The following is a 112,095-nucleotide window of genomic DNA, read 5'->3' as shown; positions in this document are numbered from 1 at the left end:
ATCGCCGTTGCGCAGGGCGGACAGTTCGATATTCAGCTCCGGCGCAAACCCGGTGTGTGTTACTTTCCTCACCACAAAATGCGCGATGGCGAGCCTGTCCGGGTCCGTGAGCTTTTCCCATCCCTGACCTTCACACGAGGTTGCCCCACGAAGCGTTTCCAGCGCGCCCGATTCAAGACGAAAACCGGTGCTGTCGTTTTCTGATGCACTGCGATCCCAGCGACCGTTACTGTTGGCATCCCACCGAACAATGACGCAGCTGCCCTGCCTTGCGATCGCCAGCCCTTGCCCCTGGCAGTTCCCCGCACAGTAACCCGCACGCTGAAGCTGTTTGCCGAGAGCAAACAGGCGCTGCCAGACCTCTTCTTCCAGCTCTCTCTGGCCGGATTGCAGTAATACCGCCTGATGCAATCCGGGTAGAAAGCGCGATGCGCCAATCAACAACAGGCTACTGATGGCCGTAGCAATCAGAACTTCTGTCAGCGAGAAACCGCGTTGTCTCATCGACATGAACCTCCTTGTGAGACCTTACACATTCTGATGCGCCCTCCGTCTGAGACCAGGATAAGCCATTCTCCGGCACGGCTTTGCAGGCGTATCCGCCCTGCCCATGCCGTATCCCTTAACCCATAGAACCCTAATGACGGTGTGACCTCGCTCACCGCGACCTCTGGCCAGAGTGGAATCAGAACAAAGGGGCTGCCCTTCTCACAGCCTTGTACGGCAGCGCTCACCAGACACTGCTGTCCCCCAACCCGCAGCTGGGTTATGTGATGGTCGCGGTTGTACCTGTTGGCATCATTTCGCAGAAACACCAGATAGTCGCGCACCTGGCCAGCGGTTTGCCACAGCCGCTGCTGCCGCTGCCAGCTGTCCCAGCCGTACAGACCTGAGGCGCTGAGTATGACAACCAGCGAGACTGCCACCAGCGTTTCGATAAGCGTAAAGCCGTTCTCTTTTTTCATGCGGGAAGTGTGGCGATTCGCCGTGGGTGTGGCGAGCGGTGAATAATGGTTTTACGAGGCGTTATCCGAAGTATCAGGAGAGTTGCAGCGCGTTGCACGTTTTCTGGATAACGCCTCGGAAAATGGAATAAAGATGAAAAAAAACCGGCGCTAAACAGCACCGGTTATGTCACGCTTTACCGCATCAGATAGCGACGGGCGCTTTGATGCCAGGATACGGGTCGTAGCCCTCAATCTCAAAATCATCAAAGCGGTAATCGAAGATCGATTCCGGTTTGCGTTTGATAATCAGCTTCGGCAGCGCGCGCGGTTCACGAGTGAGCTGAAGATGCGTCTGTTCCATATGATTGCTGTAAAGATGGGTGTCCCCACCTGTCCAGACGAAATCACCCACTTCCAGGTCGCACTGCTGCGCCATCATGTGGACTAACAGCGCATAGCTGGCAATGTTAAACGGCAGGCCGAGGAACACGTCACAGGAGCGCTGGTAGAGCTGGCAGGAGAGCTTGCCGTCTGCGACATAGAACTGGAAGAACGCGTGGCACGGGGCCAGCGCCATTTTATCCAGCTCGCCCACGTTCCAGGCGGAAACGATAATTCGGCGCGAGTCCGGATCGTTTTTCAGCTGGTTCATCACGGTGGTGATCTGGTCAATATGGCGGCCATCAGGCGTTGGCCATGCGCGCCACTGCTTGCCGTAAACCGGGCCCAGGTTGCCGTTTTCATCTGCCCATTCGTCCCAGATAGAGACGTTATTTTCGTGCAGATACGCAACGTTGGTGTCGCCTTGCAGGAACCAGAGCAGTTCATGAATGATCGAGCGCAGGTGGCAGCGCTTCGTCGTCACCAGAGGGAAGCCTTCTTGCAGATTGAAGCGCATCTGGTGGCCAAAAATGGAGAGCGTACCGGTACCGGTACGGTCGTTTTTCGGCGTGCCCTCATCGAGCACTTTTTTCATCAATTCAAGGTACTGTTTCATGGTTCCTCAGGAAAGTTGTTGCTGTGGACGACGACGATACGCCCAAATCATCATAATGGCACCCGCGACAATCATCGGAATGGAGAGGATCTGCCCCATGCTGATGTACTGTACCCATTCGCCGGTAAACTGCGCATCCGGCTGGCGGAAGAATTCAACGATGATGCGGAACGCGCCATAGCCAATCAGGAACAGTCCGGAAACAGCTCCCATCGGGCGCGGCTTGCGAATAAACAGGTTGAGGATGATAAACAGCACCACGCCTTCCAGCGCCAGTTCATACAGCTGGGACATATGACGCGGCAGCACGCCGTAGGTATCGAAAATGGACTGCCACTCCGGGTGCGACGGCAGCAGCGCGATATCCTCCGCGCGGGAGCCCGGGAAGAGCATCGTGTACGGTACGCTTGGGTCAACGCGGCCCCACAGTTCACCGTTAATAAAGTTGCCCAGACGACCCGCCCCCAGACCAAACGGGATCAGCGGTGCGATAAAATCTGACACCTGGAAGAAGTTGCGTTTGGTGCGTTTGGCAAAAATCACCATCACCAGGATCACCCCAATCAGGCCGCCATGGAAGGACATGCCGCCGTCCCAGACGCGGAACAGGTAGAGGGGATCGTTCAGGAACACCGGGAAGTTATAGAACAGTACATACCCAATACGGCCACCGAGGAACACGCCGAGGAAGCCCGCGTACAGCAGGTTTTCAACTTCGTTTTTGGTCCAGCCGCTGCCAGGACGGCTGGCGCGACGGCCCGCGAGCCACATGGCAAAAATAAAGCCCACCAGGTACATCAGACCGTACCAGTGAAGCGAAACAGGTCCTACTGAGAAAATGACCGGATCAAATTCCGGAAAATGCAGATAACCACTGTTCATCTGTCACCACAAGATGTTGTTATTCCGCTGAAAGTGGACAGCGGTAGACATGCGATTCTGCCTTAAGCAGAGGCTCCAAAGTTGCGAATCATAGCATAAGGCGGGCGCGGAGGATGCGCCAGAGATGTAAAAGATGTGTATAGGTTTTTGTGCGCACTGGCGCCCTCTCCACAAGGAGAGGACGAAAGACGATTAGCGACCACCGCGGATCAGGCCGCCCATACCGCGCCGTTCCATAAATGCCGCCACCTGGTAACGAACCTCTGCGGCCAGCTGAGCCTCAAGGCTACGCTCAGCCAGCTCGCGGGCATCATTGATGTCGATATGCCGCAACAAATACTTCACGCGCGCTACTGCACGGCCGTTCATTGACAGATGGCGATACCCCAGACCAATCAGGATCGCGACGCACATCGAGTCTCCGGCCATTTCACCGCACAGGCGGAGATCAATACCGTACTGTTCAGCCTCACGGGCAATCATCGCCAGCGCGCGAATGATCGCCGGGTGCAGGCTATCATAGATACTGGCGACGCGGGTGTTGTTCCGGTCGACGGCCAGAATATATTGCGTCAGGTCGTTGGTACCGACAGAGATAAAATCAACGCGATTTGCCAGCTGCGGCAGCATAAAGACCATAGATGGCACTTCGAGCATGACGCCGATCCGTGGTTTCGGAATCGCATAGCCAATCATCTCTTCCACTTCACGACCAGCACGTTCGATCAAGCGCCGCGCTTCGTCGATTTCATCTATGCTGGTGACCATCGGCAGCAGGATACTGAGATTGCCCGTCGCGGCGTTGGCGCGCAGCATCGCGCGCACCTGGATCAGGAAGATCTCCGGCTGATCGAGCGTAATACGGATCCCGCGCCAGCCCAGACACGGGTTCTCTTCGCTGATGGGCATATACGGCAGCTGTTTATCCGCCCCGACATCCAGGGTTCGCAGGGTGACAGGCTTGTCGTTGAACATCTGCAACATCCCCTGATACTGCGCCACCTGCTCCTCTTCGGAGGGGAAACCGCTCTGCAGCATGAAGGGGATTTCAGTGCGGTATAAACCGATCCCGTCGATGCGGCTGCCAAGCTTCTCTTCGTGCTCGGGGCTTAAGCCGGCGTTGAGCATGACTTTGATCCGCTCTCCGCTTTTCAGCTGCGCGGGCAGGTTAACGTCATCTTCCGCCAGCTTGCTTAATTCATTCTCTTCGCTGATGAGACGCTGATATTCCTGGAGCAGAACCGGCTCAGGATCGACCAGCAGTTCACCGCGGTAACCATCAACCACCAGCGTGCGGCGGTGCAGCACCGAGGGCTGAATATCCGCCCCCATAACGGTGGGGATACCGAGCGCGCGCACCATAATGGCGGCATGGGAGTTCGCTGCACCATCACGTACGACAACCCCGGCGAGTCTGTCCTGCGGCAGCTCGGCCAGCGTTGTTGCCGAAAGTTCATCGGCCACCAGCACAAACCGTTTTGGCCAGGCATTCGGCCCCTGAATGGTGTCATCGAGGTGGAACAGCAGGCGCTGTCCCAGCGCGCGGAGATCTCCCGCCCGCTCTTTCAGGTAACCGTCGGTCAGGGCAGCGAACTGCTCGGCAAATTTTTCGATGACCTTTTTAACCGCCCACTCCGCGACTGCGCCTTTATCAACCTCAGCAAAAAGCTCACGGCGCAGACGCGCGTCGGAAAGCAGGTGCGAGTAGAGGTCGAAGATGGCCGCCGTCTCTTTTTGCGCACCAGCGGCAAAGCGCTTGCTGTAGCGACGGAACTCATTGGCCGCCTCTTCCAGCGCGGCGGTAAGACGCTCGCGCTCCAGCGCTTCATCAAGCGTAGAGGCTTCGTAGACCTGCTCCATCAACGGCAGCGTGGCGTCCATCCAGCCTTCCGCAATCGCCACCCCTGGCGATGCCGGAAGGGCGCGAATGCGCGTATGGCGGTACTGACCAAAGAGCGCAGCAAGCTGAGACTGAGAGAGGATCGCCGCCATCTGTGTCGCCAGCGTGACGAGGAAAGACTCTTCGCTTTCATCATACTGACGCAGCTCGCGCTGCTGGACGACCAGCACACCGAGTAGCTGACGACGCTGAATAATCGGCACACCCAGAAACGCGCGGAAGCGTTCTTCTTTTACGGAAGGGATGTATTTAAAGCTGGGGTGTTTTTGCGCGTCGGCAAGGTTGATAGGTTCAGCCAGCCGCCCAACCAGACCGACGATACCTTCATCAAATGCGAGCGTTACGGTGCGCCCCCGCGGCTTTTTCAAACCGCGGGTCGCCATCAGGTAATAGCAGCGCCGATCGTGGTCGGCCAGATACACCGAACAGACCTCGGTCTCCATCGCAAGACAGATGTCAGTGACCAAAATATTCAGCGCCTCGTTGAGGCGCGGAGCGCTGGCCACCTTCTCGACTATTTCTCGCAAGCGGGTGAGCATGATTTGCGTAGCTTAACCTCTTTTACGTCGCCAGGCAGGTGCGCTCTGCGGCTTAGGCGGGATCTCCTGAAGCTGCATCACCACACTTGCAAACTCTTTCATCACCCTACGGTAAACATCGCGCTTAAATGACACGACCTGACGAACAGGATACCAATAGCTCACCCAGCGCCAGCCATCGAACTCCGGCGTACTGCTGGTTTGCATATTGATGTCCGAATCGTTGCCCACCAACTGCAGAAGAAACCACTTCTGTTTCTGGCCGATACAAACCGGCTTTGTGTCCCAACGCACCAAACGTTTCGGTAACTTGTAACGCAACCAGTTGCGGGTCGAGGCAAGGATGCGAACATCTTTTCGGCTTAAACCGACCTCTTCAAAAAGCTCCCGGTACATCGCTTGTTCTGGGGACTCTCCCGGATTGATCCCGCCTTGCGGGAACTGCCAGGAGTGCTGACCATATCGACGGGCCCACATGACCTGGCCCTGACGATTACAAATTACTATTCCTACGTTCGGGCGGTAGCCATCGTCATCAATCACCGGACTACCCCAAACTAAACCTTATATATGAATGATTGTTTCACACTACAGTGAGGCGGTAAACCACTCTCTTACAGGCCTGCAACCTAATAACATTTGAATAACTCACAAATAAGCGCAGAGTTATAAACAGATGTGCGGTCTCAAGGGCAATTTTATTCACCTTTTCTGTGGATATAGTTGTGAAGAAGTGTCTGATTACCGATGAACAACCTGAAATGGCCTCTGCCCTCCCGTTTCTCACCTTCAACATAAAGCTATATTTTTCATGATTTTATATTCATATCGACAAACAAAATGCAGAATAGCGTGACGATCGTCACAGCAGGGATCGTCGTGCTGATGAAAGATCGAACAGCGTCGGTTTTATCCACAGATTGTGCCAATAAGTTAGGCACAATTTGTCTGAAATTTGGATTTTCGTCGCACGTCAAGGCTGTAAATTGAAACAGTAGTCAGGGTTATGCCCAGTTATCCCATTTTTCTGTGGATAACATGGTGTAAGATCCTGTTTATTGTCAGTGACCAGATTTGAACAACCCGTTTTGCGTCCCTGATGAAACCGTGAAAAATTCATAAAAAAACTTATAAATCATGCACATGGAATATTGGTACAGAAAAAGTTAAACTCTATCCACAGGGGACTGTTTCTTCGTTTATTTTTTAATCAAAAGGTTATCGTCATGCATCCGCTTTCACCCTTGCTCTCACCGCCTTCGAGCGAAAGCCAGTTGCTACATCAGGCTCAACGCCTTGCAGGCTTCTCGCTGGGCGAACTGGCGGCGATGGCAGGGCTACAGATCCCGAAGGATCTGAAACGAGATAAGGGCTGGATCGGCATGCTTCTGGAGCTGTGGCTGGGGGCAAGCGCCGGGAGCAAGCCAGAGCAAGATTTCGCGGCCCTTGGCGTAGAGTTAAAAACCATTCCTATCGACCGCCAGGGTCGGCCCCTGGAGACTACCTTTGTCTGCGTTGCGCCCTTAACCGGCAATACCGGCGTAACGTGGGAAACCAGCCACGTGCGCCATAAGCTGAATCGCGTGCTTTGGGTTCCGGTTGAAGGCGAACGGCAGATCCCGTTAGCTGAACGCCGCGTTGGCGCGCCGCTGCTCTGGAGCCCGGATGAAGAAGAGGAGCATCAGTTGCGCCTGGACTGGGAGGAACTGATGGACATGATTGTGCTCGGTCAGGTCGAGCGAATTACCGCCCGGCACGGAGAAGTGTTACAGCTGCGCCCGAAAGCGGCAAACAGCAAAGCGCTTACCGAGGCGATCGGCGCGATGGGCGAACCCATACTGACGCTACCACGCGGTTTTTATCTTAAAAAAAATTTCACCGGCGCGCTGCTTGCTCGTCATTTCTTACTTAAAACATAGTTTTTTACTTATTTTGCGAGCTCACAAACATAATCGCCTGGTTTTTAAGATTTTACCGCTTCACCCTGTAGCTATAACGGGTTAATACTACACTATGATTTGATACGAGCCAGATGAGGACGATAACGATGAAAAAATGGGCGGTGTTAATTTCAGCAGTCGGGTTGGCGTTTGCCGTTTCGGGCTGCAGCAGTGATTACGTCATGGCGACGAAAGACGGCCGGATGATCCTGACTGACGGTAAACCTGAAGTCGACGATGATACCGGTCTGGTCAGCTACCATGACCAGGCAGGCAATAAAATGCAGATCAATCGCGACGAAGTCTCGCAAATTATTGAGCGATAACAGTCGGAGGTCAGTAGCCTACTGGCCTTTTTGATTTTTTTCTTCCCCTTTTGCTTCCCCTCTGCCATGTTTATATTCCTTTGTCGGGAGGTTCCTGACGCGGTCTACATGTCTATTGAAGGAAGCCGGCTATGCATTATCACCGTATCCCCCACAGCGCTCTGGAGATAAGTCAACTGGGGTTGGGCACGATGACATTTGGTGAACAAAACAGCGAAGCCGATGCCCATGCACAACTCGATTATGCCGTCAGCCAGGGGATTAACCTGATTGATGTCGCAGAGATGTACCCTGTGCCTCCACGCCCTGAAACGCAGGGACTTACCGAAACCTATGTCGGTAACTGGCTGGCAAAACGCGGTAACCGTGAAAAGCTGGTTATCGCCTCGAAAGTGAGTGGCCCCGCGCGAAACAACGATGCCGGGATCCGCCCAAACCAGATCCTCGATCGCAAAAATATCCGCGCCGCGCTGGACGCGAGCCTGAAGCGCCTGCAAACCGACTATCTCGACCTTTACCAGGTCCACTGGCCGCAGCGTCCAACCAACTGTTTTGGCAAGCTCGGCTACAGCTGGAATGAGAGCGCCCCCGCCGTTACGCTGCTGGAAACGCTGGAGGCGCTGACCGAATGCCAGCGCGCGGGAAAAATCCGCTACATTGGCGTGTCCAACGAAACGGCCTTTGGCGTAATGCGCTATCTGCACCTGGCGGATAAACACGATCTGCCGCGCATCGTCACCATCCAGAACCCGTACAGCCTGCTTAACCGCAGCTACGAGGTGGGGCTGGCTGAAGTGACGCAATATGAGGAAGTGGAACTGCTCGCCTATTCATGCCTCGGTTTCGGCACCCTGACGGGGAAATACCTGAACGGTGCGAAACCGGCCGGGGCGCGTAATACCCTCTTTAGCCGCTTTACCCGCTACAGCGGCGAGCAGACGCAGAAAGCCGTTGCAGCCTATGTGGATATCGCGAAGCGCCACGGCCTGGATCCGGCGCAGATGGCGCTGGCCTTCGTGCGCCGACAGCCGTTTGTTGCCAGTACCCTGCTTGGCGCGACGACTATGGAACAGCTGAAAACTAACATTGAGAGTTTCCATCTGAACCTGAGTGAAGAGGTGTTAGCGGAGATTGAAGCGGTGCATCAGGTTTATACCTATCCTGCGCCGTAGCTGATGCTTTTGCCGGGTAAGGCGAAGCCGCCACCCGGCTACTTATTAACGGCGACGCTGCCAGATCCACAATCCCGCAATCGCCGCCGCGAACAGCCCACCAAATCCAACGCCAATCGCCACCACCGGGACACCCACTTTTACCGCCAGCGAGTAGAGCCCCAGCATTAACAGCATGGCCAGGTTTTCACCGAGATTTTGAACCGCAATGGCATTCCCCGCCCCGACGGTCTGCTTGCCACGCTCCTGGAGTAACGCATTCAGCGGTACCACAAAAAAGCCCCCCAGAATACCAATCAGGATCAACAGAGCATAAGCGGGCAATAACGCATGTTGCAGCGAGAAAATAAGCACCACGAGGCCAATCAGGATCCCCGCTGGCATGCAGCGTGCAACCGTTTCAAGCGTCACCAGCTTCGCCGCCGCGCCCGCCCCAGCCACAATCCCGATCGCCACCATCGCATTAAGATAGGTCGGCGTCGCATTGTCCGTAATCCCCAGCGCCACCGGTACCCACAGAACCAGCAGGAAGCGCAGCGTGACGCCCGCCCCCCAGAACATACTGGTTCCCATCAGGGAGAAACGCGTTTCCCCGTTACGCCACAGCACGCGGCACGCGTTAAAGAAACTGCCGGTCATCGGTTTAAAGCGCCAGGACTGGCCCGGGCGAGCCACCGGCAGCTTCGGAATAAACAGGTTAGCCACAACCGCCCCACCATACACCACTGCACACACGCCCAGGGCAGCCAGAACATGCCAGTCGGCCAGCACGCCGCCCGCGACGGAGCCGAGGAGGATAGCAGCGATAGTCGACGACTCCATCAGACCGTTGGCCTTCACCAGCTTATCGCCCGTAGTCAGTTCTCCGAGAATGCCATACTTCGCTGGGGAGTAGGCGGCAGCGCCGATGCCCACCAGCGTATAGCCAACAAACGGATTGAAGCCGAAGCAGATACTGGCAGCGCCCAGCAGCTTGAGACCGTTGGCAAACATCATCACCCGGCCTTTGGGGAAACTGTCCGCCACTTGCCCCACAAACGGTGCAAAGATAATGTAAGCGCCCACAAACACCATCTGCAGGATCGGCTGACTCCAGTCAGGGTAAAACTCGGCTTTCAGCAGCGCCAGCGTGGCAAACAGCAGCGCGTTATCACCGAACGCAGAGAGAAACTGCGCGGCGATGACGGCCATCATGCCTTTCGACCTGAGGGAGGTGTTAGTGTGTACTGACTCACGCATTATGCTGCTCCGCCTCTTCAACCATACCTTTCAGGGTCACGAAATCGGGCTTGCCGCTACCCAGCACCGGAAGCTGCTTCAGGTGGCGAATATCGCGCGGCACGGCCAGTTCAGGAATACCGTGTTCACGCGCATAGCTCAGTAACCTGTCGCGCTTAAGCTCAGCATCAGTGGTAAACAGCACCAGCGCCTCGCCTTTGCTGGCATCGCTCTTCACGACCGTGGCGTGCATCTTCTCGGCGGACACGGCCGTCGCCAGCTGTTCAACCATTTCCAGAGAGACCATCTCACCGGCGATTTTGGCGAAGCGTTTTGCGCGCCCCTGAATCTGTACAAAGCCTTGCTCATCGAAACGAACGATGTCACCGGTGTCGTACCAGCCGGTTTCAATCTCGCCATTGACGTTTTCCGCCGTTGGCGCTTCCAGCACGCCTGGGTTTTCCACGCGCAGGTAACCGTTCATCACGTTTGGCCCTTTCAACTGCAGGCGGCCACCGTCCTCAATGCCCGGCACCGCCAGCAAGCGCGCATCCATCCCCGGCAGAATTCGGCCCACCGTTCCCGGTTTCGCCGCCATCGGTACGTTGATCGAGACCACGGGCGCGCACTCGGTAACGCCATAACCTTCAAGAATGCGCAGGCCAAACTTGTCCTGCCAGATCTGACGCGTACTCTCCTGCAGCTTTTCCGCACCGGCCACCACGTACCGAACGCGGAAGAAATCATACGGATTGGCGAAACGGGCATAGTTACCCAGGAAGGTTGAGGTGCCGAACAGAACGGTGCAGTTACGGTCATACACCAGCTCCGGCACAATGCGGTAGTGCAGCGGGCTGGGATAGAGGAACACCTCGGCACCGGTCAGCAGCGGCGTGAACAGCCCCACCGTCAGGCCAAAGGAGTGGAACAGCGGCAGCGCCGACATAAAACGGTCATTCGCGGTAAAGTCGGCAATGCTTTTGATCTGCTCAACGTTCGCCAGAATACTCTTGTGGCTGTGGACGACGCCTTTCGGGTTACCCTCCGAACCCGACGTGAAAAGGATAATCGCGTCATCTTCCGGCTGCTGCTTGACCTGGGCCAGACGCGGCATCAGCAGATGCGCAAAAATCCACAGCTTGTCGCCGGTGGTCACGTCCGCTTTTAGATCTTCCAGGAAGACCCAGCGTACCTGGGTCAGCTGTTCCGGCAGATGCCACAGCTTGCCTTTGTCCAGAAACTGTCGGGAGGTAAAGACGGTATTAATTTGGGCGGCGGTAATGGCGCTGGTCAGCCCTTTCACGCCCGCCGTGTAGTTCATCATCGCCGGTATACGGCCACGGGAAACCGCACCAAAAATCACCGCCGCGCTGATGCCCGCGTTTGGCAGCATCAGGCCGATCTTTTCGCCCTTTTTGCTGTACTTCTCAAGAATGCGGCCCACGAACAGCGTCTTGGTCAGCAGTTTACGATAGGTATCCGGGGTAAAGTTGATGTCTTCAATGCAGTTTTTCTTCGCGCCGTAGCGGTACTGCGCCGAAAGCAGGGATTCATACAGCGTTTCGCGCGGACGAACGGCCATGCGCGCTTCCATCATAATCTGGTGCAGCATTTCCCCGGCGATTTTACGGCGATCGCGGGCACGCGGCGCTTCCGGCATCGGTAACGACGTTGGCGGCAGGATATGCAGCGTGATTTTGGGGAACAGACGCTGCTTCACCAGCCCCTTAAGGCGGCTGAAATGGGTCAACTCTGCGCCTTCAATGCGCAGCGGCACCACGGTCGCGTTTGATTTCGCCGCGACAAACCCCGCGCCGTCGTAGATTTTCATCAGCGAACCGGTCACTGAAATGCGCCCTTCCGGGAAAATGACCACCGGACGCCCCTGCTCTACCAGACGTACCAGGTGTTTAATCATCATCGGCTTTGTCGGGTCAAGCGGTACGAAATCGATCAGTGGGGTGAGCCAGCGCATATACCACTGCTGGCTGATGGAGGTATAGACCGCAAACACCGGACGCACGGGCAGAAACAGCGCAAGCAGGATGCCGTCTATAAAGGAAACATGATTGGGTGTGATGAGAACGCGCTCGCCACGAAGCGCCTGGGCATCGCCAGTGACGCGGATGCGAAAAAGAATACGGAACAGTGTACGGAAAAACCCAAATAGCATCTCAACTCCCTTTGCCAGACAGTGTGGTGGGTTGACAGTAAATGGTGGCAGATTACACGAGAAGTGATACGGGAGCGACAGCAAAAATGGAGGCGAAAAAAAACCTGCGCATCCGCGCAGGTTGGTGCAAGAGATGAGTACGAAACCGTACTAAGAATTCTCACCAATCAATACCTCTGGGATCTTGATTGTGGCTGTTGACCCTGCGCTTCGCCAGCAGGAAAACGCAAGGGAATGAGCCGAAATGCAACCAGGTGTGAATATTCTCTTTTGCTGTTACAGGTTGAACGATCAGGCAAAAAAAACCTGCGTAAGAACGCAGGCTGGTGTAAGTCGTGTTAATCAACCGGAGTTGATTCCACCTATCAATACCTCTGGGATCTCGACTCTACCAACCTCTTTAACGTCATCGCCACCGGACAATCGCAACAGCCTGAGGCAAAGTGTAACTAAAGGTTCAGAATGACATTCTTCTGACATGACCAGGCGTGTAACGATTACACTACCAGGGTTGGTCTGCGTCACGTTTGTGGCGCGCGGAAACCGGCTTCCCTTGAATGGACGTCACTTTTCCGCAACACTATTCAGTGTGTAAACGCTTACCCCAAATAAGAAGGTTATAAATGGCGACAATAAAGGATGTGGCTCGTCTGGCAGGTGTGTCGGTAGCTACCGTCTCCCGCGTGATTAATGATTCACCCAAAGCCAGTGACGCATCACGCCAGGCGGTACAAAGCGCCATGGAAACCCTGAACTACCATCCGAATGCCAACGCCCGCGCGCTCGCCCAGCAGTCAACAGAGACTATTGGGCTGGTGGTGGGAGACGTTTCCGACCCCTTTTTCGGTGCCATGGTAAAAGCGGTTGAACAGGTCTCTTATCAGACGGGTAATTTTTTGCTGATCGGCAATGGCTATCATAATGAACAAAAAGAACGCCAGGCCATCGAGCAGCTGATCCGCCACCGCTGCGCTGCACTGGTGGTACACGCCAAAATGATCCCGGATGCCGAGCTAATTCACCTGATGAAGCAAATGCCCGGCATGGTGATTATCAACCGTATTATCCCCGGCTTTGAAAAACGCTGTGTAGCCCTCGACGACCGCTACGGCGCCTGGCTTGCGACCCGTCATCTGATTCAACAGGGTCATACCCGGATTGGCTATCTCTGCTCCAATCACCCCATTTCTGATGCGGAAGACCGCCTGCAGGGCTACTACGACGCCCTGCGCAAAAACGGTCTGCCGTGCAATGACCGTCTGGTGGCCTTCGGTGAACCGGATGAGAGCGGCGGCGAACAGGCCATGACGGAGCTGCTGGGTCGCGGACGGAATTTCACCGCGGTCGCCAGCTATAACGATTCGATGGCCGCCGGGGCAATGGGCGTCATGAATGACAACGGGATTGAGGTGCCAGCGGAAATCTCGCTAATTGGCTTCGACGATGTTTTGGTCTCCCGGTACGTGCGCCCGCGCCTGACCACCGTACGCTACCCCATCATCACGATGGCCACCCAGGCCGCAGAGCTGGCGCTGGCGCTGGCCGAACAACGCCAGCCGCCGGAGATTACCCATCTCTTCAGCCCAACGTTAGTGCGCCGTCACTCCGTTGCTGCGCCCGCTGACGCGCAGAGCGAATAGCGATACAGGTGTACCGTTTTATCCGGATACTCCAGCCCATCGCCAATATACTGCCAGCCGTAACGTTCATAGAAGTCGCGGCAGGCAGACCAGAGATGAAGTTCCTCGTACCCGGCCCGTGCGGCGAAGCGAATAACATGCTGCTGTAACTTTCCTGCCAGCCCCTTGCCGCGCGCCGCGTCATCCACGTAGAGCGCCGCCAGCCACGGACAGAGATCCTGACGGGTAATCAAATCACAGCGCCAGAGTCCCACCGTCCCGAGAAGCCGTTCATCCTCTACGGCGATAAAGGTCAGCGGCAGGGCACCCGGCGTCTGGCTGTGCTCGACGATGCTATGGAAAAAATCCCGCGCAAGCCCCTCGCCAAAGGCCTGCCAGAGCCAGTCGGTGACCTGCTCCGCATAGCGCGGTGCCTCGTAAAGCGGGAGAATGACGGTCTTTTTCACGTTTCACCTGCGTTTTTAATGAATATGCTGGCCTGACGCCTCCAGCCGGGTTTGGCGATTATTTTACCAGAGTCAGACTATTTAGTTTTACTTCCGGCAGGCCAGGCGAATCGAGACCAAAAAGCGTGATCGTGGCAGAAGTTTTGCGCTTCCCGCATCGCTTATACGCTGTCAGGTCTGTGTTAAACTGCAAACCATTACGTGGAAGCAGGAATGTAGAATGGCAACAATGCTGGATGTCTCACTGCGCGCGGGCGTGTCGAAGGCTACCGTCTCGCGCGTGCTGAACGGCACAGGTCAGGTTAAAGAGAGCACGCGTCAGCAGGTCTTTGCTGCGATGGAAGAGCTGGGCTACCGCCCAAACTTTCTCGCGCGTTCGCTGGCTAACCAGACCAGCAACAGCATTGGTCTGGTCGTCTCTACCTTCGACGGCTTTTACTTTGGTCGTCTTTTGCAGCAGGCGTCGCGGCAGACCGAAACCCACGGGAAACAGCTGATCGTCACCGACGGTCACGACGCGCCAGAGCAGGAAGAGCAGGCGGTGCAAATGCTGGCCGACCGCCAGTGCGATGCCATCGTGCTTTACACGCGCTATATGAGCGAAAAAGCGATCATCAAGCTGATTAATACCGTGCAAACGCCGCTGGTGGTCATCAACCGTGAAGTCAGCCAGGCACCGGAGCGCTGCGTGTTCTTCGAACAACAGGATGCCGCGTTTAAGGCGGTGGATTACCTGATCAATCAGGGCCACCGGGAGATCGCCTGCATTACCGTTCCGATCCACACCCCCACGGGTAAAGCGCGGCTGATGGGCTACCGTAAGGCGCTGGAAAAGCACGGCATTCGTCTGGACGAGCGTCGAATAAAGTACGGTGATGCGGGAATGACGCGGGGCTATGAGCTGTGTAAGGAGCTGATTGCTGAAGGGGTGTCGTTCAGCGCGCTGTTTGCCTGTAACGATGATATGGCGCTGGGCGCGTCCAAAGCGCTGCATCAGGCAGGGCTTAAGATCCCGCAGGATATCTCCCTGTTCGGCTTTGACGATGCCCCAAGCGCAAAGTGGCTGGAGCCTGCGCTGTCGTCGGTTTATCTGCCGATAGATAACATGATCGTCACGGCTATCGATCAGGCGATCCGGCTGGCGAAGAACCAGCCGGTCGATGCGATCCCGCCGTTTACCGGCACGCTGGTATTACGCGATTCGGTCACAACGGGGCCGTACTTTAATCAAACGAGTTCCAGCGCCAGCAGTTCCTGAATGGTCTGGCGACGACGGATCAGCCGCGCCTTGCCGTTATCAAACAGCACTTCCGGCAGCAGCGGACGGCTGTTGTAGTTCGAGGACATAGACGCCCCGTACGCCCCGGTGTCGTGCAGCACCAGGTAATCGCCCGGCTTCACCTCGGGCAGCGCGCGGGTTTCAACTTTGCCACCTTCCTGCTGGGTAAACACATCACCGGATTCACACAGCGGGCCTGCGACCACCGTCTCGCGGCGCGGCGCGTGCGTTAAATCGCGGCCATCGGCAGCCAGGGCGGTAATGTGATGGTAGCTGCCGTACATGGACGGACGCATCAGGTCGTTAAAGCCCGCATCAATCAGCACGAAGTGGCGGGAGCCCATCTCTTTGACGCTGCGTACCTGAGCCACCAGCACGCCGGCTTCGGCTATCAGGAAACGACCCGGCTCAATTTCCAGCTTCACGGCATGGCCCAGATGCGCGGCAATTTGATCGCGCGCGGCGCTCCACAGGCCGTAATAGTGATCGGTGTCGATCGCCTCTTCCCCTTCACGATAAGGAATGGAAAGACCGCCACCGGCGGAGATCGCCTCCAGATCCTGACCGAAGTCAACAACCTGGCGCACCATCGCCCCGCACACCTGCTCCAGGTGCCCGTAATCGACGCCGGAGCCAATGTGCATATGAATGCCTACCAGCTTCAGGCTGTAGCGCTGCAGTACCTCAAGCGCGGCAGGCATATCGGCATACCAGATGCCGTGCTTGCTGTTTTCGCCCCCGGTGTTGGTTTTTTGGCTATGGCCATGTCCAAAGCCCGGGTTGACGCGCAACCAGACGCGATGGCCGGGTGAAACCTGCCCAAGCTGCTCCAGCATATCCACAGAACCAGCGTTCACCGGCACCTGCAGTTCATGCACGCGCGCAAGCGTGGCGTCGTCGATCACATCCGCGGTAAAGACGATCGCGTCAGGATCGGTTTTCGGATCAAAGCCTGCCGCCAGCGCACGCTCGATTTCACCCAGCGATACGGAGTCAACCTTCACGCCCTGCTCGCGCATCAGGCGCAGAATATGAATATTGGAGCAGGCCTTCTGGGCAAAACGCACCACGTCAAACTGATGCAGGGCGGCGATCTTCTCGCGAACGATCTGCGCGTCGTAGACCCATACCGGGCAGCCAAACTCGGCGGGCAGGCGCAGCAGGTTTTCAGCGTTCAAATCGGTATCCGTCTGGTTGAGCGGGCGTGGCATGGTCTTCTCCGGTTCAATTCATTTTTTATGATTACGCCACAGCGGAAGCAGAATAAAAAATATCGTTTTATCGCGAGTCTATGCAAAAATGATATGGACAGTTCCTTGCTTTCAGGTGCCCTATGCCCGCCGTCAATTTACGCCACATCGAGATTTTTCACGCCGTGATGACCGCCGGCAACCTCACGGAAGCCGCGCAGATGCTGCATACCTCGCAGCCGACGGTCAGCCGCGAGCTGGCGCGCTTCGAGAAAGTGCTGGGGCTGAAGCTGTTCGAACGCGCCCGGGGCAGGCTTCACCCGACGGTGCAGGGGTTGCGCCTGTTTGAGGAAGTGCAGCGCTCATGGTACGGGCTGGACAGAATCGTCAGCGCGGCGGAAAGCCTGCGCGAGTTTCGTCAGGGCGAGCTGTCGATTGTCTGCCTGCCCGTCTTCTCTCAGTCCTTCTTACCGACGCTGCTCCAGCCTTTTCTGGCCCGCTATCCTGAGGTCAATCTCACCATCGTGCCGCAGGAGTCGCCCTTGCTTGAAGAGTGGCTGTCGGCACAGCGGCACGATCTCGGGTTAACCGAAACCCTCTCGACACCCGCAGGAACGGCGCGCACGGAACTGCTCGCGCTGGATGAAGTGTGCGTTCTGCCCGCCGGGCATCGGCTTGCCCACAAAGCAGTGCTGACGCCCACAGATTTTCATGGTGAAAACTACATTAGCCTGTCGCAAACGGACAGCTACCGGCAGCTGCTGGATACGCTTTTTTCTGAGCATCAGGTGAAGCGGCGGATGGTCGTTGAAACCCACAGCGCGGCGTCAATATGCGCGATGGTGCGCGCGGGCGTTGGCGTTGCGGTCGTCAATCCGCTTACGGCGCTGGACTATGCAGGAAGCGGGATCGTCATCCGCCGTTTTAGCGTTTCCGTCCCGTTCACCGTAAGCCTTATCCGCCCGCTGCACCGTCCGGCTTCCGCGCTGGTGGACGCATTCACCGAACACTTAGTTGAGCATGCGCGTCAGGTGGCGCTTCGCTTACCTGACCTGCAAAACCCGTTATGACAGCATAAATTCCACGGCATCTGCCGCGTGAATGGCCGCGGTATCAAACACCGGGATGGGGCTTCGTTCGGCCGGCACCAGCAAACCGATCTCCGTGCAGCCGAAAATCACCCCTTCAGCCCCCTGCTGCGCCAGTTTATCTATTACGCTGACGTAATATGCGCGGGAGGTTTCGCTCAAGGTTCCGAGGCAAAGCTCGTCGAAGATAATCTGGTTGATGCGCGCCCGGTCCCCCTCATCCGGGATCAGGCTTTCAATCCCAAACTCGCTGTGCAAGCGCCCGCGATAGAAATCCTGCTCCATGGTGTAACGTGTGCCCAGCAAGGCCACGCGCGACATTCCCGAAGCGCGAATGGCGCGTCCGGTGGCGTCCGCGATGTGCAGGAACGGCAGCGAACAGCGCGCTTCAATGTGCGAGGCCACTTTGTGCATCGTGTTGGTACACAGCAGAATGCCCTGCGCCCCCGCACGCTCCAGCCCCAGCGCGGCATCAGCCAGGATTTCTCCGGCTTTATCCCATTCGCCGCTCGACTGGCAGGCTTCGATTTCATGAAAATCAACGCTGTGCAGCAGCAGGCTCGCGGAGTGCAGGCCGCCCAGACGCTGCTTTACGCCTTCGTTAATCAGGCGGTAATAAGGGATTGTCGATTCCCAGCTCATCCCACCTATCAGGCCAATCGTTTTCATCATCGCTCCTTATCTGTTTAAGCCAGTGAAGCAAACTTGTGATCCTGTTTCCAGTTCTTTATTACGTCGTTTTCTTTTTAAGCTGGTCAATGTAAATTAAATAAAACACTGTTTTATTATGAAGGGCAAAGCCATGTTTATGTTCCACAAAGAGACCGCGTCTGAAGATCTGGGGAACGGCGTTACGCGTCGCGTGCTGGCCCACGGCGGCAGGATGATGGCGGTTGAAGTACAGTTTGAGCAGGGCGCGATTGGCCCACTGCATAACCACCCGCACGAACAGTTAACCTATGTTCTCTCTGGTGAATTTGAGTTTACCATTGGTGAAGAGAAGCATGTCGTAACGGCGGGAGATACCCTCTACAAACAACCACATGTGATGCACGGCTGCGTCTGCCTCAGGGCCGGCACGCTGCTGGACACCTTTACGCCTGTTCGCGAGGATTTCCTGAAATAAAAAAGGCGCTGTTGCAGCGCCTTCATGTTTGCAGAATTTATTCCGTTACCGGCTCTGGCAATGGGTTTCGGCTGAGCATGGCCTCACGGAGTAATACGCTGCCGCAGGCAAACAGAGCGCCAAGGATCGCCGCCAGAATGACAATCATGCCTTTGCCCGGGCCGTCTTTTTTCACCGGCATCGATGGCGAAAGCTGATACCTGAATGGCTCAAGCTTAACGTCTGCGAAGGAGAGTTTTTTCAGCTGCGCCAGGTAATATTCCCGGTTCTGGAAGTCCGCGTTCAGCTCCGTCACATCCTTAAGATTTTTTTCAATCCTTAGCTTTTCCGCGATACCGTCAGCCCCGAGCGCAACGGAGTAATCCGGATCGTCTTTTATCCCCTGTCCATTGCTATAAACGGGCTTCTTAATGCCCGCCGCATTCGCCACTTCCAGCGAATAGTTCAGCCGCTGCAGGTTGGTGTTATGCACATTGGTCAGACGAACGCGGTCGAGCGTCAGCTGCTGCTCTACCTCGTTCGTTTTGAGGGCGATCTGGTTGCGGATATTCTGCACCGTTTCTTTCTCAACAATTGCCGAGATATAGTTGATATACCCCTCCAGAACGGATTGGGCATCGGCTGCGGTCGGCGCGGTGAAGCTCAATGTCCAGGAGACGAAAGGCGCTTTATCCGCATCTTTTCCCTGAACATCATTCACCGCTTTCATTTTGTCTGCAATATTGACAACCGCACGGTGCAGTTCAAGCGGGTCCACTTGCGCATTCTTGAGCTGCGCCATCACGTAAGGGGAAGAGGTCATATACTCTTCAAGCAATGACTGCGACTGGAATTTTTTAATAAACAGGTCAAAGACTTCCTGACGGGTAACCGGCACCTTCACATCAAGAACCTGCAGCGCAACCATCATCTGGCTCAGCGGGTTCCACTGTGTCTGTTCCGCCGGAGTGATCACCGCTTTACTGGTCCATTTTTGCGGCAGTAGAAGCGCAATTGCCAGACCTGCCAGCGCGAAAACAAAGATAATGGTGGCAATGCGTTTTTTCGCGGTAATCAGAATATCTAACAGGCCCAGAAGATCGATCTCTTTTGAACTGACTGCTGGAGGAGCATATGAGGAAAAATCGAGGTCCGTATTTTTTTTGAAATCCATTGCTGACATAGCCGTTCTTCTGTTTCGGGTGCAGTAAATTCCTGCCGGGTGAGTTCAGTTGCCCGATAATACAAGAAACTAAGAATAATCTGAACGCGAGAATGGACTATCTGAGGAATTGCTATCAAAGTTGGTAGTTATTCAGCATCACGCTAACAAAACGCCGGGTGGCGCTGCGCTTACCCGGCGTTAACCCTTACACGCCGATATTTCGCAGTTTCTCCCCGCTCATCAGCTTGCGTTCAATATGTTCCAGCGTCACGCCTTTGGTTTCTGGAATTAGCCAGAATGTCACGCCAATAAACGCCACGTTCAGCACCGTATAGAGCCAGAAGGTTCCCGCCGCGCCAATCGCATCCAGCAGCGTCAGGAAGGTCGCGCCGATGATCATGTTCGACACCCAGTTGGTGGTGGTGGAACAGGTGATACCAAAATCGCGACATTTCAGCGGCTGAATTTCAGAGCACAGGATCCACACCACCGGCGCGGCGCTCATCGCGTAGCCAGCAATACACATCATGGTCATGCCCACGGAGAGCCAGGAGAGGCCGCTGGACGCCGTGCCGTTATCAAACTGCATCAGGCAGTAGCCGAGGATCAGGGTGCCGAGCGCCATCACGCTAAAGCCAATTTTCAGCGCAGGCTTACGACCGGCTTTATCGACGGTGAACACCGCGATAAAGGTGGCGAACATAAAGGTCAGCCCCACCACCAGCGTGGCGATCATCTGCTGTTCGGTGGTGGTAAAACCGGCCATTTTGAAGATGCGCGGGGCGTAATACATGATGATGTTCATCCCCGTGAACTGCTGCATCGCCTGCAGCAACATCCCGAGGAACACCGCGCGGCGCACGTTGCGGTTAGCCTTAAACAGCGACCAGCCGCCCTGCTTCAGCTTCAGGCTTTCGCGGATCTCGTTCAGCTCTTCACGCGCTTTCTCAGACGTGTCGCGCAGCATGCGCAGCACCTCTTCCGCTTCCACGTGACGCCCTTTTTGCGCCAGCCAGCGCGGACTGTTGGGCAGGAAGATCACTAAAACAATCAGCACTACCGCAGGCAGCGCCAGCACGCCGAGCATCGCCCGCCAGTTACCGCTGTAGCTAAAGTACGTATCGGACAGGAACGCCAGCACGATGCCCAGCGTCACCATCAGCTGGTACATGCTAATCATCTTGCCGCGCACGTTCTCGCTCGCCATTTCGGAGAGATACAGCGGCGCGGTGTAGGAGGCAATCCCCACCGCCACGCCCAGCAGTACGCGGGAGAGCAGCAGCACTTCAACGTTAGTGGCAAACGCCGAACCAATGGACCCGGCAACAAACAGGACAGCCCCGACCATCAGGCTGTATTTACGCCCAAGGCGAAACGAAAGCCAGCCGTTAAACAGCGCGCCGATGGCCGCGCCGAGCATCATGCTGCTCACCACCCACTCCTGCAGGCGGTTACTCAGCGTAAAGTGATCGGTAATAAACGGCAGCGCCCCGGCGATCACGCCGATATCCAGGCCGAACAACAAACCGGCCACGGCTGCCGCAATGGAGACAAACTGGTTCATGCGGCGGGTATCGCGCAGCGCGGCGGGCATCAGGGTAGAGTCATTTATAGATGTCATATTTTTCCTGCCTCAACAGCAAAATTCGTTAAATGAAATTACGAGATAGCGGGGAAAAGTGTCAGGCCGGAATTCGTGAAGATATGGATTATTTCGCTATGGCATAGCGATCTGTGATGGACATTACAATTTCAACTAATGCTGGATAATCACCTAATTTTACTAACGCCTTAATTTTTCAATAATAAAAGTGTGATGGCAGTCATCTATGATTTTTAAGTATGGATTTTTCGTGTTTATCAATATGGACTTTGACTAATTTTAAGCAAAAAAAACCTCCGCCGAAGAGCGGAGGTATTTGTCATAAGTAGGGTTATCGCGCCAGCCAGCCGCCATCAACCGCGACGGTATAACCATTGATATAGTCCGATGCCGGGGAAGCCAGGAACACTACCGGCCCCATCAGATCGCTCGGCAGCCCCCAGCGGCCCGCCGGAATACGCTCCAGGATCGCCGCACTGCGTTCTTCGTCCGCGCGAAGCTGCTGGGTGTTGTTGGTGGCCATGTAGCCCGGCGCAATCGCGTTGACGTTGATGTTGTGCTGCGCCCATTCGTTCGCCAGCAGGCGGGTCACGCCCATCACCGCGCTTTTCGACGCGGTGTAAGACGGCACGCGGATGCCGCCCTGGAAGGAGAGCATCGAGGCGATGTTAATGATCTTGCCGCCCTTGCCCTGCGCGATGAAGTGCTTCGCCGCCGCCTGGGACATAAAGAACACGCTCTTGATGTTCAGGTTCATGACATCGTCCCAGTCGGTCTCGCTGAAGTTAATCGCGTCTTCACGGCGGATCAGCCCCGCGTTGTTGACCAGAATGTCGATATGGCCAAATTCCGCCACCGCGCGATCCAGCAGCTCCGGAATAGCGTCGATTTTACGCAGGTCGGCGGTCAGGCTGAGAAAACGGCGGCCCAGCGCGGTTACGCGTTCGATGGTTTCCGTGGGCTCAACGATGTTAATCCCGACGATATCACAGCCCGCTTCCGCCAGGCCTAACGCCATCCCCTGGCCCAGTCCTGTGTCACACCCGGAAACCACGGCCACTTTACCCTGCAGAGAAAATGCATCCAGAATCATGTTTGTTCCTTACTCTTTCAGCGCCTGTCATCAACAGGCAGATGTATGCTTAACTGCCCGCGACTAGCGCAGATCCTTAACCGCGACGTGGTCCATATCATCGAAGACCTGGTTTTCTCCAACCATCCCCCAGATGAAGGTATAGGCTTTCGTCCCCACGCCGGAGTGAATAGACCAGCTGGGTGAAATCACCGCCTGCTCGTTATGCATGACGATATGACGGGTTTCCTGAGGCTGTCCCATCATGTGGAACACGCAGGCGTCTTCATCCATGTTGAAGTAGAAGTAGACTTCCATGCGGCGTTCGTGGGTATGGCACGGCATGGTGTTCCACAGGTTACCCGGGGCCAGTTCGGTCAGACCCATGCTGAGCTGGCAGGTTTCCAGCACATCCGGCACGAAGTATTTATTGATGGTGCGGCGGTTGCTGGTGAGGTTGTCGCCCAGCGTCACGGGCGCAACGTCCGCGGGCGTTACTTTTTTGGTTGGATAAGCGGTGTGCGCCGGGGCGCAGTTGTAGTAAAACTTCGCGGGTTTACTGCCGTCGATGCTGGCAAAGACCACCTCTTTCGCCCCTTTGCCGACGTACAGCCCGTCGCGATGGCCAATCTCGTAGCACTGGCCGTCCACGGTAATCGTGCCCGGCCCGCCAATATTAATCACGCCCAGTTCACGACGCTCCAGGAAGTAGCTTACGCCCAGCTGCTTGCCTACTTCACCGCCCACGGAGACGGTTTTCGCCACCGGCTTAATGCCGCCCACGATAATGCGGTCGATGTGGCTATAGACCATGGTGTACTTATCGGCTTCGAACACCTGCTCAATTAAAAACTCGCTGCGCAGTCCCTGAGTATCCAGCGTTTTGGCGTGCGCGCTGTGGATGCTTTGTCTGACGTCCACGGTAACCTCCAGATGTGGTCATGCCCGAAGGCAGAAATTAAACGAAACGACGTTTCGTTTTATGATGAGCACATACTAGCGGCATAAAATAGGGTTTTCAATTGCAATTAAAACAACGTTTCATTTTTTATTTTTGTTTATAACAGAAATGACGCGCGGATCACGATTACTTCCCATGAAGAGAAGAACACGATAAAAAAAACCTCCCGAAGGAGGTTTTTTAAGTGAGGAGAAATTAGCGTTCGATGGCGAGCGCCACACCCTGTCCGCCGCCTATACAGAGGGTAGCGATCCCTTTGCGCGCGTTTCGCTTTTTCATTTCGTGGACCAGCGAAACCAGGATTCGGCAGCCGGACGCGCCGATGGGATGCCCTAACGCAATTGCACCGCCGTTCACGTTGACCCGCAGCGGATCCCACTCCAGCATTTTGCCGACCGAGATCGCCTGCGCGGCAAAGGCTTCGTTCACTTCGATCAGATCGACATCCGAAAGTTGCCACCCTGCGCGCTCCAGGCAGCGACGGGTAGCGTAGACCGGCGCAATCCCCATCAACGCTGGATCCACGCCCACGCTGGCAAACGCCTTAATGCGGGCCAGCACGGGGAGATCGAGCTCAAGGGCTTTACTTTCGCTCATCATCATCACGGCGGCGGCACCGTCGTTAATGGACGAGGCATTGCCAGCGGTGACCGAGCCCTGCGTTTCAAACGCGGGATTCAGTCTCGCCAGGCCTTCCGCGCTGGCATCCGTGCGCGGCTGTTCATCGGTATCGACGACGATCGCCTCGCCGTTCTGACGCTGCGTGCTGACCGGGACAATCTCGTCGCGAAAGCGACCGGAATCAATCGCGGCACGCGCTTTTTGCTGCGAACTGAGCGCATAAGCGTCCTGCAATTCGCGGCTAATGCCGTACTCGCGCGCCAGGTTTTCTGCCGTCACGCCCATATGATAGTCGTTGAACGCATCCCACAGCCCGTCATGCACGAGGCTGTCGAGCAGCTGGCTGTTGCCCAGCTGCGCGCCGGTTCGGCTATCGGTGAGAACGTGCGGCGCGCGGCTCATGTTCTCTTGTCCGCCAGCGATAACCACATCCGCTTCACCGCACTGAATGGCCTGGGTGGCGAGATGCAGCGCTTTTAACCCTGAACCACAGACGTCGTTGATGGTAATGGCGGAGACGGTATTGGGCAGCCCGCCCTTCAGCGCCGCCTGACGCGCAGGGTTTTGCCCGGCACCGGCCGTGAGAACCTGCCCCAGGATCACCTCATCAACTTCATGGGCTGCGATCCCGCTACGTTCCACCAGCGCTTTAACGACCACGCTGCCCAGGTCAACCGCCGAGTGACGCGCAAGCGCTCCCTGAAAACAGCCGATAGCCGTACGCAACGCACCCACTATTACGACATCTTTCATCACGACCTCTGTGTTAAATGACATGACGATAGTAGAGGATTGTTACTGGCAATTATCTTAATTGTTTAAAAATAGTGAGTTTAATCACAAGGATTAGCGTGCATCCTGCAGATACTGCCGTAGCCAGCTTCCGGCCACGCCGGGAGGGGATCGTTTATTCCACAGTAGATCGATGCCGATCGCCCGTGGCCAGCCGGGAACATTGAGCTGTACCAGCGACTTCGCGGCGGCGAATTCATCCACCAGCGCGCACGGCAGCACGCACCAGCCGAACCCCTGGACGGCCATACTCAGCAGTAACAGGTAGTTCGGCGCTGACCAGACGGGCCCGCGCGCGATCTCAGCCTCGCGCTCAAGGTAGGTGCTGAGCCTCAGCTCCCGCCAGCCGTGCAGCTCGTCGCTCTGCACCTCGTATTGTCCGGCGAGCGGATGCGTGGTCGCGGCATATATCGCCATTCGGGTCTGCACCGGCAGCCGGGTAGCGCCAATATCCGTAGGATAACCGTCTCGCGCTTCCGTCAGCCCCACCTGCGCGCGCTCCTTTTGTAGCAGATCGATCACGTCCTCTTCCTCGCCAATCAGGCATTCGAATTCCGTGTGGGGAAAGCGAGCGTCAAACTGCTTCATCAGATCTTCAAGCACGTCGGGGTTGAGGGTATCGGAGAGGACAAACGTCAGACGCGCCTCCGTTTGTGCCGTTAACGACACCGCCAGTTCATCCAGCCGCGTGCTGGCGGCGAGGATGGCCTGCACATAGCCCAGCACCTGTTCTCCCTGGACCGTTAACACCGGCTGGCGCGCCGAGCGGTCAAACAGTTCGAAACCCAGATCGGCTTCAAGGTTGGCAATGGAGGTGCTGATCGTCGACTGGCTTTTACGCAGCCTGCGCGCGGCAGCAGAGAAAGAGCCTGCCGCAACGGTCTCAACAAACGCGGTAAGAGCTTCAGGTGAATAGCGCATAAACTATCTACTTTATCGATGGATACTATCTTTAATATATCAGCTTTAGCGATAAAAATAGGCTGCATCAACGCCCATACCGGTGAATAAATGAGGTCTACACTATGCAACATCAGGATGCACTCCAACGTAAGCTGCCGGAGCGGATCTTTCATGCTGTCTGTTTCGAAGGGATTGCCACGGCAATTCTCGCCCCCACGGCGGCATGGCTGATGCAGCGCTCGGTGGTGGAGATGGGTGGGTTAACCATTATCCTGGCTACCACCGCCATGCTCTGGAACATTATCTATAACTTCGGTTTCGACCGTTTCTGGCCTGTCCAGCGCGTAAAACGTACGGCAAAAGTGCGCGCGCTGCACGCCCTGGGGTTCGAATGCGGGTTTATTGTAATCGGCGTGTCGATTGTCGCCGCCGTGCTGGGCGTGACCCTGCTTGAGGCATTCACGTTAGAAATTGGTTTCTTCCTGTTCTTCCTGCCATACACCATGTTCTATAACTGGGCATACGATAACCTGCGTGAGAAATTCCTTAAGCGTCGCCAGCAACGACGCGCTCTGGCAGGCTAAACCCTCGCTGGCCGGACGCCTGTTCCGGCCAAACTCCGTCGAAGCAACTGCGCTCTTCAGGCATAACTATGGTAAATTGCACGCCATTCTGATGGTTTGTTAGTTGAAACGTTGCTCTAATGTCGAAAATTTGGTCAAAAGATGAGACTCTCTGGAGTTTCGCTCTCTATGGCACGGCCGTGGGTGCAGGAACGCTGTTCTTGCCCATTCAGCTGGGCTCCGCAGGCGCTATTGTCCTGTTTATCACCGCCCTCGTGGCCTATCCGTTAACCTACTGGCCGCACCGGGCGCTGGCGCAATTTATTCTCTCGTCAAACACAAAAGGTAATGAAGGGATCACCGGCGCCGTCTCCCACTACTATGGTAAGAAGATTGGCAATCTGATCACCACGCTCTATTTCATCGCCTTTTTTGTGGTGGTGCAGATTTATGCGGTGGCCATTACCAACTCGTTAACCGAGCAGCTGGCAAAACACCTGACGGTGGACACCACCGTTCGCGTGCTGGTCAGCCTGGGGGTGGTGCTGGTATTGAATCTGATTTTCCTGATGGGACGGCATATCACGATAAAAGTGATGGGCTTCCTGGTGTTTCCGCTGATTGCCTATTTCCTGTTTGTCTCGATCTATCTCACCGGAAGCTGGCAGCCCTCGTTGCTCACCAGCCAGATGGCTTTCGATCGCCAAACGCTGCATCAGGTATGGATTTCAATTCCGGTGATGGTGTTTGCCTTTAGCCATACCCCGATTATCTCAACGTTTGCCGTTGACCGTCGCGAGAAATTTGCCGACGGTGCCATGGATAAATGCAAGAAGATCATGAAGGTGGCGTACCTGATTATCTGCCTGAGCGTGCTGTTCTTTGTCTTCAGCTGCCTGCTCTCTATTCCACCGTCCTATATTATGGCCGCCAAAGAGCAGGGGGTGACGATTCTGTCAGCGCTGTCGATGATGCCGTCTTCCCCAGCCTGGCTCGGCATTTCCGGGATTATCGTGGCGATCGTAGCGATGTCGAAATCGTTCCTCGGCACCTATTTTGGGGTGATTGAAGGGGCGACGGAGATCGTGAAGTCGTCGCTAAATCAGGTGGGTATTAAAAAGAGCCGCGCCTTTAACCGCGCCATTTCCATTATGGGGGTGTCGTTAATCACCTTTGCGGTCTGCTGCATTAACCCGAACGCCATCTCAATGATTTACGCCATCAGCGGCCCGCTTATCGCCATGATCCTGTTTATCATGCCGACGCTGTCGACGTATCTGATCCCTTCCCTGAAACCGTACCGCTCAATTGGCAGCCTGCTGACGCTGGTCGTCGGCGTGCTGTGCGTGTCGGTGATGTTTGTTGGCTAGACGTACTCGTGCCCGGCGTGCTGCCGGGCGCGTTATTTACGCCCGAATATCGTCATATTCCCGCGTCTTATCAAACTCATGCTTCGCAAACGGGCACAGCGGAATAATTTTGCGGTTCTCACCGCGCATCTTCTCCACCACTTTCGCCACCAGCTGTTTACCGACGCCCTGCCCTTTCAGGCTCTCATCCACATCGGTGTGCTCGATAATGCTCAGGTGCTCGCCGGTCGGCACGAAGACAATCTCTGCGACCTGATTGCCGTTCTCATCATTCACGTAAAACTTGTTATGGCCTTCCAGAATTTCCATGGTTCCTCGCTTATTTTTGGCGATACTTCAGCGCACCGCTCGGGCAGGTATCAATCACGCGTACAACCGTTTCAACGTCCACTTCATCGGGAATGATCCACGGCTTACGTTTCAGATTAAACAGCTTTGCGCTCCCACGCACGCAGTTACCTGAGTGTTTGCAGATCCCGGTATTAAAGTAAACGTCAATTTTCTCGCCGGTATAGGCCCGGTAACCCTCATCCAGTAGTTCTTTATCCATGACATTGCCTCTGTAATTATTATCTTGCTGAATGAAGCATAGCCTTACGGGATCCTGATGGCTATAACGCCGAAAACGAAAAGCCAGGTCACAACTCTTTTCTCGCCAGATTGCGTCCGCTATTGGCACATGTCAGGCTCCGCAAATCTCTCACTTTCATAGGGCTAGCACAGGTTGAATGAAACGCAGACTCTCTTTTCAGGTAAAGCTGTTTTTAGCGCTGGTGTGCTTCTCCTGCCTGCTGTTAGTTCTGCTGGGAACGATCCTGTTTCATTTTATTGACCGACAGCTACACCACGATTTGGGCCAGCGCGCCCGGGTTCAGGCCAGTGAAATCGCCCTGATACCGGGTCTGCCGGAAATGGTGGCAGCCAGAGATATCCCCGGTATCGCCCGCTTAATACAGCCGCTGCGTGCCGAAAGCGATGCCAGCTATATTGTGATTGGCGATACCCGGGAACAGCACCTTTATCATTCGGAATCACCGGAGCGCATTAATTTACCGATGATTGGAGGGGATAATGCGGAGGTGTTAAAAGGCAAAACCATTATTTCCGTGCGTCAGGGCGGGATTGGGGTGTCGCTGCGCAGCAAAGCGCCAATCTTTAATGCGCAGCATCAGGTCATTGGCATCGTCTCGGTCGGCTATCTGACCTCGTATATCGCCAATATTAACGCCCGCATTCTCTGGCAGGCTGGACTGTACGGTATTGCCCTTCTGCTGTTGCTGTTTATTTTCTCCTGGCTGTTTACCCGCAATCTTAAAAAGCAGATGTTCCGCCTTGAGCCGAAAGATATCGCCCAGTTGGTTTTGCAGCAACGCGCGCTATTAGAAGCCATGTACGAGGGGGTATTTGCCATCAATGAAGAGAAGCGGCTGATTTTAATTAACCGGGCAGCCAGGGAGATGCTCGATATTCATCAAAGTGAGAAAGAACTTATCGGCAAACCGCTGGAAGACGTTCTGCAGACGTTGCCGGGCTTTTTATCCCAGCGCTACGCCTCGGTAAGCGCTGGTCGCCACGACCAAATCGCAGTGCTTAACCAGCGAGAGGTGATCGTTAACCGCGTGGCGATTGAAGTCGAACCCGGCGTTGAAAGCGGCTGGGTGTACAGCTTTCGCGACAAAAACGACATTAACACCCTCAGCAGCCAACTGAGCCAGATCAAGCGCTATGCGGACAACCTGCGCATTATGCGCCACGAGCAGCTGAACTGGACCGCCACGCTGGTGGGGCTGCTGCAGATGAAACACTATGACGAGGCGATCCGTTACATCCAGGTGCAGTCAGAAGGCGCGCAGCGCGTGCTGGATTTTGTCTCCGCCCATTTTGTCTCTCCGGCCCTGTGCGGGCTGCTGTTAGGAAAATACGTCAGCGCGCGCGAAAAAGGCGTTGAACTGCAATTTGACCCGGCCTGCCAGCTCACCCGCATGCCCGGCACGCTCAACGAAACGGAGCTGATGTCCATTATTGGTAACCTGCTGGATAACGCGGTGGACGCGACCCTTAAGGCACCGGTCCCCGCGCCGGTGGAACTCTACATTTCTGACCGCAACCAGGAGTTGTTGATAGAGGTGGCAGACAGAGGCTGCGGTGTGGATGAGGCGGTGAAGCCACACATTTTCCGCCAGGGATTCAGCAGCAAACCGGAAAGTGAAAACGATATTGTGGGTACCGAGCACGGTATTGGCCTGTTTCTGGTGGCAGGCTATATCAGGAAAGCGGGCGGCAGCATAGAGATCGCCGACAACACGCCGCAGGGTACCATTTTTTCTGTGTTTATTCCCAATGGACAACCGCATGACCCAACCACTTGACGTTGTGATCGTTGAAGATGAACCGCACCTGGCGGAGCTGCATCGCGAGTATATCGAGCAGAATTTTCACTTGCGCGTGGTGGGCATCGCCGCGTCGATTGAGCAGGCATGCAGCCTGATTCGTCAGCATCAGCCGCGGCTTATCCTGCTGGACAACTATCTCCCGGACGGTAAAGGCGTGGAGCTCATCGATAACCCGCTGCTGAAAAGCTATGAATGCTCGGTGATCTTCATCACCGCCGCCAGCGATATGCAGACCTGCAGCCATGCCATGCGCAGCGGCGCGTTTGACTACCTGATCAAGCCCGTCTTTTTCCAGCGCCTGCACGCCTCGCTGGAGCGGTTTATGCGCTTCGTCCACACCGTGCAGCAGGTGAAGGTGGTCGACCAGCACGCGCTGGATCGTCTGTTTAATCTGCCTGCCGCGGAAGCCTCCATTACGCCGTCGACGAAGGGCATTGAACCCCAAACGCTGGAAAGGATTAAACGCCTGTTCGCCGAACATCCCGACAGCGCGATGTCGGTTGAAGAGGTGGTGGAAAACGTGGGGATCAGCAAAACCACGGGGCGTCGCTACCTGGAATACTGTGTGGAGAGCGGGTTAATCATCGTCGAAATGCTGTATGGCAATATTGGTCATCCACGGCGGCTATACCGCAAAGCCGATGATAAACCGTAATCCGTAACCGTTCGCAGGCAAACGTTCGCGGATTTTATGGTGTTAATTGCTGAAACGATGGTGACAGTCACACTTCGGAATCATTGCCCGCGCCTCCCTATTGTCGGAGGCGCGCTTTACGCTATGTTGACAATTAGTTCCTCAAATGTAACTAAAAGGTTAACTATAATGTCGAACACGTTCCGAATTTCTCTGCTTACCGCTACTGTCCTGTTCTCTGCTTCTGCACTCTCTGCCCTGCCGCAGGGCTATCCTGCTGAGTATCAAAAAGTTGTCGATGCCGCCACCAAAGAGGGCAAGGTGGTGATTTACTCCACCACCGACACCAAAGCCGCCGGGCCGCTGATTGCGGGCTTCGAAAAAACCTACCCGGGCATCAAAGTTGAATACAACGACATGAACAGCACCGAGCTGTACAACCGTTTTATCAGCGAACAGGCCTCTGGTGGCGGTAGCGGCGACGTGGTCTGGAGCTCCTCAATGGACACCGGGCTGAAACTCGCCACCGACTACGCCATGGAGTACAAATCGCCGGAGCAAAGTCAGCTGCCGAAATGGGCAGTCTGGAAAGATAAGGCATACGGCACCACCTATGAGCCAGTGGTCTTTATCTACAACAAGCGCCTGATCCCGGCTGGCGACGTGCCGGATTCTCACGCCGCGCTGGCGAAGCAGATTGCCAGCCAGACGGACAAATTCAAGAGCAAAGTCACCACCTACGACATCGAAAAATCGGGTCTTGGCTTTATGCTTTCCGTGCAGGATCACAAGGCCGATCCAAACTACTTTAAAACCCTGGCCGACGTCGCCAAAGGCGGCTTAGCGGTGCAGTCATCAACGGGCACCATGATGGAGAGGGTTTCCTCCGGTGAAAACCTGATCGGCTTTAACATTCTCGGATCCTATGCTGAAGCTCGCGCGAAGAACGATCCTTCTCTCGGCATTTCGTACCCGAAAGATTACACGCTGGTGCTCTCGCGCGTGTCGTTCATCAGCCAGCAGGCGCAAAACAGCAATGCGGCAAAACTGTGGCTGGACTATGTGCTGTCTGAAAAAGGGCAAAGCATTCTGGCCAGTCAGGCGGATATTCCCTCCATCCGTAACGATATCGAAGGCAAAAATGATATTGACGGCCTGACCAAAATCCTCGGTAACGCGCTGAAGCCGATCCCGGTTGACGAAACGCTGCTGGAGTACCTGCAGCCGAAAAAACGCCTCGAGTACATCAAAGAGTGGCGTGCAGCCGCCGCCAAATAAGCGTTCGGGCGCGGCGCACGCCGTCGCGCTTCCTGTCGACTGAGTTCGTTTTATTGGGCTGCAACACCAGGGATACCCCATGAATACATTACGCAGAAAGTGGCAAAGCCTGCCGCGCGGCATCGTCGTGCTGATAACCGCTCTGGTTATCTACACGCCGCTGTCATTTATCGTGATACAGAGCTTCCTGTCCGCTCCGTTCTTTTCTCCGGCAAAAGAGTGGAGCCTTGAATCATTTGGCTTTATCTTCACCGACCCTGATTTCTATAAGGCCCTGAGAAGCGGCTTTATTCTCGCCTTCGGGCTGGTCATCATCGCCATTCCGCTGGGTGGCGTGCTGGCGTTTCTGATGGTTCGCACCGACCTGCCCGGCCGCCGCCTGATTGAACCGCTGATCCTGGTCCCCATTTTCGTATCGCCGATGGTGCTCGGCTTTGGCTATGTGGTGGCTGCCGGTCCCGTGGGCTTTCTGTCCCTGTGGGCGCAGGCGCTGATCGGCTTTGTGCCGTGGAACATCTACGATATGTCGAGCATCGTGGTCATTGCTGGCCTGACGCACGTGCCGCATGCCTATCTCTATATTTCATCCGCGCTGCGCAGCGTCGGCTCTGATGTGGAAGAAGCCGCGCGCATTGCGGGTGCCTCTCCGCTGCAGGTGATGACCTCCGTCAGCCTGCCGATGGTGCGCCCGTCGATCCTGTACGCCATCGTGCTGCTGTTCTTCCTCGGGCTGGAAGTATTTGGCCTGATGCTGGTGCTCGGCGATCCGGAAGGCAATATGGTGCTGGCAACCTACCTGTACCAGCTGACGAACAAGCTCGGCACGCCTTCCTATCACCTGATGGCGGCGGTTGCCGTGGTGCTGATTTGCATCACCATCCCGCTGGTGATGCTCCAGCGCCGTCTGATGCGCACCGCCAACCGCTTCGTCACGATGAAAGGGAAAGCCTCACAGGCTCGCGCGTTACCGCTGGGCAAATGGCGCTGGGTTGCCGGGGCGGTGGTTGCCTTCTGGCTCACCGTCACCATCGGCGTGCCGCTGCTCGGCGTGGTGCTGCGCGCGTTTATCTCCAACTGGGGTGTGGGCGTTTCGCTGTGGGATGAGCTTTCGCTGAGCACTTTCCGCACCATCTGGGCACAGCCCAACCTGCTGCGCGCCATCGTCAACTCCATGGCAATTGGGGTGATTGGCGGCGCGCTGGCCGTGGCGTGCTACCTGTTCGTCGGGATTGCGATGCACCGTAAACCGGATAACACCACGCGCTTCCTGGACTACAGCGTGCTGGTGCCGCGCGCCGTGCCTGGCCTGCTTGCCGGTCTGGCGTTCCTGTGGGTGTTCCTGTTCCTGCCGATGTGGCTGGACAACTCGCTGAAATCCGGCTGGCTTTCCGGGTTCGCCTGGACCGACTGGATGCGCGAGAACGTCATCGTCTGGCTGCGTTCCCTGCGCAGCACCATTTTCAGCGTCTGGCTGGCCTATACCGTGGTGTGGATGGCTTACGGGCTGAGGCTTATCTCTTCCACGCTGCTGCAGGTGGGGCCAGAGCTTGAAGAAGCCGCGCGCAGCACCGGGGCGACGCGCGGGCAGATCACCCGTCATGTGACCATCCCACTCTCCCGCTACGGTCTTATTGGTTCGTGGCTGCTGATGTTTCTGATCTTTGAGCGCGAATACTCAACGGGTGTGTATCTGCTTTCCCCCGGCACGGAGACCATCGGTTCAATGCTGGTTTCCCTCTGGGCCGCGGGTGCCATTGATATCGTGGCGGCGCTCTCTTTCATTAACATCCTGCTGGTCGTGGTAGGTCTGGGCATTGCCCTTCGTTTCGGAGTGAAAATACATGATTGAATTAGCGGTTGACGATCTGCACTTAACCTACGGCGACAATCCTGTTTTAAAAGGTGTCTCCATGAACCTGAAGCGCGGCGAAGTGGTCTCCCTGTTAGGCCCCTCCGGCAGCGGTAAAACCACCCTGCTGCGTGCCGTCGCGGGTCTGGAAAAACCGACGCAGGGGTCAATTGTCATTGGCAACAATAAAGTTTACGACGGCACGCCGCGCAGTGAGATCCCGGCAGAAGAGCGTAACCTGGGGCTGGTGTTCCAGTCCTATGCCCTGTGGCCGCACAAAACCGTGTTTGAGAACGTGGCCTATCCGCTCAAGCTGCGTAAAGTTCCGGCCAAAGAGATCCAGCAGCGCGTACAGGACGTGCTGGACCAGCTGGGTCTGGGCCATCTTGGCAAACGTCACCCGCACCAGCTCTCCGGCGGGCAACAGCAGCGCGTGGCGATTGGCCGGGCGCTGGTGTACAACCCACCGGTGATTTTGCTGGACGAGCCGCTTTCCAACCTCGACGCCAAGCTGCGCGAAGAGGCCCGCGTGTTCCTGCGCGAGCTGATTATCAAGCTCGGGTTATCCGCGCTGATGGTGACGCACGATCAGAACGAAGCGATGTCCATCTCCGACCGCATCCTGCTGCTTAACAACGGCAAAATTGAGCAACAGGGCACGCCGCAGGAGATGTACGGCTCGCCGAAAACGCTGTTTACCGCCGAGTTTATGGGCAGCAACAACCGCCTGCACGGCAAGGTCACCGAAGTGCGCGACGGGAGAGCGCGTATCGAAGGGAAAGGATGGGTGCTGTGGGGCCAGGCCGGTGAAGGGGTACAGAGCGGTAATGACGCTACGGCGGTGATCCGGGTCGAACGCGTGGCGGTGGTTGAGGGGCCAGGGGAAAATCAGCTTGAACTGCCGCTGCTCACCAGCATGTATCTTGGCGACCGCTGGGAGTACCTGTTCCGCACGCCGGGAGATGATTTTGTCATTCGCGCGTACGGGCATGAGGTTCGGGATCCGCAGCACTGCCATCTTTCGCTGCCGGAGAAGCATGTTTGGGTGTTCCCGAAAGGGTGAATTTTAAAAGGCTGCGTAATGCAGCCTTTTACGTTAGAAAACATGAACAGCGTACCAAAGGTCCTCACTTTTTTAGATAGAGCAGGCTCGTCTGCCGGGGCGGCAGTAAATCTATGAATGACTTTGAGGTCTATGTTAAACCCGTTGTGATTTATGACTTAACTAAAATCCACTCACAGTTACGCTTTGTTTGTGTTCGATTTGCTCATTTACTCGCCAGCACCAAAAGCCTACACTTTCCACATGGACTTACAAGCAAAACAAGGATAAGGACGAATGGCTATTGGTCATTTTTTATTTAGGGGTGATAAGACAGCTTGCGGTGGTAGGATTCTTGAAGGATGCCCCGACCATCAATTTTTCGATAAAGACATGGCATGTGAAGGCCATAAAGTAACCTGTGGCAAACACCCAGGCTATTATCGTATCTGCGGCGGTCTTGATAGTGATGACATACATGGTAAAAGGGTAGCCGGAACACTGCACAGCCGTAGTTCCTGCCCCTGCAAATCACGTTTTATTCCTTCCATCGATGACACTTACGAATTTTCTACAAAGGCAGCGAATGCCGACACAGCCCAATCTCACGTTGTGGAATTTCCCGTTCTTCCCGGCCCGATTGACGATCCCCAAACTAATAACTTTGCTGAAACCTGCAAACCCAAAGATAACCCGTTATTGAACGGCGTTTACATCTGGACTGAAACCAAAAACGCAGGTCACGCTTTCGTTTCGGTGCACGAGAATAACAATATCTTTCTCTACACGTATGGTCGCTATGGCAGAACCAATCGTTTAGGCTTTACGGGAGATGGTGTTCTTAACTTCCTGCAAGATGAAGACGCAAGGGTTTACTATCGTTCTGAACTCTATGAGATGGGTGCTCGTGTTTTCCGCATAGACGATGCAGACCCTGTGAAGACAAGAGCATTTTTCGAAGGCTTATGGAACAGCAGTAAACCATCGTTCCAAACGTCAAACATGAAAGCAACCACGAGGAGAAGAGGCCGCACCATTGACGGGTATGATGTAACTGGCAGAAACTGCACCACACATTCAGTCGAAGGGATCAAGTATGCAGGCTCAAGAATATTCGAGCATGGTTACACATCGAAGACAACACAGCTACCTATCGATGCCGAGGAGGATTTCACCATTCCTGTATCTCTGCAAAAATTTCTCATCACAAAAGGTGGCGACATGTCCTCAATGCTTGTCGTTGAGATGACAAGCACATTCAAAGAGCAATTCCCTAATTCAGGCAATTTGCAGCCATTCCAGGAGACTCCCGGTGGGAAATTTCAACATCTCGTTGCAGATGGAGCCGCTATTGGAGATTCATTGTCTCCGTATTCAGGCGGCACTGTGGGCGGCGTATTAGGTGGTTCTTATGATAATGACGAATAGAACTAAAACTATTCTCCGCTGGGGCGGAATTGGCATTGTATCGTTTTGCTACTTTATCGGGTTGGCGCTGGCTACATTCTCATTTTCTGCTTTCAGCGAGAATGAAAGTATGCAATTTTCTAACCCAGTACCGTTGAATGAATACCATGCTTCGATTGATTCTATCCTTCAAGCGACAGGCATAGTTTTCGATGCAGCAATTTACGGATTTGTGATTTGCGTACCCCTAATCTTACTTATTTTTAAAAAAGTGAGATGATGAATAAGAAATTCTGGCTCAGGTGACGAAGTATCGCGCTGATCTGCCTAGCGTATTACGTTATCGTGCTGTATTTAGATCTGGTCTTCGCCGTTAACTTCTCAGAAACCGTTACCAAGGGCGGATCACACTGGTAGAACCGATAGGCGACTAAAATAGGTAAATATTTAAGCTGCTGAAAGAGAAGGCTTTTAAGGCTTGTCCACAAGGGGAAAAACTGGAGCGGGCGAAGGGAATCGAACCCTCGTATAGAGCTTGGGAAGCTCTCGTTCTACCATTGAACTACGCCCGCTTTGAGGTGCGTAAGGCATTATAGACCTTACGCACCTTCATACAAGCCTCTTCACAACTAACCGGCGATTAAATAATCACTTAGCACTTCGGTTTGCTGCCGGGCGCAGGAAGATAGCGTTGCGGATCGATGGCCGTCGCCTTATAGCGGATCTGGAAGTGCAGCTTCACCGAATCGGTACCGGTGCTGCCCATGGTGGCAATCTTCTGCCCCGCTTTCACGTTCTGCCCGTTGTTGACCAGCATCGTGTCGTTATGCGCGTAGGCGGTGATGTAATCTTCGCCATGCTTAATCATGATGAGGTTACCGTAGCCGCGCAGCTGGTTACCGACGTAAACCACCTTCCCTGCCCCAGAGGCATAAACCGGCGTACCGCGCGCAGCGGCGATATCAATACCCTTGTTGCCACCCTCAGAGAGTGAGTAAGGGGCGACCACTTTACCGCTGGCAGGCCAAATCCAGCAGCGCTGTCCAACCGGCGGCCATGACGATTGCGGTACCTGATAGGACGGCGTCACTTTGGCGGTTTTGCCTTTCGATGAGGATTTTTTGCCCGAGGACGAACTGCCGTTCACCTTGAGCTTTTGCCCCACTTCGATGGTGTACGGCGGAGAGATGTTATTCAGGCGCGCCAGATCCTTCACGCTGGTCCCCGTTGCGCGCGAAATCCGGTACAGCGTATCCCCGCGCTTAACGGTATAGACCGAACCGGAATAGCTACCCATATCCGACGATTTGCTTCCTGAACAGCCTGCCAGGAATAGCGTCAGCGTCAGGCAAAAGATGGCGATGATGGGGTTTCTCGTCAGGCTTCCTGCAAACAAAACAGATCCTCGGTCAGCGTGAATGGCGCACTATGATACCAGCCCGGAGAGATATGGGTCAGCCCTTTTCCGCTCCTGGAAACAAACCGTTCGTATAAGATTGCCGTATAATGCTCCCTGTTGATGGTGCAGAACCATCCGCATCGTTGGCACTGGAGCATGAATGAGTATTCAAGAACACGTTATTTTGGTTAATGACCAGGGAATGGTAATTGGCACTCAGGAAAAATACGCCGCGCATACTGCCCAAACCCCGCTGCATCTGGCGTTCTCATCCTGGCTGTTTAACGCCGAAGGCGAGTGTCTGGTAACCCGACGCGCACTAAGTAAAAAAGCCTGGCCGGGCGTCTGGACGAATTCTGTCTGCGGTCACCCTCAATCTGGTGAACGGACGGAAGAGGCAATTATCCGTCGCTGCCGCGATGAGATTGGCGCAGAAATTACCGCGATTACGCCTGTCGCCTCAGAATTCCGCTACCGCGAAACGGATCCTTCCGGGATCGTGGAAAACGAGATTTGCCCGGTCTTCGCTGCCCGCGTCACCAGCGAACTGCGAATTAACCATGATGAAGTGATGGCATTTGAATGGGTGACGCTGGAGTCGTTATTCCGCGCGCTGGACGCCGCCCCATGGAGCTTTAGCCCGTGGATGGTGCAGGAAGCAACGGTCGCGCGAGACGCGCTGAGAGCGTTCGCTGTGCAATAAAAAAGCCCCTTTCGGGGCTTTTTTTACATCTTAACGCCTTATTTCACCGGGCGCATTGCCGGGAACAGGATCACGTCACGAATGGTGTGGCTGTTGGTGAACAGCATCACCATACGGTCGATACCAATACCCAGACCTGCAGTTGGCGGCAGGCCGTGCTCCAGCGCGGTCACATAGTCTTCATCGAAGAACATCGCTTCGTCATCGCCTGCTGCTTTCGCGTCAACCTGATCCTGGAAACGCTGCGCCTGGTCTTCCGCATCGTTCAGCTCGCTAAAGCCGTTGCCGATTTCACGGCCGCCGATGAAGAATTCGAAACGGTCGGTGATTTCCGGGTTCTCGTCATTACGACGCGCCAGCGGAGAGACTTCCGCCGGGTATTCGGTAATGAAGGTCGGCTGAATCAGGTGCGCTTCGGCCACTTCTTCGAAGATCTCGGTCACGATACGGCCCAGACCCCAGCTCTTCTCAACCTTGATGCCGATGCTTTCAGCGATGGCCTTCGCAGAGTCGAAGTTATCCAGATCCGCCATGTTGGTTTCCGGACGGTACTTCTTGATCGCTTCGCGCATGGTCAGTTTTTCGAACGGCTTGCCGAAGTCGAAGACTTCTTCACCGTAAGGAACCTGCGTGGTGCCCAGAATGTCCTGCGCCAGGGTACGGAACAGGGATTCGGTCAGCTCGATCAGATCTTTGTAGTCTGCGTACGCCATATAGAGTTCCATCATGGTGAACTCTGGGTTATGGCGAACGGAGATACCTTCGTTACGGAAGTTACGGTTGATTTCAAACACGCGGTCGAAACCACCGACCACCAGACGCTTCAGGTACAGTTCCGGCGCGATACGCAGGTACATGTCCAGGTCCAGGGCGTTGTGATGAGTGATGAACGGACGCGCAGACGCGCCGCCAGGGATCACCTGCATCATCGGGGTTTCCACTTCCATAAAGTCGCGGTTGACCATGAACTGGCGGATACCGGCCATGATCTGGGAGCGAATTTTGAAGGTCTTGCGGGATTCATCGTTAGAGATGAGATCCAGGTAACGCTGACGATAGCGCGCTTCCTGATCCTGCAAACCGTGGAACTTGTCCGGCAGCGGGCGGAGGGCTTTGGTCAGCAGGCGCAGCTCGGTGCAGTGGATAGACAGTTCACCGGTTTTGGTTTTAAACAGTTTACCTTTCGCGCCCAGGATATCGCCCAGGTCCCACTTTTTGAACTGCTCGTTGTAGATGCCTTCCGGCAGGTCGTCACGGGAAACGTACAGCTGAATACGGCCACCGACGTCCTGCAAGGTCACGAAGGAGGCTTTACCCATGATACGGCGGGTCATCATACGGCCTGCAACGGCCACTTCGATGTTCAGCGCTTCCAGCTCTTCGTTCTCTTTACCGTCGAAGTCAGCGTGCAGTTGGTCTGAGGTGTGGTCACGACGAAAATCGTTCGGGAACGGCACGCCCTGCTCGCGCAGCGCTGCCAGCTTCTCGCGGCGGGTTTTCAGTTCGTTGTTAAGATCGACTACCGCGTCAGCGCCCTGTGCTTGTTGTTCAGACATGTTGGTTCCTCATAACCCTGCTTTCAAACTTGCTTCGATAAATTGGTCCAGGCTGCCGTCCAGCACCGCCTGCGTGTTGCGGGTTTCAACCCCGGTACGCAGGTCTTTGATGCGGGAGTCATCAAGGACGTAAGAACGGATCTGGCTGCCCCAACCGATGTCGGACTTGTTATCTTCCATCGCCTGTTTCTCAGCATTTTTCTTCTGCATCTCCAGCTCATAAAGCTTCGCTTTCATCTGCTTCATGGCCTGGTCTTTGTTCTTATGCTGGGAACGGTCGTTCTGGCACTGTGTTACCAGCCCGGTTGGAATGTGGGTAATACGCACCGCAGATTCCGTACGGTTAACGTGCTGACCACCCGCGCCGGACGCGCGGTAAACGTCAATACGCAGGTCCGCCGGGTTAATTTCGATATCAATATCTTCGTCAACTTCCGGGTAAACAAACGCGGAGCTGAAGGAGGTATGACGACGGCCACCGGAGTCAAACGGGCTCTTACGCACCAGGCGGTGAACGCCGGTTTCGGTACGCAACCAGCCGTAGGCGTAGTCGCCAATGATCTTGATAGTGACGGATTTAATACCGGCCACTTCACCTTCAGACTCTTCGATAATTTCGGTTTTGAAGCCGCGCGCTTCCGCCCAACGCAGATACATACGCGTCAGCATGCTGGCCCAGTCCTGCGCTTCGGTACCGCCAGAACCTGCCTGAATATCGAGATAGCAGTCAGCGCTGTCGTATTCGCCGGAGAACATGCGACGGAATTCCAGCTGTGCCAGCTTCTCTTCCAGCCCGTCGAGTTCTGCCACGGCTTCGTTAAAGGTTTCTTCGTCGTCGGCTTCGACGGCCAGCTCCAGCAAACCGGAAACATCTTCCAGCCCCTGAGCCATTTGATCTAACGTATCTACGATAGCTTCGAGAGAGGAACGCTCTTTACCCAGCGCCTGTGCGCGTTCAGGTTCGTTCCAGACGTCCGGCTGTTCCAGCTCGGCGTTTACTTCTTCAAGACGCTCTTTCTTGGCATCGTAGTCAAAGATACCCCCTAAGAACGTCAGAGCGCTCCGTGAGGTCCTGAATACGGTTTTTTACCGGATTAATTTCAAACATGGTTTGTTTTCTTTTATGGACTTGTCAAAATGCGGTGATAAGAGCGGGATTGTACCGAATCCACGCCCTTTTTTATAGAGATTACTGCCGCTAAATTGGCCAGATATTGTCGATGATGATCTGAAGGGTGCGGTTACCGCGAAACTCGTTGATATCCAGTTTGTACGCCAGCTCGACCTCGCGCACGCCGTTGTCCGGCCAGATGGAGGTGTCAACGTTGAAGGCGATGCCGTCCAGCAGCGGTCCGCCGCCCACCGGCTCAACCATCACTTTCAGGTGACGTTCGCCGACGATACGCTGCTGCAGCAGGCGGAATCGCCCGTCGAACAGCGGTTCCGGGAACATCTGCCCCCATGGACCGGCATCGCGCAGCATCTGCGCGACCTCCATCGTCATTTCGGAGACGGACAGCTCACCGTCAGAGACCACTTCGCCCTGCAGCAGCGCCGGGTCAATCCACTCGGTGACCAGCTCGCCAAACAGGCGCTGGAACTCGTCGAACTTTGCCTCTTCCAGCGACAAGCCTGCCGCCATCGCGTGACCGCCAAACTTAATCATCAGACCGGGATAAAGCGTATCCAGACGCTCCAGCGCATCGCGCATGTGCAGCCCCTGAATCGAACGGCCAGAGCCTTTCAGCGTGCCGTCGCCCGCGGGGGCGAACGCAATCACCGGGCGGTGGAAGCGCTCTTTAATGCGCGACGCCAGAATGCCGACCACGCCCTGATGCCACTCGGGGTGGTACATTGCCAGCCCGCCCGGCAGCGTATCGCCGCTGCGCTCAAGTTTTTCGCACAGGGTCAGCGCTTCGGCCTGCATCCCCTGCTCAATCTCTTTACGGGTCTGGTTCAGGGCGTCCAGCTCGTTGGCCAGCACGCGCGCTTCACCGATGTTGTCGCACAGCAGCAGCGCCACGCCGACGGACATATCGTCCAGCCTTCCGGCAGCGTTCAGACGCGGCCCGAGGGCAAAGCCCAGGTCGCTTGCCGCCAGCTTAAGCGGATCGCGGTTGGCAATCTCCAGCAGCGCCTTAATTCCGGGACGGCACTTGCCCGCGCGAATACGGCTTAAGCCCTGCCAGGTCAAAATGCGGTTATTGGCATCAAGAGGTACCACGTCCGCCACGGTGCCCAGCGCCACCAGGTCGAGGTATTCGGCCAGGTTTGGAACGGCAATGCCGCGGGATTCGAACCAGCCCTTATCGCGTAAGAGAGTACGCAACGCCAGCATCAGATAAAACGCCACGCCCACGCCGGCGAGGGATTTCGACGGGAAATCACAGTCGCGCAGGTTGGGGTTAATAATCGCTTCTGCTGCGGGGAGCGTATCGCCGGGCAGGTGATGATCGGTGACCAGCACCGGGATCCCCAAAGCGTGAGCATGATCGACGCCCGCATGGGAGGAGATCCCGTTGTCGACGGTCATGATCATCTGCGCACCGCGGGCATGGGCCTGATCGACCACCTCCGGGCTGAGGCCATAGCCGTCTTCAAAGCGGTTCGGCACCAGATAGGTGACATTATCGCAGCCCAGCGCGCGCAGGCTGAGCACGCTCAGGGCGGTGCTGGTTGCGCCGTCGGCGTCGAAATCCCCTACCACCACAATGCGCGTTCCCTCACGCAGCGCGTTGTAGAGCATTTCGGTAGCTTTCTCGATACCGTTCAGCTGCTGCCAGGGCAGCATCCCTTTCACGCTGCGCTCAAGATCCTCTGCGCGGCGCACGCCGCGGCTGGCGTAGAGGCGCTTTAGCAGCGGCGGGAGATCGTCCGGTAAATCAACGTGTTCAACCGCCTCGCGGCGGCGCAATTTGATGGGGGCTTTCACGCGAATTATTTACCACCAAACTGTTTCTGGTGCGCGTCGAGAAACTCTTTCATCTCTTTCGGTCCCTGATAGCCCGGAACAACATAGCCGTTACTCAGGACAATCGCTGGCGTACCGCTCACGCCAAACTGCACGCCCAGCGCGTAGTGGTTAGCAATGTCGATGTCGCAGGAAGCAGGCTTAACATCTTTACCGTTCATCGCGTCATCAAACGCTTTGTTGCGGTCTTTGGCACACCAGATCGCTTTCATGTCCTGCTCTGGCTTGCTCTGTACGCCTGCGCGCGGGAAGGCCAGGTAACGCACGGTAATGCCCAGCGCGTTATAGTCTTTCATCTGTTCATGCAGCTTGTGGCAGTAGCCACAGGTGATGTCGGTGAAGACGGTAATCACATGTTTTTCCTGCGCCGCTTTATAGACGATCATCTCTTTTTCGAGCGCGTTCAGGTTTTTCATCAGCAGCTGGTTGGTGACGTTCACCGGCTGCGCGCCGCTCACGTCGTACAGCGGTCCCTGAATAAAGTGTTTGCCATCTTCGGTGACGTACAGCACGCCGCTGTTGGTCAGTACGGTTTTCATACCGGCAACCGGCGCAGGCTGGATGTCGCTGCTGGTGACGCCAAGCTTAGCCAGAGACTGTTTGATGGCGGCGTCATCCGCATGGGCGAAGCCGGTAAATGAGGCTGCCAGCAGGGTGAACAGCGCGAAAGACTTTTTCATAATTGATCCTGTTACAATTTGTCGGCACTCACGCACGAGGGTGGTGCTGTTGGTGTAGCTGCCGCAGGCGTTCCGTCGCGACATGGGTGTAAATTTGCGTCGTTGAAAGATCGCTGTGTCCCAGCAGCATCTGCACCACGCGTAAATCTGCGCCGTGGTTTAACAGATGCGTCGCGAAGGCGTGACGCAATACGTGCGGCGAAAGCTTTTCACTGTCTATACCCGCCAGTGTGGCGTAATGCTTGATGCGATGCCAGAACGTTTGTCGCGTCATCTGCTGCGCGCGCTGGCTCGGAAACAGGACGTCGATAGACGCGCCATTGAGCAGCCAGGGGCGGCCATGCTCAAGATACGTCTCCAGCCAGTAAACCGCCTCTTCTCCCAGCGGAACCAGCCTTTCCTTGTTTCCTTTACCGATGACGCGCACCACGCCCTGACGCAGGCTGATGTCGCTCATCGTCAGGCCAACCAGTTCCGAAACGCGCAAGCCGGTAGCATACAATAGCTCAAGCATGGCTTTATCGCGTAACTCCAGCGGCAGGTCAACAGCCGGTGACTGTAATAATCTCTCAACTTGTGCTTCGCTGAGATCTTTCGGCAGCCGCTGCGGGAGTTTCGGGGACGCCAGCAGCGCGCTGGGATCGTCTTCGCGAATCTTCTCCCGATAAAGATGCTGGAAAAGCCGACGCATTGCGCTGAGCAAGCGTGCAGAGCTGGTGGCTTTGTACCCCCCTTCTACGCGTTCAGCGAGCAGCGCCTGCAGGTCGTCGCTTTGCGCGCTCGCAAGCGATAGCTCCCGACGCGCCAGCCACTCCACCAGCATGGTAAGATCGCGCCGGTAGGCACTGAGGGTATTCTCGGCCAGATTTTTCTCTAGCCACAGCGCGTCGAGAAACTGTTCAACGAGTGCGAGATCCTTTTCCACATCAGCCCCTTTGATTTTGCAGTCAGGCCATTATGCCTGATTGCGACCGGTTTCTGGTACACTACGCGCAAAGTCATAGCAAGAATTGAGATAGTTACGCGATGAATATTGGTCTGTTCTATGGTTCCAGCACCTGCTACACCGAAATGGCGGCGGAGAAAATTCGCGACATCATTGGCCCGGAACTGGTGACGTTGCATAACCTGAAAGATGACTCGGTCACCTTGATGGAGCAGTACGATGTGCTGATTCTGGGCATCCCAACCTGGGACTTTGGTGAGATACAGGAAGACTGGGAAGCCATCTGGGATCAGCTCGATTCAGTCAATTTCGACGGTAAAATTATTGCGATGTACGGCATGGGTGACCAGTTAGGCTACGGCGAATGGTTCCTGGACGCACTCGGCATGCTGCACGATAAGCTGGCACCAAAAGGGGCGGCATTTATCGGCTACTGGCCAACCGAAGGGTATGAATTCACCAGTAAAAAGCCGATTATTGCCGACGGCGAGCTATTTGTCGGGCTCGCGCTGGATGAAACCAATCAGTACGATCTCAGCGACGAGCGCCTGCAGGCCTGGTGCGAGCAGATCCTTGGCGAAATGGCAGAAAAATTCAGCTAACGCGCGTTACTCCTGCGTCGGCTGTTGCAGCAACATCCGGCGCAGATCCCGCCATTCTGATGCGTCCATACTGTCCGCCGCCAGCCATAGGTGCTGGCAACGTCCGCCCCCCACTTTGCGTAACCGTAACATCATCCCGGCGTTAAGCATCCAGGGCACACCGAGAATATCCCACTCTTTTCCCTGCCAGCGCAGGCGGGAATCCATCAGCAGCTTGATCTCGCCCTGACGCGCGTTAATGCGACGCTGGCTGCGTACGCTGTCAAAAACAACAAACGAAAGTAATAGCAGCCACAGCGGCGTATAGCTGAGCGGCCACGGCATGAGTAAAACGATGGCCGCAACCAGCCCGTGGAGCAATAAAGACATCCACTGCGAGCGCCACGAGACGCGAAGATCAGATTGCCACAGGACCACGTTCCCGATTCCGTGTTTGAATTAATTGCACCATCCGTTGCAACTCGGTGTCGGCGGGTTTGCCGTGGTTCATCAGCCAGTTGAATAAATCCGGATCGTCAGACTCAAGCAGGCGAACAAACAGACGCTTATCATCATCGCTTAAGCTGTCGTACTCATATTCGAAGAAAGGCATGATGGAAATATCAAGTTCACGCATTCCGCGTCGGCATGCCCAGTGAATACGGGCCTTGTTGTTAATATCCATGTTCAGTTTCCTGCATTACGTTTGGCACAGTCGGTACCCCGTTATCTGTTCTTAATTTCTCTACGGGGACACCAGCTAGTGTAACGTGTTTTTGACCGTTTCATTACTGGAATATTGCGTTTGACGAGCTGGCTTCCAGAATAATCCCTACATAGACAGCGGATTACACTATTTTGCGTAGCGCTACGCATAACCCGTTTATGGCACAAATGGTCTGCTGAAAGCGCTTGCAATGCCTGCAGGCTCTTTTACCATTAGGCATTATCAAAGCGTTAAGCAATTCAGGATACCGTTATGGCCTTTACACCATTTTCTCCTCGCCAGCCCGCCGCCTCTGCGCGTCTGCCGCTGACGCTTATTTCTCTTGATGACTGGGCGCTGGCAACCCTCTCCGGCGCCGACGCCGAAAAATACTTGCAGGGTCAGGTGACTGCGGATGTTGCGCAGTTGACTGAACACCAGCATCTGCTGGCCGCGCACTGCGATCCTAAGGGCAAAATGTGGAGCAACCTGCGTCTCTTCCGCCGTCAGGACGGTTTTGCCTTTATTGAGCGCCGTAGCCTGCGCGATGCGCAGCTCAAAGAACTGAAAAAATACGCGGTCTTTTCCAAAGTCACCATCGCCCCGGACGATGAACATGTTCTGCTGGGCGTGGCGGGCTTCCAGGCGCGTGCGGCGCTGAAAAACCTGTTTGCTGAACTGCCGGATGCAGAAAAACAGGTGGTCAGCGAGGGCGCAACTTCCATCCTGTGGTTTGAACACCCGGCAGAGCGCTTCCTGTTAGTCACGGATGCCGCAACAGCCGAACGTGTGACCGAGGCGCTGCGCGGCGAAGCGCAGCTCAACAACAGCCAGCAGTGGCTGGCGCTGAACATCGAAGCGGGTCTGCCGGTAATTGACGCAGCCAACAGCGCGCAGTTTATTCCTCAGGCAACTAACCTGCAGGCGCTGGGGGGCATCAGCTTTAAAAAAGGCTGCTACACCGGTCAGGAAATGGTCGCGCGTGCAAAATTCCGTGGGGCAAACAAACGCGCGTTGTGGACACTGGCAGGCCATGCCAGCCGCGTACCGGAAGCAGGAGAAGACTTAGAACTGAAGATGGGCGACAACTGGCGCCGCACCGGTACCGTGTTAGCCGCAGTCCAGCTGGACGATGGCCGTCTTTTGGTACAGGCTGTAATGAACAACGACATGGAAGCGGACAGCGTGTTCCGTGTGCGCGACGACGCGAATACGTTGAGTATTGAGCCGCTACCGTATTCACTGGAAGAGTGATGCTCTATCGCCCGGTGGCGCTGCGCTTACCGGGCCTACGGGTGCAAATCCAGGTCGGGTAAGGCGAAGCCGCCACCCGACAACAAACTAAACCTGCCCCACGTACAAATAAATCGCCAAAAAGTGGCACACGCTGCCACCCAGCACAAAGCCGTGCCAGATGGCATGGTTGTATGGAATGCGCTTGCAGACGTAGAAAATAACCCCCAGCGAGTAGACCACACCGCCCACCGCCAGCAGCGTTACCCCGCCGACCGCCAGCTTAATCGCCAGCTGATACACCACAATCAGCGACAGCCAGCCCATCGTCAGATAGGTGACCAGCGACAACACTTTAAACCGGTGCGCAATGGTCAGCTTAAACAGGATCCCCAGCAGCGCCAGGCTCCAGATAACAATCATCAGGCCGCGCGACAGCGGTGAGTTTAGCCCCACCAGCAGGAAAGGCGTATAGGTACCCGCAATCAGCAGATAGATAGCGCAGTGGTCAAATTTCTTAAGCCATATTTTGGCCCGCTGATGCGGAATCGCGTGATAGAGCGTCGAGGCCAGGAACAGCAGGATCATACTTCCGCCATACAGGCTATAGCTGGTAATGGCCATCGCGCTGGCATTGGTATCCACCGCCTGTACCAGCAATAACACTAAACCGACAATCCCAAACACCAGGCCAATGCCGTGGCTGATGCTGTTGGCTACTTCCTCAGCCAGCGAATATCCCTGTGCGATTAATGGTCTGCTCGCCATACTAAACTCCGGGAAAACTAAGATGATTATTCATCGCATGACTATGCTAACTGAGAATGATTCCAGTGAACACCTGTTAGCTAAAATAATTTTAAAGTAAATTTTTATAATAAAAATCAAAAACATAAACGAAAAATTCACCTGACATTTGTTCACATAAAAATTTAAGCGTTACTAATCAATGGCATAAAATTGGCTCCTGCCGTCTGGCTGCATGATATGATGGATAAATGAGGTCTGAATGAGAGTTTTGCCACTGTGAGTATGTTCACCCACTCCGCCATTGCCAGTCTCAATAACCTGGAAATGATGGTCTACAACTATGTCATCAAAAACCGGGACAAAGTGATGTACATGACCATCCGCGAGCTGGCGGATGCGGCCGGCGTCTCAACCACCACTATCCTGCGCTTTTGCCGCAAGCTCAACTGCGAAGGGTATTCTGAATTTCGCGTGCGCTTTAAGCTCTATCTTGAGCAGAACGAGCCCCAGCAGGCGAATTTCGGCGCCAGCGAAATTATCAGCTTCTTTAAAAGCGTGAATAATGAAGAGTTCGACGCGCTATTAAATGACGCGGTAAATATCATTTTGTCTTCCGAGCGAATTATATTTGTCGGGGCGGGTACGTCAGGCTCTTTGGCCAAATATGGCGCACGCTTCTTTTCAAATATTGGTAAATTCAGTAATCATATTGATGACCCTTATTTCCCGGTCACCAATGATATGGCGAAAAATGCGCTGGCGATTGTGCTCTCCGTCTCGGGCGAAACCGAGGAGATCCTGCGCTTCGCCAGCCAGTTCAGCCTGCATCACTGCAAGGTGCTCTCTATCACCAGCCACGAGCACTCTCGCCTGGCAAAACTGGCGGACTTTAATCTCTCCTGGCACGTTCCCCAGACGCGAATTGGCGGCGTCTACGATATCACCACGCAAATTCCCGTCATTTATATTCTGGAATCTCTCGGACGCAAGCTGGCGAAAAAACTGACGGAATAAAACACCATGTTTTTTCGATGTGACAAATCACAATTTTCGCAAATTGTTATATCGTGACATTCAATTTCGCTTTGCTAGACTCAATGCCAATAAGCCATTTATTGAGAATAGCAGCGATGAAAAAAATAACCTTACCGAAAGATTTTTTATGGGGCGGCGCGGTTGCCGCTCATCAGGTTGAAGGCGGCTGGAACAAAGGCGGCAAAGGGCCAAGCATTTGCGACGTGCTGACCGGCGGCGCACACGGCGTGCCGCGCGAAATCACGCAGGAAGTGGTGCCGGGTAAATACTACCCAAACCACGAAGCCATCGACTTCCACGGCCACTATAAAGAAGACATCAAGCTATTTGCCGAGATGGGCTTCAAGTGTTTCCGTACCTCTATCGCCTGGACGCGCATCTTCCCGAAAGGTGACGAAACGCAGCCAAACGAAGAAGGGCTGAAGTTTTACGACGACATGTTCGATGAACTGCTGAAGTACAACATCGAACCGGTGATCACCCTCTCCCACTTCGAAATGCCGCTGCACCTGGTGCAGGAGTACGGTAGCTGGACCAACCGCAAAGTGGTCGATTTCTTCGTGCGCTTCGCGGAAGTGGTGTTTGAGCGCTACAAGCACAAGGTCAAATACTGGATGACCTTCAACGAAATCAACAACCAGCGCAACTGGCGCGCCCCGCTGTTCGGCTACTGCTGCTCGGGCGTGGTCTACACCGAACATGACAACCCGGAAGAGACCATGTACCAGGTGCTGCACCACCAGTTTGTGGCCAGCGCCCTGGCGGTGAAAGCCGCGCGCCGCATCAACCCGGAGATGAAAGTCGGCTGCATGCTGGCGATGGTGGCGCTCTATCCGTTCTCCTGCAAGCCTGAAGACGTGATGTTCGCCCAGGAATCCATGCGCGAGCGCTATGTCTTTACCGACGTCCAGCTGCGTGGTTACTACCCGTCCTACGTGCTGAACGAGTGGGAGCGCCGCGGCTTTTCCATCAAAATGGAGGCGGGCGACGAGCAGATCCTGCGTGAAGGTACCTGCGACTACTTAGGCTTCAGCTACTACATGACCAACGCGGTGAAGGCGGAAGGCGGCACAGGTGACGCCATTTCCGGCTTCGAAGGCAGCGTGCCGAACCCGCACGTGAAGGCGTCCGACTGGGGCTGGCAGATTGACCCGGTGGGCCTGCGTTATTCCCTGTGCGAACTGTACGAGCGTTACCAGAAGCCGCTGTTTATCGTTGAAAACGGCTTCGGCGCCTACGATAAGGTGGAAGAAGACGGCAGCATCAACGATGACTATCGCATCGACTATCTGCGTGCCCACGTGGAAGAGATGATCAAAGCCGTCACGCACGATGGCGTGGATTTGATGGGCTATACGCCGTGGGGCTGCATCGACTGCGTGTCGTTCACCACCGGTCAGTACAGCAAGCGCTACGGCTTTATCTACGTCAACAAGCACGACGACGGCACGGGCGACATGTCGCGCTCCCGTAAGAAGAGCTTCGAGTGGTATAAAGGCGTGATTGCCAGCAACGGCGAGAAACTTTAACGCCGGGCGCCGTTCCCTCTCCCCTTTGGGGAGAGGGTTAGGATGAGGGGTTTACTTCCCGCCAGCCAGCTCGATAAAACTGCCCGTCACGTAAGACGCCTTCTCGCTCAGCAGCCAGACAATCGCCTGCGCCACCTCTTCCGGCTGGCCGCCGCGCTGCATCGGCAGTAGCGATTTCACGCGATCCACTCGCCCCGGCTCTCCGCCGGAAGCATGGATATCGGTATAAATCAGCCCAGGCCGCACGCAGTTCACGCGAATGCCCTGCGCCGCCACCTCCAGCGATAGCCCGGTTGTCAGCGAATCTACCGCGCCTTTGGAAGCAGCGTAATCGACATACTCACCCGGCGCGCCCAGACGAGACGCGGCGGAAGAGACATTCACAATCGCCCCGCCCTTGCCGCCATGCTTGGTGGACATGCGTTTCACCGCTTCACGACAGCAGAGGAAGTAGCCCGTGACGTTGGTCGCCAGCACGCGGTTAATGCGCTCTGCGGACAGATTCTCAATGGTGGATTGCTCAAACAGAATGCCTGCATTATTGACCAGCGCGCGAAGCGGCTCACCTTCACGATCGATGCTGTCAAACATCGCCAGCACCTGAGCTTCATCGCTGATGTCCGCACGCACGGCAAACGCTTTACCGCCGGCCTCAACGATCTGATTGATAACGTCCGTCGCGGCTTTAATGTTGTGGTAATAGTTCACCGCCACGGTGTAGCCTTCACGTGCCAGCTGCAGCGCGGTGGCTTTCCCAATGCCCCGGCTCGCGCCGGTGACCAGTGCAATTGCCATTCACAACCTCCAGATAAAAAAAAGCCGGGTGGCGCTTACGCTTACCCGGCCTACAGTATGGCAAATACTTACTGGTATTCGCTCATCGGCACGCAGGAGCAGAACAGATTACGGTCGCCGTAAACGTCATCAAGACGCTTCACGGTCGGCCAGTATTTGTTTGCCACGCCTGCCGGGAAGACCGCCAGCTCGCGGGAGTAACCGTGGTTCCACTCTGCCACCATCTCGTGCTGGGTGTGCGGGGCGTTGACCAGCGGGTTATCTTCCAGCGTCCATTCGCCGTCCTGCACACGGTCGATCTCCATGCGGATGGCCAGCATCGCGTCGATAAAGCGGTCCAGCTCGGCTTTGCTTTCAGACTCGGTCGGCTCCACCATCAGCGTCCCCGCAACCGGGAACGACATGGTTGGCGCGTGGAAGCCGTAGTCGATCAGACGCTTGGCGATATCCAGCTCGCTGATGCCGGTCTGCTCTTTCAGCGGACGAATATCCAGAATGCACTCGTGCGCCACGCGACCGTCGCGGCCGGTATAGAGCACCGGGAAGGCAGACTTCAGGCGAGTCGCAATGTAGTTGGCGTTCAGAATAGCCACCTGGCTCGCCTGCTTCAGCCCTTCCGCGCCCATCATGCGGATGTACATCCAGCTGATTGGCAGGATTGATGCGCTACCGAACGGGGCCGCAGAGACCGCGCCCTGACGGGTCAGCATGCCTTCAATCTGCACCACGCTGTGCCCCGGCACAAACGGCGCCAGGTGCGCTTTCACGCCGATTGGTCCCATGCCCGGGCCGCCACCGCCGTGCGGAATGCAGAAGGTTTTATGCAGGTTCAGGTGCGACACGTCCGCGCCGATAAAGCCCGGAGAGGTAATGCCCACCTGAGCGTTCATGTTCGCGCCGTCGAGGTATACCTGACCGCCAAACTGGTGCACCACTTCGCACACTTCACGGATGGTCTCTTCGTACACGCCGTGGGTGGACGGGTAGGTCACCATGATGCAGGAGAGCTTGTCGCCCGCCTGCTCGGCTTTCGCACGCAGGTCGGCCAAATCGATGTTGCCGTTCTTATCGCACGCGACCACCACCACTTCCATGCCCGCCATCTGGGCTGAGGCCGGGTTGGTGCCGTGGGCGGAGCTTGGGATCAGGCAGATATCGCGGTGGCCTTCGTTACGGCTTTCGTGATAGTGACGGATCGCCAGCAGGCCCGCGTATTCACCCTGCGCGCCGGAGTTCGGCTGCATGCAGAGCGCGTCATAACCGGTCAGCTTCACCAGCCAGTCTGAAAGCTGGTTGATCATCATGTGATAGCCTTCCGCCTGTTCTGGCGGGCAGAACGGGTGCAGTTCGGAGAATTCAGGCCAGGTAATCGGGATCATCTCTGCCGCGGCGTTCAGCTTCATGGTGCAGGAGCCCAGCGGGATCATCGCCTGGTTCAGCGCCAGATCCTTGCGCTCCAGAGAGTGCATATAGCGCATCATCTCGGTTTCGCTGTGATAGCGATTGAACACCGGGTGAGTCAGGATCGCGTCATTGCGCAGCATGCTTTCCTGAATGGAGCGGCTGTCGAGCGCGACCTCTTTGTCGAGCGTATCAACGTCCAGACCGTGTGCGTCGCCCAGCAACACGCTGAACAGGCTCAGGATATCGTCGCGAGTGGTGCTTTCATCCAGCGTAATGCCGACCGCGTTGTGGATGTCGCTGCGCAGGTTGATTTCTGCTGCATTCGCGCGCGCCAGCACGGCGGCTTTGTCTGCCACTTCCACGCACAGGGTGTCGAAGTAGTGCGCGTGGCGCAGCTTGAGGCCCTTCTGCTGCAGGCCGCAGGCCAGAATATCGGCCAGGCGGTGAATGCGGCTGGCAATGCGCTTCAGGCCAGCCGGACCGTGGAATACCGCATACAGGCTGGCGATGTTTGCCAGCAGTACCTGGGAAGTACAGATGTTGGAGTTCGCTTTCTCGCGGCGGATATGCTGCTCGCGGGTCTGCATCGCCATGCGCAGCGCGGTATTACCGGCAGCATCTTTTGACACGCCAATGATACGGCCTGGCATGGAGCGTTTGAATTCATCTTTCGCGCCGAAGAACGCCGCGTGCGGGCCGCCGTAGCCCATCGGCACTCCGAAGCGCTGCGCGGAGCCGAAGACAATATCCGCGCCCTGTTTGCCCGGCGCCGTCAGCAGCACCAGCGCCATAAAATCGGCGGCAACGCTGACAACCACTTTGCGGGATTTCAGCTCGGCAATCAGCGCGCCGTAGTCGTGAACTTCGCCGGTGGTACCCACCTGCTGCAGCAGCACGCCGAAGACGTCCTGGTGATCCAGCACTTTGTCGGCGTCGTCGACGATCACCTCAAAACCGAAGGTTTCTGCACGGGTGCGCACCACGTCCAGCGTCTGGGGATGCACGTCCGCCGCCACGAAGAAGCGGTTAGCATTTTTCAGCTTGCTTACGCGTTTTGCCATCGCCATCGCTTCGGCAGCGGCGGTCGCTTCATCCAGCAGAGAGGCGGAAGCGATATCCATACCGGTCAGATCCAGCGTCACCTGCTGGAAGTTCAGCAGCGCTTCCAGACGCCCCTGGGAGACTTCTGGCTGATAAGGGGTGTAAGCGGTGTACCAGCCCGGGTTTTCCAGCATGTTGCGCAGGATAACCGGCGGTAACTGCACGTTGGTGTAGCCCATGCCAATGTAAGACTTATAGCGCTTGTTGAGGCCTGCAATAGCCTTCAGCTCCGCCAGCGCGGCGAACTCCGTGGTGGCTTCCCCTACCTGAGGCGGCGTGGCAAGCTGGATGTCTTTTGGCACAATCTGGCCGATCAGTGCGTCTAATGAATCCGCGCCAACCGTCTTCAGCATCTCCTGCTGTTGCTGAGCATCCGGCCCAATGTGACGTTCAATGAAGGCGCCACGGTTTTCAAGCTGGCTTAAAGTCTGTGTCATGAGCGATGGTTCCTGATACGTGCAGTGAATCGTAGTTATCTGTAACGCTGTTGCCCGGTGGCGCTACCGCTTACCGGGCCCTGTAAGCCGGATAAGCGCAGCGCCATCCGGCACAACGTTATTCGTCTTCCAGTAGTGCTTCGTACGCGGTTGCATCCAGCAGCGCGGCAACTTGCGATTCGTCGCTGGCTTTGATCTTGAAGATCCAGCCGCCTTCATAAGGCTCGCTGTTGACCAGCTCTGGCGAATCGCTCAGCGCGTCGTTGACCGCAACAATCTCACCGCTTACCGGTGCGTAGATGTCAGACGCCGCTTTTACGGACTCCGCCACGGCGCAGTCGTCGCCCGCGCTAACGGTCGTGCCCACGTCAGGCAGGTCAACAAACACCATGTCGCCCAGCAGCTCCTGCGCGTGCTCGGTGATCCCTACGGTGTAAGTGCCGTCCGCCTCTTTGCGCAGCCACTCGTGTTCTTTGCTGTATTTCAGTTCTGCTGGCACATTGCTCATTGAAGTTCTCCTGATAAAAATAGTTAGGCGACCGGCTTACCGGCGCGAACAAAAATCGGTTTGGTCACGTTGACCGGCATTTCGCGGTTGCGGATCTGCACCACCGCCGTTTCGCCAATGCCTGCCGGCACGCGTGCCAGTGCAATACTGTAGCCCAGCGTCGGGGAGAAGGTTCCGCTGGTGATCACGCCTTCGCGATGATTGCCGTCAGCATCGGTAAAGCGCACCGGCAGCTCGCCGCGCAGCACGCCTTTTTCCTTCATCACCAGTCCCACCAGCTGTTCGGTGCCCTTCTCGCGCTGCATCTCCAGCGCTTCACGGCCAATAAAATCACGGTCAGCCGGTTCCCACGCGATGGTCCAGCCCATGTTAGCCGCCAGCGGAGAGACGCCTTCATCCATTTCCTGACCGTAGAGGTTCATGCCCGCTTCCAGACGCAGCGTATCGCGCGCGCCCAGGCCCGCAGGCTTCACGCCCGCTTCTACCAGCGCACGCCAGAAATCGGCAGCTTTCTCGTTCGGCATCGCAATTTCGTAGCCCGCTTCACCGGTATAGCCGGTGGTGGCGATAAACAGATCCCCCGCCTGCACGCCGAAGAACGGCTTCATGCCTTCGGTGGCGGTGCGCTGCTCGTCGTTAAAGAGAGAGGCGGCTTTTGCCTGCGCGTTTGGTCCCTGCACGGCGATCAGCGACAGATCGTCACGCACGGTGATGTCGATGGCATAAGGTTCGGCGTGTTGGGTGATCCAGGAGAGGTCTTTTTCGCGGGTGGCGGAGTTTACAACGAGGCGGAAGAAATCTTCAGTGAAGTAGTAGACGATAAGGTCGTCAATCACGCCGCCCGAGGCATTCAGCATGCCGGTATAGAGCGCTTTACCCGGCGTCTTCAGTTTGGCGACGTCGTTTGCCAGCAGATAACGCAAAAACTCCCGGGTGCGGCTACCGCGCAGATCGACAATCGTCATGTGGGACACGTCGAACATACCGGCATCGGTGCGCACCGCGTGGTGCTCATCAATCTGCGAGCCGTAGTGCAGCGGCATCATCCAGCCATGGAAGTCCACCATGCGGGCGCCGCATAACACGTGCTGTTCGTACAAAGGAGTCTGTTGAGCCATCTTGTCCTCGTTGAAAAATTCACCGTGAAACCCGGTATCGGCCTCGTTCCCGAATGCCGACGCAAACGTTCTCTTTTACCTGAACTTACCACCGAAACCGGCGGTTAACCATAAGGTAAAACGGGTCATCACATTAGCTTATGACCCAAAAACGCTGAAAAGCCTACAGAGTTATTCACTGGAAAAATGCGATTAACCCCGCACAAAATTAACAATAATCTAACAGGATTTAGCACATGGTGATATTTCATGCGGAAAAATGGGCCGAATTTCCGTCACGTAAAAATCACGACATGAGAATAACTAATGCGAAAAATGGCGTGGAATTAGAATATTTCAAACGAGGGGAATTCCCCGGCGCAGAGGCCGGGAAAATAAAGTGTGACGGGGATCGAGGTTAGCGTAACCAGTCGGGAAGATCGTTAAGACCCATTGCCTGACGAAGAAGTTGAGGTTTGACGCCGGGAAGGGTGTCGGCCAGCTTGAGGCCGATATCGCGCAGCAGTTTTTTCGCCGGATTTGCCCCGGCAAACAGCTCGCGGAAGCCCTGCATTCCTGCCAGCATCATCGCCGCACTGTGCTTGCGGCTGCGCTCGTAGCGACGCAGATACAGATGCTGGCCGATATCTTTACCTTCACGGTGCAGGCGACGCAGTTCTTCCACCAGTTCCGCCGCGTCCATAAAGCCGAGGTTAACGCCCTGCCCGGCCAGCGGATGAATGGTATGGGCCGCATCCCCCACCAGCGCCAGGCGGTGCGCCGCAAACTGACGCGCGTAGCGGCCGGTTAACGGGAAAACCAGCCGCTCGCTTTCAAGCGTGCACAGGCCAAGGCGGTTATCAAACGCCACGCACAGCGCCTGGTTAAAGGCCTCCGGCGTCGCATCCTGCATCTGCTGCGCTTTCTCCGGCACCAGGGACCAGACAATCGAGCACAGGTGCGGATCGGCAAGCGGCAGGAACGCCAGTATGCCGTCGTTGTGGAAAATCTGCCGCGCAATGCCGCCGTGCGGCTCTTCAGTACGGATCGTTGCCACCATCGCATGATGGCGGTAATCCCAGTACGTTAGCGGGATATCGGCCTTGTTGCGCAGCCAGGAGTTAGCGCCGTCGGCACCAACCACCAGACGCGCGGTCAGCATGTCGCCGCTTTGCAGGGTGATAAACGCCTCGTTTTCGCCCCAGGCCACCTGCTGGATCTGCGCAGGCGCAACCAGCGTCACGTCGCTGCACTGCTCTGCTTTCTGCCACAGCGCGTGGTGGATCACCGCGTTTTCAACGATGTGCCCCAGATGGCTATAGCCCATGCTTTCATCATCAAAGGCAATATGGCCAAAGCTGTCTTTGTCCCACACTTCCATGCCGTGATAGCAGCTGGCGCGCTGGGCGACGATATCTGACCAGACGCCGAGACGCGTCAAAAGCTTTTCGCTGGCCGCGTTAATCGCCGACACGCGGAGTTCCGGCGGGGCATCTGATGCGACAGGCTGGGGCTGCTTTTGCTCCAGCACGGCCACGCGCAGGCCGCTGCCCTGTAATCCACAGGCCAGCGCCAGCCCAACCATTCCGCCGCCAACGATGGCAACATCAACATTTTGCACAGTGATAACTCCTTAACGCGCGACCCAACCCAGGGTCCGCTGCGCCAGCACGTCACGTGCCGGAATGAACAGTTCCATCGCCATCAGCCCGAGGTTGCGGCCAACAACCAGCGGCGCCCAGCGATTGGCAAAGAGATGGACTAAACCATCGGTGACGCCAATTGTCGCCTCTTTATCGGCCTGACGTCGCGTCTGGTAATGGCTTAGCACCGGGTAAGCGCCACAGTCTTTTTGTTCGCTCCACGCCTGCGAAAGCGTTTCGGCCAGGCTCATCACATCCCGCAGGCCAAGGTTAAAGCCCTGACCGGCGATGGGGTGGAGGGTTTGCGCCGCGTTGCCGACCAGCGCCACGCGGTGAGAAACAGACTGTGATGCCGTGGTTAACGACAGTGGATAGACCGCACGTTTCCCGGCATGGGTAATACGCCCCAGCCGCCAGCCAAAGGCTTTCTGCAGCTCGGTACAAAAACGTTCGTCGGACCAGGATTTAACCTCTTCGGCCTTTTCCTGCGGGTGGCACCAGACCAGCGAGCAGCGCCCGCCCGTCATCGGCAGCATCGCCAGCGGGCCGTGCTGGGTGAAGCGCTCAAACGCCCGGCCGTTGTGTTCTGCTGCGGTCGAGACGTTCGCGATGACCGCGACCTGCCCGTAAGGCTGCTGCCGCCACTCTACGCCGCACTGGGTGCCGAGCGCCGAGCGCGACCCGTCAGCCGCCACCAGAAGCTGTCCGTCAAGCACGGTGCCATTGTCCAGCGTTACGCTGACCGCGTCTTCACTGCGGGTGAAGCTGGCAACGCGTGCCGGGCAGTGCAACGTGACGCCCGGCGCGTCCTGCAACAGGCGGAACAGGCGCAGGCCAATATCGTGCAGTTCAACGACCTGACCCAACGCGTCAATACGGTAATCATGGGCATCCAGCGTCACAAACCCGGCATGACCGCGATCGCTCACGTGCACGGTATTAATGGCGGTAGCGCAGTCGGCGATGGCCTGCCAGATGCCAATGCGGGATAGCTGCTGGCAGGTGCCCTGCGCCAGGGCAATGGCGCGGGAATCAAACCCAGGGTGATTCTTCGCCTGCGGCGCGACGGCTTCAACCAGATGCACCGGAAGCTGCCCCTTCGTCAAATGCGAGATGGCTAACGCCAGCGTGGCGCCGGTCATGCCGCCGCCAACAATAATCACGCTCATACGCGCGCCGCTGCCATCAGCGCCTCGATATCGTCCGCTTTTTTCACCACGCTCGCGGTCAGGTTTTCGTTGCCGGTTTCGGTGATGACGATGTCGTCTTCAATACGAATGCCAATCCCACGATACTCTTCAGGCACGTCGGCATCCGGCGCGATGTACAGGCCCGGCTCGACGGTCAGCACCATGCCCGGTTCAAGCACGCGCGAGCGTTCAGGGCCGTACGCGCCCACGTCGTGCACGTCCAGCCCCAGCCAGTGGCTCAGGCCGTGCATAAAGTACGGGCGGTGAGCATTCTCGGTAATCAGGGTGTCGACATCCCCTTTGAGGATCCCAAGCTTAACCAGCCCGTTAATCATGATGCGCACCACCTCACCGGTCACCTCCTGAATGGAGGTGCCTGGGCGATACAGCGTCAGCGCCGTCTCGAGAGATTCGAGAACGATGTCATAAATCGCCCGCTGCGCTGGCGAAAACTTGCCGTTCACCGGGAAGGTACGCGTGATGTCGCCCGCATAGCCCTGATATTCGCAACCGGCGTCAATCAGCACCAGATCGCCGTCGCGCAGCGCGCTTTCGTTTTCGGTGTAGTGCAGAATGCAGCCGTTTTCCCCGCCGCCGACAATAGTGTTGTAGGACGGAAAGCGCGCGCCGTGGCGGTTAAATTCGTGGTGAATTTCGCCTTCCAGCTGGTATTCGAACATCCCGGGGCGGCATTTCTCCATCGCGCGGGTGTGCGCCAGCGCGCTGATTTCGCCCGCGCGGCGCATCACGTTCAGCTCTTCTTCAGACTTAAACAGGCGCATCTCATGCACTATCGGACGCCAGTCCGTCAGCGTGGCAGGCGCGGACAGGTTCTGCCGCGAGCCTTTGCGCAGCTTATCCAGCGCGGTGAAGACAATCTCATCGGCGTAGGCATATTCGCCCTGCGCGTGATAGAGCACGTCGAGACCGTTAAGCAGCTGATAGAGCTGCTGGTTGATTTCGCTAAACGCCAGCGCGCGGTCAACGCCCAGCGTCGCCGGTGCGGCCTCCTGGCCCAGGCGGCGACCAAACCAGATTTCAGCCGTCAGGTCGCGCACGCGGTTGAAAATCACGCTGTGGTTGTGGGTGTCATTGCTTTTAATCAGCACCAGTACCGCTTCCGGCTCGTTAAAGCCGGTGAAATACCAGAAATCGCTGCTCTGGCGATAGGGATATTCGCTGTCGGCGCTGCGCGTCACTTCGGGCGCGGCAAAAATCAGCGCGGCGCTGCCCGGCTGCATTTTTGCCAGCAGTGCCTGACGGCGGCGCGAATACTCTTGACTTGAGATAACCATGACACCCTCCTGTGCGTTATTTTTCTTAATGTAAGGTTGGCTTACGAACTTCCGGTGCGGTCGGCTGCGAGCGCGTAAAGTTGTCGTGGCACAGCAGTGCCGCCACGCGCACGTACTCGATAATCTCTTCAAGCGACATTTCCAGCTCTTCCTGATCTTCGTCTTCATCGTAGCCGAGCTGGGCGATGTTACGCAGGTCGTCGATCGCCTCGCCCGCTTCGCCGGTCACTTTATCCAGTTTAGGCTGCGTGACGCCCAGCCCCAGCAGGTAGTGGTTTACCCAGCCGGCCAGCGCATCGGCGCGATCGAACACGCTGACGTCGTCACCTTCAGGCAGATAAAGCTGAAAAAGGAAGCCATCGTCTTCCAGCGAATCGCTGGTGGCGGCGTGCATTTTACGTAGCGCTTCCGCCAGCTCGTGACCAAACGCCAGCCCTTCGTTCGTGAGGTCGTGGATCAGCGGCTGCCATGAGCTGTCGCTGTTTCCGCCGCACAGCATGCCACTGATCAGACCGTGCATTTCGGCAGGGGTTAAACCGACTCCCTGCTGGTTCAGTAACTGGTTTAAATCCTTGTAACCAGGCATTTCGTTCTGTATAGACATGAGCATTCGTCGTCAAAGGGGGGAAGTTTCATGATATGCTACCACTTTGGACCCTGGTGATACCAGAAAAGGGCTTGTATCTTCACATCAGGGTAGCTATAGTGTCGCCCCTTCGCAGCCCCCGGGGCCGTAAGCGAAGGCAGCGCAGTCAATCAGCAGGAAGGTGGCATGTCTGCACAACCCGTCGATCTCCAGATTTTTGGCCGTTCACTGCGAGTGAATTGTCCGCCTGAACAAAGGGATGCTTTGAATCAGGCTGCGGACGATTTGAATCAGCGGTTGCAAGATCTCAAAGAACGCACTAGAGTCACAAATACTGAGCAGCTGGTTTTCATCGCCGCGTTGAACATCAGCTATGAACTGACTCAGGAAAAAGCGAAGACCCGCGATTACGCGGCTAGCATGGAGCAGCGCATTAAAATGCTCCAGCAGACCATTGAACAGGCGTTGCTTGATCAAGGTCGCAATCCCGAAAGACCGGGACCAAAGTTTGAATAACACTTCACAGTTGACTATGGTAGAGTAACTGTGAAGACAAAATTTCTCTGAGATGTTTGCAAGCGGGCCAGTCCCCTGAGCCGATATTTCATACCACAAGAATGTGGCGCTCCATGGTTGGTGAGCATGCTCGGTTCGTCCGAGAAGCCTTAAAACTATGACGACACATTCACCTTGAACCAAGGGTTCAAGGGTTACAGCCTGCGGCGGCATCTCGGAGATTCCCTCTCTCTTCTTCTACCGACTACCATGACTCAATTCCCTGAAGTTTCTGCTTCACGCCAGGACATCCGTCAGCTCATTCGCCAGCGTCGTCGCGCCCTGACGTCCGAACAACAAGCACACTTTGCGCAGCAGGCTGCTGCCCGCATGATGGCCTATCCGCCCGTGGTGATGGCAAACACCGTCGCGCTGTTTCTCTCGTTTGACGGCGAACTGGACACCCAGCCGCTTATCGACCAGCTCTGGCGCGCCGGGAAAAAAGTTTACCTGCCGGTACTGCATCCGTTCAGCCGGGGCAATCTGCTGTTTCTGCACTACCATCCGCACAGCGAGCTGGTGGTGAATCGTCTGAAAATCACCGAACCCAAACTCGACGTGCGCGACGTACTCCCGCTGTCACAGCTGGACGTGCTGATTACGCCGCTGGTGGCGTTTGATGAACAAGGACAGCGCTTAGGTATGGGCGGCGGTTTTTACGACAGGACGCTGCAAAACTGGCAGCAGTACGGGCTGCAGCCGGTGGGGTATGCGCATGATTGCCAGGCTGTAGAAGCCTTGCCGGTGGAGAAATGGGATATTCCGCTGCCTGCGGTGGTAACGCCAGGTAAAACGTGGCTTTGGTAGCATAAAGCCGGGTGGCGCTTACGCTTACCCGGCCTACAAAAGCTCAACGTAGGTCGGGTAAGGCGTAGCCGCCACCCGACACCACAGACCGCACCATCAATACAACAGACGCGCGCGAATCGTCCCCGGTATGGCCTTCATGCTCTGCAGCGCTTTCTCAGCAACATCTTCATCGGCTTCAATATCGATAACCACATAACCCATCTGCGAGTTGGTTTGCAGATACTGGGCGGCAATGTTAACGCTCTGCTCGGCAAAAATCTGGTTGATGGCGGTCAGCACGCCAGGACGGTTTTCGTGGATGTGCAGCAGACGACGACCGCCGTGCAGCGGCAGAGACACTTCCGGGAAGTTCACCGCAGAAAGCGTTGAACCGTTGTCGGAATATTTGCTCAGCTTACCCGCCACTTCCAGACCAATATTCTCCTGCGCTTCCTGAGTAGAACCGCCGATGTGCGGCGTCAGGATCACGTTGTCGAATTCGCACAGCGGAGAGTTAAACGGATCGCTGTTGGTGGCCGGTTCCGTCGGGAACACGTCGATGGCCGCCCCCGCCAGATGCTTACGCTTCAGCGCATCGCACAGCGCAGGGATATCGACCACTGTACCACGCGCGGCGTTGATCAGCAGAGATCCCGGCTTCATCAGCGCCAGCTCTTCCGCGCCCATCATGTTTTTGGTGGAGGCGTTTTCCGGCACGTGCAGGCTGACCACATCGCTCATGTTCAGCAGGTCAGAAAGATGCTGTACCTGCGTCGCGTTACCCAGCGGCAGCTTGCTTTCGATATCGTAGAAGTAGACGTGCATCCCCAGCGATTCCGCCAGGATCCCCAGTTGGGTACCGATGTGGCCGTAGCCGATGATACCCAGCTTTTTACCACGGGCTTCGTATGAGCCCGCGGCCAGTTTGTTCCACACGCCACGGTGCGCTTTGGCGTTAGCTTCCGGGATACCGCGCAGCAGCAGCAGCAGCTCGCCAATTACCAGCTCCGCCACGGAACGGGTGTTAGAGAACGGGGCGTTAAAGACCGGGATACCGCGTTTTGCGGCAGCGTTCAGGTCGACCTGGTTGGTGCCGATGCAGAAACAGCCAATAGCAACCAGCTTTTCTGCCGCGGCAATCACGTCTTCAGTCAGGTGGGTACGGGATCGCAGGCCAATGAAGTGGGCATCACGGATGGCGGCTTTCAGCTCTTCCGTGTCCAGCGCGCCTTTGTGAAATTCGATGTTGGTGTAACCCGCCGCACGAAGGCTATCAAGCGCTTTCTGATGCACGCCCTCGACCAGCAGGAATTTAATCTTGTCTTTCTCCAGTGATACCTTTGCCATTTCCCCGACCCTGTTTTTATCTGAACTGATGTTGTGCTGGATTGAAATCCGCTGTAGCCAACATATCAAAAAAAACTATTGCAGCAATATGAACGTTTGCGTCGGCACTCTGAAGAAAAGTCATACAGGGCAAAATGACAGAGTAAAATGCTGAGGAAATTTACAAACGTGGCAGGATCGGCAAAAGAGGCGGAAAAGCGTGACACAAGTCACCAAATTTAGCTTTTCAAAAATTTTTTAGCGGGGGGAGCACTCCCCCCATCAGATCATTTTACGATGGTTTTCACACCGTCAGCCGTACCGATCAGCGCCACATCCGCGCCGCGGTTGGCAAATAACCCTACGGTGACGACGCCTGGAATGCCGTTGATGGCGTTTTCCAGCGCAATCGCGTCGAGAATCTCCAGACCGTGAACATCGAGGATGACGTTACCGTTGTCGGTGACCACGCCCTGACGGTATTCCGGACGGCCGCCCAGCTTCACCAGCTGACGGGCAACCGCACTGCGCGCCATCGGGATCACTTCAACCGGCAGCGGGAAATTACCCAGAATGTCGACCTGCTTGGAGGCATCCGCGATGCAGATGAACTTGTCCGCCACGGAGGCGATGATCTTTTCACGGGTCAGCGCCGCGCCGCCGCCTTTGATCATCTGCATATGGCCGTTGATTTCATCCGCGCCATCAACGTAAATACCCAGACGATCCACTTCGTTGAGATCGAAAACGGTAATGCCGAGGCTTTTCAGCTTTTCCGTGGACGCATCGGAGCTGGAAACCGCGCCCTCGATCTGCCCCTTCATCGTGCCCAGTGCATCGATAAAGTGCGCCGCCGTTGACCCCGTACCAACACCGACAATGGTCCCTGGCTGTACGTACTGGAGAGCGGCCCATCCTACTGCTTTTTTCAGTTCATCCTGCGTCATGATCGTTTTGCCTGTGGTGTGAAAACTCAGGGCGCATTATAGAACACGTCGAATGGATTTCGTCTGCCAGGAAGGGAAAATTGTGTCATAGTGCAGATTAAGCAAAATTTAGGAGCCAGCCAGAGCAATGAAACGTCCGGACTACAGAACACTACAGGCACTTGATGCAGTTATTCGTGAACGCGGCTTTGAGCGCGCAGCGCAAAAGCTGTGCATCACCCAGTCCGCCGTATCACAGCGTATCAAACAGCTTGAAAACATGTTCGGGCAGCCGCTGCTGGTGCGTACCGTACCGCCGCGCCCAACGGAGCAAGGGCAAAAGCTTCTCGCCCTGCTGCGTCAGGTTGAACTGCTGGAAGACGAGTGGCTGGGTGACGAACAAACGGGTTCCACGCCGCTGCTGCTCTCGCTGGCGGTGAACGCCGACAGTCTGGCGACCTGGCTGCTGCCGGCCCTTGCGCCGGTGCTGGCCGACTCCCCTATCCGCCTGAATCTTCAGGTCGAAGATGAAACCCGCACCCAGGAGCGCCTGCGTCGCGGCGAAGTGGTTGGAGCGGTCAGTATCCAGCCTCAGGCCCTGCCAAGCTGTCTTGTCGATCAGCTGGGCGCGCTCGACTACCTGTTTGTCGGTTCAAAAGCCTTTGCGGAGCGCTACTTCCCGAATGGCGTCACCCGCGCCGCGCTGCTGAAAGCCCCTGCCGTGGCGTTCGACCATCTGGACGATATGCACCAGGCGTTTTTGCAGCAAAACTTCGACCTGCCGCCGGGCAGCGTGCCGTGTCATATCGTTAACTCGTCCGAAGCCTTTGTGCAGCTGGCGCGTCAGGGCACCACCTGCTGCATGATCCCGCATTTACAGATTGAGAAAGAGTTGAAAAGCGGTGAGCTGATTGACCTGACGCCGGGGCTGTATCAGCGCCGGATGCTGTACTGGCACCGTTTTGCGCCAGAAAGCCGCATGATGCGCAACGTGACTGATGCGCTGCTGGCGTTTGGACATAAGGTGTTGAGACAGGATTAAAATGAAAAGCCGGGTGGCGGCTACGCCTTACCCGGCCTATTGATTATTGTGCAGGTTTCGGCTGTGCTGCAACGGGTTCCAGCTGGAACACCACATCAACCTGATCGTCGAACTGAATCGTTGGCTGCTCGTAGGTTTCCTGAGCAGAAACCGGCGCGGCGTCCGCCTTCATCATCCGAACCATTGGGCTTGGCTGGTAGTTAGAGACGTGGTAACGCACGCTGTATACCGGGCCAAGCTTGCTCTTGAAGCCAGACGCCAGCTGTTCCGCCTGATGAATGGCATCATCAATCGCCGCTTTACGCGCTTCGTCTTTGTATTTCTCCGGTTGCGCAACGCCCAGCGACACGGAACGGATTTCGTTCAGGCCGGCCTTCAGCGCGCCGTCCAGCAGAGAGTTCAGCTTGTCCAGCTGACGCACGGTCACTTCCACAGTGCGCACGGCGCGATAGCCTTTCAGGATACTTTTGCCGTTCTGGTAGTCGTAATCGGGCTGGGTACGCAGGTTCGCAGAGCTGATGTCTTTTTTAGCAACACCGTTCTGTTCCAGGAAAGAGAGATATTGCGCAACACGATCGTCTGCCTGTTTTTTGGCGGAAGCGGCATCTTTCGCCGCCACATTCACTTCAATTGCCAGGGTTGCAACATCCGGTACCGCGTCCACGCTTGCGGTGCCTGACGTGACGATGTGCGGGCCATCCGGCAGTTCACTTGCCTGCGCCGACACCGCACCGAAACTTACTAATGCCGCGAGGGCCATCACTTTAAACTTCACTGTCATTCCTCCATGTTGCGAAGAGTGCCCTAACAACAGGGCTCATGCCAGCAAGCTTAGCGGGTCTTGCTCAGTTGTCCATAAGACAAGGATTAGTTGAACAATTCCTGGACGTGGTGAATGCCCTCTTTTGCCAGTTGAAAAGCAATAAACCACATCACCAGCCCCACCAGGGTATTAATAATGCGCTGGGCTTTGGCAGTCCGCAGACGAGGCGCCAGCCATGCCGCCAGAATGGCGAGACCGAAGAACCAGAGGAAAGAGGCGCTGACCGTGCCGAGCGCAAACCAGCGTTTCGGCTCAACGTCCAGCTGTCCGCCCAGGCTGCCCAGCACTACGAAGGTGTCGAGGTAGACGTGCGGGTTAAGCCAGGTGACCGCCAGCATGGTGACGATAATCTTCCAGCGGCCCTGCTTCATCACTTCGGCACTTGCCAGCTCAATGTTGCTGCTCATCGCCGTTTTCAGGGCACCGAATCCGTACCAAAGCAGAAACGCCACGCCGCCCCAGGTCACCAGCGCCAGCAGCCAGGGGGACTGCATCAGCAGCGCGCTGCCGCCAAAAATGCCGGCGCAAATCAGCAGCAGATCGCTCACCGCGCACAGCAGGGCAATCATCAGATGATACTGGCGGCGAATGCCCTGATTCATCACGAAGGCGTTTTGCGGGCCGAGCGGAAGGATCATGGCCGCACCTAAGGCAAGCCCTTGAAAATAATAAGATAGCATGACGATTTTCTCGCAGTGTTGTTCTGGAGGCTGACTATACTGCGCGAATCACATTAGAGGAAATGGATAATATTAATTGGGTATTAGCGGAGCTTATGAAAGTAAAGCCCGGTGGCGCGAGCGCTTACCGGGCCTACGGGTGACGTTATTCTGCTTCTTTGACTTTTTTGACGTTTACGTCCATCTGCGGGTAAGGGAAGCTGATGCCGTTGGCGTCGAAATCGCGCTTGATGCGCTCCAGCACATCCCAGTAAACGTTTTGCAGATCGCTGCTTTTGCTCCAGATACGCACCACGAAGTTAATAGAGGAAGCACCCAGTTCGTTCAGGCGAACCGTCTGCTCGCGGTCCTTCAGAATGCGGTCGTCAGAGGCGATGATATTTGCGATCAGCGACTTCACCTGATCGATATCGGAATCATACGCCACGCTGATGATGAGCTCGTTACGACGCACCGGCTCGCGGGAGAAGTTAATGATATTGCCCGCAATGATTTTCCCGTTCGGTACCACCACAATACGACCATCGACGGTACGCAGGGTGGTAGAGAAAATCTGTACCTGCAACACGGTACCGGCGATGCCGCCAAGGTCAACATATTCACCGGAACGGAACGGACGGAAAGTCACCAGCAGTACGCCCGCCGCCAGGTTTGAAAGCGAGCCCTGCAGTGCCAGACCAATGGCCAGACCGGCGGCACCAAGAACGGCAATCACGGAGGCGGTTTGCACCCCAACACGGCCCAGCGCGGCAATCAGCGTGAAGGCGATAATGCCGTAGCGCACCAGTGCAGAGAGGAAGTCAGCCACCGTGGCGTCAATGTGTCGTGCGACCATCACACGGTTGACGGCGTTCGACACGATACGCGCCACGATCATCCCGACGATGATGATGGCAATCGCCGCGACAATGTTCACGGCATAGCTCAGCAGCAGGGCCTGGTTGCGCACCAGCCAGTTGCCGGCGTTATTGATGCTGTCTACAACATCGAGTTGTTCCATTTATTCTTCCTTTTGTTAAACCAAAACACAAAATCCATCCCCCATGGAGACAGGCAGGTCAGTAAAGGGTAAACAAAAAGCACCGGCTTTGCCAAACAGATCACAAAAACAGGTATTGCAGAATATTGAAAAAGCATAAAAAAAGGCCCGCATTTGCGGGCCTTCTGATGCTGTTAGCAGTTCAAATTACAGAACGTCGATTGCGTTCAGTTCTTTGAAAGCCTGCTCCAGACGGGTCACCATGGACGTCTGAGCAGCGCGCAGCCATACGCGTGGATCGTAGTATTTCTTGTTCGGCTGGTCTTCGCCTTTCGGGTTGCCCAGCTGGCCCTGCAGGTAAGCTTCGTTCGCTTTGTAGTACTGCAGGATACCGTCCCAGGTTGCCCACTGGGTGTCGGTATCGATGTTCATTTTCACTACGCCGTAGCTTACGGAGTCTTTGATTTCCTGAGCAGAAGAACCGGAACCGCCGTGGAAGACGAAGTTCAGGCTGTTGTGCGGCAGGTTGTGTTTCTTAGACACGTATTCCTGAGAATCACGCAGGATGGTCGGGGTCAGAACCACGTTACCTGGCTTATAAACGCCGTGTACGTTACCGAAGGACGCTGCAATGGTGAAGCGCGGGCTGATTTTGCTCAGCTCGGTGTAAGCGTAATCAACGTCTTCTGGCTGGGTGTACAGGGCAGAAGCGTCCATGTGGCTGTTGTCCACGCCGTCTTCTTCACCACCGGTGCAACCCAGTTCGATTTCCAGGGTCATGTCCATTTTGGCCATGCGCGCCAGGTACTTAGAGCAGATTTCGATGTTTTCGTGCAGTGACTCTTCAGACAGGTCGATCATGTGAGAAGAGAACAGTGGCTTACCGGTTGCCGCGAAGTGTTTTTCACCCGCGTCCAGCAGACCGTCGATCCACGGCAGCAGTTTCTTCGCGCAGTGGTCAGTGTGCAGGATAACTGGAACACCGTAGTGTTCAGCCATCTGGTGAACGTGGTGCGCACCAGAGATAGCACCCAGGATAGCAGCACCCTGAGGAATGTCAGTTTTCACGCCTTTACCTGCGATGAACGCAGCGCCGCCGTTAGAGAACTGAACGATAACCGGTGCTTTAACTTTTGCAGCGGTTTCCAGTACGGCGTTGATGGAGTCGGTACCTACGCAGTTAACTGCTGGCAGAGCGAAGTTGTTTTCTTTAGCTACCTGGAACACTTTCTGTACGTCATCACCAGTGATAACGCCAGGTTTTACGAAATCAAAAATTTTAGACATGTTGCTTAGTCCTGTATCTTCGGCCGTTAGAAAAGGTGCGAGCTCTTAAAAGCGCGCTGAAAATTGGGCAGGTTTCCCTGCCCTTGAATGGCTTACTTCTTAGCGCGCTCTTCGAGCATTGCTACTGCTGGCAGTACTTTGCCTTCCACGAATTCGAGGAATGCGCCGCCACCAGTGGAGATGTAGGAGATCTTGTCAGCGATACCGAACAGGTCGATTGCTGCCAGGGTGTCACCACCGCCTGCGATAGAGAACGCTTCGCTGTCTGCGATTGCGTTAGCCACGATTTCAGTCCCTTTGCGGAAGTTCGGGAATTCGAACACGCCAACAGGACCGTTCCACAGGATAGTTTTTGCGTTTTTCAGGATTTCAGCCAGTTTCTGTGCAGAAACGTCGCCCAGGTCCAGAATCTGCTCTTCGTCTTTGATGTCGTTTACAGATTTCAGGGTCGCGGTTGCGGTTTCGGAGAACTCGGTCGCCACGCGAACGTCAGTTGGAACCGGGATATCACAGGTACCCAGCAGGCGTTTGGCTTCGTCAACCAGGTCTGCTTCGTACAGGGATTTACCCACGTTGTGGCCCTGAGCGGCAACGAAGGTGTTCGCAATACCACCGCCAACGATCAGCTGGTCAGCGATTTTAGACAGGGAATCCAGAACGGTCAGTTTGGTAGACACTTTAGAACCACCAACGATAGCGACCATTGGGCGAGCAGGTTCTTTCAGTGCTTTACCCAGTGCTTCCAGTTCGTCAGCCAGCAGAGGACCCGCACACGCGACGTCTGCGAATTTACCGATACCGTGGGTAGATGCCTGCGCACGGTGCGCAGTACCGAATGCATCCATCACGAATACGTCGCACAGTGCAGCGTATTTTTTGGACAGGGTTTCGTCGTCTTTCTTTTCGCCTTTGTTGAAGCGAACGTTTTCCAGAACAACCAGCTCACCTTCGGCAACGTCTACGCCGTCCAGGTAATCTTTCACCAGGCGAACCGGGTTGGACAGTTTGTCTTTCAGGTAATTAACAACCGGCAGCAGAGAGAACTCTTCGTTGTACTCGCCTTCAGTTGGACGGCCCAGGTGGGAGGTGACCATCACTTTAGCGCCCTGCTTCAGAGCCAGTTCAATGGTTGGCAGAGATGCACGGATACGCGCGTCGCTGGTCACTTTGCCATCTTTAACCGGTACGTTCAGATCGGCACGGATGAAAACGCGTTTACCTGCCAGATCCAGATCGGTCATCTTAATTACAGACATGGTGAATCCTCTCGTTGATTCTTAAAGTTTTGCAAGCGCAAGGTGCGCTCTACCTGAAACCTTTTGCGGCCATGGCTAACGTGGTGTCGAGCATTCGGTTAGCAAAGCCCCATTCGTTATCACACCAGACCAGCGTCTTGATAAGGTGCGCACCACTGACTCGCGTCTGCGTGCCATCCACGATGGCGCTGTGCGGGTCGTGGTTAAAATCTACTGAGACCAACGGTAATTCCGTATAGTCAACTATACCATGAAATGCTCCCTGTGCCGCTTTTTGCAGCAACAGGTTGACTTCACAGGCTTTTACCGGTTTTTTCACCGTCACGCTAAGATCGATTGCGGTGACGTTTATCGTCGGAACACGCACGGCAATCGCTTCGAAACGGTCATTAAACTGCGGGAAAATTCGGGTGATCCCTGCAGCCAGTTTCGTGTCCACCGGAATGATTGACTGGCTCGCCGCGCGAGTGCGTCGTAAATCCGGGTGATAGGCGTCGATAACCTGCTGATCGTGCATGGCGGAGTGAATCGTGGTTACGGTGCCGGATTCAATGCCATACGCATCGTCTAACAGTTTGATGACCGGAATAATGCAGTTGGTGGTGCAGGAGGCGTTGGAAACAATGCGGTGCTCGGCTTGCAGCTCATGCTGGTTGACGCCAAACACGACGGTCGCGTCGAGGTCGTTACTTCCGGGATGAGAAAACAGGACTTTTTTCGCGCCTGCTGTCAGATGCGCTTCGCCGTGTTCGCGGTTGCCATACACACCGGTACAGTCAAGCACGACATCTACACCCAGTTCACGCCAGGGTAGCCCGGAAATGCTGTTCTCATGCAGCACACGAATAGCGTCATCACCCACAAAAAGCTGATCTCTTTCCTGGCGCACATCCCAGGCGAAGCGTCCGTGGCTGGTGTCATACTTCAATAAATGCGCCATGCCAGCAGCATCCGCCAGTTCATTGATTGCCACCACGGTGATTTCCGCCCGACGTCCGGATTCATACAAAGCACGAACCACATTACGCCCGATGCGACCGAAGCCATTAATCGCTACGCGTACGGTCATAGATCTCCTGCAAAGCAATCCCTGAGTTTGAGGTGGCTGAAAGAGTAATCCAGCGACGCCCGAAGGGGAATCTTTGCTATCACAAACTGCGATTGATTGGTCAATTGTCGAACATTTAATCGACTGAAACGCTTCAGCAAGAATAAGCGAATCGGGGAATAAAAGGAATGTCTGTCCAGATGAATAAGCGAGCTATATGACTTGCGTCACATTTTCGTTGGAATAATGACGCAAAAAAAGCCGGGTAAGCGCTAGCGCTTACCCGGCCTACTTTTGAGCCATTTGTAGGCCCGGTCAGCGTAAGCGCCACCGGGCAAAACGGCGATTACAGCAGCTCTTTCGCCTTAGCGACAACGTTCTCAACGGTGAAGCCGAACTCTTCGAACAGCTGTTCTGCCGGAGCAGACTCACCGAAGGTGGTCATACCGACGATAGCGCCGTTCAGACCCACGTATTTGAACCAGTAGTCAGCAATACCCGCTTCCACCGCCACGCGAGCGGAAACCGCTTTAGGCAGTACGGATTCACGGTAAGCCGCATCCTGCTTGTCGAACGCATCGGTAGACGGCATGGAGACCACGCGCGCCTTCACGCCTTCGGCAGTCAGTTTTTCCCATGCAGCTACAGCCAGTTCAACTTCAGAACCGGTCGCGATGAAGATCAGCTCAGGCTGGCCCGCGCAATCTTTCAGCACGTAGCCACCGCGGGCGATGTTTGCCAGCTGCTCAGGGGTACGCTCCTGCTGCGCCAGGTTCTGACGGGAGAGGATCAGCGCGGTCGGGCCGTCCTGACGCTCAACGCCGTATTTCCACGCCACCGCAGATTCAACCTGGTCACATGGACGCCATGTGCTCATGTTCGGGGTTACGCGCAGGGAAGCTACCTGCTCTACCGGCTGGTGAGTTGGACCATCTTCGCCCAGACCGATGGAGTCATGGGTATAGACCATCACCTGACGCTGTTTCATCAGCGCAGCCATACGCACGGCGTTACGTGCATATTCCACGAACATCAGGAAGGTAGAGGTGTACGGCAGGAAACCACCGTGCAGAGCGATACCGTTCGCGATAGCGGTCATACCGAATTCACGTACACCGTAATGGATGTAGTTACCGGCAGTGTCTTCGTTGATTGGCTTAGAACCAGACCACAGGGTCAGGTTAGAAGGCGCCAGGTCAGCGGAGCCGCCCAGGAATTCCGGAAGCAGCGGACCGAACGCTTCAATCGCATTCTGAGATGCTTTACGGCTGGCGATTTTTGACGGGTTCGCCTGCAGCTTCGCGATGAATTCGTTGGCTTTCGCGTCGAAGTCAGACGGCATATCGCCTTTCATACGACGGGTGAATTCAGCCGCTTCCTGTGGGAACGCCTTCGCATAGGCAGCGAATTTCTCGTTCCAGGCCGCTTCTTTCGCCTGGCCCACTTCTTTAGCATCCCACTGAGCATAGATCTCAGACGGGATTTCGAAGGCAGGGTGTTTCCAGCCCAGTGCTTCACGGGTCAGTGCGATTTCCGCGTCGCCCAGCGGTGCGCCGTGGGAGTCATGGGTGCCCGCTTTGTTCGGAGAACCGAAGCCGATGATGGTTTTGCACATCAGCAGGGACGGTTTATCGGTGACTGCGCGAGCTTCTTCTACTGCACGTTTAATCGAGTCAGCATCGTGGCCATCAACACCACGCACAACGTGCCAGCCGTAGGCTTCGAAACGTGCCGCGGTGTCGTCGGTGAACCAGCCTTCAACGTGACCGTCGATGGAGATACCGTTGTCGTCGTAGAACGCCACCAGTTTGCCCAGCTTCAGGGTACCAGCCAGGGAGCACACTTCGTGAGAAATGCCTTCCATCATGCAGCCGTCGCCCAGGAAAGCGTAGGTGAAGTGGTCAACGATGTCATGGCCAGGACGGTTGAACTGCGCCGCCAGGGTCTTCTCGGCAATCGCCATACCCACAGCGTTAGCAATGCCCTGACCCAGCGGGCCGGTGGTGGTTTCTACGCCAGCGGTGTAGCCCACTTCCGGGTGACCTGGAGTTTTGGAGTGCAGCTGACGGAAGTTTTTCAGCTCTTCGATTGGCAGATCGTAGCCGGTGAGGTGCAGCAGGCTGTAGATCAGCATAGAGCCGTGGCCGTTAGACAGCACGAAACGGTCGCGGTCAGCCCATGCCGGGTTCTGCGGGTTGTGGTTAAGGAAATCACGCCACAGGACTTCGGCGATATCAGCCATACCCATAGGGGCACCCGGGTGGCCGGATTTGGCTTTCTGTACTGCGTCCATGCTCAGCGCACGAATAGCATTAGCAAGCTCTTTACGTGAGGACATTTTAACTCCAGATCGGACTGTTAAAGGCCATGCCCTTGACGACAGCGCGTTTTGGGCTACGCCGGAAAAAAGTGCCAACAATGTAACCCAAGCCGCAGGGCATGTACATGGACCATTCTTTTGCAGCTTAAGAAATCTCTGGATCATGCTCGCATGTTGCGCAATCTGCTCGCCCGCGCCTGTAGATATTCCTTATACTTATCCCGCCCCGGCTTCGTTGCGGGGGCACTTTTCGGATTTTATTCAGTTTAACGAGTACGGAAGCAACCTCATGAAAATGCGTGCAATAGTGCTGGCCCTGGGTACAACGCTCGTGCTGAGCGGCTGTCAGAATATGGACTCTAACGGTCTGATGACCTCAGGTGCAGAAGCCTTTCAGGCCTACTCCCTGAGCGACGCGCAGGTTAAAGCGCTGAGCGATCAGGCCTGTAAAGATATGGACGGAAAAGCCACGCTTGCGCCGGCTGACAGTACCTACACACAGCGTCTGAATAAGATTGCTTCCGCGCTCGGCGATAACATCAACGGCCAGCCGGTGAACTACAAGGTTTACATGGCGAAAGACGTCAACGCCTTCGCGATGGCTAACGGCTGTATCCGCGTCTACAGCGGGCTGATGGATATGATGACCGACAACGAAGTGGAAGCGGTTATCGGCCATGAAATGGGTCACGTTGCGCTCGGCCACGTGAAGAAAGGGATGCAGGTTGCCTTAGGCACCAACGCCATTCGCGCGGCGGCGGCCTCTGCGGGCGGCATCGTTGGCAGCCTGTCCCAGTCGCAGCTTGGTGACGTAGGTGAAAAACTGGTTAACTCCCAGTTCTCGCAGCGTCAGGAGTCCGAAGCGGACGACTACTCCTACGATCTGTTGCGCAAACGCGGTATTAATCCATCCGGTTTAGCCACCAGCTTCGAAAAGCTGGCAAAACTGGAAGCGGGTCGCCAGAGCTCCATGTTTGACGATCACCCGGCCTCAGAAGCGCGCGCGCAGCATATTCGCGACCGAATGGCCGCTGACGGAATTAAATAATTTTGAAAGGAGGCAATTTTGCCTCCTTTTTATTTCGCATGAATTGCTAACTAAATCGCACGTATCGGTAACACCTCTGAAAGCCCCGTCAAATCTACCCTTTCCGGCTGAAACGCCTGGTCACATATTTATTGCAATCGTTAATCTTTCCGGTAATTATCAAACTCGCAGTAATTCAATTTAATATATTAAGACAGAGACGTTCCCTCCGTGAAAAAAGAATTATCGTTAATTGCTTTAAGTTTATTCGCCGCATTACCCGCCGCTGCAAGCCAGCAATCTGACAGCAAGGGTTTTATCGACGACAGCCATTTAGACCTGTTTTTACGCAATGCGTATATCAGCCGTGACTACCATCAGGGCCAGCAGGATAAAGCCGAATGGGGTCAGGGCATCATCGCCACCTTTGAATCCGGCTATACCGAAGGGCTGGTGGGCTTTGGCGTGGACGGCATCGCGCAGTACGGCGTGCGCCTGGATGGCGGTCGCGGCAAGAGCGGTGCGGGAGGTATCGACTTCTTTAAACAGGAAGACGATGGCCGGGCCAAATCCGATTTAGCGAAATTTGGCGCTACCGCCAAAATGCGGATCTCGAATACCGTGCTGAGCTACGGTAACCAGCGTCCTGAACTGCCTATCGTTAACGCCGACAGTTCCCGCCTGCTGTTTGAAAGCTACACCGGTGCCATGCTGACGTCTAAAGAGATCGACGGGCTGGAAGTGAACGCCGGTTATTTCACCGACGAGCAGCGTAAAAGCGACGACCGCCACGACAGCGGCCTGAAAAGCCTGACTTTCGGTGGCGCAAGCTACCAGTTCAACGACCAGTTCAGCGGCGCGCTATACGCCTCTCATAACGAAGAGGTGATGAACAAACAGTACCTGGGGCTGAATTACAAACAGCCGTTCAGCACCGGGCAGCAGCTGGTGCTCGACTTTAACGGCTATAACTCGCGTCTGGATCAGGGCTACGCTGACAGCCTCGACACGGGCCGCAGCAACACCATCTGGAGCCTGGCGGCGAGCTACATCTGGGATATTCACACGTTCAAAGTGGCGTACCAGCAGAGCAGCGGCAGCACCGGCTATAACTACGGCGGCTATCGCGACAAGGGCGGCGTGGGTGACGGCGGCAACACCATCTGGCTGGCGAACTCCTACTGGTCTGACTTTAACGGTGAAGACGAGCGCTCATGGCAGGCATCCTACGGCCTGGACTTCGGCGGACTCGGCCTGCCGGGCCTGAGCTGGACCACCGCCTACGTGCGCGGCGACAACATTAAGACGTCTGAAACCAGCAACGGCAAAGAGCACGAGTGGTTTAACCAGATCCAGTACCAGGTGCAGGACGGCCCGGCGAAAGATCTGAAGCTGAAACTGCGCTACTCCGTGCTGCGCGTCTCCAGCAACGCCAGCGACTATAACGTGGGCGGGGACGAGATCCGCGCTTACGTGGAATACCCGTTTAACGTGTTCTGATAAAACAAGCCGGGTGGCGGCTTCGCCTGACCCGGACTACTGTTTTCTCCCTCTCCCCGTGGGAGAGGGAGAAAACAGCTAGTAAAGCGTTTTCTGCGGCGGCCCGGCAAACTTCAGCGCGCCAATCTGACCCATCCGCACTTCCACTACCGACGGTCCCGGCATCGCCAGCGCTTCCGTCATCACGGCTTCAAAATCCTCTGCCCGCTCAACGCTCCACGCCTGCAGGCCAATTGCCTGTGCCAGCAGGGTAAAGTCCGGCGTATGCAGTTCGTTATAATACTGACGCCCGCCGAAGTACTTATCCTGAATGCCGCGCATCACGCCGTAGCCCCCGTCGTTCATGATCAGCAGCGTCACGTTAGCTTTCTCCTGCGCCAGCGTCGCCAGCTCGCCTAAATTCAGGCTCAGGCCACCGTCGCCCACCAGCCCCACCACCTTACGCTGTGGGTTGGCAATCGCGGTACCAATCGCCATTGGCAGCCCCATGCCAATCGCCCCGGCAAGAGAGTGAATGTTCATCAGCGGACCGTTAGCGCGGAACAGACGACTGCCCCACAGGCTGCCGGAAACGGTGATATCGCGCACCAGCAGGCCGTCCTGCGGCAGGGCTTTTTCAATGGCGTCGTTGAGCTTCGCATAGGCGCCGCACTGCTCGCGCAGGCCCTGTTCAGCCTGCGAGACCACCTGCTGCACCTGCGCGTCCCACTGGGTGTTGCCCCACTCGCGGCCCTGCGCTTTTTCAGCCAGCGCGCCAAGCAGCGCTGAACAGTCGGCTATCAGCGTGTTATCCATCAGGTAGTTACGGCTCGCCGCCGCCGGGTCGATATCTATCTGCACGCGTGGAGACGGTAAATCCAGCGTCCAGGAACGAGTCTCGTTGCTGCGCAGGCGAGAACCGGCCACCAGCGTAAAATCACACTGCGCAATCAGTGCCTCAACCGACGGCGAGTTGTGGAACGCGCGCAGGCTGGCACGATGGCCGTCCGGCAGCACGCCGCGCGCGTGGGTGCTGGAGATCACCGTCACGCCCGCATCCGCCAGTTTTTTCACCGCGTCAGCGCTTCCCAGCGCCCCGCCGCCCAGCCACAGCAGCGGCTGTTTAGCCTGCCTGAGCTGCGCCCATAAAGCATCCACCTTCACGGGATCCACGGCTGCAACCGAAGCCGGTTTCACCGGTGCGGTCACCAGAGACAGAGGAATTTTAGCCCCCTGAATATCAATCGGGATCTCCACAGAGACCGGCCCGCACGGCGGCGTCTGCGCCTCCTGAATCGCTTTATGCAGGATGGCTATCGCCTGGCTGGCATTGCTGATGCGGTACGCCCGTTTTGAACTGGCCTTCAGGAAGGTCAGCTGGTCGCGGGTCTCGTGGATAAACCCGGTGTCGGCGTCCAGCCAGGCCTTCTCAACCTGTCCGGTTAAATGCAGCAGCGGCGTGCAGGCGTTCATCGCCTCCACCAGCGCGCCTACCGCGTTCCCCGCCCCCGCGCCGGTGCTGGTCAGCGCCACGCCGAGGCCGGAAAACCGCCCGTGGGCGTCAGCCATGGTGACGGAACCCGCCTCGCCGCGCGCGGGCACGAAGCGGATTTTGCCCCGCTGCCCTACCGCGTCCGCGATCGGCAGGTTGTGAATGGAGATGACGCCGTAGATGGCCTCAACCTGATACTGCTCCAGCGTTCTGGCGATGGCGTCGCCGACGGTTATCATTTCGCTCATTGCTCACCCTTTCTCAGTCGCACCAGTGGTTGACGCTGTTACCCGTCGCCAGATAAATGCTCTTTTGCTGCATCCAGGCTTTCAGCCCCTGAATGCCCTTTTCGCGGCCCAGACCGCTCTCTTTAAAGCCCCCGAACGGGGTCGAAATCGCAAAAACTTTGTAGGTGTTGATCCACACCGTACCGGCCTCCAGCTGCTCGCTCAGGCGCAGCGCCCGCCCGGTGTCACGGGTCCAGATCCCTGCCGCCAGGCCGTAAACCGAGTCGTTCGCCTCGCGGATCAACGCCGCTTCATCGCGAAACGGCATCGCCACCAGCACCGGGCCGAAGATCTCCTCCTGGCAGGCGCGGGCGCCGTTCGTCAGCCCTTCGATAATGGTCGGCTGGAAGAAGCTGCCGTTTGCGAGGTCAGGATCCGCCGGGATCTCCCCGCCGCACAGCACCCGGCCCCCCTCGCGCTTCGCCAGCTCGACGTATTCCTGCACGCTCTGGCGATGTTTCTCATTGATCAGCGGCCCAACGTGAACGCCGTCGGTGAAGGGGTGCCCTACGCGCAGCCCGCGAGTTAATTCCAGCAGCCGCGCCATCAGCGGCGCGTACAGGCTTTCGTGGATAAACAGCCGGGACCCGGCGATGCACGCCTGCCCTGCTGAACTGAAAATGCCGTAGCAGATCCCGCGCGCGGCCTGCTCAACGTCGGCATCCTCCAGCACGATGGTCGGGGATTTACCGCCCAGCTCCAGCGACGCCGGGATCAGCTTTTCCGCAGCCACGTGCGCCAGATGGCGGCCCGTGGCGGTGCCGCCGGTAAAGGAAATTTTTCGCACGCGGGGATGGCGCGCCAGCGCGTCGCCAATCACCGAGCCTTTGCCCGGCAGCACGCTCAGCAGCCCGGCGGGCAGCCCGGCCTGTTCAAAAATGCGCGCCAGCTCAAGCGCCATCAGCGGCGTGGCTTCGGCAGGCTTGAGGATCACCGCGTTCCCGGCGGCGATGGCCGGGGCGACCTTCTGCATCTCGCTGGCAATGGGCGAGTTCCACGGCGTGATGGCCGCCACCACGCCGAGCGGCTCATAGCGGCTTAGCGTCAGCAGATCCGGCTGGCGCGGCGTGGGCAGCTCCCCTTCCAGCAGCTCGCAGGCAGCGGCGAAGTAGCGGGCCGTTCCCGCCGCGCTCATCACCAGCCCGCGCGCCTCCGCCAGCGGCTTGCCGTTATCCCGGCTCTGCATCTGCGCCAGCTCGTCAGCGCGGGACTCAATCAGATCCGCCACCTTGTGCAGGATCTTCGCCCGCATGTGCGGCAGGCTGTTGCGCCAGGCGGGATCGCGCCACGCGCGCTCGCCGGCCTCGATCGCGTCGTGCAGATCGTCAAGGTTTGCCGCGTTCAGCGTCGCATTGAGCGACCCGTCAGCCGGGAAGTGGCTCTGCATCGGGTTGCCACCGCCGCGTCGCCACTGGCCGCCGATAAAAATCTTCAGATCGTCCATCGTCACTCCTCAGCTCAGGGCCAGTTCGCGGCAGGCGCGCACCGCGCTGAGTGCCGCCAGGGTGGAGGTTTTAGGGTTAGACGCCAGCGGCAGCCCGCTCAGCTCCAGATGGAATTCGCCAAACAGCCCTTCTACGTGCAGCGTGTGGGTGTTACGTTTCGTTGCCGGGTCAACCATCAGCTGCACGCGGGTTTCATCCATCCCGACGCCGCCGAGCGCCACGGTCGCCGCCACGTTGGCGTTCGCCGGGAACAGGCGCGCCGCCTCGCGGGCGCTCCCTTCAAAAAAGACCTTCGCCTCCGAGACCGCGTTAAGATCGATAAGCTGCTCGGCGTAGCTGCCGCGCCAGCTGGCCGGGCTTTTACGCGACTGATAGGTGACGCGCTCAAGCCCGCCCTCCTTCGCCGCCGCCAGCCCGTCGATGCCGGCCACCGCCCCGGAAAGCAGCGTCAGTTTTCCGCCCGCCGCGAGCAGGCGCTGCTCCAGCGCGCTGTCCGCCAGCGCGCCGGTGGAAATGACCGCCAGATGCCAGCCGCGGCGCAGAATCGCTTCGCCGTACTGCGCAACCGCCTGCTGGCTGGCGCACTCCAGCACCAGATCGGGCGTTTGTGCGCAGGCCATCGGCGAGGTCAGCGCCTCGACCGCATCGCCAAACTGGTCGCGAATGGCGGCATGGTGAGACGCGCGCGCCACGATCCAGCCGATAGCCACGCCGGCGGGCAGACGCTCAATCACCGCCTGCGCCATGGCGCCATAACCAATTAACATTACCTTTTTCATGATGTGTCCTTACAGATGGCGGCAAAAGCCGCCGGAAACGTCCAGCGCCGCGCCGGTAGTAAACGAGGCCAGCGGTGAGGCGAGAAACAGCAGCGCCTGCGCGGGCTCCTGCGGCTTGCCGAGACGCGCCATCGGAATGCCGCGCTTGCGCGCGATTTCCGCCGTCCACTCCGGCCAGCTCTGGCTTTTGTCCGCCCGGCTTTCGAAGCGGCGCTGCCACTGGCCGGACTCGACCATGCCAAGCAGTATGGAATTGACGCGAATGCCTTTGCCCACCAGCTCTTTCGAGAGCGTCAGCGTCATGTTCAACAGCGCGGCGCGGGCTGCCGACGTGGCGATCATGTGCTCTTCCGGCTGAAGCGCCAGCAGGGAGTTCACGCAGGTGATGGAGGCGATATCGGAGCGTTCCAGCAGCGGCTGAAACGCCTGCACCGGATTAATGACGCCAAACAGTTTGAGTTCGGCTTCGTGCAGCCACGCCTCGCGCGGCGTGTCGCTGAAGTGCGCCACGTAGCCCTGACCGGCGTTGTTGATCAGCATATCCGCCGCGCCAAAGCGCGCCTGCACCGCATCCGCGAAGGCCTGCACCTCGTCGGCGTTCAGCACGTCGCAGCGGTATGAGAAAATCTCCCCGTCGGGATAGTCGTTTTGCAGCGTCGCATGGGCGCTGGCGAGCCGGTCCGGGTCGCGGCCACAGAAGGCGACTTTCGCCCCTTCGCCCAGCAGCAGGCGCAGCGTCTCAAAGCCAATGCCGGACGAACCGCCGGTAACGACCGCTACGCGGCTGTCAATGTGTGCATTCATCGCGCACCTCTTCGTTAATGCGTAAAAGCTGTTGGTTAAAAAACGCGTCGTTATCGAGATAGCTCGCGTGTCCGGCCTGCGGAATCGCGGTAAACGGCATGCCGTAGCGCAGCGCCAGCCCCTGTACCAGTTCGGGCTGCGTGATCGCGTCCTGCTCGCCGCACCAGACTTCAAATTGACCGGCGTAACGCTTAAGCCAGCCGTGAATGTCGTCATGCGCCAGCATCCACGCGGCAGCGAGGTAGCCTTCGGGGCGCAGCCTGCGCATGCCCGCCGCGACGGTGGCGATATCTTCTGCGCGCGCGCCGGGGCGCAGCAGCTTCGCGGCGCGGGTCTGCGCGAGAATGTCGCCGCCGAGCGCCATCTGCTGCTCGCGATTACGCCAGACCTGCTCTCGCTGCGCCGGCGCGGCATTGCCGTAACCCTGCGCGGCGTCCGCCAGCACCAGATGAATAACGCGTTCAGGGAACTTCGCCGCAAACGCGCTGGCCACCAGCGCCCCCAGGGAATGGCCCACCAGTACCGCCTGCCAGACGCCTGCGCGATCGAGCATCGCCGCCAGCGCGTCGGCGTAATCTCCCGCGTTCGCCCGCTCAACCGCCAGCATCGGGCTTTCGCCGTAACCGGGCATGTCCAACGCCAGCACGCGAAAGCCCTCCAGCGCCATCTGCTTATGCCAGGACGCAGCGCCAGAGCTGATCCCATGCAGCAGCATCAGCGGGATGCCGCTTCCCTGTTCACGAAAACCCGTCATGTCGCCTCCTTAGTTCCGCTTCACTTTTGAGAGCGGATGATCGGAGGGATAGGTCGGGATTTCCGGCTTATTGGTTCCCAGCATGACGCACATCAGCGCCTCTTCTTCCCCGTGGTTAAACAGGCCGCGATAGATGCCAGGCGGGACGGAGATCAAGTCACGCTCGCGCAGCACGGTTTCGGTGTAGTTGTCGCCGTCCTGGATCATCAGCGTGATCTGCCCTTTGAGCATGAAGAACACCTCCTCCACGTCGTCGTGCAGGTGCAGCGGCCCTTCGCACTTCGACGGCAGCACCATGGTGGAGAAAGTAAAATGGTCCGCCTGCACGGTATTGGTGTCGTTCGCCACGCCGGTTGCGCCGGTGCCGATGTAGCGCATCTGCGCCCGGCGGTATTTCGGGTCAAAATCGGCCTGGAACTTCAGCGCGTTCCAGTCGTATTTACGGCCTTCGAAGCGCGCGATGCGCGACTCGACCCACTCTTCCATCGTCAGGTGGTCAGGTTTGATGCCTGTTTTGTTGGTTACGGTTGAATCAGTCATGACACTCTCCTCAGTAACGTCTCAGCAGCGGCAGTAACAGGACGCAGCCCACCGCCGCCATCACCGCCAGAAAAATCAGCCCGGAATCCATGCTGTGGGTGAAGGCGATCAGCGCGCCCATCACCGCCGGCGACAGCGCGCCCGCAAAGTTTCCCAGCCCGTTGAAAATGCCGCCCGCCGTGGCGCTCACCCGGGGATGGGTGGCCTTCGCCAGCAGGGCGAAAATGTTGGGTGCGCCGGTGCCCCACATAAAGGTGCTGAAGCTCATCGCCGCGATGATGGCAAGCGGGGTATCAAGGTGCATCACCGCCGCCAGCCCGATGGCCGCCCCCGCCATGGAGATAAAGCAGGCCGCCGCGCGCTTATCGACCCGGTCAGAGAGCCACGCGCCAATCACCTCTCCCGCCAGCATGGCGATGAACGGCATCGACGACAGCCAGCCCGCGTGCTCCAGGTGGATGCCTTTGCCCTTAATTAAGTAGCCAGGCAGCCAGCCGTTGATGCCCCACAGGTAGGTCAGGAACGCGATGTTAAAGATGCAGATGATCCAGAAGTGCGGGCTGACAAACAGCTCGCGCCGCGCCGCGCGCCGCTCGTCCTGAGACGCCTGCGAGGTACCGGGTTTTGCTTCCAGACGGATCCCGCGCAGGCCAACGCGCACAAAGATAAGCACCGGCACGGTCAGCATTGCCATCACAAAGAAGGTGCTCTGCCAGCCGAAGGTGTTCAGCAGCCAGAGGGAGAGCGGGAAGCCAATTGCCGCCCCTACCGGCGTGCCCAGCAACCACAGCATGGTGGCGCGCGCCTGTAAATGCTGCGGGAAGTTGTGGCGCACGATGGCGAAAGCCAGCGGGAACAGCGGCCCTTCCGCCACGCCCAGCAGGATGCGCAGGACGATCATCAGCGTGTAGTTATGGGTAAAGCCCATCGCCACCATCAGCACGCACCAGATCGCCATCATCCCGGTGAGCAGGCGCAGCGGCGCGATTTTGTCGCCTAAACCGCTCAAAAATACCGACGAAAAGCCGTAGCTCAGCAGGAAGGCGCTCATCAGAATGCCGAGGCGCGTGGTGTCAAAATCGATGCCCATCGCCTGCTGGAAATGGCCGTCGGAAAAGAGCGCCGCGATGCTGATTTTGTCGAAAAAGGCCAGCAGCACGCAGGCCAGCAGCGACAGCGGGATGGCCCAGCGCACCGCTTTTTCAGGCGTGCGGGTTCCCTCACCGCTCGCCTCGACGGGCGCGGTGTTGGTCTCTAATGTGGTCATGTCTCCCCCTACGGGTGCGGGTTAGCTATCGCAATGACATCAGTGAAAAAGCCGGGTCGGCGAGCGGCACATTCGATAAATCTCGCTCCGCGGCCATCCAGCGCTTCGCCAGCTTGACGGTGCGCGCATCGTTGAACGCCACCAGCTGCGTTAGCCGACCGTTGTCGTCCAGCGAGAAGTACAGCGCCTCTTCACGCACTATCGTTCGGCTGCCCGGCTGCGGAATGCCGAGGATCTGGATGTTGTGCTGATATTGATCCGACCACAGCCACGGCGCGTCGTCGTAGCCTGGCGCATCGGGGTTAAGCATGGCTTTCGCCGTCGCCACTGCCTGATTCTGCGCGAAGGCCCAGGACTGGATGCACAGGCCGTAGTGATGGTGCTGCGCCACGTCGCCTGCGGCAAAGATGAACGGATCGGACGTGCGCCCCTGGGCGTCCACCACGATCCCCCGCTCGGTGCGAAGTCCCGCATCGCGCGCCAGCTCAAGATTGAGATCGACGCCGATCCCCACCACCACCGCGTCAAAGGTTTCGCGCTGGCCGTCGCAGTGGATGACCGGCAGGCCGTTATCGTCCTCCAGCTCCAGCGCGCCGCAGCCGGTACGGATCTCCACCCCCTGCTCGCGGTGGATGGTCTCTAAGCGCTGCGACACCTCGCCGCTCACCGAGCGCATGCACAGCGCGGGCTGCTGCTCGAACAGCGTGACCGTCACGCCGCTTTTGCGCGCGGAAGCGGCAATCTCAAGGCCGATCCAGCCGCCGCCGACAATCGCCAGTTTTTTACTTTCCGCCAGACGCGCCTTCAGGCGCTGCGCATCCTGCCAGTGGCGCAGAGTGTAGACCTGCGGATGCGCCGCCCACGCCGGTGAAGGCAGGCGCGCCCTCCCGCCGGTGGCCATTAGAAGAATGTTGTAACTAAGGCGTTCGCCGTTGCTTAAACGCACGGTTTTCGCTTCACGATCGACTGATTCAGCACGCAGCGGGCGGTACCAGGTCAGGTTCAGCGCCTGCTGTGCTTCTTCGCTAAACAGCCGCGGGAGCGCCGCGTCCGGCTCCAGCAGAGACGCTTTCGACAGCGGCGGACGTTCGTAGAAATCCCACTCCTCTTCCGCCACCACGCAGATCTCGCCGTCGAAGCCCTCGTCGCGCAGGGTTTTCGCCGCCCAGCCGCCCGCCTGACCGCCGCCGATAATGACAATGCGCGACGTCATACCGCCTCCGGCTTTTTCTGCTGGCGGCGGGTGTCGTGGTCAATCCCGCCTTCTACCGCCCATTCGGTAAAGGAGACCAGGGAGTGCTCTAGCTCGCGCGGCTGCCAGTTTTCGGTCAGATAGTCGTCGTTGGTGTAATACTCAAACGCGCCGCCGGTCGGGCTATTGACGTACCAGAAATAGGCCGACGACACCGGATGGCGGCCCGGCCCGATAAAGGTGCTCCATTCATTTTTATTCATCGCGATACCGCCGCCGATCACCTCGTGGATGTCGCGCACGGTGAAGGCCACGTGGTTGAGGCCGCGCCTGCGGTTCGGCAGTTGCAGCAGGAACAGGTTGTGATGTCCGCCGCGCACCCCGCAGCGCAGGAACACGGCGCGGTTGATGTAGCGGTCCGAAACCTGGAAGCCGAGCACCTCGCGGTAGAATTTCTCCACCGCCGCCAGCTCCTCCACGAAGAACACCACGTGCCCGACGTTGATCGGCTGCGCGCGATCGTAAACCGGACTGGGCGTGTCGATACGGCGGGCATCGCCCCACTGGTTGATCGGCTCAACGTTCAGCTCCACGTCGGTCTGCTGGCTGACCTGCACGCGCAGGGTCATGCCGTTCGGATCGAGGCATTCCAGCGCGTCGCCCACTTCGCGAAAGCCGGGCTGCTGCGCAAGCTTCGGGCGCAGCGCGTCGAGATCGGACTGTGCGGCAACCGCCCAGGTCATGCGGCGCAGGGTGTTGCCCGCTTCAAACGCCGGCGGCAGGTCGGGACTGTCGATGGGGTTCAGCTCCACGCGCGCGCCGCTCAGGGTGGTAAAACGCTGGCCGCTGGCATCGCCCGTCAGGCCAAAATCACGCATAAATTTGGCGCAGTGCGTCAGGTCTTCCACGCCAAATTCCAGCTTTTCAATTCCGGTTACACTCATCGTTCGTTGCCTCATCTGGCCCAAATTGGGCGTAAAACATGCCCGACGCAGTCAAGCGCCTGACGTTAACTCACTGATTTAGCTGGCCTGTGACAAATAGCCTAAGAAGCCAGAAATTTTATCCGCCGCGAGGCGAACCTCGTTTTGCAGCCGCTCGCGGTCGGTCTGCGGGATCTCCTCCGACGGCACCAGAATGCTGACCACCGCCGCCACGCGTCCGCTTCGGTCATACACCGGGTAGACGATGGAGGAGATGCCGTGGCGGAAGAAGGATTCGCCGATGACAAACCCGCGGGCTTTGTCCTGTTGCACCATCTGCCACAGGGCCTCGCGGTCGTGAAGCTGCCCCGGCGTGTTGCCCGGCAGGCGCTCGTGCGGGAACAACTGTTCGAAATCGGCGCGGGAAATATCGGTCAGCAACATGCGGCCCAGCGAGGTGCAGTGCACCGGCAGGCGGGTGCCAATGCTGACCTGATTGATGCGCGACCCGGCGGCGCTGACGCGGGCGATGTAGATAATGTCGCGCCCGTCGCGGATCGCCAGATGGCTGCTGCACTGGCTCACGTCGCGCAGCTGTTCAATCACCGGCTGGCCGACCTGCGCCACGTCCAGCGAGGCGATGTACTCAAAGCCGAGACGCAGCACGTTCATGCCCAGCGAAAAAGTATTGGTACGCGCGTTGCGCTCCAGAAAGCCCATGTACTCCAGCGTCTGCACCACGCGATAGGCGGTCGCCTTCGGCATATCCACCAGCCGGTGCAGCTCGGCAAAGGTCAGATCGCGATGCTGCTCGCCAAAGGCCAACAGCAGCTGTAAACCGCGCTCCAGCCCCGGCACCAGATACTTCACTTCCTGATCGTTTGCCATAATCGCCACACCTTAGTTAAAAACAAAACCGCCGTTGACCGGGATCAGCTGCCCGGTGACAAACCGCGACAGATCGCTTAACAGCCAGACTACGCTGCCGGTGACGTCTTCCGGCTGCTGCGCGCCGGTTAACGCGCGGCCATTCTCGTAAAGCTGATGGCGCTCGGCCGGAACATATTCGGTCGCCTCGACGCGGGTTAACCCCGGCGCGATGGCATTAATGCGTATACGCTTTTCGCCCAGTTCACGCGCCATTGAGCGGGTCATGGCGATCACGGCGCCCTTGCTGGCGACGTAGGCCATCAGGCGCGGCGCGCCCCACAGCGCGGTGTCGGACGCAACGTTCACGATACCCGCGCCCTCGCGCAGCAGCGGCACCGCAGCGCGCGTCACCAGCCAGGTGCCTTTGACGTTGACGCTCATCACCCGATCCCAGAGATCCGGATCGTAATCGAGCATATTTTTGCCGCCGACGCCCGTCGCCATCGCCGCGTTGTTCACCAGGCCATCGATCTGACCCTGCTCGCCAATCGCGCTGAACACCTGCTCAATGGACTGTGGATCGGCCAGATCGATAACGTGCGGTTCGATCGCATAGCCCCGCTCGCTCAGGGCGTGGGCGCTTTCGGCCAGCTCGCCCTTGAGGATGTCGCACATCACCACCGCCGCGCCCTGCTCCGCGCAGGCTTTGGCAAAGTGAAAGCCCAGCCCGCGCGCGGCGCCGGTTATGACGATGCGCTTGCCGCTCAGCAGCCCGTTCATCAGGCGGCTCCCTGCTGTTCTTCGCGCATCGCCAGTTGCTCTTTGGCGGCCTTTTGCATCATGCGGCGCAGGCGCGAGAGGCCGACGTCGTGCTGATACAGGTATTCATGGTCGCGGGCGTTTGGCGCCAGGCTTTCCAGCACCACGCGGTCCTGCTCCAGCACTTCCCAGTGCAGTTTTTCCAGACGGTTGCGGTACATGAAGCGCCACATGTCGCGCTGCCAGCCCTGCACCCGGCGAATGCGCCAGAAGAAGACGCGGCAGTTGTCGTTATCTTCCGGCACCACCATGCCGACGATAAAGAAGTGGCCGCCCGGCCCGAAACGCTTCTTGTACGGAATGGAGAGGCGCATCCAGCAGGTGCCGCTGTTGCCCAGCTCCACCCAGTCAAAGTTGACGCCGCTCTGCCCCTTTTTCTCGAAGATAAAGCCGGTTTTGGTCGGCTGGAGCACCATGTCGGCCTTGCGATCCCCTTCCGCCATTGAGTGCGACGAGGAGTGCAGATAGGTGCCGTGCATCGGATCCATCACGTTTTCCAGCGCGTACTGGTAATTGCATTTCCACGCGGCGGTGCAGAGGAAGTTGCTGAAGCTGTCCGTATCGGCGAGCTCGTCCGGGAAGGTCAGCTCGTCCGGCTGCTGGTCTGCGGTGACGCCAAACCACAGAAAGATTGCGCCGTGCGCCTCCTGCACGTTGTAGCTGCGCACGCACTGCTGGCCGACCAGCGGACATTTGTCCACGGCGGGCACGTCTTTCACCTCGCCGTTGCCCGCGACCTCCACGCCGTGATACCAGCAGGCAATGCGGTCCTCCAGGTTCCAGCCCATCGACAGGCGTGCGCCGCGGTGCGGACAGCGGTCCTCCAGCGCCTGCACCTGGCCGTCTTTGTTGCGCCAGACCACAATCTGTTCGCCCAGGCGGGTAATGCCCACCGGTGCAGACTGCACCTCCCAGCTCGCCAGCACCGGATACCAGAGGCCGCGCAGACCTTTATCGAGATAGTGTTGTACGGTAGTCGTCATCGCGTTGCCCTCAGTAGCCGTTAACCTGTAAGAATGCCTGGAAGCTGGCCTCGCTCCACGGCTCGCCCTGCTGATCGTGCATGCGCACCGCGTTCAGCCCGTTCACCAGCTCCGGTAAGGTTTCAACCCCCTGCTCGAAGAGATCTTCCAGCGTGGCGATGAGGTTCACTTCCCAGCTTTCCGGCTCGCGGCTGCGGGTCTGCCAGATCAGGTTCTGGTAATCACCCGGCTTATGGATCGCACCGTTACCGCCCTCAGCCGGTGGGGCAAACTGACGGCTTTCCGGCAGCGCCGGGTTGTAGTTCAGGGTGTCGCTCATGCCACGGTCTCCTCGACGAAGGTAATCTGAATCTGGTTTTCAAAAACCCGAACCGGGTAGCGGTTGAGGTTGCGCCCGCCGGGGCCGTGCAGGCACTGACCGGTTTTGACGTCGAAGACCGCCTCGTGCAGCGGGCATTCCACCTTGCCGTCCTCCACGAAGCCCTGGCTCAGCAGGGCATAGGCATGGGGGCATACGTCTTCCAGCGCGTAATATTCACCGTCAATCAAATACACGCCGATCTCTTTACCGTCGACGTTGCCGCTAAAAGGGAAATCTTCCTGTACTTGTTCTGCGTCACATACGCCTATCCAGCTCATCACGATCCTCCAGGCTTTTGTTTCATATATGAAACTCTGTTTCTTATTTAATACGGTCAATATAAAAGCGATGAATGTTTCGTCAAGCCGCAATGTGACGAATTTGTTAATCAAACGGCAATTAATTAACTAAGTGTGCAAAGGATCACGAAAAAATGCAGCGATATGAAATTTTCATTATTTCGGTGTGAAAGAATACGATTTATCGATGGCCTTAAATTTTAATAAACAGTGATTGACTTCTTTTCTTTTTGTTCCTTAAAAATAAAAGAAGGGAAAATTATGGTGTTTCACCTGTGAAACTTAATTTTATTTCTTCTTTAATAAACAATGAGTTTCACAGGTGAACCATTTTACCCACGTGACAATCACGCGCATAAAAATAGAAATAAGCGAAAACATAAGGCAGGCGTTATGACGGCAAGATGGCAAGGCACAGTGGCACTGTTATTACTGGTTATTATTTCCTACGTTGACCGGGTGAATATTTCTGTAATGATTTTAAACCCGGAATTTGCTCAGCATTTTCAGCTAAATGAAAACAGAATGTTACAGGGAATGCTTATGACCTGTTTTCTGCTGGGTTATGGATTTTCAGCTTTATTATTAACTCCGGTTATTGAAAGCAAACTCCATTATCGACAGGGATTATTGAGCAGCATAGCGATGTGGGCAGCGGTATGCGCCATTTCCCCGCTGCTCGGATCGCTGATGGGCATGCTCGTCGCGCGCACGATCCTGGGGATCGCTGAGGGGCCGCTCTTTTCGCTGAAAACGTGCTTCATCAGCGATCACTTTAGCGCGCAAGAGATCGGCAAACCCAACGCCGTGACCGCGCTGGGCGTCTCGCTCGGGCTGGCCGTGGGCTTTCCGCTGGTAACGTGGCTGATGGCGCATCTCGGCTGGGCCGGGTCGTTTTATGCCCTGGCGGTATTAAATCTGGTGCTGGGCGGCGGCCTTGTCTGGCGCTTCCTGCCCGCGCCGCGGGGTGCGGAGAAAATCAAAAAACCGGGCTTCGCAGAGACGTTTTCGCTGGCCTGGCAGACGCCGCTGCTCGGGTGGATCCTGCTGGTTGAGATTGCCACCCTGAGCTATCTCTGGGGGAGCAGCGCCTGGCTGCCCGCGTGGCTGCGCGACGAGCATCATTTCTCGCTGCACGCCACGGGCATGCTTGCGGCCATTCCCTTCCTGCTGAGTCTGGGCTCGAAGTTCCTCGGCGGGGTGCTGCTCGACAAAATGCGTCCGGAACAGGCGCCAATGCTGTTTGTGGTGGGCGGCGCGCTGACGGCGCTGTCCGTGGTCGCGCTGATGCTCAGCCATCAGCCTGCCTGGCTGGCGCTGTTTATGCTCTCGGCGAATATCTTCTGGGGACTACAGGGGGCGGCTATTCCGGCGGTGATCCAGCATCACGCCGCGCGGGAAGCGGTGGGCAGCGCTTACGGCATTATCAACGGGATCGGCAATATCTGCGCGGCGTTTATTCCGCTGCTGATGGGGATGGTGATGAGGTCGGTAGGGTCGGTCAGCTCAGGCTTTTCGGTGCTGGTCGTCTCGCAGGTAATCACCCTGCTTGCCGGGGGAATGTTGCTGCTGCGCATGCGTCGCGCAGCAGCAATCAGCGCGTAAGGCTTATTCGCCTTTTTTCGCGGCCTGGATGTAGAGCATTTCCAGCGCCAGGGTCGCCGCGGCAAGCGCGGTGATCTCGGACTGGTCATAGGCTGGCGCCACTTCCACCACGTCCATCCCAACGATGTTCAGATCCTTCAGGCCACGCACCAGCTTGATGGCGCGGTCTGACGTCAGGCCGCCAATAACCGGCGTACCGGTACCCGGTGCAAACGCCGGATCCAGGCAGTCGATATCGAAGGTCAGGTATACAGGCATATCGCCGACGATCTGCTTAACCTGAGCCAGAATATCGTCCACGCCGCGATCGTTCACCTGGCCAGCGTCCAGCACGGTGAAACCGTTGTCTTTGTCGAACTCGGTACGGATGCCGATCTGCACGGAGTGGTTCGGATCGATCAGGCCTTCTTTCGGCGCGGTGTAGAACATGGTGCCGTGGTCGAACTCGCAGCCGTTCGCGTAGGTGTCGGTATGCGCATCGAAGTGCACCAGCGCCATTTTACCGAAGTGCTTCGCGTGGGCGCGCAGCAGCGGCAGAGTGACAAAGTGGTCACCGCCGAAGGAGAGCATGCGTTTGCCGGCCGCCAGCAGTTTCTCTGCGTGCGCCTGCAATTTTTCGCTCATTTCGCGCGCGTCGCCGAAGGCGTACACCAGGTCACCGCAGTCCACCACGTTCAGGCGCTCGCGCATGTCGAAGTTCCACGGGAAGCGGTTGTGCTCCCAGGCCAGGTTGGTGGAAACCTGACGGATTGCCGCCGGGCCGTGACGTCCACCCGCACGACCGGAGGTTGCCATGTCGAACGGCACGCCGGTGATCACCCAGTCCGCATCGCTGTCGTACGGCTGGAAGTTCATTGGAAGGCGTAAAAAACCAAACGCGTTAGATACCAGAGAGTTATCGTACTGATGACCTAAAGTGCTCATGTCCTGACCTCTTTTAACGTCGATACATTAAAAACAGATGAAAAAAAATCCCCTCCGCGTCGTTAAACCCGACGAGGAAGGGATTGATTCGTAAATCGCATATTGGGGCGAATTATCGCCGTTAATTCATACGGGTTCAAGTGAGTATAGGGCATTGTGCGGTCTGATGCCCTCACCCCAACCCTCTCCCACCGGGAGAGGGAGGTTTTACTACTCGTCTTCCAGGTAGGTGTACCCGTACAGACCCGCTTCAAACTCTTCCAGGAACTGCTGCTGCAAGGCATCGTCCAGACCGGTGTTTTTCACCTGGTCGCGGAACTGGGTGAGCAGTTTTTTCGGATCCAGCTGCACGTATTCCAGCATATCCGCCACGGTGTCCCCTTCATCGGACAGCTCAACCTCAACGCTGCCGTCAGGGAAGACAAACACGTCAACCGCTTCGGTATCGCCGAACAGGTTGTGCATGTTGCCGAGGATCTCCTGATACGCACCCACCATAAAGAAGCCCAGCATTGGCGGGTTCTCCGGATCGTACTCCGGCATTGGCATCGTCGTTGCGATACCGTCACCGTCAACGTAATGGTCAATCGCGCCGTCAGAGTCACAGGTGATGTCCAGCAGCACTGCGCGACGTTCCGGGGCGTGGTTCAACCCTTCCAGCGGCAGAACCGGGAACAGCTGGTCGATACCCCAGGCATCCGGCATCGACTGGAACAGGGAGAAGTTGACGTACATTTTGTCCGCCATACGCTCCTGCAACTCGTCGATAATCGGACGATGCGCGCGGTTGCTTGGGTCGAGCTGTTTCTGCACTTCATGGCACATGTTCAGATAGAGCTGCTCCGCCCACGCGCGCTCCTGCAGGCTGAAGGTGCCTGACGAGTAGCCGACGTGAATATCGTGCAGATCCATCTGGCTGTCGTGCAGCCATTCGCGCAGGGAACGGCGCGTGCCCGGCTCGTGCATTTCCTGCCAGGTTTCCCACATGCTTTGCAGGGAACGTGGGGCATCGTCTGCCGGAGGCGTCGCTTCGGTGATTTCGCTGCGCTCGACGCCGATAATGTTAGACACCAGCACCGTATGGTGCGCGGTAACCGCGCGGCCAGATTCAGTAATCACCGTCGGGTGCGGCAGGCCGTGCTCTTCACAGGCATCGCCAATCGCCCAGATGATGTTGTTGGCGTATTCGTTCAGGCCGTAGTTCACCGAGCAGTCGGACTGCGAGCGGGTTCCTTCGTAGTCCACGCCCAGGCCACCGCCCACGTCGAAGCACTGAATATTCACGCCAAGCTTGTGCAGCTCAACGTAGAAACGCGCGGATTCACGCACGCCGGTGGCGATGTCGCGAATATTGGCCATCTGCGAGCCGAGGTGGAAGTGCAGCAGCTGAATGCTGTCCAGACGACCGCGCTCGCGCAGGATCTCCACCAGCTGCAGCACCTGGTTCGCCGCGAGGCCGAACTTGGATTTTTCACCGCCGGAGGATTGCCATTTACCGGACCCCTGCGACGCCAGACGCGCACGCACGCCAAGGCGTGGGATCACGTTCAGACGCTCGGCCTCTTCCAGCACGATGGCAATTTCGGTCATCTTCTCGATAACCAGATAGACCTTGTGGCCCATCTTCTCGCCAATCAGCGCCAGACGAATGTATTCGCGGTCTTTATAGCCGTTACAGACGATCACCGACCGGGTCATGCCCGCATGCGCCAGAACCGCCATCAGCTCCGCTTTGGAGCCTGCTTCCAGTCCCAGCGGTTCGCCGGAGTGGATCAGGGATTCGATTACGCGGCGGTGCTGGTTCACCTTGATCGGGTAAACCAGGAAGTAGTCGCCGTTATAGCCGTAGGATTCACGCGCGCGCTTGAACGCGGCGTTAATGGAACGCAGGCGATGTTGCAGGATCTGCGGGAAGCAGAACAGTGCAGGCAAACGCTGGCCCTGCGCTTCACGGGCTTTCACCAGCTTAGCGAGATCCACGCGCGCTTCAGGGACGTCCGGATCCGGGCAGACGCTGATGTGGCCCAGCTCGTTGACGTCATAGTAGTTATTGCCCCACCAGGCAATATTGTAAGTGCGCAGCATCTTGCTGGCTTCCTGGGAGCTCATCGCAACCTCCTGCATAGAACGTAGTACACCCTGTTCGCCCGCTGACGAAGGCGAAAAAGAAGACATGTCGTCAGACATAGCGAACCTCAACTCTTTGTATTAAGTGTAAAACAGTTGACTACTATCGCAGCGTTATACGGCGATAACAACCCATAAACGGCTCCGTTTCCCAGCAGAGTATGCTGAAATCCAGACCGTGCGACCGGTTTCTTATTCATATCATTGTAAAACACGTATCCGAACTCTGTATGACAAGGTTCGGCGAAACCACGAGAAAACTCTTGTATTAACAAGAGCGCCCTTGTTCAGTTTTCACAGAGCGTAACCGGCCCTTGAATCCTGAGAAGCGCCGAGATGGGTATAACATCGGCAGGTTTGCAGACTAGAAATGCGGGTTGCGGGAATCAATGGCGCGCCAGAACGGCAGCGCTGAATTAGCGGAAAACGATGGTTCATTATCTCGTATCACCTCCACGGCCGCCTCTGATGAAACGGACCCCAAGCCAAAGCTAAAAGTTCACTGCTTAACCCGGCTGGAAGTGGCGACACGATGTATTCATCGAGCGCTGATTTTATATGAGCCGCGCGCCGCGTTTTATACCGAGAAGGGGGCTAAAAAGCAAAACAAAAATACGCGTGTTGCCAGCAGCGTCAGGAAAAATTTCCAGCAACCATTTCAACGCAGTGAGAGATGAATCAAAAAAAACTGGAAATCGGGCGAAGAAGTGACCTAAAATAGCCATCCAGATGTTAATCCATCTATACTGATTAACACTCATACTGCCAGTGTCAAAAACCTGCAGGCCTTGGTAGAATTATCTCCTTTGGCTATTCCACACAGCAGCTTGAGCTAACCAAATTCCTCTTAGGTGAAATAAAACATGGCAAAACACCTGTTTACGTCCGAGTCCGTATCAGAAGGACATCCTGATAAAATTGCTGACCAAATCTCCGATGCGGTGCTGGATGCGATCCTGGCGCAGGATCCTAAAGCGCGCGTAGCGTGTGAAACCTATGTCAAAACCGGCATGGTTCTGGTTGGCGGTGAGATCACCACCAGCGCATGGGTTGATATCGAAGAGATCACCCGTAACACGGTGCGTGAGATCGGCTATGTGCATTCTGATATGGGCTTTGATGCCAACTCCTGCGCGGTACTGAGCGCGATTGGCAAACAGTCTCCGGACATCAACCAGGGCGTTGACCGTGCCGATCCGCTGGAACAGGGCGCGGGCGACCAGGGCCTGATGTTCGGTTATGCAACCAACGAAACCGACGTGCTGATGCCAGCACCTGTGACCTACGCACACCGTCTGGTGCAGCGTCAGGCTGAAGTGCGTAAAAACGGCACCCTGCCGTGGCTGCGCCCGGATGCGAAAAGCCAGGTCACCTTCCAGTACGACGACGGCAAAATCGTCGGTATTGACGCTGTGGTGCTGTCTACCCAGCATGCCGAAGAGATCGATCAGAAATCCCTGCAGGAAGCAGTGATGGAAGAGATCATCAAGCCGGTTCTGCCAACCGAATGGCTGAGCTCAGCAACCAAATTCTTCATCAACCCAACCGGACGCTTTGTTATCGGCGGCCCAATGGGCGACTGCGGCCTGACCGGTCGTAAAATCATCGTTGATACCTACGGCGGCATGGCGCGTCACGGTGGCGGCGCGTTCTCCGGTAAAGATCCGTCTAAAGTTGACCGTTCTGCCGCGTACGCTGCACGTTATGTGGCGAAAAACATCGTTGCTGCCGGCCTGGCCGACCGCTGTGAGATTCAGGTTTCCTACGCTATCGGCGTGGCTGAGCCAACCTCCATCATGGTGGAAACCTTCGGTACTGAAAAAGTGCCTTCAGAACAGCTGACCCTGCTGGTGCGCGAGTTCTTCGACCTGCGTCCATACGGCCTGATTCAGATGCTGGATCTGCTGCACCCAATCTACCAGGAAACCGCTGCATACGGTCACTTTGGTCGTGAACATTTCCCATGGGAAAAAACCGACAAAGCCGCTCTGCTGCGTGAAGCTGCCGGTCTGAAGTAATCGACAGCCGAGAGTATTAAACAGGCCAGCCTTTGTGCTGGCTTTTTTTATGTCGGGGGGCGGCTAAAGCCGCACAACTGAAAGCGATTACACCGCACCGGCACCACTCCGCTTTCAGAATAATCTCTTTGCATGTTCGCCTTTCTTCTGCTGTTACATTTCCTTTCAGTTAAGTCTGAAATTCAAACAAACGCGATGCGCATCACCTCGTTTACCTCTATATTTTCAAAGCTTTAATAATTTTTACGGTTGCACGTTAGTGTAACCGATTACACCATTGTGATTAATCTCACATATTTTTACGGGTCGCTCACCTACCCTTATCATCAATAAAACTGATAACCCAACTGGAGGGCATAATGCCTGACAATAAAAAACAGGGGCGTACGTCCAACAAGGCGATGACTTTCTTCGTCTGCTTCCTCGCCGCCCTGGCAGGATTACTCTTTGGCCTGGATATCGGCGTCATTGCCGGCGCTCTTCCCTTCATCGCAGACGAATTCCATATTAACGCGCATACCCAAGAATGGGTGGTTAGCTCCATGATGTTCGGTGCGGCCGTTGGGGCCGTCGGCAGCGGCTGGCTCTCCTTCAAGCTCGGACGCAAAAAGAGCCTGATGATCGGTGCGATCCTCTTCGTCGCCGGTTCGCTCTTCTCCGCTGCCGCCCCTAACGTTGAAGTGCTTATTCTTTCCCGCGTGCTGCTGGGTCTTGCGGTGGGCGTGGCGTCTTACACCGCCCCGCTTTACCTCTCCGAAATTGCGCCGGAGAAAATCCGCGGCAGTATGATTTCCATGTACCAGCTGATGATCACCATCGGTATTCTCGGCGCTTACCTGTCCGATACCGCTTTCAGCTACAGCGGCGCATGGCGCTGGATGCTCGGCGTGATCATCATCCCGGCCATTCTGCTGCTGATTGGCGTCTTCTTCCTGCCGGACAGCCCGCGCTGGTTTGCCGCCAAGCGCCGCTTCGTTGATGCCGAACGCGTGCTGCTCCGCCTGCGCGATACCAGCGCGGAAGCGAAAAACGAGCTGGAAGAGATCCGCGAAAGCCTGAAGGTAAAACAGTCCGGCTGGGCGCTGTTTAAAGAGAACAGCAACTTCCGTCGGGCGGTGTTCCTCGGCGTGCTGCTGCAGGTGATGCAGCAGTTCACCGGGATGAACGTCATCATGTACTACGCGCCAAAAATCTTTGAACTGGCGGGTTACACCAACACCACCGAGCAGATGTGGGGCACCGTCATCGTGGGCCTGACCAACGTGCTGGCGACCTTTATCGCCATCGGCCTGGTGGACCGCTGGGGTCGTAAGCCAACCCTGACGCTGGGCTTCCTGGTGATGGCGGCCGGTATGGGTGTCCTCGGTACGATGATGCATGTGGGCATCCACTCCCCAACCGCCCAGTACTTCGCGGTGGGTATGCTGCTGATGTTTATCGTCGGGTTTGCGATGAGCGCCGGTCCGCTGATTTGGGTACTGTGCTCTGAAATCCAGCCGCTGAAAGGGCGTGATTTTGGTATCACCTGCTCTACCGCAACCAACTGGATTGCCAACATGATCGTCGGCGCAACGTTCCTGACCATGCTCAACACCCTGGGCAATGCCAACACCTTCTGGGTCTACGCCGGTCTGAATATCTTCTTTATTGTGCTGACCATCTGGCTGGTTCCAGAAACCAAACATGTTTCTCTGGAACATATTGAACGTAACCTGATGAAAGGTCGTCCGCTGCGCGAAATCGGCGCCCACGACTAATCCTCTTGCGGGAGGCGCCTCTTGCGCCTCCCCGCTTCCCGCTTTATGCTCTGCCCCTATGAAAGCTCCCCGTCTCCCCATCGCCATTCAGCAAGCCGTTATGCGCAGCCTGCGGGAAAAACTTGCCCAGGCGAATCTGAAACTCGGCCGCAATTACCCTGAACCGAAGCTGGTCTATCAGCAGCGCGGCACCGCAGCCGGCACCGCCTGGCTGGAATCGTACGAGATCCGCCTGAACCCGGTGCTGATGATGGAAAACCAGCAGGCGTTTATTGAAGAAGTGGTGCCGCACGAGCTGGCGCACCTTCTGGTATGGAAGCATTTTGGCCGCGTCGCGCCGCACGGCAAAGAGTGGAAGTGGATGATGGAGGCGGTGCTCGGCGTTCCGGCGCGCCGTACCCATCAGTTCGAGCTGGAATCGGTACGCCGCAATACCTTCCCCTATCGCTGCCAGTGTCAGCAGCACCAGCTTACCGTCCGCCGCCATAACCGCGTGGTGCGCGGCGAGGCGACCTACCGCTGCGTCAAATGCGGCGAACCGCTGATTGCGGAGTAATCACCTGAACTTTCAGGAACTTTCCTGATCTGACTGATTGCATACAGGAACAACATTCGTTACGTTGCGGGCTCGTTTTGACACGGAGTGTAAGATGTCCCGTAATGTTTCTCTCGCGGTCGCTTTTCTGGCGACGGCGCTTTCCGGTCAGACCCTGGCCGACGGTATCAACAGTTTTTCCCAGGCCAAGGCAGCAGGCGTGAAGGTGAACGCCGATGTACCGGGCGATTTCTACTGCGGCTGCAAAATTAACTGGCAGGGCAAAAAAGGGGTCGTTGACCTCGAATCCTGCGGCTATAAGGTGCGTAAAAACGAAAACCGCGCCAGCCGCATCGAGTGGGAGCATGTCGTTCCGGCCTGGCAGTTTGGTCACCAGCGCCAGTGCTGGCAGGACGGCGGTCGTAAAAACTGCGCCAAAGATCCGGTTTATCGCCAGATGGAAAGCGACATGCATAACCTGCAGCCTGCGGTAGGTGAAGTGAACGGCGACCGCGGCAATTTCATGTACAGCCAGTGGAACGGTGGCGAAGGCCAGTACGGCCAGTGCGGTATGAAGGTAGATTTCAAAGAGAAAGTCGCCGAGCCCCCTGCCCGCGCGCGCGGCAGCATCGCCCGCACCTACTTCTACATGCGTGACCGTTATGACCTCAACCTTTCACGCCAGCAGACGCAGTTGTTCAATGCCTGGGATAAGCAGTATCCGGTGACGGAATGGGAATGCCAGCGCGACGAACGTATCGCCAGAGTCCAGGGGAATCATAACCCTTACGTCCAGCGGGCTTGCCAGGCGCAAAAGAGCTAACCTACACTACGGCAATTCGCTTATACCGCATGACATATGGAATTTTTGACTATGCGCATTCCCCGCATTTACCACCCTGAACTGATTACCGCAGGCCGCGAAATCGCCCTGTCTGACGACGCCGCCAACCACGTTGGCCGCGTGCTGCGCATGGGGGCTGGCCAGGCAATACAGCTGTTCGACGGCTCTAATCAGGTTTTCGACGCGGAAATCTCGCGGGCGGATAAAAAAAACGTGCATGTGAATGTCTTGCGCGGCGAAGTGGACGACCGTGAATCGCCGCTGCACATCCACCTTGGGCAGGTGATGTCGCGCGGAGAAAAGATGGAGTTCACCATTCAAAAATCCATTGAGCTGGGTGTAAGCCTCATTACGCCACTTTTTTCCGAGCGCTGTGGCGTTAAACTGGATGCGGAACGTCTGAACAAAAAGATCCAGCAGTGGCAGAAAATCGCCATTGCGGCCTGCGAACAGAGCGGCCGCAACCGTATTCCGGAGATCCGCCCGGCGATGGATCTGGAGGACTGGTGTGCAGAAGAGGATAGCGGGCTGAAGCTCAATCTTCATCCGCGCGCCAGCGCCAGCATCAATACGCTGCCGCTGCCCGTTGAGCGCGTACGCCTGCTGATTGGTCCCGAAGGCGGCCTGTCGGCGGACGAAATTGCGATGACGGCGCGCTACCAGTTTACTGATATTCTGTTGGGACCTCGCGTTCTGCGCACTGAGACAACGGCACTCACGGCCATAACCGCGCTACAGGTACGGTTTGGCGATCTGGGTTGAAGTATTAACGGAGAAGAACATGATAAAGCTCGGCATCGTGATGGATCCCATCGCAAACATTAACATCAAGAAAGACTCCAGCTTCGCCATGCTGCTGGAAGCGCAGCGTCGTGGCTATGAGCTCCACTATATGGAGATGAACGATCTTTATCTGATCAACGGTGAAGCCCGCGCACGCACCCGCATCGTTAACGTCGAGCAGAACTACGACAAATGGTACGAATTCGGCACCGAGCAGGACATTGCCCTGGCCGACCTCAACGTCATCCTGATGCGTAAAGATCCGCCGTTTGACACCGAATACATCTATAGCACCTACATCCTTGAGCGTGCCGAAGAGAAAGGGACGCTGATCGTCAACAAGCCGCAGAGCCTGCGCGACTGCAACGAGAAGCTTTACACCGCCTGGTTCTCTGACCTGACGCCGGAAACGCTGGTAACCCGCAGCAAAGCGCAGCTGAAAGAATTCTGGCAGAAGCACGGCGACATCATCATGAAGCCGCTGGACGGCATGGGCGGCGCGTCTATTTTCCGCGTGAAGGAAGGCGACCCGAACATTGGCGTGATTGCCGAAACGCTGACCGAGCTGGGCACGCGTTACTGCATGGCGCAAAACTATATTCCAGCGATCAAAGATGGCGATAAGCGCGTGCTGGTCGTGGACGGTGAGCCGGTGCCTTACTGCCTGGCGCGTATCCCACAGGGTGGCGAAACCCGCGGTAACCTTGCGGCAGGTGGCCGCGGCGAGCCGCGCCCGCTAACCGAAAGCGACTGGGAAATTGCCCGCCGCGTTGGCCCAACGCTGAAAGCCAAAGGCCTGATCTTCGTTGGCCTGGATATCATCGGCGATCGCCTGACTGAAGTTAACGTCACCAGCCCAACCTGCATTCGCGAAATCGAAGCGGAGTTCCCGATCTCGATCACCGGAATGCTGATGGACGCTATCGAAAAACGTTTACAGAAATAAACTGTGACAGCGCCTGGGTTTATCCCCATACTGGGCGCTGTCGCTTTTTAAACCAGGAAACAGTACCTCTGACAATGAATTTACAGCATCACTTTCTTATTGCCATGCCTGCTCTCCAGGATCCGATTTTTCGCCGCGCCGTGGTTTATATTTGTGAATACAATGAAGACGGCGCGATGGGTATTATCATCAACAAACCGCTGGAAAACCTGCAGGTTGAAGGGATTCTGGACAAGCTGAAAATCTCGGCTGAAGCGCGCCTGCCGGAAATCCGGCTTGATAAACCGGTGATGCTGGGTGGACCTCTTGCCGAAGATCGCGGCTTTATCCTGCATACCCCGCCGGTATTCTCTTCCAGCATTCGCATCTCCGATAACACCGTGATCACCACCTCGCGCGACGTGCTTGAAACGCTGGGCACCGCTGAGCAGCCTTCCGAAGTGCTGGTGGCGCTGGGCTATTCGTCGTGGGAAAAAGGCCAGCTTGAGCAAGAGATCCTCGATAACGCCTGGCTTACCGCACCTGCGGACATGAATATTCTGTTTAAAACCCCTATTGCCGATCGCTGGCGTGACGCGGCAAAGCTGATTGGCATTGATATTCTGACCATGCCTGGCGTAGCGGGGCACGCGTAATGAGCGGCACCCTTCTCGCCTTCGACTTCGGCACCAAAAGCATCGGCGTCGCCGTGGGTCAACGGATCACCGGCACCGCCCGCCCGCTCACGGCGCTGAAAGCTAACGACGGCACGCCGGACTGGAACCTTATTGAGCGCCTGCTCAAAGAGTGGCAGCCGGACGACGTGATTGTCGGCCTGCCGCTGAACATGGACGGCACCGAGCAACCGCTTACCGCCCGCGCGCGTAAATTCGCCAATAAAATCCATGGCCGCTTTGGCGTCTCCGTGAAGCTTCACGACGAGCGTCTCAGCACCGTCGAAGCGCGTGCAGGCCTGTTTGAACACGGTGGCTTCCGGGCGCTCAACAAAGGCAGCGTAGACTCCGCTTCAGCCGTCATTATCCTCGAAAGCTACTTCGAACAGGGCTTTTAAACGCAGGGGCCTACAGCCGCCCCTGTGCCCGTCTCTCCGCCAGGCTCTGGTCAAAGTTCTGCATTCCGGCCTGCTGGCCGGTTTGAATGATGCCGGGCAGCTGCCACGTCTTCCCCTCACGAATCAGATTCGCCGCCGCCGCGGTGTTTACCAGCAGCTCGTACAGCGCGACGCGCCCGCCCTGAAGATCGGGAAGCAGCTTTTGCGCCAGCACTGCCCGCAGGCTGCCGGCCAGCTGGTTACGCACCGGATCTTTCTCCTGCGCCGGGAACGTATCGACCAGCCGTTCAATCGCCTGTGCTGCCCCGCGCGTGTGCAGCGTCGCCAGCACCAGATGCCCGGTCTCCGCCGCCGTCAGCGCCAGGCGGATCGTTTCGCTGTCGCGCAGCTCCCCCAGCAAAATAACGTCCGGGTCCTCGCGTAACGCACTGCGCAGCGCCTCTGCAAATGACGGGCTGTGCTGGCCTATCTCCCGCTGCTGAATCAGGCAACGTTCACTCTGGTACATAAACTCCACCGGATCTTCAAGCGTGAGGATATGGCCGTCAGTATGGCGGTTGAGGAAGTCGACCATTGCGGCCAGCGTGGTGGATTTACCGCTGCCGGTCGCTCCCGTTACCAGAATCAACCCGTTGTCGCTGGACAACAGTTCGGGAATAGCGCGCGGTACCCCAAGTGAAGGGAGCTGCGGACAGGAACGCGGCAACAGCCGCAGGGTAACGGAGATGCCCTTCATCTGCTTAAACGCACTGCCGCGCAGACGCTGGTCTCCTGCGACCGTCACGGCAAAATCGACCTGCCCGTTTGCCCACCATGCGCCCTGCTGTTCGTCGTTGAGCCACGCCTTTAGCAACGCCCCGACATCCGGCGGCGGAAACGGGGCCGGCTCAAGGCGGCCCAATCTGCGCCAGCGCGGTGGTGAATCACTGCACAGGTGTAGATCGGAGACGTTATGCTTTACACTAAGGGCCACAATTTCTTCCACATCCATAGACTACTCCTCGGAAAATGAACGACATTGCGCATAACCTGGCACAGGTCCGGGACAAAATCTCAGCCGCTGCAACGCGTTGCGGCCGTGCTTCAGAAGAAATTACGTTGCTTGCAGTCAGCAAAACCAAGCCTGCGAGCGCTATCGCAGAAGCGATTGCTGCAGGTCACCGGGCGTTTGGCGAAAACTACGTGCAGGAAGGTGTGGATAAAATTCGCTACTTCCAGGAGCAGGAGACGTCCGATCTGCAATGGCACTTTATTGGTCCCCTGCAGTCGAACAAAAGCCGTCTGGTGGCAGAGCACTTTGACTGGTGCCATACCATCGATCGTCTGCGTATTGCTTCCCGTCTGAACGACCAGCGCCCGGCGGAGATGCCTGCGCTTAACGTGCTGATTCAAATCAACATCAGTGATGAAAACAGCAAGTCCGGCATTGCGCTGAGCGAGCTGGATGCGCTGGCCGCAGAGGTGGCCGCCCTGCCGCACTTAACCCTGCGCGGGCTGATGGCCATTCCGGCACCTGAGTCAAGTTATGAAAGGCAGTTTGCCGTGGCACAGCAAATGGCTGTAGCATTTGAGGCGCTTAAAGCGCGCTATGAAACGGTAGACACGCTTTCACTGGGCATGTCGGATGATATGGAAGCCGCCATCGCGGCAGGCAGCACTATGGTGCGCATCGGCACAGCCATTTTCGGTGCGCGCGACTACACCAAATAATAAGGAAACCTGAGGAACGCCATGAAGACGTTGACTTTCCTGCTCTCAACGGTCATTGAGCTGTACACGATGGCGCTTTTGCTGCGCGTCTGGATGCAGTGGGCCCGCTGTGACTTTTACAATCCGTTCTCCCAGTTTGTCGTGAAAATCACGCAACCTGTTGTCGGACCGCTGCGCCGTATTATCCCGGCCATGGGCCCCATCGACAGCGCCTCGCTGCTGGTGGCGTTTATTCTGAGCGTGCTCAAAGCCATCGTGCTGTTTATGGTCATCACCTTCCAGCCGATTATCTGGATTGCCGCCGTCCTGATTCTGATCAAAACCGTCGGTTTGCTGATCTTCTGGGTACTGCTGGTGATGGCGATCATGAGCTGGGTAAGCCAGGGGCGTAGCCCGGTAGAGTACGCCTTGATTCAGCTGGCCGAGCCGCTGCTGCGTCCGATCCGTAACCTGCTTCCGTCCATGGGCGGCATCGACTTCTCCCCGATGATCCTGGTGCTGCTGCTCTATGTGATCAACATGGGGATCGCCGAACTGCTCCAGTCTACGGGCGATATGCTGCTGCCGGGGCTGTGGATGGCGCTATGAGTGCAGTAAGCACCTGCACCGACGGGCTGGTTTTACGGCTGTATATTCAGCCGAAAGCCAGCCGTGACAGTATTGTTGGGCTGCATGGCGACGAGCTAAAGGTCGCCATCACCGCCCCACCGGTCGATGGCCAGGCGAACGCGCATCTGACCAAATATCTGGCAAAACAGTTTCGCGTCGCCAAAAGCCAGGTCATCATTGAAAAAGGTGAACTTGGGCGGCATAAACAGGTAAAAATCCTTAATCCGCAATCTATCCCGACGGAAGTCGCGGCTCTGACAGAACAGGACTAAACCATGCAGAAAGTTGTTCTCGCGACCGGTAACGCCGGTAAAGTGCGCGAGCTGGCCTCGCTATTAAATGATTTTGGGCTGGACGTGGTGGCTCAGACCGAGCTGGGCGTGGAGTCCGCCGAAGAGACGGGCCTGACGTTTATCGAAAACGCCATTCTGAAAGCGCGCCATGCGGCGCAGGTAACCGGCCTGCCCGCGATTGCCGACGACTCCGGTCTGGCCGTGGATTTTCTCGGCGGTGCGCCGGGGATTTACTCCGCCCGCTATTCCGGGGTGGACGCCACCGACCAGCAGAATCTGGAAAAGCTGCTCGTGGCCCTGAAGGACGTTCCCGACGAACAGCGTACCGCGCAGTTCCACTGCGTGCTGGTCTACATGCGTCATGCGGAAGACCCGACGCCGATTGTCTGTCACGGCAGCTGGCCGGGCGTGATTACCCGTGAAGCGGCGGGCAACGGCGGCTTTGGCTACGACCCGATTTTCTTTGTCCCGACCGAGGGCAAAACCGCTGCGGAACTGACCCGCGAAGAGAAAAGCGCGATTTCCCACCGTGGACGCGCGCTGAAACTGTTACTGGAAGCACTACGTAATGGCTAATTTGCCGCCTCTGAGTCTTTATATTCATATCCCGTGGTGCGTGCAGAAATGCCCGTACTGCGATTTCAATTCGCACGCGCTGAAGGGCGAAGTGCCGCACGATGACTACGTCGCGCATCTGCTGGCCGACCTGGACGCCGATGTGCCGTACGCACAGGGACGTGAAGTTAAGACCATTTTCATTGGTGGCGGTACGCCGAGCCTGCTGTCAGGCCCGGCCATGCAGACGCTGCTGGACGGCGTGCGTGCGCGCCTGAGCCTGGCGGCGGATGCGGAAATTACGATGGAAGCCAACCCCGGCACCGTTGAGGCCGACCGTTTTGTCGAGTATCAGCGCGCGGGCGTGAACCGCATCTCCATCGGCGTGCAGAGCTTTAGCGAGCCGAAGCTGAAGCGTCTGGGGCGCATTCACGGCCCGGAAGAGGCGAAGCGCGCGGCGAACCTGGCAACGGGGCTTGGGCTGCGCAGCTTTAACCTCGATTTGATGCATGGCCTGCCGGATCAGTCGCTGGAGGAGGCGCTGGACGATCTGCGCCAGGCAATTGAACTGAACCCGCCGCATTTGTCGTGGTATCAGCTCACCATCGAGCCAAACACGCTGTTCGGCTCCCGCCCGCCGGTGCTGCCGGATGACGACGCGCTGTGGGATATCTTCGAGCAGGGCCACAAGCTTTTGACCGCTGCCGGGTATCAGCAGTATGAAACGTCCGCCTACGCGAAGCCGGGCTTCCAGTGTCAGCACAACCTGAACTACTGGCGTTTTGGTGATTATCTGGGCATTGGCTGCGGCGCCCACGGCAAGGTGACCTTCCCGGATGGTCGCATCCTTCGCACCGCCAAAACGCGTCATCCGCGCGGATTTATGGAAGGACGCTACCTTGAGCGTCAGCACTACGTTGAGGCGGCGGATAAGCCGTTTGAGTTCTTTATGAACCGTTTCCGCCTGCTGGAAGCCGCGCCGCGCGCGGAGTTTTCGCTGTACACCGGCCTGGCGGAATCGGTGATTCGTCCGCAGATTGACGAAGCGCTGGCAAAGGGGTATCTCACCGAGAGTGAGGAATGCTGGCAGATCACCGAGCACGGCAAGCTGTTCTTAAACTCCCTTCTTGAGCTGTTCCTCGCTGAAGATTCCTGAAGGCTGATTCAGGATTTCGCATCCCGTTCTGCCAGCTAAGGGAAAGGCTGGCAGAGTATGGGGATGGAAATTATTCGTTTTCTGGAACAACAAACTCTGGGATACGAAGAGGTGGTGTTAGAGAGGAACTTTGAGACGCTGCAAATGCTGCAACCCTCACTCCTGCCCTCTCCCTGAAAGGGAGAGGGATAGGGTGAGGAGAACTTACTTCAGCGTCCCCACCAGCGCCTTCCGGCTGTCTTCCAGCGACACCACGCGTTTACACACGTCTTTGCCGAACTGCTGGAAATCATCTTCCTGGTTCTTCCACTCGTTCTGAATGGAAGTCTGCAAGCCGCCCAGGCTGCCCAGCACGCCCTGCAGCGGGTTACCGCCGCCTTTCAGCACGGCTTTGGCGCCCATCTCGTTGATGCTGTCCTGCAGGATGCCGCCCATCGCCTGGTTCACCAGCTGCTGGCCGTCGGCGCGGACCTGATCGATCGCCTTATAGTGGAACGTCAGGCCATCAGAGCGCGTCTCGATAATGCGGTTCATCTGCTCTTTGAGCTGCTTGTCGAGCTTTGTAAGGCGGGAGCGCATATTACTGCTCTCCCCCACCTCTTTAGTGATGATTTTGTCCAGCGCGACGCGGCTCTTTTCGACGCGCGTCAGGGCGCCTTCATTAATCCATGGCAGCGCGGTACGCAAATCGGCCTGATAATCTTTCGCCTGCTCACGCTGTGCGGCAGTCAGGTTGTACTGTTTGCCGTTAAAGGTGACGTTCCCTTCCGGCGTAATCACCAGATTGCCGTTCTCGCCTTTGACCTGCACGGTTTGCGGGCTTAACACCACGTCATCACGCGGGGTGACGCTACATTGATAATCCGCATGGGCGGTGAATCCGGTTGCCATCAAAGCAACAGCCAGCAACGTTTTGCGCATCTTAAACACTCCCTCAGACAAAATGGGCCAGCTAATGCTGGCCCGCTTACTGCTTTATTAGTCCCACCAAACGTCGAAAAGTTCGCTCACGCGGACATCTTCCAGCTTGTGCTCTTCAAGCCATTTGCGAACCAGGGCCTGATGTTCTTCGGTGCATTTGCCCACTTCCTGGGTGCAGATCAGACCTTCCCACGCCAGGTAGCCGCTACCGTCGAAGGCCAGCTTGTTTGGCTCGATTACCTCGTTGATGAACGCATCAACGTCCTGGTCGATCTGCTCAACGCTGGTGCCTTCCGGGAAACGCCAGGCAACGGAGAAGCCCACTTCCTGGAATTCTTCGATGTGCATCTTTTTACGCAGACGACGGCTACGATTCTTTGCCATTATTTCACCCTCTCGAACATTAAGTCCCATACGCCGTGACCAAGACGATGGCCACGCTGTTCAAATTTTGTCACCGGACGCGATTCCGGACGCGGTACGTAGTCGTTGCTCTCGGACTGATTTTTGTACCCGTCCAGCGACGACATCACTTCCAGCATGTGTTCCGCATAAGGTTCCCAGTCGGTCGCCATGTGGAAAACGCCGCCCAGCTTGAGCTTGCTTTTCACCAGCTCGGCAAACGGTGCCTGAACGATACGGCGTTTATTATGACGCGCTTTGTGCCATGGGTCAGGGAAAAAGAGCTGAACCATATTCAAAGAATTGTCAGGAATCATTTTGTGCAGCACTTCCACCGCGTCGTGACACATCACGCGCAGGTTCTCAACGCCCTCTTCGTGGGCCGTTGCCAGGCACGCGCCGACGCCCGGGGAGTGTACTTCAATGCCGAGGAAGTTCTGCTCCGGGCGCGCTTTCGCCATGGTGACCAGCGAGGTGCCCATACCAAACCCGATCTCCAGCGTGACGGGCGCGTCGCGGCCAAACAGCTCGGTAAAGTCGAGCGGCTGCTCGCTGAACTCAACGCCCATCACCGGCCAGTAGTTGTCCAGCGCGTGTTGCTGCCCTTTGGTCAGGCGGCCCTGACGGCGGACAAAGCTGCGAATACGGCGCAGCGGGCGACCGTTTTCATCAAATTCCGGTGAAATGACGTCGTTTTTCATAAAAGAGTTGCCTGCTTGTGAGAATGTTCGGGAAACGGGCATTATCCAAAGTTAAGGCTTCTATGCAAGCATGGGAAAGATCCGGTTTACAGCAGATGGACGCTGTGCTGCAATCTGCGTCCCTGATTATGCGAATCGATGACCATGCAAGCCTCTCAATTTTCAGCCCAGGTGCTGGACTGGTACGACAAATACGGGCGTAAAACCCTGCCCTGGCAAATTGAAAAAACGTCCTACAAAGTATGGCTCTCCGAGGTGATGTTGCAACAAACGCAGGTCGCCACCGTAATCCCTTACTTCGAGCGTTTTATGGCACGCTTCCCGACGGTCACCGACCTGGCAAACGCGCCGTTGGACGAAGTGCTGCACCTGTGGACCGGGCTGGGCTATTACGCCCGCGCGCGCAACCTGCACAAGGCCGCGCAGCAGGTCGCCACCCGCCACAACGGTAAATTCCCGGAAACCTTCGACGAGGTGGCCGATTTACCCGGTGTCGGACGTTCAACCGCAGGCGCGATCCTCTCCCTTTCATTAGGCAAGCATTTCCCGATCCTCGACGGCAACGTGAAGCGCGTGCTCGCACGCTGCTACGCCGTTGACGGCTGGCCGGGTAAGAAAGACGTTGAAAAACGCCTGTGGGAGATCGCTGAAGCGGTGACCCCGGCGAAGGGCGTAGAGCGTTTTAACCAGGCGATGATGGATCTCGGCGCGATGGTCTGCACGCGCTCAAAACCAAAGTGCGAACTCTGCCCGGTGAACAACCTCTGCGTGGCGTATGCCAACCAGTCATGGGCGCAGTATCCGGGTAAGAAACCTAAACAGACGCTGCCGGAGCGCACCGGCTATATGCTGCTGATGCAGCACGGTGACGAGGTCTTCCTCGCCCAGCGTCCGCCGAGCGGTCTGTGGGGTGGTCTATACTGCTTCCCACAGTTTGAAGATGAAGACTTGCTGCGTGAATGGCTTAAACAGCGCGGCATTGCGGCAGATACCCTGACGCAGCTGACCGCGTTTCGCCACACCTTCAGCCATTTCCATCTGGATATAGTACCGATGTGGCTTCCCGTGTCCTCATTCACCTCCTGCATGGATGAAGGCACCGCTCTCTGGTATAACTTAGCGCAACCGCCATCAGTCGGGCTGGCGGCTCCCGTGGAGCGCCTGTTACAGCAATTACGTGCCGGTGCAATGGTTTAGCATCGGCAACACAAAGAGGAATACGTATGGCCAGAACCATTTTTTGTACTTTCCTGCAGCGCGACGCTGAAGGCCAGGATTTCCAGCTCTACCCGGGCGACCTGGGCAAGCGCATCTATAACGAGATCTCCAAAGAAGCCTGGGGACAGTGGCAGAAAAAACAGACTATGCTGATCAACGAGAAAAAGCTCAGCATGATGAACCCGGAGCACCGCAAGCTGCTGGAGCAGGAGATGGTGAGCTTCCTGTTCGAGGGCAAAGACGTCCACATCGAAGGCTATACGCCGCCGGAAAAATAACAGCGTGCGGGTGAAACCCCGCCGTAAAAGCAAACACAACACGCACTCCCGGAATGATGAAAAAACTTTTAGCGCTAGCCCTTGTTGCGCCGTTGCTGGTCTCGTGCTCGTCCAAAAAAGGCGATGATTACAACGAAGCCTGGGTCAAGGACACCAACGGTTTTGACATTTTGATGGGGCAGTTTGCCCATAACATCGAGAACATATGGGGATTTAACGAAGTTCTTATTGCCGGACCGAAGGACTACGTTAAGTACACCGACGCCTATCTGACCCGTAGCCACATCAACTTTGATGAGGGTACGATCACCATTGAGACCATCGCAGGCACCGACCCTGCGGCACGGCTGCGTCAGGCGATCGTCAAAACCCTGCTGATGGGTGACGATCCGGGATCTATCGATCTCTACTCCGATGCGGACGACATCACCATTTCGAAAGAGCCGTTCCTGTACGGTCAGGTTGTCGACCAGACCGGACAGCCGATCCGCTGGGAAGGTCGCGCCACGAAATTTGCCGACTACCTGCTGCAGACGCGCCTGAAGAGCCGCTCTAACGGCCTGAAGATTATCTACAGCGTTACCATTAACCTTGTCCCGAACCACCTCGACAAGCGTGCGCATAAGTATCTGGGCATGGTGCGTCAGGCATCGCGTAAGTATGGCGTGGACGAGTCTCTGATCCTGGCGATTATGCAGACCGAATCCTCGTTCAACCCGTACGCGGTGAGCCGTTCCGACGCGCTGGGGCTGATGCAGGTTGTCCAGCACAGCGCCGGTAAAGACGTCTTCCGCTCGCAGGGGAAATCCGGCACGCCGAGCCGCAGCTACCTGTTCGATCCGCAAAGCAACATTGATACCGGCACGGCCTATCTGGCGATGCTGAACAATGTCTATCTCGGCGGAATTGATAACCCGACGTCGCGTCGCTACGCGGTAATCACCGCCTATAACGGCGGCGCGGGCAGCGTGCTGCGCGTCTTCTCGAATGACAAAGTGCAGGCTGCGAACATCATCAACAGCATGGCGCCGGGGGATGTTTACTCTACCCTCACCACCCGCCACCCGTCTGCGGAATCCCGCCGGTACCTGTATAAGGTGAATACGGCGCAGAAAAACTATCGTCGTCGATAATCAACACACCTTCTCCAGCAAGGAGAAGGCGTTCTGCTTACCCTCTCCCTGTGGGAGAGGGTCAGGGTGAGGGCATCAGGCCGCACCTATCCTCCACCCATACGAAAATGTTATTTGCATCACAATCCAAACTGCAAATTAATGTGGATTGCATTTTTTTGCGGGAGGTAACAAAACATATCGTTGCCAACTGATAGAATTGCATCAAATAACAACCCTGAATGTTCCTATAACAACATATCTCCCGCTCACTTGTGAGGAAAGTAACATGAACCTTAAGCTGCAGCTTAAAATCTTGTCGTTTCTGCAGTTCTGCCTGTGGGGTAGCTGGCTGACTACACTCGGCTCCTATATGTTTGTGACGCTCAAGTTTGATGGTGCGTCAATCGGTGCCGTCTACAGCTCGCTGGGTATTGCGGCTGTTTTCATGCCAACGCTGCTCGGTATCGTGGCGGATAAATGGTTAAGTGCGAAATGGCTGTATATGCTTTGCCATCTGGTGGGTGCGGGGACGCTGTTTATGGCGGCCGAAGTGACCACGCCGGGGGCGATGTTTATGGTGATCCTGCTTAACTCGCTGGCGTATATGCCAACGCTTGGGCTGATCAACTCCATCTCCTACTACCGCCTGAAATCTGCCGGCCTGGATATCGTCACCGACTTCCCGCCAATCCGTATCTGGGGCACCATCGGCTTTATCATGGCGATGTGGGGCGTGAGCTTCGCGGGCTTCGAGCTGAGCCACATGCAGCTGTATATTGGTGCTGCGCTCTCCGTACTGCTGGCGCTGTTCACCCTGACGCTGCCAACCATTCCGGTATCTAACCAGCAGAAAAACCAGAGCTGGAGCACCATGCTTGGCCTGGATGCCTTCGCGCTGTTCAAAAACAAGCGCATGGCGATCTTCTTTATCTTCTCCATGCTGCTGGGCGCGGAGCTGCAAATCACCAACATGTTCGGCAACACCTTCCTGCACAGCTTCGATAACGATCCGCTGTTTGCCGGGAGCTTTATCGTTGAGCACGCGTCAGTGATGATGTCCATCTCGCAGATCTCCGAGACGCTGTTCATCCTGACCATCCCGTTCTTCCTGAGCCGCTACGGCATCAAAAACGTCATGCTGATCAGTATCGCCGCGTGGATGCTGCGCTTCGGCCTGTTCGCCTACGGCGACCCGAGCGCGTTCGGCACCGTGCTGCTGGTGCTGTCGATGATTGTTTACGGCTGCGCCTTCGACTTCTTCAACATTTCCGGTTCGGTGTTTGTGGAAAAAGAGGTGAAGCCTGAAATCCGCGCCAGCGCGCAGGGCATGTTCCTGATGATGACTAACGGCTTCGGCTGTATTCTGGGCGGCGTGGTGAGCGGTAAAGTGGTTGAGATGTACACCACCAACGGTATCACCGACTGGCAGCCCGTGTGGCTGATCTTCGCGGCGTATTCGCTGGTGCTGTTCTTCGCGTTCCTCGCGCTGTTCAAGTACAAGCACGTTCGCACAGCGCACGGTACACAGCCGATTGCGCATTAATTGTTGTGCCCG

The 112,095-nt window shown here is 56.8% G+C and carries 111 protein-coding genes, 1 tRNA gene and 1 other RNA gene (1 of these 113 only partly in view); 45 read left to right on the top strand and 68 right to left on the bottom strand.

What is annotated here, in order from left to right:
* From ACTJI7_RS21140 to rppH, 6 genes are all read right to left on the bottom strand, one after another.
* Positions 1–510, bottom strand: partial view of a prepilin peptidase-dependent protein gene (locus tag ACTJI7_RS21140; RefSeq protein ID WP_045260904.1) — the 5' portion only. The gene continues 51 nt to the left of window position 1, outside the view; 510 of the gene's 561 nt are visible here — the first part of the coding sequence; it begins with the start codon at positions 508–510; its stop codon lies off the left edge, out of view.
* Entirely contained in the window at positions 501–965 is a 465-nt protein-coding gene (locus ACTJI7_RS21135) for a prepilin peptidase-dependent protein (protein ID WP_063155109.1), read from the bottom strand. The genes ACTJI7_RS21140 and ACTJI7_RS21135 overlap by 10 nt, the downstream gene beginning before the upstream one ends.
* A gap of 184 nt (positions 966–1,149) precedes the next feature.
* Positions 1,150–1,944, bottom strand: coding sequence for a thymidylate synthase (gene thyA / locus ACTJI7_RS21130; protein ID WP_047367463.1), 795 nt, complete (start codon positions 1,942–1,944; stop codon positions 1,150–1,152).
* A 6-nt stretch (positions 1,945–1,950) separates the two neighbouring features.
* The gene (gene lgt, locus ACTJI7_RS21125) at positions 1,951–2,826 is read right to left on the bottom strand and encodes a prolipoprotein diacylglyceryl transferase (RefSeq protein WP_028014284.1); all 876 of its coding nucleotides are present in this window, start codon (positions 2,824–2,826) and stop codon (positions 1,951–1,953) included.
* Between the two features lie 192 nt (positions 2,827–3,018).
* The gene (ptsP, locus tag ACTJI7_RS21120; RefSeq protein WP_440670878.1) at positions 3,019–5,265 is read right to left on the bottom strand and encodes a phosphoenolpyruvate--protein phosphotransferase; all 2,247 of its coding nucleotides are present in this window, start codon (positions 5,263–5,265) and stop codon (positions 3,019–3,021) included.
* A gap of 12 nt (positions 5,266–5,277) precedes the next feature.
* Entirely contained in the window at positions 5,278–5,808 is a 531-nt protein-coding gene (gene rppH / locus ACTJI7_RS21115; RefSeq protein ID WP_013098553.1) for an RNA pyrophosphohydrolase, read from the bottom strand.
* A gap of 683 nt (positions 5,809–6,491) precedes the next feature.
* Here rppH and mutH point away from each other — a divergent pair.
* The 3 genes from mutH to ACTJI7_RS21100 all read left to right on the top strand — a co-directional run bounded on the left by mutH (position 6,492) and on the right by ACTJI7_RS21100 (position 8,703).
* The gene (gene mutH, locus ACTJI7_RS21110) at positions 6,492–7,184 is read left to right on the top strand and encodes a DNA mismatch repair endonuclease MutH (protein ID WP_048999246.1); all 693 of its coding nucleotides are present in this window, start codon (positions 6,492–6,494) and stop codon (positions 7,182–7,184) included.
* Between the two features lie 128 nt (positions 7,185–7,312).
* Complete coding sequence (locus ACTJI7_RS21105) at positions 7,313–7,531, top strand: YgdI/YgdR family lipoprotein (RefSeq protein ID WP_014885085.1); 219 nt, start codon at positions 7,313–7,315, stop codon at positions 7,529–7,531.
* A gap of 131 nt (positions 7,532–7,662) precedes the next feature.
* The gene (locus ACTJI7_RS21100) at positions 7,663–8,703 is read left to right on the top strand and encodes an NADP(H)-dependent aldo-keto reductase (protein WP_028014287.1); all 1,041 of its coding nucleotides are present in this window, start codon (positions 7,663–7,665) and stop codon (positions 8,701–8,703) included.
* A 45-nt stretch (positions 8,704–8,748) separates the two neighbouring features.
* On the opposite strand, the gene lplT is transcribed toward ACTJI7_RS21100, so the two are convergent.
* Together lplT and aas are read right to left on the bottom strand one after the other, a co-directional pair.
* Positions 8,749–9,942, bottom strand: coding sequence for a lysophospholipid transporter LplT (gene lplT, locus ACTJI7_RS21095; RefSeq protein WP_041908380.1), 1,194 nt, complete (start codon positions 9,940–9,942; stop codon positions 8,749–8,751).
* Positions 9,935–12,094, bottom strand: a complete 2,160-nt coding sequence (aas, locus tag ACTJI7_RS21090) for a bifunctional acyl-ACP--phospholipid O-acyltransferase/long-chain-fatty-acid--ACP ligase (RefSeq protein ID WP_440670881.1) — start codon at positions 12,092–12,094, stop codon at positions 9,935–9,937. Before aas ends, lplT begins: the two co-directional genes overlap by 8 nt.
* Positions 12,095–12,717: 623 nt before the next feature.
* Between aas and galR the strand changes: the two genes are divergently transcribed.
* Positions 12,718–13,734, top strand: a complete 1,017-nt coding sequence (gene galR, locus ACTJI7_RS21085) for an HTH-type transcriptional regulator GalR (RefSeq protein ID WP_440670883.1) — start codon at positions 12,718–12,720, stop codon at positions 13,732–13,734.
* Here the strand turns inward: galR and ACTJI7_RS21080 are convergent.
* Complete coding sequence (locus ACTJI7_RS21080; RefSeq protein WP_041908378.1) at positions 13,695–14,180, bottom strand: GNAT family N-acetyltransferase; 486 nt, start codon at positions 14,178–14,180, stop codon at positions 13,695–13,697. The genes galR and ACTJI7_RS21080 overlap by 40 nt on opposite strands.
* A gap of 220 nt (positions 14,181–14,400) precedes the next feature.
* Here ACTJI7_RS21080 and ACTJI7_RS21075 point away from each other — a divergent pair, with 220 nt between their 5' ends.
* Positions 14,401–15,438 carry a LacI family DNA-binding transcriptional regulator gene (locus tag ACTJI7_RS21075; RefSeq protein ID WP_028014292.1) on the top strand — a complete coding sequence of 346 codons (1,038 nt, stop codon included), beginning with the start codon at positions 14,401–14,403 and terminating at the stop codon, positions 15,436–15,438.
* On the opposite strand, the gene lysA is transcribed toward ACTJI7_RS21075, so the two are convergent.
* Positions 15,408–16,670, bottom strand: coding sequence for a diaminopimelate decarboxylase (gene lysA, locus ACTJI7_RS21070; RefSeq protein WP_063155113.1), 1,263 nt, complete (start codon positions 16,668–16,670; stop codon positions 15,408–15,410). The two genes, ACTJI7_RS21075 and lysA, sit on opposite strands and share 31 nt — an antisense overlap.
* Positions 16,671–16,792: 122 nt before the next feature.
* Between lysA and ACTJI7_RS21065 the strand changes: the two genes are divergently transcribed.
* The gene (locus tag ACTJI7_RS21065; RefSeq protein WP_063155114.1) at positions 16,793–17,719 is read left to right on the top strand and encodes a LysR family transcriptional regulator; all 927 of its coding nucleotides are present in this window, start codon (positions 16,793–16,795) and stop codon (positions 17,717–17,719) included.
* Here the strand turns inward: ACTJI7_RS21065 and ACTJI7_RS21060 are convergent.
* A complete protein-coding gene (locus ACTJI7_RS21060; protein WP_063155115.1) occupies positions 17,714–18,406 on the bottom strand; it encodes an aspartate/glutamate racemase in 693 nt (230 codons plus the stop codon). The two genes, ACTJI7_RS21065 and ACTJI7_RS21060, sit on opposite strands and share 6 nt — an antisense overlap.
* Positions 18,407–18,539: 133 nt before the next feature.
* Between ACTJI7_RS21060 and ACTJI7_RS21055 the strand changes: the two genes are divergently transcribed.
* Complete coding sequence (locus ACTJI7_RS21055; protein ID WP_028014296.1) at positions 18,540–18,863, top strand: cupin domain-containing protein; 324 nt, start codon at positions 18,540–18,542, stop codon at positions 18,861–18,863.
* A 37-nt stretch (positions 18,864–18,900) separates the two neighbouring features.
* Here ACTJI7_RS21055 and wzz(fepE) read toward each other — a convergent pair whose 3' ends face one another.
* The 6 genes from wzz(fepE) to ACTJI7_RS21025 form a co-directional block, all read right to left on the bottom strand.
* Positions 18,901–20,025, bottom strand: coding sequence for an LPS O-antigen length regulator Wzz(fepE) (gene wzz(fepE), locus ACTJI7_RS21050; protein WP_048999239.1), 1,125 nt, complete (start codon positions 20,023–20,025; stop codon positions 18,901–18,903).
* Between the two features lie 187 nt (positions 20,026–20,212).
* On the bottom strand, positions 20,213–21,628 hold the full coding sequence (gene araE, locus ACTJI7_RS21045; RefSeq protein ID WP_028014298.1) for an arabinose-proton symporter AraE: 1,416 nt from the start codon (positions 21,626–21,628) through the stop codon (positions 20,213–20,215).
* 313 nt (positions 21,629–21,941) lie between these two features.
* Positions 21,942–22,703, bottom strand: a complete 762-nt coding sequence (gene kduD / locus ACTJI7_RS21040) for a 2-dehydro-3-deoxy-D-gluconate 5-dehydrogenase KduD (protein ID WP_003862835.1) — start codon at positions 22,701–22,703, stop codon at positions 21,942–21,944.
* A gap of 63 nt (positions 22,704–22,766) precedes the next feature.
* Positions 22,767–23,603, bottom strand: a complete 837-nt coding sequence (gene kduI / locus ACTJI7_RS21035; RefSeq protein WP_126344937.1) for a 5-dehydro-4-deoxy-D-glucuronate isomerase — start codon at positions 23,601–23,603, stop codon at positions 22,767–22,769.
* A gap of 235 nt (positions 23,604–23,838) precedes the next feature.
* Complete coding sequence (locus tag ACTJI7_RS21030) at positions 23,839–25,017, bottom strand: acetyl-CoA C-acetyltransferase (RefSeq protein WP_028014300.1); 1,179 nt, start codon at positions 25,015–25,017, stop codon at positions 23,839–23,841.
* 93 nt (positions 25,018–25,110) lie between these two features.
* On the bottom strand, positions 25,111–25,977 hold the full coding sequence (locus ACTJI7_RS21025) for a LysR family transcriptional regulator (protein WP_063155120.1): 867 nt from the start codon (positions 25,975–25,977) through the stop codon (positions 25,111–25,113).
* 104 nt (positions 25,978–26,081) lie between these two features.
* On the opposite strand from ACTJI7_RS21025, the gene ACTJI7_RS21020 reads away from it, so the two are divergent.
* Both ACTJI7_RS21020 and ACTJI7_RS21015 read left to right on the top strand, forming a co-directional pair.
* On the top strand, positions 26,082–26,543 hold the full coding sequence (locus ACTJI7_RS21020; protein WP_041908370.1) for a multidrug/biocide efflux PACE transporter: 462 nt from the start codon (positions 26,082–26,084) through the stop codon (positions 26,541–26,543).
* 119 nt (positions 26,544–26,662) lie between these two features.
* Complete coding sequence (locus ACTJI7_RS21015) at positions 26,663–27,892, top strand: amino acid permease (protein ID WP_059358104.1); 1,230 nt, start codon at positions 26,663–26,665, stop codon at positions 27,890–27,892.
* A 36-nt stretch (positions 27,893–27,928) separates the two neighbouring features.
* On the opposite strand, the gene ACTJI7_RS21010 is transcribed toward ACTJI7_RS21015, so the two are convergent.
* Positions 27,929–28,201: a GNAT family N-acetyltransferase gene (locus ACTJI7_RS21010; protein WP_048957332.1), complete on the bottom strand. Its 273-nt coding sequence runs from the start codon at positions 28,199–28,201 to the stop codon at positions 27,929–27,931.
* A gap of 10 nt (positions 28,202–28,211) precedes the next feature.
* Positions 28,212–28,442 (bottom strand): 4Fe-4S mono-cluster protein YjdI, encoded by a 231-nt coding sequence (yjdI, locus tag ACTJI7_RS21005; protein ID WP_041908367.1) that lies wholly within the window; start codon positions 28,440–28,442, stop codon positions 28,212–28,214.
* Between the two features lie 178 nt (positions 28,443–28,620).
* Between yjdI and ACTJI7_RS21000 the strand changes: the two genes are divergently transcribed.
* The 6 genes from ACTJI7_RS21000 to ACTJI7_RS20975 all read left to right on the top strand — a co-directional run bounded on the left by ACTJI7_RS21000 (position 28,621) and on the right by ACTJI7_RS20975 (position 36,516).
* Complete coding sequence (locus tag ACTJI7_RS21000; protein WP_126344936.1) at positions 28,621–30,261, top strand: ATP-binding protein; 1,641 nt, start codon at positions 28,621–28,623, stop codon at positions 30,259–30,261.
* Complete coding sequence (locus ACTJI7_RS20995; RefSeq protein WP_075206212.1) at positions 30,245–30,940, top strand: response regulator; 696 nt, start codon at positions 30,245–30,247, stop codon at positions 30,938–30,940. The genes ACTJI7_RS21000 and ACTJI7_RS20995 overlap by 17 nt, the downstream gene beginning before the upstream one ends.
* A 168-nt stretch (positions 30,941–31,108) precedes the next feature.
* Positions 31,109–32,197 carry an ABC transporter substrate-binding protein gene (locus tag ACTJI7_RS20990; protein ID WP_402740647.1) on the top strand — a complete coding sequence of 363 codons (1,089 nt, stop codon included), beginning with the start codon at positions 31,109–31,111 and terminating at the stop codon, positions 32,195–32,197.
* Positions 32,198–32,276: 79 nt separating this feature from the next.
* Positions 32,277–34,046, top strand: coding sequence for an ABC transporter permease (locus tag ACTJI7_RS20985; protein ID WP_045260923.1), 1,770 nt, complete (start codon positions 32,277–32,279; stop codon positions 34,044–34,046).
* On the top strand, positions 34,039–35,109 hold the full coding sequence (locus ACTJI7_RS20980; protein WP_047367452.1) for an ABC transporter ATP-binding protein: 1,071 nt from the start codon (positions 34,039–34,041) through the stop codon (positions 35,107–35,109). The genes ACTJI7_RS20985 and ACTJI7_RS20980 overlap by 8 nt, the downstream gene beginning before the upstream one ends.
* A gap of 276 nt (positions 35,110–35,385) precedes the next feature.
* The gene (locus ACTJI7_RS20975) at positions 35,386–36,516 is read left to right on the top strand and encodes a PAAR domain-containing protein (protein WP_047367451.1); all 1,131 of its coding nucleotides are present in this window, start codon (positions 35,386–35,388) and stop codon (positions 36,514–36,516) included.
* 477 nt (positions 36,517–36,993) lie between these two features.
* Here ACTJI7_RS20975 and ACTJI7_RS20970 read toward each other — a convergent pair.
* Both ACTJI7_RS20970 and actS read right to left on the bottom strand, forming a co-directional pair.
* Positions 36,994–37,067 (bottom strand) — tRNA-Gly (locus ACTJI7_RS20970).
* Between the two features lie 80 nt (positions 37,068–37,147).
* A complete protein-coding gene (gene actS / locus ACTJI7_RS20965) occupies positions 37,148–37,891 on the bottom strand; it encodes an amidase activator ActS (protein ID WP_041908359.1) in 744 nt (247 codons plus the stop codon).
* 163 nt (positions 37,892–38,054) lie between these two features.
* Here actS and idi point away from each other — a divergent pair, with 163 nt between their 5' ends.
* Complete coding sequence (idi, locus tag ACTJI7_RS20960; RefSeq protein WP_402740648.1) at positions 38,055–38,597, top strand: isopentenyl-diphosphate Delta-isomerase; 543 nt, start codon at positions 38,055–38,057, stop codon at positions 38,595–38,597.
* 38 nt (positions 38,598–38,635) lie between these two features.
* Here idi and lysS read toward each other — a convergent pair whose 3' ends face one another.
* From lysS to xerD, 5 genes are all read right to left on the bottom strand, one after another.
* Complete coding sequence (lysS, locus tag ACTJI7_RS20955; RefSeq protein WP_014885130.1) at positions 38,636–40,153, bottom strand: lysine--tRNA ligase; 1,518 nt, start codon at positions 40,151–40,153, stop codon at positions 38,636–38,638.
* A gap of 9 nt (positions 40,154–40,162) precedes the next feature.
* Positions 40,163–41,261 (bottom strand): peptide chain release factor 2 gene (gene prfB / locus ACTJI7_RS20950; RefSeq protein ID WP_100170824.1). Its coding sequence is split into 2 segments (ribosomal slippage): positions 40,163–41,185 and positions 41,187–41,261, totalling 1,098 coding nucleotides; the frame shifts between segments, so codons are not numbered across the junction.
* A gap of 90 nt (positions 41,262–41,351) precedes the next feature.
* Positions 41,352–43,085, bottom strand: coding sequence for a single-stranded-DNA-specific exonuclease RecJ (recJ, locus tag ACTJI7_RS20945; protein ID WP_041908356.1), 1,734 nt, complete (start codon positions 43,083–43,085; stop codon positions 41,352–41,354).
* A gap of 5 nt (positions 43,086–43,090) precedes the next feature.
* Positions 43,091–43,804 carry a bifunctional protein-disulfide isomerase/oxidoreductase DsbC gene (gene dsbC / locus ACTJI7_RS20940; RefSeq protein WP_049136419.1) on the bottom strand — a complete coding sequence of 238 codons (714 nt, stop codon included), beginning with the start codon at positions 43,802–43,804 and terminating at the stop codon, positions 43,091–43,093.
* Between the two features lie 28 nt (positions 43,805–43,832).
* Positions 43,833–44,729, bottom strand: coding sequence for a site-specific tyrosine recombinase XerD (xerD, locus tag ACTJI7_RS20935; RefSeq protein WP_028014320.1), 897 nt, complete (start codon positions 44,727–44,729; stop codon positions 43,833–43,835).
* Positions 44,730–44,830: 101 nt separating this feature from the next.
* Here xerD and fldB point away from each other — a divergent pair, with 101 nt between their 5' ends.
* Positions 44,831–45,352 carry a flavodoxin FldB gene (gene fldB, locus ACTJI7_RS20930; protein WP_320700515.1) on the top strand — a complete coding sequence of 174 codons (522 nt, stop codon included), beginning with the start codon at positions 44,831–44,833 and terminating at the stop codon, positions 45,350–45,352.
* Between the two features lie 6 nt (positions 45,353–45,358).
* Here fldB and ACTJI7_RS20925 read toward each other — a convergent pair whose 3' ends face one another.
* Together ACTJI7_RS20925 and sdhE are read right to left on the bottom strand one after the other, a co-directional pair.
* Positions 45,359–45,769: a protein YgfX gene (locus ACTJI7_RS20925; RefSeq protein ID WP_028014322.1), complete on the bottom strand. Its 411-nt coding sequence runs from the start codon at positions 45,767–45,769 to the stop codon at positions 45,359–45,361.
* Positions 45,750–46,016: an FAD assembly factor SdhE gene (gene sdhE / locus ACTJI7_RS20920; RefSeq protein ID WP_010435322.1), complete on the bottom strand. Its 267-nt coding sequence runs from the start codon at positions 46,014–46,016 to the stop codon at positions 45,750–45,752. The genes ACTJI7_RS20925 and sdhE overlap by 20 nt, the downstream gene beginning before the upstream one ends.
* Positions 46,017–46,310: 294 nt before the next feature.
* Between sdhE and ygfZ the strand changes: the two genes are divergently transcribed.
* Positions 46,311–47,291, top strand: coding sequence for a tRNA-modifying protein YgfZ (ygfZ, locus tag ACTJI7_RS20915; protein WP_028014323.1), 981 nt, complete (start codon positions 46,311–46,313; stop codon positions 47,289–47,291).
* 87 nt (positions 47,292–47,378) lie between these two features.
* On the opposite strand, the gene trhA is transcribed toward ygfZ, so the two are convergent.
* On the bottom strand, positions 47,379–48,038 hold the full coding sequence (gene trhA, locus ACTJI7_RS20910; RefSeq protein WP_023331242.1) for a PAQR family membrane homeostasis protein TrhA: 660 nt from the start codon (positions 48,036–48,038) through the stop codon (positions 47,379–47,381).
* A 264-nt stretch (positions 48,039–48,302) separates the two neighbouring features.
* Here trhA and ACTJI7_RS20905 point away from each other — a divergent pair, with 264 nt between their 5' ends.
* On the top strand, positions 48,303–49,034 hold the full coding sequence (locus tag ACTJI7_RS20905; protein WP_028014325.1) for a MurR/RpiR family transcriptional regulator: 732 nt from the start codon (positions 48,303–48,305) through the stop codon (positions 49,032–49,034).
* Positions 49,035–49,150: 116 nt separating this feature from the next.
* Complete coding sequence (gene bglA / locus ACTJI7_RS20900; RefSeq protein ID WP_028014326.1) at positions 49,151–50,584, top strand: 6-phospho-beta-glucosidase BglA; 1,434 nt, start codon at positions 49,151–49,153, stop codon at positions 50,582–50,584.
* 51 nt (positions 50,585–50,635) lie between these two features.
* Here bglA and ACTJI7_RS20895 read toward each other — a convergent pair whose 3' ends face one another.
* The 8 genes from ACTJI7_RS20895 to ACTJI7_RS20860 all read right to left on the bottom strand — a co-directional run bounded on the left by ACTJI7_RS20895 (position 50,636) and on the right by ACTJI7_RS20860 (position 60,658).
* On the bottom strand, positions 50,636–51,379 hold the full coding sequence (locus ACTJI7_RS20895) for an SDR family oxidoreductase (protein WP_063155128.1): 744 nt from the start codon (positions 51,377–51,379) through the stop codon (positions 50,636–50,638).
* A 68-nt stretch (positions 51,380–51,447) separates the two neighbouring features.
* Positions 51,448–54,321 carry an aminomethyl-transferring glycine dehydrogenase gene (gene gcvP, locus ACTJI7_RS20890; RefSeq protein ID WP_028014328.1) on the bottom strand — a complete coding sequence of 958 codons (2,874 nt, stop codon included), beginning with the start codon at positions 54,319–54,321 and terminating at the stop codon, positions 51,448–51,450.
* A gap of 118 nt (positions 54,322–54,439) precedes the next feature.
* Entirely contained in the window at positions 54,440–54,829 is a 390-nt protein-coding gene (gene gcvH / locus ACTJI7_RS20885; protein ID WP_008499718.1) for a glycine cleavage system protein GcvH, read from the bottom strand.
* Positions 54,830–54,852: 23 nt separating this feature from the next.
* On the bottom strand, positions 54,853–55,947 hold the full coding sequence (gene gcvT / locus ACTJI7_RS20880) for a glycine cleavage system aminomethyltransferase GcvT (RefSeq protein ID WP_063155129.1): 1,095 nt from the start codon (positions 55,945–55,947) through the stop codon (positions 54,853–54,855).
* A gap of 397 nt (positions 55,948–56,344) precedes the next feature.
* The gene (gene ubiI, locus ACTJI7_RS20875; RefSeq protein WP_063155130.1) at positions 56,345–57,547 is read right to left on the bottom strand and encodes an FAD-dependent 2-octaprenylphenol hydroxylase; all 1,203 of its coding nucleotides are present in this window, start codon (positions 57,545–57,547) and stop codon (positions 56,345–56,347) included.
* Between the two features lie 12 nt (positions 57,548–57,559).
* Positions 57,560–58,738: a 2-octaprenyl-6-methoxyphenyl hydroxylase gene (gene ubiH, locus ACTJI7_RS20870; protein WP_041908350.1), complete on the bottom strand. Its 1,179-nt coding sequence runs from the start codon at positions 58,736–58,738 to the stop codon at positions 57,560–57,562.
* Positions 58,735–60,048, bottom strand: coding sequence for a Xaa-Pro aminopeptidase (gene pepP / locus ACTJI7_RS20865; RefSeq protein ID WP_136431356.1), 1,314 nt, complete (start codon positions 60,046–60,048; stop codon positions 58,735–58,737). Before pepP ends, ubiH begins: the two co-directional genes overlap by 4 nt.
* 31 nt (positions 60,049–60,079) lie before the next feature.
* Positions 60,080–60,658 carry a YecA/YgfB family protein gene (locus ACTJI7_RS20860; RefSeq protein WP_029739212.1) on the bottom strand — a complete coding sequence of 193 codons (579 nt, stop codon included), beginning with the start codon at positions 60,656–60,658 and terminating at the stop codon, positions 60,080–60,082.
* A 168-nt stretch (positions 60,659–60,826) separates the two neighbouring features.
* On the opposite strand from ACTJI7_RS20860, the gene zapA reads away from it, so the two are divergent.
* From zapA to ACTJI7_RS20845, 3 genes are all read left to right on the top strand, one after another.
* Entirely contained in the window at positions 60,827–61,156 is a 330-nt protein-coding gene (gene zapA, locus ACTJI7_RS20855; protein WP_006811891.1) for a cell division protein ZapA, read from the top strand.
* Positions 61,157–61,197: 41 nt separating this feature from the next.
* Positions 61,198–61,381: non-coding RNA, 6S RNA (gene ssrS, locus ACTJI7_RS20850), on the top strand.
* 24 nt (positions 61,382–61,405) lie between these two features.
* Complete coding sequence (locus tag ACTJI7_RS20845; protein ID WP_063155132.1) at positions 61,406–62,002, top strand: 5-formyltetrahydrofolate cyclo-ligase; 597 nt, start codon at positions 61,406–61,408, stop codon at positions 62,000–62,002.
* 96 nt (positions 62,003–62,098) lie between these two features.
* Here ACTJI7_RS20845 and serA read toward each other — a convergent pair whose 3' ends face one another.
* A complete protein-coding gene (serA, locus tag ACTJI7_RS20840; RefSeq protein WP_041908347.1) occupies positions 62,099–63,331 on the bottom strand; it encodes a phosphoglycerate dehydrogenase in 1,233 nt (410 codons plus the stop codon).
* A gap of 266 nt (positions 63,332–63,597) precedes the next feature.
* Positions 63,598–64,257: a ribose-5-phosphate isomerase RpiA gene (gene rpiA / locus ACTJI7_RS20835; protein ID WP_003860091.1), complete on the bottom strand. Its 660-nt coding sequence runs from the start codon at positions 64,255–64,257 to the stop codon at positions 63,598–63,600.
* A gap of 127 nt (positions 64,258–64,384) precedes the next feature.
* Between rpiA and argP the strand changes: the two genes are divergently transcribed.
* Positions 64,385–65,278: a DNA-binding transcriptional regulator ArgP gene (gene argP / locus ACTJI7_RS20830; RefSeq protein WP_003860089.1), complete on the top strand. Its 894-nt coding sequence runs from the start codon at positions 64,385–64,387 to the stop codon at positions 65,276–65,278.
* Positions 65,279–65,321: 43 nt separating this feature from the next.
* On the opposite strand, the gene ACTJI7_RS20825 is transcribed toward argP, so the two are convergent.
* The 7 genes from ACTJI7_RS20825 to tkt form a co-directional block, all read right to left on the bottom strand.
* On the bottom strand, positions 65,322–66,053 hold the full coding sequence (locus ACTJI7_RS20825; protein ID WP_028014336.1) for an oxidative stress defense protein: 732 nt from the start codon (positions 66,051–66,053) through the stop codon (positions 65,322–65,324).
* Positions 66,054–66,145: 92 nt separating this feature from the next.
* On the bottom strand, positions 66,146–66,781 hold the full coding sequence (argO, locus tag ACTJI7_RS20820; RefSeq protein WP_047367435.1) for an arginine exporter ArgO: 636 nt from the start codon (positions 66,779–66,781) through the stop codon (positions 66,146–66,148).
* 145 nt (positions 66,782–66,926) lie between these two features.
* Positions 66,927–67,781 carry a small-conductance mechanosensitive channel MscS gene (gene mscS / locus ACTJI7_RS20815; protein ID WP_003860082.1) on the bottom strand — a complete coding sequence of 285 codons (855 nt, stop codon included), beginning with the start codon at positions 67,779–67,781 and terminating at the stop codon, positions 66,927–66,929.
* Between the two features lie 186 nt (positions 67,782–67,967).
* A complete protein-coding gene (gene fbaA, locus ACTJI7_RS20810; RefSeq protein ID WP_008499731.1) occupies positions 67,968–69,047 on the bottom strand; it encodes a class II fructose-bisphosphate aldolase in 1,080 nt (359 codons plus the stop codon).
* Between the two features lie 92 nt (positions 69,048–69,139).
* Positions 69,140–70,303, bottom strand: a complete 1,164-nt coding sequence (gene pgk / locus ACTJI7_RS20805; protein WP_028014337.1) for a phosphoglycerate kinase — start codon at positions 70,301–70,303, stop codon at positions 69,140–69,142.
* Positions 70,304–70,352: 49 nt separating this feature from the next.
* Positions 70,353–71,372 carry an erythrose-4-phosphate dehydrogenase gene (gene epd, locus ACTJI7_RS20800; RefSeq protein WP_047367434.1) on the bottom strand — a complete coding sequence of 340 codons (1,020 nt, stop codon included), beginning with the start codon at positions 71,370–71,372 and terminating at the stop codon, positions 70,353–70,355.
* A 325-nt stretch (positions 71,373–71,697) separates the two neighbouring features.
* The gene (gene tkt / locus ACTJI7_RS20795; protein ID WP_041908344.1) at positions 71,698–73,689 is read right to left on the bottom strand and encodes a transketolase; all 1,992 of its coding nucleotides are present in this window, start codon (positions 73,687–73,689) and stop codon (positions 71,698–71,700) included.
* Between the two features lie 271 nt (positions 73,690–73,960).
* On the opposite strand from tkt, the gene ACTJI7_RS20790 reads away from it, so the two are divergent.
* Together ACTJI7_RS20790 and ACTJI7_RS20785 are read left to right on the top strand one after the other, a co-directional pair.
* A complete protein-coding gene (locus ACTJI7_RS20790; RefSeq protein WP_028014340.1) occupies positions 73,961–74,719 on the top strand; it encodes a M48 family metallopeptidase in 759 nt (252 codons plus the stop codon).
* A 210-nt stretch (positions 74,720–74,929) separates the two neighbouring features.
* Positions 74,930–76,198, top strand: coding sequence for an OprD family outer membrane porin (locus ACTJI7_RS20785; RefSeq protein ID WP_126344928.1), 1,269 nt, complete (start codon positions 74,930–74,932; stop codon positions 76,196–76,198).
* Between the two features lie 78 nt (positions 76,199–76,276).
* Here ACTJI7_RS20785 and ACTJI7_RS20780 read toward each other — a convergent pair whose 3' ends face one another.
* The 14 genes from ACTJI7_RS20780 to ACTJI7_RS20715 all read right to left on the bottom strand — a co-directional run bounded on the left by ACTJI7_RS20780 (position 76,277) and on the right by ACTJI7_RS20715 (position 88,971).
* The gene (locus ACTJI7_RS20780) at positions 76,277–77,917 is read right to left on the bottom strand and encodes a thiamine pyrophosphate-binding protein (protein ID WP_063155135.1); all 1,641 of its coding nucleotides are present in this window, start codon (positions 77,915–77,917) and stop codon (positions 76,277–76,279) included.
* Positions 77,918–77,930: 13 nt separating this feature from the next.
* Positions 77,931–79,400 (bottom strand): aldehyde dehydrogenase, encoded by a 1,470-nt coding sequence (locus tag ACTJI7_RS20775; protein ID WP_063155136.1) that lies wholly within the window; start codon positions 79,398–79,400, stop codon positions 77,931–77,933.
* Between the two features lie 9 nt (positions 79,401–79,409).
* Positions 79,410–80,180, bottom strand: coding sequence for an aspartate dehydrogenase (locus tag ACTJI7_RS20770; RefSeq protein WP_041908340.1), 771 nt, complete (start codon positions 80,178–80,180; stop codon positions 79,410–79,412).
* A gap of 9 nt (positions 80,181–80,189) precedes the next feature.
* Positions 80,190–80,984 carry an SDR family oxidoreductase gene (locus ACTJI7_RS20765; RefSeq protein WP_063155137.1) on the bottom strand — a complete coding sequence of 265 codons (795 nt, stop codon included), beginning with the start codon at positions 80,982–80,984 and terminating at the stop codon, positions 80,190–80,192.
* A complete protein-coding gene (locus ACTJI7_RS20760; RefSeq protein WP_063155138.1) occupies positions 80,968–81,738 on the bottom strand; it encodes an alpha/beta fold hydrolase in 771 nt (256 codons plus the stop codon). The genes ACTJI7_RS20765 and ACTJI7_RS20760 overlap by 17 nt, the downstream gene beginning before the upstream one ends.
* A 9-nt stretch (positions 81,739–81,747) precedes the next feature.
* Positions 81,748–82,278, bottom strand: coding sequence for a cupin domain-containing protein (locus ACTJI7_RS20755; RefSeq protein ID WP_017382915.1), 531 nt, complete (start codon positions 82,276–82,278; stop codon positions 81,748–81,750).
* A 10-nt stretch (positions 82,279–82,288) separates the two neighbouring features.
* Entirely contained in the window at positions 82,289–83,545 is a 1,257-nt protein-coding gene (locus ACTJI7_RS20750) for an MFS transporter (protein WP_063155139.1), read from the bottom strand.
* Positions 83,546–83,570: 25 nt separating this feature from the next.
* Positions 83,571–84,758, bottom strand: a complete 1,188-nt coding sequence (locus tag ACTJI7_RS20745) for an NAD(P)/FAD-dependent oxidoreductase (RefSeq protein WP_333021657.1) — start codon at positions 84,756–84,758, stop codon at positions 83,571–83,573.
* Positions 84,755–85,681: a VOC family protein gene (locus ACTJI7_RS20740; protein ID WP_049136405.1), complete on the bottom strand. Its 927-nt coding sequence runs from the start codon at positions 85,679–85,681 to the stop codon at positions 84,755–84,757. The genes ACTJI7_RS20745 and ACTJI7_RS20740 overlap by 4 nt, the downstream gene beginning before the upstream one ends.
* Before the next feature lie 78 nt (positions 85,682–85,759).
* The gene (locus ACTJI7_RS20735) at positions 85,760–86,548 is read right to left on the bottom strand and encodes an IclR family transcriptional regulator (protein WP_028014350.1); all 789 of its coding nucleotides are present in this window, start codon (positions 86,546–86,548) and stop codon (positions 85,760–85,762) included.
* A gap of 12 nt (positions 86,549–86,560) precedes the next feature.
* Positions 86,561–87,310, bottom strand: coding sequence for an SDR family oxidoreductase (locus ACTJI7_RS20730; RefSeq protein WP_232927824.1), 750 nt, complete (start codon positions 87,308–87,310; stop codon positions 86,561–86,563).
* Positions 87,310–88,332: a Rieske 2Fe-2S domain-containing protein gene (locus ACTJI7_RS20725; RefSeq protein WP_440670898.1), complete on the bottom strand. Its 1,023-nt coding sequence runs from the start codon at positions 88,330–88,332 to the stop codon at positions 87,310–87,312. The genes ACTJI7_RS20730 and ACTJI7_RS20725 overlap by 1 nt, the downstream gene beginning before the upstream one ends.
* A gap of 10 nt (positions 88,333–88,342) precedes the next feature.
* Complete coding sequence (locus tag ACTJI7_RS20720; RefSeq protein ID WP_028014353.1) at positions 88,343–88,651, bottom strand: recombinase-like helix-turn-helix domain-containing protein; 309 nt, start codon at positions 88,649–88,651, stop codon at positions 88,343–88,345.
* Entirely contained in the window at positions 88,648–88,971 is a 324-nt protein-coding gene (locus ACTJI7_RS20715) for a Rieske (2Fe-2S) protein (RefSeq protein ID WP_003860044.1), read from the bottom strand. Before ACTJI7_RS20715 ends, ACTJI7_RS20720 begins: the two co-directional genes overlap by 4 nt.
* A gap of 414 nt (positions 88,972–89,385) precedes the next feature.
* Between ACTJI7_RS20715 and ACTJI7_RS20710 the strand changes: the two genes are divergently transcribed.
* Positions 89,386–90,597 (top strand): MFS transporter, encoded by a 1,212-nt coding sequence (locus ACTJI7_RS20710; protein ID WP_326431163.1) that lies wholly within the window; start codon positions 89,386–89,388, stop codon positions 90,595–90,597.
* Between the two features lie 3 nt (positions 90,598–90,600).
* On the opposite strand, the gene speB is transcribed toward ACTJI7_RS20710, so the two are convergent.
* The 4 genes from speB to ACTJI7_RS20690 form a co-directional block, all read right to left on the bottom strand.
* Positions 90,601–91,521 (bottom strand): agmatinase, encoded by a 921-nt coding sequence (gene speB, locus ACTJI7_RS20705; protein ID WP_017382921.1) that lies wholly within the window; start codon positions 91,519–91,521, stop codon positions 90,601–90,603.
* A gap of 210 nt (positions 91,522–91,731) precedes the next feature.
* Entirely contained in the window at positions 91,732–93,708 is a 1,977-nt protein-coding gene (gene speA / locus ACTJI7_RS20700) for a biosynthetic arginine decarboxylase (protein ID WP_045629995.1), read from the bottom strand.
* Between the two features lie 8 nt (positions 93,709–93,716).
* Positions 93,717–93,848: an acid stress response protein YqgB gene (gene yqgB, locus ACTJI7_RS20695; protein ID WP_127312443.1), complete on the bottom strand. Its 132-nt coding sequence runs from the start codon at positions 93,846–93,848 to the stop codon at positions 93,717–93,719.
* Between the two features lie 94 nt (positions 93,849–93,942).
* Entirely contained in the window at positions 93,943–94,086 is a 144-nt protein-coding gene (locus ACTJI7_RS20690; protein ID WP_418721940.1) for a hypothetical protein, read from the bottom strand.
* Here ACTJI7_RS20690 and ACTJI7_RS20685 point away from each other — a divergent pair.
* From ACTJI7_RS20685 to ruvX, 9 genes are all read left to right on the top strand, one after another.
* Positions 94,038–94,325 (top strand): hypothetical protein, encoded by a 288-nt coding sequence (locus ACTJI7_RS20685; protein ID WP_045260764.1) that lies wholly within the window; start codon positions 94,038–94,040, stop codon positions 94,323–94,325. The genes ACTJI7_RS20690 and ACTJI7_RS20685 overlap by 49 nt on opposite strands.
* Before the next feature lie 186 nt (positions 94,326–94,511).
* Complete coding sequence (gene metK / locus ACTJI7_RS20680; protein ID WP_041908329.1) at positions 94,512–95,666, top strand: methionine adenosyltransferase; 1,155 nt, start codon at positions 94,512–94,514, stop codon at positions 95,664–95,666.
* A 359-nt stretch (positions 95,667–96,025) separates the two neighbouring features.
* The gene (galP, locus tag ACTJI7_RS20675) at positions 96,026–97,423 is read left to right on the top strand and encodes a galactose/proton symporter (protein WP_440670901.1); all 1,398 of its coding nucleotides are present in this window, start codon (positions 96,026–96,028) and stop codon (positions 97,421–97,423) included.
* 58 nt (positions 97,424–97,481) lie between these two features.
* A complete protein-coding gene (locus tag ACTJI7_RS20670; protein WP_028014364.1) occupies positions 97,482–97,979 on the top strand; it encodes a SprT family zinc-dependent metalloprotease in 498 nt (165 codons plus the stop codon).
* 94 nt (positions 97,980–98,073) lie between these two features.
* Entirely contained in the window at positions 98,074–98,781 is a 708-nt protein-coding gene (gene endA / locus ACTJI7_RS20665) for a deoxyribonuclease I (protein ID WP_207119382.1), read from the top strand.
* A 51-nt stretch (positions 98,782–98,832) separates the two neighbouring features.
* A complete protein-coding gene (rsmE, locus tag ACTJI7_RS20660) occupies positions 98,833–99,564 on the top strand; it encodes a 16S rRNA (uracil(1498)-N(3))-methyltransferase (protein WP_440670903.1) in 732 nt (243 codons plus the stop codon).
* 19 nt (positions 99,565–99,583) lie between these two features.
* Positions 99,584–100,531, top strand: a complete 948-nt coding sequence (gene gshB / locus ACTJI7_RS20655; protein WP_033146605.1) for a glutathione synthase — start codon at positions 99,584–99,586, stop codon at positions 100,529–100,531.
* A gap of 74 nt (positions 100,532–100,605) precedes the next feature.
* Positions 100,606–101,166 (top strand): YqgE/AlgH family protein, encoded by a 561-nt coding sequence (locus ACTJI7_RS20650; protein ID WP_028014368.1) that lies wholly within the window; start codon positions 100,606–100,608, stop codon positions 101,164–101,166.
* Entirely contained in the window at positions 101,166–101,582 is a 417-nt protein-coding gene (ruvX, locus tag ACTJI7_RS20645) for a Holliday junction resolvase RuvX (protein WP_021242076.1), read from the top strand. The genes ACTJI7_RS20650 and ruvX overlap by 1 nt, the downstream gene beginning before the upstream one ends.
* A 10-nt stretch (positions 101,583–101,592) precedes the next feature.
* Here ruvX and ACTJI7_RS20640 read toward each other — a convergent pair whose 3' ends face one another.
* Positions 101,593–102,573: a type IV pilus twitching motility protein PilT gene (locus ACTJI7_RS20640; RefSeq protein WP_041908325.1), complete on the bottom strand. Its 981-nt coding sequence runs from the start codon at positions 102,571–102,573 to the stop codon at positions 101,593–101,595.
* A gap of 17 nt (positions 102,574–102,590) precedes the next feature.
* Here ACTJI7_RS20640 and ACTJI7_RS20635 point away from each other — a divergent pair, with 17 nt between their 5' ends.
* From ACTJI7_RS20635 to hemW, 5 genes are read left to right on the top strand one after another with little or no spacing between them, the layout of a single operon-like run.
* The gene (locus ACTJI7_RS20635) at positions 102,591–103,292 is read left to right on the top strand and encodes a YggS family pyridoxal phosphate-dependent enzyme (RefSeq protein WP_063155144.1); all 702 of its coding nucleotides are present in this window, start codon (positions 102,591–102,593) and stop codon (positions 103,290–103,292) included.
* 21 nt (positions 103,293–103,313) lie between these two features.
* Positions 103,314–103,880 (top strand): YggT family protein, encoded by a 567-nt coding sequence (locus ACTJI7_RS20630; protein ID WP_045260768.1) that lies wholly within the window; start codon positions 103,314–103,316, stop codon positions 103,878–103,880.
* Positions 103,877–104,173, top strand: coding sequence for a DUF167 family protein YggU (yggU, locus tag ACTJI7_RS20625; RefSeq protein ID WP_047364545.1), 297 nt, complete (start codon positions 103,877–103,879; stop codon positions 104,171–104,173). The genes ACTJI7_RS20630 and yggU overlap by 4 nt, the downstream gene beginning before the upstream one ends.
* A 3-nt stretch (positions 104,174–104,176) precedes the next feature.
* Entirely contained in the window at positions 104,177–104,770 is a 594-nt protein-coding gene (locus tag ACTJI7_RS20620; RefSeq protein ID WP_010435473.1) for an XTP/dITP diphosphatase, read from the top strand.
* Positions 104,763–105,905: a radical SAM family heme chaperone HemW gene (gene hemW / locus ACTJI7_RS20615; protein ID WP_063155145.1), complete on the top strand. Its 1,143-nt coding sequence runs from the start codon at positions 104,763–104,765 to the stop codon at positions 105,903–105,905. Before ACTJI7_RS20620 ends, hemW begins: the two co-directional genes overlap by 8 nt.
* Before the next feature lie 204 nt (positions 105,906–106,109).
* On the opposite strand, the gene ACTJI7_RS20610 is transcribed toward hemW, so the two are convergent.
* The 3 genes from ACTJI7_RS20610 to trmB are packed head-to-tail and all read right to left on the bottom strand — an operon-like array spanning position 106,110 to position 107,929.
* Positions 106,110–106,826 (bottom strand): DUF2884 domain-containing protein, encoded by a 717-nt coding sequence (locus ACTJI7_RS20610; RefSeq protein ID WP_041908321.1) that lies wholly within the window; start codon positions 106,824–106,826, stop codon positions 106,110–106,112.
* A gap of 57 nt (positions 106,827–106,883) precedes the next feature.
* Complete coding sequence (locus ACTJI7_RS20605; protein WP_028014375.1) at positions 106,884–107,210, bottom strand: YggL family protein; 327 nt, start codon at positions 107,208–107,210, stop codon at positions 106,884–106,886.
* Entirely contained in the window at positions 107,210–107,929 is a 720-nt protein-coding gene (gene trmB / locus ACTJI7_RS20600) for a tRNA (guanosine(46)-N7)-methyltransferase TrmB (RefSeq protein ID WP_028014376.1), read from the bottom strand. The genes ACTJI7_RS20605 and trmB overlap by 1 nt, the downstream gene beginning before the upstream one ends.
* Positions 107,930–108,073: 144 nt before the next feature.
* On the opposite strand from trmB, the gene mutY reads away from it, so the two are divergent.
* The 4 genes from mutY to ACTJI7_RS20580 all read left to right on the top strand — a co-directional run bounded on the left by mutY (position 108,074) and on the right by ACTJI7_RS20580 (position 112,083).
* On the top strand, positions 108,074–109,126 hold the full coding sequence (mutY, locus tag ACTJI7_RS20595; RefSeq protein ID WP_440670907.1) for an A/G-specific adenine glycosylase: 1,053 nt from the start codon (positions 108,074–108,076) through the stop codon (positions 109,124–109,126).
* Between the two features lie 26 nt (positions 109,127–109,152).
* A complete protein-coding gene (locus ACTJI7_RS20590; protein WP_023309138.1) occupies positions 109,153–109,425 on the top strand; it encodes an oxidative damage protection protein in 273 nt (90 codons plus the stop codon).
* Between the two features lie 56 nt (positions 109,426–109,481).
* Positions 109,482–110,558, top strand: coding sequence for a membrane-bound lytic murein transglycosylase MltC (gene mltC, locus ACTJI7_RS20585; RefSeq protein WP_045260773.1), 1,077 nt, complete (start codon positions 109,482–109,484; stop codon positions 110,556–110,558).
* Between the two features lie 268 nt (positions 110,559–110,826).
* Positions 110,827–112,083, top strand: a complete 1,257-nt coding sequence (locus ACTJI7_RS20580) for a nucleoside permease (protein WP_041908317.1) — start codon at positions 110,827–110,829, stop codon at positions 112,081–112,083.
* Positions 112,084–112,095: the final 12 nt, after the last annotated feature.

This window comes from Enterobacter sp. 22499 (assembly GCF_052044815.1).
In the GTDB taxonomy this organism is placed as follows: Bacteria; Pseudomonadota; Gammaproteobacteria; order Enterobacterales; family Enterobacteriaceae; genus Enterobacter; species Enterobacter bugandensis.
Note: the sequence above shows the minus strand (reverse complement) of the source record. Positions and strands in the feature narration are given on the sequence as shown.

What these genes read in the sequence shown, in the direction of transcription:
- ACTJI7_RS21135 (WP_063155109.1), bottom strand. Translation starts at nt 965, where the DNA reads ATGAAAAAAGAGAACGGCTTTACGCTTATCGAAACGCTGGTGGCAGTC.
- thyA (WP_047367463.1), bottom strand. Translation starts at nt 1,944, where the DNA reads ATGAAACAGTACCTTGAATTGATGAAAAAAGTGCTCGATGAGGGCACG.
- lgt (WP_028014284.1), bottom strand. Translation starts at nt 2,826, where the DNA reads ATGAACAGTGGTTATCTGCATTTTCCGGAATTTGATCCGGTCATTTTC.
- ptsP (WP_440670878.1), bottom strand. Translation starts at nt 5,265, where the DNA reads ATGCTCACCCGCTTGCGAGAAATAGTCGAGAAGGTGGCCAGCGCTCCG.
- mutH (WP_048999246.1), top strand. Translation starts at nt 6,492, where the DNA reads ATGCATCCGCTTTCACCCTTGCTCTCACCGCCTTCGAGCGAAAGCCAG.
- ACTJI7_RS21105 (WP_014885085.1), top strand. Translation starts at nt 7,313, where the DNA reads ATGAAAAAATGGGCGGTGTTAATTTCAGCAGTCGGGTTGGCGTTTGCC.
- ACTJI7_RS21100 (WP_028014287.1), top strand. Translation starts at nt 7,663, where the DNA reads ATGCATTATCACCGTATCCCCCACAGCGCTCTGGAGATAAGTCAACTG.
- lplT (WP_041908380.1), bottom strand. Translation starts at nt 9,942, where the DNA reads ATGCGTGAGTCAGTACACACTAACACCTCCCTCAGGTCGAAAGGCATG.
- aas (WP_440670881.1), bottom strand. Translation starts at nt 12,094, where the DNA reads ATGCTATTTGGGTTTTTCCGTACACTGTTCCGTATTCTTTTTCGCATC.
- galR (WP_440670883.1), top strand. Translation starts at nt 12,718, where the DNA reads ATGGCGACAATAAAGGATGTGGCTCGTCTGGCAGGTGTGTCGGTAGCT.
- ACTJI7_RS21075 (WP_028014292.1), top strand. Translation starts at nt 14,401, where the DNA reads ATGGCAACAATGCTGGATGTCTCACTGCGCGCGGGCGTGTCGAAGGCT.
- lysA (WP_063155113.1), bottom strand. Translation starts at nt 16,670, where the DNA reads ATGCCACGCCCGCTCAACCAGACGGATACCGATTTGAACGCTGAAAAC.
- ACTJI7_RS21065 (WP_063155114.1), top strand. Translation starts at nt 16,793, where the DNA reads ATGCCCGCCGTCAATTTACGCCACATCGAGATTTTTCACGCCGTGATG.
- ACTJI7_RS21060 (WP_063155115.1), bottom strand. Translation starts at nt 18,406, where the DNA reads ATGAAAACGATTGGCCTGATAGGTGGGATGAGCTGGGAATCGACAATC.
- ACTJI7_RS21055 (WP_028014296.1), top strand. Translation starts at nt 18,540, where the DNA reads ATGTTTATGTTCCACAAAGAGACCGCGTCTGAAGATCTGGGGAACGGC.
- araE (WP_028014298.1), bottom strand. Translation starts at nt 21,628, where the DNA reads ATGACATCTATAAATGACTCTACCCTGATGCCCGCCGCGCTGCGCGAT.
- kduD (WP_003862835.1), bottom strand. Translation starts at nt 22,703, where the DNA reads ATGATTCTGGATGCATTTTCTCTGCAGGGTAAAGTGGCCGTGGTTTCC.
- ACTJI7_RS21030 (WP_028014300.1), bottom strand. Translation starts at nt 25,017, where the DNA reads ATGAAAGATGTCGTAATAGTGGGTGCGTTGCGTACGGCTATCGGCTGT.
- ACTJI7_RS21025 (WP_063155120.1), bottom strand. Translation starts at nt 25,977, where the DNA reads ATGCGCTATTCACCTGAAGCTCTTACCGCGTTTGTTGAGACCGTTGCG.
- ACTJI7_RS21020 (WP_041908370.1), top strand. Translation starts at nt 26,082, where the DNA reads ATGCAACATCAGGATGCACTCCAACGTAAGCTGCCGGAGCGGATCTTT.
- ACTJI7_RS21015 (WP_059358104.1), top strand. Translation starts at nt 26,663, where the DNA reads ATGTCGAAAATTTGGTCAAAAGATGAGACTCTCTGGAGTTTCGCTCTC.
- ACTJI7_RS21010 (WP_048957332.1), bottom strand. Translation starts at nt 28,201, where the DNA reads ATGGAAATTCTGGAAGGCCATAACAAGTTTTACGTGAATGATGAGAAC.
- yjdI (WP_041908367.1), bottom strand. Translation starts at nt 28,442, where the DNA reads ATGGATAAAGAACTACTGGATGAGGGTTACCGGGCCTATACCGGCGAG.
- ACTJI7_RS21000 (WP_126344936.1), top strand. Translation starts at nt 28,621, where the DNA reads ATGAAACGCAGACTCTCTTTTCAGGTAAAGCTGTTTTTAGCGCTGGTG.
- ACTJI7_RS20995 (WP_075206212.1), top strand. Translation starts at nt 30,245, where the DNA reads ATGACCCAACCACTTGACGTTGTGATCGTTGAAGATGAACCGCACCTG.
- ACTJI7_RS20990 (WP_402740647.1), top strand. Translation starts at nt 31,109, where the DNA reads ATGTCGAACACGTTCCGAATTTCTCTGCTTACCGCTACTGTCCTGTTC.
- ACTJI7_RS20985 (WP_045260923.1), top strand. Translation starts at nt 32,277, where the DNA reads ATGAATACATTACGCAGAAAGTGGCAAAGCCTGCCGCGCGGCATCGTC.
- ACTJI7_RS20980 (WP_047367452.1), top strand. Translation starts at nt 34,039, where the DNA reads ATGATTGAATTAGCGGTTGACGATCTGCACTTAACCTACGGCGACAAT.
- ACTJI7_RS20975 (WP_047367451.1), top strand. Translation starts at nt 35,386, where the DNA reads ATGGCTATTGGTCATTTTTTATTTAGGGGTGATAAGACAGCTTGCGGT.
- idi (WP_402740648.1), top strand. Translation starts at nt 38,055, where the DNA reads ATGAGTATTCAAGAACACGTTATTTTGGTTAATGACCAGGGAATGGTA.
- lysS (WP_014885130.1), bottom strand. Translation starts at nt 40,153, where the DNA reads ATGTCTGAACAACAAGCACAGGGCGCTGACGCGGTAGTCGATCTTAAC.
- dsbC (WP_049136419.1), bottom strand. Translation starts at nt 43,804, where the DNA reads ATGAAAAAGTCTTTCGCGCTGTTCACCCTGCTGGCAGCCTCATTTACC.
- fldB (WP_320700515.1), top strand. Translation starts at nt 44,831, where the DNA reads ATGAATATTGGTCTGTTCTATGGTTCCAGCACCTGCTACACCGAAATG.
- sdhE (WP_010435322.1), bottom strand. Translation starts at nt 46,016, where the DNA reads ATGGATATTAACAACAAGGCCCGTATTCACTGGGCATGCCGACGCGGA.
- ygfZ (WP_028014323.1), top strand. Translation starts at nt 46,311, where the DNA reads ATGGCCTTTACACCATTTTCTCCTCGCCAGCCCGCCGCCTCTGCGCGT.
- trhA (WP_023331242.1), bottom strand. Translation starts at nt 48,038, where the DNA reads ATGGCGAGCAGACCATTAATCGCACAGGGATATTCGCTGGCTGAGGAA.
- ACTJI7_RS20905 (WP_028014325.1), top strand. Translation starts at nt 48,303, where the DNA reads ATGTTCACCCACTCCGCCATTGCCAGTCTCAATAACCTGGAAATGATG.
- bglA (WP_028014326.1), top strand. Translation starts at nt 49,151, where the DNA reads ATGAAAAAAATAACCTTACCGAAAGATTTTTTATGGGGCGGCGCGGTT.
- ACTJI7_RS20895 (WP_063155128.1), bottom strand. Translation starts at nt 51,379, where the DNA reads ATGGCAATTGCACTGGTCACCGGCGCGAGCCGGGGCATTGGGAAAGCC.
- gcvP (WP_028014328.1), bottom strand. Translation starts at nt 54,321, where the DNA reads ATGACACAGACTTTAAGCCAGCTTGAAAACCGTGGCGCCTTCATTGAA.
- gcvH (WP_008499718.1), bottom strand. Translation starts at nt 54,829, where the DNA reads ATGAGCAATGTGCCAGCAGAACTGAAATACAGCAAAGAACACGAGTGG.
- gcvT (WP_063155129.1), bottom strand. Translation starts at nt 55,947, where the DNA reads ATGGCTCAACAGACTCCTTTGTACGAACAGCACGTGTTATGCGGCGCC.
- ubiH (WP_041908350.1), bottom strand. Translation starts at nt 58,738, where the DNA reads ATGAGCGTGATTATTGTTGGCGGCGGCATGACCGGCGCCACGCTGGCG.
- ACTJI7_RS20860 (WP_029739212.1), bottom strand. Translation starts at nt 60,658, where the DNA reads ATGTCTATACAGAACGAAATGCCTGGTTACAAGGATTTAAACCAGTTA.
- zapA (WP_006811891.1), top strand. Translation starts at nt 60,827, where the DNA reads ATGTCTGCACAACCCGTCGATCTCCAGATTTTTGGCCGTTCACTGCGA.
- ACTJI7_RS20845 (WP_063155132.1), top strand. Translation starts at nt 61,406, where the DNA reads ATGACTCAATTCCCTGAAGTTTCTGCTTCACGCCAGGACATCCGTCAG.
- serA (WP_041908347.1), bottom strand. Translation starts at nt 63,331, where the DNA reads ATGGCAAAGGTATCACTGGAGAAAGACAAGATTAAATTCCTGCTGGTC.
- rpiA (WP_003860091.1), bottom strand. Translation starts at nt 64,257, where the DNA reads ATGACGCAGGATGAACTGAAAAAAGCAGTAGGATGGGCCGCTCTCCAG.
- argP (WP_003860089.1), top strand. Translation starts at nt 64,385, where the DNA reads ATGAAACGTCCGGACTACAGAACACTACAGGCACTTGATGCAGTTATT.
- argO (WP_047367435.1), bottom strand. Translation starts at nt 66,781, where the DNA reads ATGCTATCTTATTATTTTCAAGGGCTTGCCTTAGGTGCGGCCATGATC.
- mscS (WP_003860082.1), bottom strand. Translation starts at nt 67,781, where the DNA reads ATGGAACAACTCGATGTTGTAGACAGCATCAATAACGCCGGCAACTGG.
- fbaA (WP_008499731.1), bottom strand. Translation starts at nt 69,047, where the DNA reads ATGTCTAAAATTTTTGATTTCGTAAAACCTGGCGTTATCACTGGTGAT.
- pgk (WP_028014337.1), bottom strand. Translation starts at nt 70,303, where the DNA reads ATGTCTGTAATTAAGATGACCGATCTGGATCTGGCAGGTAAACGCGTT.
- epd (WP_047367434.1), bottom strand. Translation starts at nt 71,372, where the DNA reads ATGACCGTACGCGTAGCGATTAATGGCTTCGGTCGCATCGGGCGTAAT.
- tkt (WP_041908344.1), bottom strand. Translation starts at nt 73,689, where the DNA reads ATGTCCTCACGTAAAGAGCTTGCTAATGCTATTCGTGCGCTGAGCATG.
- ACTJI7_RS20790 (WP_028014340.1), top strand. Translation starts at nt 73,961, where the DNA reads ATGAAAATGCGTGCAATAGTGCTGGCCCTGGGTACAACGCTCGTGCTG.
- ACTJI7_RS20780 (WP_063155135.1), bottom strand. Translation starts at nt 77,917, where the DNA reads ATGAGCGAAATGATAACCGTCGGCGACGCCATCGCCAGAACGCTGGAG.
- ACTJI7_RS20775 (WP_063155136.1), bottom strand. Translation starts at nt 79,400, where the DNA reads ATGGACGATCTGAAGATTTTTATCGGCGGCCAGTGGCGACGCGGCGGT.
- ACTJI7_RS20770 (WP_041908340.1), bottom strand. Translation starts at nt 80,180, where the DNA reads ATGAAAAAGGTAATGTTAATTGGTTATGGCGCCATGGCGCAGGCGGTG.
- ACTJI7_RS20765 (WP_063155137.1), bottom strand. Translation starts at nt 80,984, where the DNA reads ATGAATGCACACATTGACAGCCGCGTAGCGGTCGTTACCGGCGGTTCG.
- ACTJI7_RS20760 (WP_063155138.1), bottom strand. Translation starts at nt 81,738, where the DNA reads ATGACGGGTTTTCGTGAACAGGGAAGCGGCATCCCGCTGATGCTGCTG.
- ACTJI7_RS20755 (WP_017382915.1), bottom strand. Translation starts at nt 82,278, where the DNA reads ATGACTGATTCAACCGTAACCAACAAAACAGGCATCAAACCTGACCAC.
- ACTJI7_RS20750 (WP_063155139.1), bottom strand. Translation starts at nt 83,545, where the DNA reads ATGACCACATTAGAGACCAACACCGCGCCCGTCGAGGCGAGCGGTGAG.
- ACTJI7_RS20745 (WP_333021657.1), bottom strand. Translation starts at nt 84,758, where the DNA reads ATGACGTCGCGCATTGTCATTATCGGCGGCGGTCAGGCGGGCGGCTGG.
- ACTJI7_RS20740 (WP_049136405.1), bottom strand. Translation starts at nt 85,681, where the DNA reads ATGAGTGTAACCGGAATTGAAAAGCTGGAATTTGGCGTGGAAGACCTG.
- ACTJI7_RS20735 (WP_028014350.1), bottom strand. Translation starts at nt 86,548, where the DNA reads ATGGCAAACGATCAGGAAGTGAAGTATCTGGTGCCGGGGCTGGAGCGC.
- ACTJI7_RS20730 (WP_232927824.1), bottom strand. Translation starts at nt 87,310, where the DNA reads ATGAACGGGCTGCTGAGCGGCAAGCGCATCGTCATAACCGGCGCCGCG.
- ACTJI7_RS20725 (WP_440670898.1), bottom strand. Translation starts at nt 88,332, where the DNA reads ATGACGACTACCGTACAACACTATCTCGATAAAGGTCTGCGCGGCCTC.
- ACTJI7_RS20720 (WP_028014353.1), bottom strand. Translation starts at nt 88,651, where the DNA reads ATGAGCGACACCCTGAACTACAACCCGGCGCTGCCGGAAAGCCGTCAG.
- ACTJI7_RS20715 (WP_003860044.1), bottom strand. Translation starts at nt 88,971, where the DNA reads ATGAGCTGGATAGGCGTATGTGACGCAGAACAAGTACAGGAAGATTTC.
- ACTJI7_RS20710 (WP_326431163.1), top strand. Translation starts at nt 89,386, where the DNA reads ATGACGGCAAGATGGCAAGGCACAGTGGCACTGTTATTACTGGTTATT.
- speB (WP_017382921.1), bottom strand. Translation starts at nt 91,521, where the DNA reads ATGAGCACTTTAGGTCATCAGTACGATAACTCTCTGGTATCTAACGCG.
- speA (WP_045629995.1), bottom strand. Translation starts at nt 93,708, where the DNA reads ATGTCTGACGACATGTCTTCTTTTTCGCCTTCGTCAGCGGGCGAACAG.
- yqgB (WP_127312443.1), bottom strand. Translation starts at nt 93,848, where the DNA reads ATGAATAAGAAACCGGTCGCACGGTCTGGATTTCAGCATACTCTGCTG.
- ACTJI7_RS20685 (WP_045260764.1), top strand. Translation starts at nt 94,038, where the DNA reads ATGGCGCGCCAGAACGGCAGCGCTGAATTAGCGGAAAACGATGGTTCA.
- ACTJI7_RS20690 (WP_418721940.1), bottom strand. Translation starts at nt 94,086, where the DNA reads ATGAACCATCGTTTTCCGCTAATTCAGCGCTGCCGTTCTGGCGCGCCA.
- metK (WP_041908329.1), top strand. Translation starts at nt 94,512, where the DNA reads ATGGCAAAACACCTGTTTACGTCCGAGTCCGTATCAGAAGGACATCCT.
- galP (WP_440670901.1), top strand. Translation starts at nt 96,026, where the DNA reads ATGCCTGACAATAAAAAACAGGGGCGTACGTCCAACAAGGCGATGACT.
- ACTJI7_RS20670 (WP_028014364.1), top strand. Translation starts at nt 97,482, where the DNA reads ATGAAAGCTCCCCGTCTCCCCATCGCCATTCAGCAAGCCGTTATGCGC.
- endA (WP_207119382.1), top strand. Translation starts at nt 98,074, where the DNA reads ATGTCCCGTAATGTTTCTCTCGCGGTCGCTTTTCTGGCGACGGCGCTT.
- rsmE (WP_440670903.1), top strand. Translation starts at nt 98,833, where the DNA reads ATGCGCATTCCCCGCATTTACCACCCTGAACTGATTACCGCAGGCCGC.
- gshB (WP_033146605.1), top strand. Translation starts at nt 99,584, where the DNA reads ATGATAAAGCTCGGCATCGTGATGGATCCCATCGCAAACATTAACATC.
- ACTJI7_RS20650 (WP_028014368.1), top strand. Translation starts at nt 100,606, where the DNA reads ATGAATTTACAGCATCACTTTCTTATTGCCATGCCTGCTCTCCAGGAT.
- ruvX (WP_021242076.1), top strand. Translation starts at nt 101,166, where the DNA reads ATGAGCGGCACCCTTCTCGCCTTCGACTTCGGCACCAAAAGCATCGGC.
- ACTJI7_RS20640 (WP_041908325.1), bottom strand. Translation starts at nt 102,573, where the DNA reads ATGGATGTGGAAGAAATTGTGGCCCTTAGTGTAAAGCATAACGTCTCC.
- ACTJI7_RS20635 (WP_063155144.1), top strand. Translation starts at nt 102,591, where the DNA reads ATGAACGACATTGCGCATAACCTGGCACAGGTCCGGGACAAAATCTCA.
- ACTJI7_RS20630 (WP_045260768.1), top strand. Translation starts at nt 103,314, where the DNA reads ATGAAGACGTTGACTTTCCTGCTCTCAACGGTCATTGAGCTGTACACG.
- yggU (WP_047364545.1), top strand. Translation starts at nt 103,877, where the DNA reads ATGAGTGCAGTAAGCACCTGCACCGACGGGCTGGTTTTACGGCTGTAT.
- ACTJI7_RS20620 (WP_010435473.1), top strand. Translation starts at nt 104,177, where the DNA reads ATGCAGAAAGTTGTTCTCGCGACCGGTAACGCCGGTAAAGTGCGCGAG.
- hemW (WP_063155145.1), top strand. Translation starts at nt 104,763, where the DNA reads ATGGCTAATTTGCCGCCTCTGAGTCTTTATATTCATATCCCGTGGTGC.
- ACTJI7_RS20610 (WP_041908321.1), bottom strand. Translation starts at nt 106,826, where the DNA reads ATGCGCAAAACGTTGCTGGCTGTTGCTTTGATGGCAACCGGATTCACC.
- ACTJI7_RS20605 (WP_028014375.1), bottom strand. Translation starts at nt 107,210, where the DNA reads ATGGCAAAGAATCGTAGCCGTCGTCTGCGTAAAAAGATGCACATCGAA.
- trmB (WP_028014376.1), bottom strand. Translation starts at nt 107,929, where the DNA reads ATGAAAAACGACGTCATTTCACCGGAATTTGATGAAAACGGTCGCCCG.
- mutY (WP_440670907.1), top strand. Translation starts at nt 108,074, where the DNA reads ATGCAAGCCTCTCAATTTTCAGCCCAGGTGCTGGACTGGTACGACAAA.
- ACTJI7_RS20590 (WP_023309138.1), top strand. Translation starts at nt 109,153, where the DNA reads ATGGCCAGAACCATTTTTTGTACTTTCCTGCAGCGCGACGCTGAAGGC.
- mltC (WP_045260773.1), top strand. Translation starts at nt 109,482, where the DNA reads ATGAAAAAACTTTTAGCGCTAGCCCTTGTTGCGCCGTTGCTGGTCTCG.
- ACTJI7_RS20580 (WP_041908317.1), top strand. Translation starts at nt 110,827, where the DNA reads ATGAACCTTAAGCTGCAGCTTAAAATCTTGTCGTTTCTGCAGTTCTGC.